Origin of the sequence: Faecalibacterium prausnitzii (genome assembly GCF_003287495.1) — a bacterium.
In the GTDB taxonomy this organism is placed as follows: Bacteria; Bacillota; Clostridia; order Oscillospirales; family Ruminococcaceae; genus Faecalibacterium; species Faecalibacterium prausnitzii_I.
This window is the reverse complement of record NZ_PRLE01000006.1, coordinates 1-111,469: the sequence shown is the minus strand read 5'-3', so window position 1 is coordinate 111,469 and position 111,469 is coordinate 1. Positions and strand designations below refer to the sequence as shown.

Annotated in this window: 116 protein-coding genes, 4 tRNA genes, 1 pseudogene, 1 riboswitch and 2 other annotated features (1 of these 124 cut by a window edge); of the genes and pseudogenes, 57 read left to right on the top strand and 64 right to left on the bottom strand. The window is 56.3% G+C overall.

Translation table 11 applies throughout. From position 1 onward, the window contains the following. Both C4N22_RS10990 and C4N22_RS10985 read right to left on the bottom strand, forming a co-directional pair. Positions 1-321, bottom strand: partial view of an ABC transporter ATP-binding protein gene (locus C4N22_RS10990; protein WP_112149001.1) — the 5' portion only. Its footprint begins 1,455 nt before the window's first position; only the first 321 of its 1,776 coding nucleotides appear in the window; the start codon lies at positions 319-321; its stop codon lies beyond the left edge, outside the window. Next, positions 318-2,057, bottom strand: coding sequence for an ABC transporter ATP-binding protein (locus tag C4N22_RS10985; protein ID WP_347476109.1), 1,740 nt, complete (start codon positions 2,055-2,057; stop codon positions 318-320). The genes C4N22_RS10990 and C4N22_RS10985 overlap by 4 nt, the downstream gene beginning before the upstream one ends. 140 nt (positions 2,058-2,197) lie before the next feature. Here C4N22_RS10985 and C4N22_RS10980 point away from each other — a divergent pair, with 140 nt between their 5' ends. The 4 genes from C4N22_RS10980 to C4N22_RS10970 all read left to right on the top strand — a co-directional run bounded on the left by C4N22_RS10980 (position 2,198) and on the right by C4N22_RS10970 (position 6,774). After that, a complete protein-coding gene (locus tag C4N22_RS10980; protein ID WP_112149000.1) occupies positions 2,198-3,262 on the top strand; it encodes an SseB family protein in 1,065 nt (354 codons plus the stop codon). A 100-nt stretch (positions 3,263-3,362) separates the two neighbouring features. After that, a complete protein-coding gene (dnaK, locus tag C4N22_RS10975; protein ID WP_112148999.1) occupies positions 3,363-5,189 on the top strand; it encodes a molecular chaperone DnaK in 1,827 nt (608 codons plus the stop codon). Positions 5,190-5,201: 12 nt separating this feature from the next. Continuing rightward, a complete protein-coding gene (locus tag C4N22_RS12950) occupies positions 5,202-5,474 on the top strand; it encodes a hypothetical protein (RefSeq protein WP_181567209.1) in 273 nt (90 codons plus the stop codon). Continuing rightward, on the top strand, positions 5,374-6,774 hold the full coding sequence (locus tag C4N22_RS10970) for a sensor domain-containing diguanylate cyclase (protein WP_112148998.1): 1,401 nt from the start codon (positions 5,374-5,376) through the stop codon (positions 6,772-6,774). The genes C4N22_RS12950 and C4N22_RS10970 overlap by 101 nt, the downstream gene beginning before the upstream one ends. Positions 6,775-6,849: 75 nt before the next feature. Here the strand turns inward: C4N22_RS10970 and C4N22_RS10965 are convergent, their stop codons facing one another. Continuing rightward, positions 6,850-9,285, bottom strand: a complete 2,436-nt coding sequence (locus tag C4N22_RS10965) for a GH36-type glycosyl hydrolase domain-containing protein (RefSeq protein WP_112148997.1) — start codon at positions 9,283-9,285, stop codon at positions 6,850-6,852. Positions 9,286-9,882: 597 nt separating this feature from the next. Here C4N22_RS10965 and C4N22_RS10960 point away from each other — a divergent pair. The 4 genes from C4N22_RS10960 (at position 9,883) to C4N22_RS10945 (ending at position 14,370) form a co-directional block, all read left to right on the top strand. Then, positions 9,883-10,890 (top strand): LacI family DNA-binding transcriptional regulator, encoded by a 1,008-nt coding sequence (locus C4N22_RS10960; protein WP_022256397.1) that lies wholly within the window; start codon positions 9,883-9,885, stop codon positions 10,888-10,890. 96 nt (positions 10,891-10,986) lie between these two features. Beyond that, positions 10,987-12,432, top strand: coding sequence for a twin-arginine translocation signal domain-containing protein (locus C4N22_RS10955; RefSeq protein ID WP_112148996.1), 1,446 nt, complete (start codon positions 10,987-10,989; stop codon positions 12,430-12,432). Between the two features lie 94 nt (positions 12,433-12,526). Next, positions 12,527-13,501 carry a carbohydrate ABC transporter permease gene (locus tag C4N22_RS10950; RefSeq protein ID WP_112116382.1) on the top strand — a complete coding sequence of 325 codons (975 nt, stop codon included), beginning with the start codon at positions 12,527-12,529 and terminating at the stop codon, positions 13,499-13,501. Between the two features lie 2 nt (positions 13,502-13,503). Continuing rightward, positions 13,504-14,370, top strand: coding sequence for a carbohydrate ABC transporter permease (locus C4N22_RS10945; RefSeq protein WP_112148995.1), 867 nt, complete (start codon positions 13,504-13,506; stop codon positions 14,368-14,370). A gap of 163 nt (positions 14,371-14,533) precedes the next feature. Here the strand turns inward: C4N22_RS10945 and C4N22_RS10940 are convergent, their stop codons facing one another. Together C4N22_RS10940 and ftsH are read right to left on the bottom strand one after the other, a co-directional pair. Then, positions 14,534-15,166, bottom strand: a complete 633-nt coding sequence (locus C4N22_RS10940; RefSeq protein WP_112148994.1) for a transcriptional regulator, IclR family protein — start codon at positions 15,164-15,166, stop codon at positions 14,534-14,536. 150 nt (positions 15,167-15,316) lie between these two features. Next, positions 15,317-17,179 carry an ATP-dependent zinc metalloprotease FtsH gene (ftsH, locus tag C4N22_RS10935; RefSeq protein WP_112148993.1) on the bottom strand — a complete coding sequence of 621 codons (1,863 nt, stop codon included), beginning with the start codon at positions 17,177-17,179 and terminating at the stop codon, positions 15,317-15,319. 222 nt (positions 17,180-17,401) lie between these two features. After that, positions 17,402-17,666: a binding site (T-box leader), on the top strand. A 144-nt stretch (positions 17,667-17,810) separates the two neighbouring features. On the opposite strand from ftsH, the gene C4N22_RS10930 reads away from it, so the two are divergent. The 5 genes from C4N22_RS10930 (at position 17,811) to ilvA (ending at position 23,768) form a co-directional block, all read left to right on the top strand. Continuing rightward, on the top strand, positions 17,811-19,463 hold the full coding sequence (locus tag C4N22_RS10930; protein WP_112116373.1) for a 2-isopropylmalate synthase: 1,653 nt from the start codon (positions 17,811-17,813) through the stop codon (positions 19,461-19,463). A 38-nt stretch (positions 19,464-19,501) separates the two neighbouring features. Next, the gene (leuC, locus tag C4N22_RS10925; protein ID WP_112148992.1) at positions 19,502-20,761 is read left to right on the top strand and encodes a 3-isopropylmalate dehydratase large subunit; all 1,260 of its coding nucleotides are present in this window, start codon (positions 19,502-19,504) and stop codon (positions 20,759-20,761) included. A gap of 19 nt (positions 20,762-20,780) precedes the next feature. After that, positions 20,781-21,266 carry a 3-isopropylmalate dehydratase small subunit gene (leuD, locus tag C4N22_RS10920; RefSeq protein ID WP_112116369.1) on the top strand — a complete coding sequence of 162 codons (486 nt, stop codon included), beginning with the start codon at positions 20,781-20,783 and terminating at the stop codon, positions 21,264-21,266. A gap of 51 nt (positions 21,267-21,317) precedes the next feature. Beyond that, a complete protein-coding gene (gene leuB, locus C4N22_RS10915; protein WP_112148991.1) occupies positions 21,318-22,391 on the top strand; it encodes a 3-isopropylmalate dehydrogenase in 1,074 nt (357 codons plus the stop codon). 171 nt (positions 22,392-22,562) lie between these two features. Then, positions 22,563-23,768, top strand: a complete 1,206-nt coding sequence (gene ilvA / locus C4N22_RS10910; RefSeq protein WP_112148990.1) for a threonine ammonia-lyase — start codon at positions 22,563-22,565, stop codon at positions 23,766-23,768. A gap of 73 nt (positions 23,769-23,841) precedes the next feature. Here the strand turns inward: ilvA and C4N22_RS10905 are convergent, their stop codons facing one another. Beyond that, positions 23,842-24,741, bottom strand: a complete 900-nt coding sequence (locus C4N22_RS10905) for a LysR family transcriptional regulator (RefSeq protein WP_112148989.1) — start codon at positions 24,739-24,741, stop codon at positions 23,842-23,844. Positions 24,742-24,901: 160 nt separating this feature from the next. On the opposite strand from C4N22_RS10905, the gene C4N22_RS10900 reads away from it, so the two are divergent. After that, positions 24,902-26,203, top strand: a complete 1,302-nt coding sequence (locus C4N22_RS10900) for an adenylosuccinate synthase (RefSeq protein ID WP_112148988.1) — start codon at positions 24,902-24,904, stop codon at positions 26,201-26,203. 558 nt (positions 26,204-26,761) lie between these two features. On the opposite strand, the gene C4N22_RS10895 is transcribed toward C4N22_RS10900, so the two are convergent. After that, positions 26,762-26,845: transfer RNA gene (locus C4N22_RS10895), tRNA-Leu, on the bottom strand. 234 nt (positions 26,846-27,079) lie between these two features. Here C4N22_RS10895 and C4N22_RS10890 point away from each other — a divergent pair. Together C4N22_RS10890 and C4N22_RS10885 are read left to right on the top strand one after the other, a co-directional pair. Continuing rightward, the gene (locus tag C4N22_RS10890) at positions 27,080-27,457 is read left to right on the top strand and encodes a DUF3592 domain-containing protein (RefSeq protein ID WP_022257444.1); all 378 of its coding nucleotides are present in this window, start codon (positions 27,080-27,082) and stop codon (positions 27,455-27,457) included. A 12-nt stretch (positions 27,458-27,469) separates the two neighbouring features. Further along, complete coding sequence (locus tag C4N22_RS10885; RefSeq protein WP_112148987.1) at positions 27,470-28,420, top strand: FKBP-type peptidylprolyl isomerase; 951 nt, start codon at positions 27,470-27,472, stop codon at positions 28,418-28,420. A 154-nt stretch (positions 28,421-28,574) separates the two neighbouring features. On the opposite strand, the gene C4N22_RS10880 is transcribed toward C4N22_RS10885, so the two are convergent. From C4N22_RS10880 to C4N22_RS10870, 3 genes are all read right to left on the bottom strand, one after another. Continuing rightward, the gene (locus C4N22_RS10880) at positions 28,575-29,654 is read right to left on the bottom strand and encodes a 6-phosphofructokinase (RefSeq protein WP_112148986.1); all 1,080 of its coding nucleotides are present in this window, start codon (positions 29,652-29,654) and stop codon (positions 28,575-28,577) included. A 142-nt stretch (positions 29,655-29,796) separates the two neighbouring features. Beyond that, positions 29,797-29,869, bottom strand: a tRNA-Pro gene (locus C4N22_RS10875). 28 nt (positions 29,870-29,897) lie between these two features. Next, a tRNA-Gln gene (locus C4N22_RS10870) sits at positions 29,898-29,971 on the bottom strand. Positions 29,972-30,149: 178 nt separating this feature from the next. On the opposite strand from C4N22_RS10870, the gene C4N22_RS10865 reads away from it, so the two are divergent. Further along, positions 30,150-30,986 (top strand): CPBP family intramembrane glutamic endopeptidase, encoded by an 837-nt coding sequence (locus C4N22_RS10865; protein ID WP_112148985.1) that lies wholly within the window; start codon positions 30,150-30,152, stop codon positions 30,984-30,986. A gap of 60 nt (positions 30,987-31,046) precedes the next feature. Here C4N22_RS10865 and tsaD read toward each other — a convergent pair whose 3' ends face one another. From tsaD to C4N22_RS10850, 3 genes are all read right to left on the bottom strand, one after another. Further along, positions 31,047-32,054: a tRNA (adenosine(37)-N6)-threonylcarbamoyltransferase complex transferase subunit TsaD gene (gene tsaD / locus C4N22_RS10860; RefSeq protein ID WP_022257448.1), complete on the bottom strand. Its 1,008-nt coding sequence runs from the start codon at positions 32,052-32,054 to the stop codon at positions 31,047-31,049. A 6-nt stretch (positions 32,055-32,060) separates the two neighbouring features. Then, positions 32,061-34,628, bottom strand: coding sequence for a DNA polymerase I (gene polA, locus C4N22_RS10855; RefSeq protein WP_112148984.1), 2,568 nt, complete (start codon positions 34,626-34,628; stop codon positions 32,061-32,063). Positions 34,629-34,736: 108 nt separating this feature from the next. After that, the gene (locus C4N22_RS10850; RefSeq protein WP_022257450.1) at positions 34,737-34,928 is read right to left on the bottom strand and encodes a ferredoxin; all 192 of its coding nucleotides are present in this window, start codon (positions 34,926-34,928) and stop codon (positions 34,737-34,739) included. 113 nt (positions 34,929-35,041) lie between these two features. Here C4N22_RS10850 and C4N22_RS10845 point away from each other — a divergent pair, with 113 nt between their 5' ends. The 8 genes from C4N22_RS10845 to C4N22_RS10805 all read left to right on the top strand — a co-directional run bounded on the left by C4N22_RS10845 (position 35,042) and on the right by C4N22_RS10805 (position 41,826). After that, positions 35,042-35,383: an arsenate reductase family protein gene (locus tag C4N22_RS10845; RefSeq protein WP_112116342.1), complete on the top strand. Its 342-nt coding sequence runs from the start codon at positions 35,042-35,044 to the stop codon at positions 35,381-35,383. Positions 35,384-35,487: 104 nt separating this feature from the next. Further along, complete coding sequence (locus C4N22_RS10840; RefSeq protein ID WP_112148983.1) at positions 35,488-36,432, top strand: Ice-structuring protein; 945 nt, start codon at positions 35,488-35,490, stop codon at positions 36,430-36,432. Between the two features lie 171 nt (positions 36,433-36,603). Beyond that, positions 36,604-36,984, top strand: a complete 381-nt coding sequence (locus C4N22_RS10835; RefSeq protein ID WP_112148982.1) for a GntR family transcriptional regulator — start codon at positions 36,604-36,606, stop codon at positions 36,982-36,984. Further along, positions 36,977-37,675, top strand: a complete 699-nt coding sequence (locus C4N22_RS10830) for an ABC transporter ATP-binding protein (protein ID WP_022257454.1) — start codon at positions 36,977-36,979, stop codon at positions 37,673-37,675. The genes C4N22_RS10835 and C4N22_RS10830 overlap by 8 nt, the downstream gene beginning before the upstream one ends. Further along, a complete protein-coding gene (locus C4N22_RS10825; protein ID WP_112148981.1) occupies positions 37,669-38,475 on the top strand; it encodes an ABC-2 transporter permease in 807 nt (268 codons plus the stop codon). Before C4N22_RS10830 ends, C4N22_RS10825 begins: the two co-directional genes overlap by 7 nt. Before the next feature lie 460 nt (positions 38,476-38,935). Further along, entirely contained in the window at positions 38,936-40,036 is a 1,101-nt protein-coding gene (locus C4N22_RS10815) for an ABC transporter substrate-binding protein (RefSeq protein ID WP_112116334.1), read from the top strand. 25 nt (positions 40,037-40,061) lie between these two features. Continuing rightward, a complete protein-coding gene (locus C4N22_RS10810; RefSeq protein ID WP_112148979.1) occupies positions 40,062-40,988 on the top strand; it encodes an ABC transporter permease in 927 nt (308 codons plus the stop codon). 7 nt (positions 40,989-40,995) lie between these two features. Next, the gene (locus tag C4N22_RS10805; protein WP_347476111.1) at positions 40,996-41,826 is read left to right on the top strand and encodes an ABC transporter ATP-binding protein; all 831 of its coding nucleotides are present in this window, start codon (positions 40,996-40,998) and stop codon (positions 41,824-41,826) included. A gap of 58 nt (positions 41,827-41,884) precedes the next feature. Here C4N22_RS10805 and C4N22_RS10800 read toward each other — a convergent pair whose 3' ends face one another. From C4N22_RS10800 to metG, 4 genes are all read right to left on the bottom strand, one after another. Beyond that, complete coding sequence (locus C4N22_RS10800; RefSeq protein WP_022256116.1) at positions 41,885-42,118, bottom strand: hypothetical protein; 234 nt, start codon at positions 42,116-42,118, stop codon at positions 41,885-41,887. A 142-nt stretch (positions 42,119-42,260) separates the two neighbouring features. Beyond that, positions 42,261-43,076: a TatD family hydrolase gene (locus C4N22_RS10795; RefSeq protein ID WP_112148977.1), complete on the bottom strand. Its 816-nt coding sequence runs from the start codon at positions 43,074-43,076 to the stop codon at positions 42,261-42,263. Beyond that, entirely contained in the window at positions 43,073-44,032 is a 960-nt protein-coding gene (locus C4N22_RS10790) for a DMT family transporter (protein ID WP_112148976.1), read from the bottom strand. Before C4N22_RS10790 ends, C4N22_RS10795 begins: the two co-directional genes overlap by 4 nt. 4 nt (positions 44,033-44,036) lie before the next feature. Further along, positions 44,037-46,040, bottom strand: coding sequence for a methionine--tRNA ligase (gene metG, locus C4N22_RS10785; protein WP_112148975.1), 2,004 nt, complete (start codon positions 46,038-46,040; stop codon positions 44,037-44,039). A 596-nt stretch (positions 46,041-46,636) separates the two neighbouring features. Here metG and C4N22_RS10780 point away from each other — a divergent pair. After that, positions 46,637-48,088, top strand: coding sequence for a sugar transferase (locus C4N22_RS10780; RefSeq protein ID WP_112148974.1), 1,452 nt, complete (start codon positions 46,637-46,639; stop codon positions 48,086-48,088). Positions 48,089-48,167: 79 nt separating this feature from the next. On the opposite strand, the gene C4N22_RS12945 is transcribed toward C4N22_RS10780, so the two are convergent. Further along, the gene (locus C4N22_RS12945) at positions 48,168-48,398 is read right to left on the bottom strand and encodes a DUF6514 family protein (protein WP_431602988.1); all 231 of its coding nucleotides are present in this window, start codon (positions 48,396-48,398) and stop codon (positions 48,168-48,170) included. A gap of 338 nt (positions 48,399-48,736) precedes the next feature. Here C4N22_RS12945 and C4N22_RS10770 point away from each other — a divergent pair, with 338 nt between their 5' ends. Continuing rightward, positions 48,737-49,393, top strand: coding sequence for a helix-turn-helix domain-containing protein (locus C4N22_RS10770; protein WP_112148972.1), 657 nt, complete (start codon positions 48,737-48,739; stop codon positions 49,391-49,393). A gap of 185 nt (positions 49,394-49,578) precedes the next feature. Continuing rightward, positions 49,579-49,655 (top strand) — tRNA-Arg (locus tag C4N22_RS10765). A 187-nt stretch (positions 49,656-49,842) separates the two neighbouring features. Here the strand turns inward: C4N22_RS10765 and C4N22_RS10760 are convergent. The 4 genes from C4N22_RS10760 to C4N22_RS10745 form a co-directional block, all read right to left on the bottom strand. Next, on the bottom strand, positions 49,843-51,237 hold the full coding sequence (locus C4N22_RS10760) for a site-specific integrase (RefSeq protein ID WP_172680789.1): 1,395 nt from the start codon (positions 51,235-51,237) through the stop codon (positions 49,843-49,845). A gap of 20 nt (positions 51,238-51,257) precedes the next feature. Then, complete coding sequence (locus tag C4N22_RS10755) at positions 51,258-51,464, bottom strand: helix-turn-helix domain-containing protein (protein ID WP_005541444.1); 207 nt, start codon at positions 51,462-51,464, stop codon at positions 51,258-51,260. Positions 51,465-51,974: 510 nt separating this feature from the next. Then, on the bottom strand, positions 51,975-52,217 hold the full coding sequence (locus C4N22_RS10750) for a helix-turn-helix domain-containing protein (protein ID WP_008817058.1): 243 nt from the start codon (positions 52,215-52,217) through the stop codon (positions 51,975-51,977). Continuing rightward, the gene (locus tag C4N22_RS10745) at positions 52,210-52,758 is read right to left on the bottom strand and encodes a sigma-70 family RNA polymerase sigma factor (protein ID WP_112148971.1); all 549 of its coding nucleotides are present in this window, start codon (positions 52,756-52,758) and stop codon (positions 52,210-52,212) included. Before C4N22_RS10745 ends, C4N22_RS10750 begins: the two co-directional genes overlap by 8 nt. A gap of 366 nt (positions 52,759-53,124) precedes the next feature. Between C4N22_RS10745 and C4N22_RS10740 the strand changes: the two genes are divergently transcribed. Further along, on the top strand, positions 53,125-53,454 hold the full coding sequence (locus C4N22_RS10740) for a helix-turn-helix domain-containing protein (protein WP_112148970.1): 330 nt from the start codon (positions 53,125-53,127) through the stop codon (positions 53,452-53,454). A gap of 61 nt (positions 53,455-53,515) precedes the next feature. Here C4N22_RS10740 and C4N22_RS10735 read toward each other — a convergent pair whose 3' ends face one another. From C4N22_RS10735 to C4N22_RS10705, 7 genes are all read right to left on the bottom strand, one after another. Further along, positions 53,516-53,887: a metal-dependent transcriptional regulator gene (locus C4N22_RS10735; RefSeq protein ID WP_112148969.1), complete on the bottom strand. Its 372-nt coding sequence runs from the start codon at positions 53,885-53,887 to the stop codon at positions 53,516-53,518. Positions 53,888-53,911: 24 nt separating this feature from the next. Continuing rightward, positions 53,912-55,648: an ABC transporter ATP-binding protein gene (locus tag C4N22_RS10730; RefSeq protein WP_112148968.1), complete on the bottom strand. Its 1,737-nt coding sequence runs from the start codon at positions 55,646-55,648 to the stop codon at positions 53,912-53,914. Positions 55,649-55,650: 2 nt separating this feature from the next. After that, positions 55,651-57,465 carry an ABC transporter ATP-binding protein gene (locus tag C4N22_RS10725; RefSeq protein WP_112148967.1) on the bottom strand — a complete coding sequence of 605 codons (1,815 nt, stop codon included), beginning with the start codon at positions 57,463-57,465 and terminating at the stop codon, positions 55,651-55,653. 159 nt (positions 57,466-57,624) lie between these two features. Continuing rightward, entirely contained in the window at positions 57,625-58,242 is a 618-nt protein-coding gene (locus C4N22_RS10720; RefSeq protein ID WP_058722589.1) for an MptD family putative ECF transporter S component, read from the bottom strand. A gap of 32 nt (positions 58,243-58,274) precedes the next feature. Beyond that, positions 58,275-59,693, bottom strand: coding sequence for an ABC transporter ATP-binding protein (locus C4N22_RS10715; protein WP_242981012.1), 1,419 nt, complete (start codon positions 59,691-59,693; stop codon positions 58,275-58,277). Next, the gene (locus C4N22_RS10710; protein WP_058722591.1) at positions 59,690-60,394 is read right to left on the bottom strand and encodes an energy-coupling factor transporter transmembrane component T; all 705 of its coding nucleotides are present in this window, start codon (positions 60,392-60,394) and stop codon (positions 59,690-59,692) included. Before C4N22_RS10710 ends, C4N22_RS10715 begins: the two co-directional genes overlap by 4 nt. Before the next feature lie 129 nt (positions 60,395-60,523). Beyond that, positions 60,524-61,474, bottom strand: coding sequence for a helix-turn-helix domain-containing protein (locus tag C4N22_RS10705; protein WP_112148965.1), 951 nt, complete (start codon positions 61,472-61,474; stop codon positions 60,524-60,526). Between the two features lie 293 nt (positions 61,475-61,767). On the opposite strand from C4N22_RS10705, the gene C4N22_RS10700 reads away from it, so the two are divergent. From C4N22_RS10700 to C4N22_RS10685, 4 genes are all read left to right on the top strand, one after another. Next, positions 61,768-62,097: a MobC family plasmid mobilization relaxosome protein gene (locus C4N22_RS10700; protein ID WP_016300376.1), complete on the top strand. Its 330-nt coding sequence runs from the start codon at positions 61,768-61,770 to the stop codon at positions 62,095-62,097. Continuing rightward, a complete protein-coding gene (locus tag C4N22_RS10695) occupies positions 62,058-63,401 on the top strand; it encodes a relaxase/mobilization nuclease domain-containing protein (protein ID WP_112148964.1) in 1,344 nt (447 codons plus the stop codon). The genes C4N22_RS10700 and C4N22_RS10695 overlap by 40 nt, the downstream gene beginning before the upstream one ends. 71 nt (positions 63,402-63,472) lie before the next feature. Continuing rightward, entirely contained in the window at positions 63,473-63,805 is a 333-nt protein-coding gene (locus tag C4N22_RS10690; protein ID WP_112148963.1) for a DUF6050 family protein, read from the top strand. A gap of 234 nt (positions 63,806-64,039) precedes the next feature. Beyond that, entirely contained in the window at positions 64,040-64,927 is an 888-nt protein-coding gene (locus C4N22_RS10685; RefSeq protein ID WP_431602987.1) for a BRO-N domain-containing protein, read from the top strand. A gap of 353 nt (positions 64,928-65,280) precedes the next feature. On the opposite strand, the gene C4N22_RS10675 is transcribed toward C4N22_RS10685, so the two are convergent. The 6 genes from C4N22_RS10675 to C4N22_RS10650 all read right to left on the bottom strand — a co-directional run bounded on the left by C4N22_RS10675 (position 65,281) and on the right by C4N22_RS10650 (position 69,099). After that, positions 65,281-66,132 carry a DUF3846 domain-containing protein gene (locus tag C4N22_RS10675; protein ID WP_431602986.1) on the bottom strand — a complete coding sequence of 284 codons (852 nt, stop codon included), beginning with the start codon at positions 66,130-66,132 and terminating at the stop codon, positions 65,281-65,283. Between the two features lie 179 nt (positions 66,133-66,311). Then, entirely contained in the window at positions 66,312-66,677 is a 366-nt protein-coding gene (locus tag C4N22_RS10670) for a hypothetical protein (RefSeq protein ID WP_112148961.1), read from the bottom strand. A gap of 77 nt (positions 66,678-66,754) precedes the next feature. Beyond that, positions 66,755-66,928 (bottom strand): transposon-encoded TnpW family protein, encoded by a 174-nt coding sequence (locus C4N22_RS10665; protein WP_005924807.1) that lies wholly within the window; start codon positions 66,926-66,928, stop codon positions 66,755-66,757. Between the two features lie 64 nt (positions 66,929-66,992). Continuing rightward, positions 66,993-67,856, bottom strand: a complete 864-nt coding sequence (locus tag C4N22_RS10660; RefSeq protein ID WP_112148960.1) for an ATP-binding protein — start codon at positions 67,854-67,856, stop codon at positions 66,993-66,995. After that, a complete protein-coding gene (locus C4N22_RS10655; RefSeq protein ID WP_112148959.1) occupies positions 67,853-68,587 on the bottom strand; it encodes a phage replisome organizer N-terminal domain-containing protein in 735 nt (244 codons plus the stop codon). Before C4N22_RS10655 ends, C4N22_RS10660 begins: the two co-directional genes overlap by 4 nt. A 113-nt stretch (positions 68,588-68,700) precedes the next feature. Then, a complete protein-coding gene (locus tag C4N22_RS10650) occupies positions 68,701-69,099 on the bottom strand; it encodes a cysteine-rich VLP domain-containing protein (protein ID WP_112148958.1) in 399 nt (132 codons plus the stop codon). A gap of 126 nt (positions 69,100-69,225) precedes the next feature. Here C4N22_RS10650 and C4N22_RS10645 point away from each other — a divergent pair, with 126 nt between their 5' ends. After that, complete coding sequence (locus tag C4N22_RS10645) at positions 69,226-69,504, top strand: type II toxin-antitoxin system RelB/DinJ family antitoxin (RefSeq protein ID WP_005924829.1); 279 nt, start codon at positions 69,226-69,228, stop codon at positions 69,502-69,504. Beyond that, a complete protein-coding gene (locus tag C4N22_RS10640) occupies positions 69,501-69,791 on the top strand; it encodes a type II toxin-antitoxin system YafQ family toxin (protein ID WP_002596328.1) in 291 nt (96 codons plus the stop codon). The genes C4N22_RS10645 and C4N22_RS10640 overlap by 4 nt, the downstream gene beginning before the upstream one ends. Positions 69,792-69,898: 107 nt before the next feature. On the opposite strand, the gene mobQ is transcribed toward C4N22_RS10640, so the two are convergent. The 12 genes from mobQ to C4N22_RS10580 form a co-directional block, all read right to left on the bottom strand. Next, a complete protein-coding gene (gene mobQ / locus C4N22_RS10635; protein ID WP_112091013.1) occupies positions 69,899-71,344 on the bottom strand; it encodes a MobQ family relaxase in 1,446 nt (481 codons plus the stop codon). 186 nt (positions 71,345-71,530) lie between these two features. Next, positions 71,531-71,821 (bottom strand): DUF3847 domain-containing protein, encoded by a 291-nt coding sequence (locus C4N22_RS10630; RefSeq protein ID WP_112091014.1) that lies wholly within the window; start codon positions 71,819-71,821, stop codon positions 71,531-71,533. Positions 71,822-71,849: 28 nt separating this feature from the next. Next, positions 71,850-72,311: an RNA polymerase sigma factor gene (locus C4N22_RS10625; RefSeq protein WP_009296689.1), complete on the bottom strand. Its 462-nt coding sequence runs from the start codon at positions 72,309-72,311 to the stop codon at positions 71,850-71,852. A gap of 10 nt (positions 72,312-72,321) precedes the next feature. Next, on the bottom strand, positions 72,322-72,774 hold the full coding sequence (locus tag C4N22_RS10620; RefSeq protein WP_014080229.1) for a sigma-24 (feci): 453 nt from the start codon (positions 72,772-72,774) through the stop codon (positions 72,322-72,324). A 103-nt stretch (positions 72,775-72,877) separates the two neighbouring features. Next, positions 72,878-73,291 carry an RNA polymerase sigma factor gene (locus C4N22_RS10615; protein WP_014080230.1) on the bottom strand — a complete coding sequence of 138 codons (414 nt, stop codon included), beginning with the start codon at positions 73,289-73,291 and terminating at the stop codon, positions 72,878-72,880. A gap of 454 nt (positions 73,292-73,745) precedes the next feature. Continuing rightward, positions 73,746-74,207 (bottom strand): hypothetical protein, encoded by a 462-nt coding sequence (locus tag C4N22_RS10610; protein WP_044024973.1) that lies wholly within the window; start codon positions 74,205-74,207, stop codon positions 73,746-73,748. Positions 74,208-74,212: 5 nt separating this feature from the next. After that, complete coding sequence (locus C4N22_RS10605) at positions 74,213-75,028, bottom strand: ABC transporter permease (protein WP_014080233.1); 816 nt, start codon at positions 75,026-75,028, stop codon at positions 74,213-74,215. 12 nt (positions 75,029-75,040) lie between these two features. Beyond that, positions 75,041-75,835 carry an ABC transporter permease gene (locus C4N22_RS10600; protein WP_014080234.1) on the bottom strand — a complete coding sequence of 265 codons (795 nt, stop codon included), beginning with the start codon at positions 75,833-75,835 and terminating at the stop codon, positions 75,041-75,043. Then, a complete protein-coding gene (locus C4N22_RS10595; RefSeq protein ID WP_007860248.1) occupies positions 75,828-76,754 on the bottom strand; it encodes an ABC transporter ATP-binding protein in 927 nt (308 codons plus the stop codon). The genes C4N22_RS10600 and C4N22_RS10595 overlap by 8 nt, the downstream gene beginning before the upstream one ends. Before the next feature lie 135 nt (positions 76,755-76,889). Then, a complete protein-coding gene (locus C4N22_RS10590) occupies positions 76,890-77,807 on the bottom strand; it encodes a sensor histidine kinase (RefSeq protein WP_014080235.1) in 918 nt (305 codons plus the stop codon). 5 nt (positions 77,808-77,812) lie between these two features. Then, positions 77,813-78,505, bottom strand: a complete 693-nt coding sequence (locus C4N22_RS10585) for a response regulator transcription factor (protein WP_002594745.1) — start codon at positions 78,503-78,505, stop codon at positions 77,813-77,815. Further along, entirely contained in the window at positions 78,498-78,686 is a 189-nt protein-coding gene (locus tag C4N22_RS10580) for a helix-turn-helix domain-containing protein (protein ID WP_014080236.1), read from the bottom strand. The genes C4N22_RS10585 and C4N22_RS10580 overlap by 8 nt, the downstream gene beginning before the upstream one ends. A gap of 144 nt (positions 78,687-78,830) precedes the next feature. Here C4N22_RS10580 and C4N22_RS10575 point away from each other — a divergent pair, with 144 nt between their 5' ends. Next, a complete protein-coding gene (locus C4N22_RS10575; protein ID WP_014080237.1) occupies positions 78,831-79,199 on the top strand; it encodes a helix-turn-helix transcriptional regulator in 369 nt (122 codons plus the stop codon). 27 nt (positions 79,200-79,226) lie between these two features. Here C4N22_RS10575 and C4N22_RS10570 read toward each other — a convergent pair whose 3' ends face one another. The 8 genes and pseudogenes from C4N22_RS10570 to C4N22_RS10535 form a co-directional block, all read right to left on the bottom strand. Further along, positions 79,227-79,526, bottom strand: a complete 300-nt coding sequence (locus C4N22_RS10570; protein WP_069432577.1) for a hypothetical protein — start codon at positions 79,524-79,526, stop codon at positions 79,227-79,229. A 16-nt stretch (positions 79,527-79,542) separates the two neighbouring features. Then, complete coding sequence (locus C4N22_RS10565; RefSeq protein WP_014080239.1) at positions 79,543-79,896, bottom strand: TnpV protein; 354 nt, start codon at positions 79,894-79,896, stop codon at positions 79,543-79,545. A gap of 26 nt (positions 79,897-79,922) precedes the next feature. Continuing rightward, complete coding sequence (locus C4N22_RS10560) at positions 79,923-81,803, bottom strand: recombinase family protein (RefSeq protein WP_112148957.1); 1,881 nt, start codon at positions 81,801-81,803, stop codon at positions 79,923-79,925. A gap of 90 nt (positions 81,804-81,893) precedes the next feature. Continuing rightward, positions 81,894-82,841 (bottom strand): annotated as a pseudogene (locus tag C4N22_RS10555) (type IV secretory system conjugative DNA transfer family protein); the annotation flags it as partial. Continuing rightward, a complete protein-coding gene (locus tag C4N22_RS10550; protein ID WP_112148955.1) occupies positions 82,838-83,329 on the bottom strand; it encodes a PcfB family protein in 492 nt (163 codons plus the stop codon). The pseudogene C4N22_RS10555 and the gene C4N22_RS10550, both read right to left, overlap by 4 nt. After that, positions 83,330-84,226: a DUF6017 domain-containing protein gene (locus tag C4N22_RS10545; protein WP_112148954.1), complete on the bottom strand. Its 897-nt coding sequence runs from the start codon at positions 84,224-84,226 to the stop codon at positions 83,330-83,332. Between the two features lie 170 nt (positions 84,227-84,396). Then, the gene (locus C4N22_RS13185; RefSeq protein WP_347476110.1) at positions 84,397-84,711 is read right to left on the bottom strand and encodes a DUF5720 family protein; all 315 of its coding nucleotides are present in this window, start codon (positions 84,709-84,711) and stop codon (positions 84,397-84,399) included. Positions 84,712-84,991: 280 nt separating this feature from the next. Next, the gene (locus C4N22_RS10535; protein ID WP_202030884.1) at positions 84,992-85,189 is read right to left on the bottom strand and encodes a helix-turn-helix domain-containing protein; all 198 of its coding nucleotides are present in this window, start codon (positions 85,187-85,189) and stop codon (positions 84,992-84,994) included. Between the two features lie 419 nt (positions 85,190-85,608). Continuing rightward, positions 85,609-85,707, top strand: a riboswitch (TPP riboswitch). Positions 85,708-85,805: 98 nt separating this feature from the next. Here C4N22_RS10535 and C4N22_RS10530 point away from each other — a divergent pair. From C4N22_RS10530 to C4N22_RS10500, 7 genes are all read left to right on the top strand, one after another. Further along, entirely contained in the window at positions 85,806-86,450 is a 645-nt protein-coding gene (locus C4N22_RS10530; RefSeq protein ID WP_022256110.1) for a YkoF family thiamine/hydroxymethylpyrimidine-binding protein, read from the top strand. 1 nt (position 86,451) lies between these two features. After that, positions 86,452-87,051, top strand: a complete 600-nt coding sequence (locus C4N22_RS10525) for an ECF transporter S component (protein ID WP_112148951.1) — start codon at positions 86,452-86,454, stop codon at positions 87,049-87,051. 3 nt (positions 87,052-87,054) lie between these two features. Beyond that, positions 87,055-88,566: an ABC transporter ATP-binding protein gene (locus tag C4N22_RS10520; protein ID WP_112148950.1), complete on the top strand. Its 1,512-nt coding sequence runs from the start codon at positions 87,055-87,057 to the stop codon at positions 88,564-88,566. Continuing rightward, the gene (locus C4N22_RS10515; protein ID WP_112148949.1) at positions 88,567-89,307 is read left to right on the top strand and encodes an energy-coupling factor transporter transmembrane component T family protein; all 741 of its coding nucleotides are present in this window, start codon (positions 88,567-88,569) and stop codon (positions 89,305-89,307) included. It begins immediately after the preceding gene. 146 nt (positions 89,308-89,453) lie between these two features. Then, a complete protein-coding gene (locus tag C4N22_RS10510; protein WP_112148948.1) occupies positions 89,454-90,614 on the top strand; it encodes an RNA polymerase sigma-54 factor in 1,161 nt (386 codons plus the stop codon). Next, complete coding sequence (locus C4N22_RS10505; protein ID WP_112148947.1) at positions 90,607-91,011, top strand: PaaI family thioesterase; 405 nt, start codon at positions 90,607-90,609, stop codon at positions 91,009-91,011. The genes C4N22_RS10510 and C4N22_RS10505 overlap by 8 nt, the downstream gene beginning before the upstream one ends. A 70-nt stretch (positions 91,012-91,081) precedes the next feature. Next, positions 91,082-92,467, top strand: coding sequence for a TrkH family potassium uptake protein (locus C4N22_RS10500; RefSeq protein ID WP_112148946.1), 1,386 nt, complete (start codon positions 91,082-91,084; stop codon positions 92,465-92,467). A gap of 53 nt (positions 92,468-92,520) precedes the next feature. On the opposite strand, the gene pepT is transcribed toward C4N22_RS10500, so the two are convergent. The 3 genes from pepT to C4N22_RS10485 are packed head-to-tail and all read right to left on the bottom strand — an operon-like array spanning position 92,521 to position 94,879. Continuing rightward, positions 92,521-93,738: a peptidase T gene (pepT, locus tag C4N22_RS10495; protein ID WP_112148945.1), complete on the bottom strand. Its 1,218-nt coding sequence runs from the start codon at positions 93,736-93,738 to the stop codon at positions 92,521-92,523. A 14-nt stretch (positions 93,739-93,752) separates the two neighbouring features. Beyond that, entirely contained in the window at positions 93,753-94,361 is a 609-nt protein-coding gene (locus tag C4N22_RS10490) for a uridine kinase family protein (RefSeq protein WP_112148944.1), read from the bottom strand. Further along, positions 94,358-94,879, bottom strand: a complete 522-nt coding sequence (locus tag C4N22_RS10485) for a GNAT family N-acetyltransferase (protein WP_112148943.1) — start codon at positions 94,877-94,879, stop codon at positions 94,358-94,360. The genes C4N22_RS10490 and C4N22_RS10485 overlap by 4 nt, the downstream gene beginning before the upstream one ends. A 219-nt stretch (positions 94,880-95,098) precedes the next feature. Between C4N22_RS10485 and C4N22_RS10480 the strand changes: the two genes are divergently transcribed. Continuing rightward, the gene (locus C4N22_RS10480; RefSeq protein ID WP_022256100.1) at positions 95,099-95,491 is read left to right on the top strand and encodes a type II toxin-antitoxin system HicB family antitoxin; all 393 of its coding nucleotides are present in this window, start codon (positions 95,099-95,101) and stop codon (positions 95,489-95,491) included. Positions 95,492-95,771: 280 nt separating this feature from the next. After that, entirely contained in the window at positions 95,772-96,350 is a 579-nt protein-coding gene (locus C4N22_RS10475) for a DUF3793 family protein (RefSeq protein WP_112115010.1), read from the top strand. Here C4N22_RS10475 and C4N22_RS12780 read toward each other — a convergent pair. Continuing rightward, positions 96,347-96,604, bottom strand: a complete 258-nt coding sequence (locus C4N22_RS12780; RefSeq protein WP_146746527.1) for a hypothetical protein — start codon at positions 96,602-96,604, stop codon at positions 96,347-96,349. The genes C4N22_RS10475 and C4N22_RS12780 overlap by 4 nt on opposite strands. Before the next feature lie 219 nt (positions 96,605-96,823). Between C4N22_RS12780 and C4N22_RS10470 the strand changes: the two genes are divergently transcribed. The 5 genes from C4N22_RS10470 to C4N22_RS10450 all read left to right on the top strand — a co-directional run bounded on the left by C4N22_RS10470 (position 96,824) and on the right by C4N22_RS10450 (position 100,168). Further along, entirely contained in the window at positions 96,824-97,039 is a 216-nt protein-coding gene (locus tag C4N22_RS10470) for a FeoA family protein (protein ID WP_022256098.1), read from the top strand. Positions 97,040-97,119: 80 nt separating this feature from the next. Further along, entirely contained in the window at positions 97,120-97,341 is a 222-nt protein-coding gene (locus C4N22_RS10465; protein ID WP_005944554.1) for a FeoA family protein, read from the top strand. 25 nt (positions 97,342-97,366) lie between these two features. Further along, positions 97,367-99,565 carry a ferrous iron transport protein B gene (feoB, locus tag C4N22_RS10460; protein WP_112148942.1) on the top strand — a complete coding sequence of 733 codons (2,199 nt, stop codon included), beginning with the start codon at positions 97,367-97,369 and terminating at the stop codon, positions 99,563-99,565. Positions 99,566-99,596: 31 nt separating this feature from the next. Then, positions 99,597-99,770 carry a hypothetical protein gene (locus C4N22_RS10455; protein WP_022256096.1) on the top strand — a complete coding sequence of 58 codons (174 nt, stop codon included), beginning with the start codon at positions 99,597-99,599 and terminating at the stop codon, positions 99,768-99,770. Continuing rightward, on the top strand, positions 99,761-100,168 hold the full coding sequence (locus tag C4N22_RS10450) for a metal-dependent transcriptional regulator (protein WP_112148941.1): 408 nt from the start codon (positions 99,761-99,763) through the stop codon (positions 100,166-100,168). Before C4N22_RS10455 ends, C4N22_RS10450 begins: the two co-directional genes overlap by 10 nt. An 85-nt stretch (positions 100,169-100,253) precedes the next feature. Here C4N22_RS10450 and hflX read toward each other — a convergent pair whose 3' ends face one another. From hflX to C4N22_RS10430, 4 genes are all read right to left on the bottom strand, one after another. Then, on the bottom strand, positions 100,254-101,519 hold the full coding sequence (hflX, locus tag C4N22_RS10445; protein WP_112148940.1) for a GTPase HflX: 1,266 nt from the start codon (positions 101,517-101,519) through the stop codon (positions 100,254-100,256). An 11-nt stretch (positions 101,520-101,530) separates the two neighbouring features. After that, entirely contained in the window at positions 101,531-102,133 is a 603-nt protein-coding gene (locus tag C4N22_RS10440) for a GNAT family N-acetyltransferase (protein ID WP_112148939.1), read from the bottom strand. A gap of 167 nt (positions 102,134-102,300) precedes the next feature. Beyond that, positions 102,301-102,633: a type II toxin-antitoxin system RelE/ParE family toxin gene (locus C4N22_RS10435; RefSeq protein WP_112148938.1), complete on the bottom strand. Its 333-nt coding sequence runs from the start codon at positions 102,631-102,633 to the stop codon at positions 102,301-102,303. Next, positions 102,630-102,896: a type II toxin-antitoxin system Phd/YefM family antitoxin gene (locus tag C4N22_RS10430; RefSeq protein ID WP_112148937.1), complete on the bottom strand. Its 267-nt coding sequence runs from the start codon at positions 102,894-102,896 to the stop codon at positions 102,630-102,632. Before C4N22_RS10430 ends, C4N22_RS10435 begins: the two co-directional genes overlap by 4 nt. A gap of 80 nt (positions 102,897-102,976) precedes the next feature. Here C4N22_RS10430 and C4N22_RS10425 point away from each other — a divergent pair, with 80 nt between their 5' ends. The 7 genes from C4N22_RS10425 (at position 102,977) to C4N22_RS10395 (ending at position 111,147) form a co-directional block, all read left to right on the top strand. After that, positions 102,977-104,767, top strand: coding sequence for a bifunctional homocysteine S-methyltransferase/methylenetetrahydrofolate reductase (locus C4N22_RS10425; protein WP_112148936.1), 1,791 nt, complete (start codon positions 102,977-102,979; stop codon positions 104,765-104,767). A gap of 45 nt (positions 104,768-104,812) precedes the next feature. Further along, positions 104,813-105,041, top strand: a binding site (T-box leader). A 59-nt stretch (positions 105,042-105,100) separates the two neighbouring features. Then, positions 105,101-107,806 (top strand): valine--tRNA ligase, encoded by a 2,706-nt coding sequence (locus C4N22_RS10420; protein WP_112148935.1) that lies wholly within the window; start codon positions 105,101-105,103, stop codon positions 107,804-107,806. 2 nt (positions 107,807-107,808) lie between these two features. Further along, entirely contained in the window at positions 107,809-108,318 is a 510-nt protein-coding gene (locus C4N22_RS10415) for a VanZ family protein (RefSeq protein ID WP_112115001.1), read from the top strand. Positions 108,319-108,322: 4 nt separating this feature from the next. After that, complete coding sequence (locus C4N22_RS10410) at positions 108,323-109,588, top strand: folylpolyglutamate synthase (protein ID WP_112148934.1); 1,266 nt, start codon at positions 108,323-108,325, stop codon at positions 109,586-109,588. A gap of 99 nt (positions 109,589-109,687) precedes the next feature. After that, the gene (locus C4N22_RS10405) at positions 109,688-110,008 is read left to right on the top strand and encodes an anti-sigma factor antagonist (protein ID WP_022256086.1); all 321 of its coding nucleotides are present in this window, start codon (positions 109,688-109,690) and stop codon (positions 110,006-110,008) included. Beyond that, positions 110,005-110,448: an anti-sigma F factor gene (gene spoIIAB / locus C4N22_RS10400; RefSeq protein ID WP_112148933.1), complete on the top strand. Its 444-nt coding sequence runs from the start codon at positions 110,005-110,007 to the stop codon at positions 110,446-110,448. Before C4N22_RS10405 ends, spoIIAB begins: the two co-directional genes overlap by 4 nt. Before the next feature lie 21 nt (positions 110,449-110,469). Beyond that, entirely contained in the window at positions 110,470-111,147 is a 678-nt protein-coding gene (locus C4N22_RS10395; RefSeq protein WP_022256084.1) for a sigma-70 family RNA polymerase sigma factor, read from the top strand. 118 nt (positions 111,148-111,265) lie between these two features. Here C4N22_RS10395 and C4N22_RS12985 read toward each other — a convergent pair. Further along, positions 111,266-111,469, bottom strand: a 204-nt coding sequence (locus tag C4N22_RS12985) for a hypothetical protein (protein WP_207657324.1), incomplete at its 5' end; no start/stop codon positions are given.

The window sequence follows — 111,469 nt, the reverse complement described above, 5'->3', positions numbered from 1 at the left end:
GAGGTCGCGGCTGACGGAGAACGTGATGCGGTTGTTGCAGACACTGAGCAGCCACTGCGCAAAGGCGGCGGCCACGGCCACCACGAGGATCTCCACGACGATGTTCAGGACGGCGGAAAGGTTCACGCTGCCCTTGCCCAGCATAAAGTCGATGGCATTGCCGCAGAGGATGGGGATATACAGCTGGGCGGCCACGCTCACGGCGGCCACTACCAGGCTGCACACCACAAACAGGCTGTAGGGTTTGATCTTATGCAGGACACGGCGCAGCGTGGCATTGCGCTGTTCCGGGGTCAGCTTACTTTTTGCTTTTGCACTCATTGCCGCGCATCTCCTTTCTTGAACTGGCTGGCGTAGATCTCTTCATACACAGGGCAGGAGGCCAGCAGCTCGGCATGGGTGCCAAGGCCTGCCAGATGGCCGTCGTCCAGCACCAGGATCTGATCAGCGTGCTGCAGGCTGGCGGCGCGCTGGCTGACGATGAAGACGGTCATGCTGCCGGGCAGGGCGGCCAGTGCCTTGCGCAGGGCGGCATCCGTGGCGTAGTCCAGGGCGCTGGCACTGTCGTCCAAAATCAGGATATCCGGCTTGCTGACCAGCGCGCGGGCGATGGTCAGGCGCTGCTTCTGGCCGCCGGACAGGTTGCGGCCGCCCTGCTCCACGGGCTCGTCCAGCCCAAGGGGCTTCGAGTGGACGAACTCGGCGGCCTGCGCCGTTTCCAGCGCGGCCCAAAGGTCTGCATCCGAGGCGTTTTGATTGCCCCACAGCAGGTTGGAGCGGATGGTGCCGCCAAAGAGCTGGGCCTTCTGCATGACGACGCTCACCTTGCCGCGCAGCTCCTCGCGGGGGTAATTCTGCACCGGGTGGCCAAAGATCTCCACGCTGCCCTCGGTGGCATCGTAAAAGCGGGGGATGAGGCTGACGAGGCTGGATTTGCCGCTGCCCGTGCCACCGATGACGCCGATGGTCTGGCCCTTTTCCGCCGTGAAGCTGATGTCGGTCAGGCTGGGTGCACCGGCCCCCGCATAGGTCAGGCCCACATGGTCGAACCGGACGGCGTCGTTCTGCTTCTCGGCGGGCACCTCACCCGGTACCTCTTGCGGGAACTGCATCCCGGGCTTGGTGGCCAGCACGGCCTGCACACGGCCCGCGCAGGCCAGTGCCTTGCTCACCTGCACGATGAGGTTGGCCAGCTTGACAAGCTCCACAAGGATCTGGTTCATGTAGTTCACCAGTGCGATGACGTCGCCGGAGGCCATGTCGCCCACATGGATCTGCACACTGCCCACATACAGCAGCGCCACGATGGCCAGGTTGATGATGACATAGGTCAGCGGGTTCATCAGGGCGGAGATGTGGCCCACATGGAGCTGCATTTTGGTCAGCAGGGCGTTGGCGTCCTCAAAGCGGTTCACCTCGGTCTGCTCCTTATCAAAGGCGCGGACGACGCGCGCGCCCGTCAGGTTCTCACGGGTCAGGCCCAGCACCCGGTCCAGCCGGGTCTGCACGGTCTTGTACAGCGGGCGGGTGACCACCATAACACCAAAGACCACCACGCTCAACAGTGGGATGGCCACCACAAAGATCAGCGCGGCCCGCACATTGACGGTGAACGCCATGATCATGGCACCAAACACCACAAACGGGCTGCGGAGGAACAGGCGGAGGAAGAGGTTCAGGCCGCTCTGCACCTGGTTCAGGTCGCTGGTCATCCGGGTGATGAGGGTGCTGGTGCCCAGGGTATCCATCTCGGTAAAGCTCAGGGTCTGGATATGCGCGAACAGCGCATGGCGCAGGGCGGTGGAGTAACCCACCGAGGCCTTGGCCGAGAAGTACTGGGCGGTAAGGCTGCAGGCGAGGCCGATGATGGCCAGCAGCAGCAAAATACCGCACCGCATAAGAATATAATGGAAGTCGTGCGCTGCAATGCCCACATTGACGATGTCTGCCATAACCAGCGGGACAAACAGGTCAAAGGAGGCTTCCAGCATCTTGAACAGCGGCGCAAGCACGCATTCGCGCTTGTAGCCGTTCAGATAGTTTAGCATTTTGTTCAAGGCGATACGCTCCTTTTTGGATGAGATTTTGGAGGAAACATTCCTTATTATAACGCGCATATTATAAAATTGCTATGGATTTGACAAATAAACCCTGCTATACTATAAAATGATTTTATTTGGGAAGAACGGTGAGAGCAATGGCAAACGAAAACGGGGCGCGGCTGCGGTTCCGCCCGGCGGGCAGTGCGGCCCGGCAGCATGGCGCGCCGGAGTATGGCCCGCTGGGCACAGGCTGCCCGGCTGTGGAACAGGCGGTGACGGCACTGTATAAGGCCCAGAACGAGGAGAGCTTCTGGACACTGATGAACGCGCTGAATTACGCGCTGGAGCTGGATACCCGGGTTCTGGTGCCGCTGCAGGCCGCGCCGGACTCGGAGAAAGGGGGCGCCTCCTGGGCAGAACACCCGGTCCCGGCGGAAAAAGCGCGGGACCTGCCCCTGTGGACCCTGCGCACCCAGAAAGGCAAAAACTACCTGCCCATCTTCACCTCCGTGAAAACGGCGGAGGCCGACCAAGGCACGGCGGCCCGTCCCATGGCGGAGCTGCTGCTGGTGGACGCCATGCAGAAAGTGCTGGACAGCAAGGAGATGGACGGGATCGTGCTGGACCCGTGGACGACCTCGGCCACGCTGGATGCCAGCCTGCTCAACGGCCTGCTCCACGCCAGCCGGGACACCGATGAGCCCGGCGAGGAAGAGCTGCACAAGGGCAGCCAGGCTGCTCTGGCCGGGCAGTGGGCCGACGCGCTCCACTACTACGAGCAGGCAGCCGAACAGGGCCGAGCCGAAGCACTTTCCATGCTGGGAGAGCTGCTGTATGAGGGCAAGGGCGTCCGCCGCAGCGCGGTGCAGGCCCGCCGGATGTGGAAAAAGGCCGCCGAGGCCGGGGATGTGCTGGCCATGATCGCCCTGGGCGACGACTGCATGGCCTCTGGCAAGGGGCCGGGGGCGGCGCTCCGGTATTACCGGCAGGCGCAGACGGCGGCCCGCCCCACGCCGGATATCGCCTACATGCCGCAGGTGCGGCTCCGGATGGCCCAATACGAGACACAGTACCTCTCCCGGCCCCGGGCGCTGGCCGAGATGGCCGAGGCAAAGCAGGGGTTCAAAATTCGGCTGGGCGAGGGAGACTCCGCCGCGGAGCAGTGGCTGCAGGAGACGGAAGACGCCATCCGCAGGCTGCTGGGCGACGAAAAGCGGTAAACACAGTTTCTTTACATTTGCTCTAAGAAATTGTCATACGGAACCGGTAAGATAAACATGGAAAAATACACGCGCTGCAAAAGCAGAGAGGACGACGAAAATGAGCAAAGTGATCGGAATTGACCTGGGTACCACCAACTCCTGTGTGGCAGTGGTCGAGGGCGGCAAGCCCGTTGTCATTGCCAACGCGGAGGGCGAGCGGACCACTCCCAGCGTGGTAGCCTTTACCAAGGATGGCGAGCGGCTGGTGGGCGGCGCGGCCAAGCGCCAGATCGCCACCAACTCCGGGCGCACCATCTCCAGCATCAAGCGCCACATGGGCTCCGATTACCGGGTGCACATCGACGGCAAGGACCTGACTCCGCAGGAGATCAGCGCCATGATCCTGACCAAGATCCGCCGGGACGCCGAGAGCTATCTGGGCGAGCCGGTGACGGAAGCCGTCATCACGGTGCCCGCCTACTTTGACGACAGCCAGCGCAAGGCCACCCAGGACGCCGGCCGCATCGCGGGCCTGAACGTCCTGCGCATCATCAACGAGCCCACGGCGGCGGCTGTGGCTTACGGCCTGGACAACGAAGCGCCCCAGAAAATCCTCGTCTACGACCTGGGCGGCGGCACGTTTGACGTCTCCATCATTGAGATTGAAGACGGCACGTTCACGGTGCTGGCCACCGGCGGCGACACCCACCTGGGCGGCGACGACTTTGACGAGCGCATTGTGGAATACGCCGTGGCCGAGTTCAAGAAATCCGACCGCATCGACCTGACCCGGGACCCTGCCGCCATGGGCCGGTTGAAAGAAGAGGCCGAAAAGGCCAAAAAAGAGCTTTCCAGCGCCCCGGCGGCCCAGCTCAACCTGCCGTTCATCGCGGTGGGCAAGGACGGGCCCCATCATCTGGACATCTCCATCACCCGGCCTCAGTTTGAGATGATGACGGGAGACCTGCTCTCCCGCACCGTCCAGCCGGTGCAGAACGCCCTGCGGGACGCCGGCATCTCCGCCAGCCAGCTGGGCAAAGTGCTTCTGGTGGGCGGCAGCACCCGGATGCCCGCCGTGGAGCGGCAGGTGAAAGAGCTGCTGGGCAAGGAGCCCAGCCACAGCCTCAATCCGGATGAGTGCGTTGCCATGGGTGCCGCCGTACAGGGCGGCCTGCTGCAGGGCGGCGGCAAGCTGGCCGGTGCCACCGGCGCGGCGGCTCAGGGCCTTGTGCTGATGGACGTGACCCCGCTGACCCTCTCCATTGAGACGCTGGGCGGCGTGGCCACCCCCCTCATCACCCGCAACAGCATGATCCCCACCCGCAAGAGCCAGATCTTTACCACGGCCCGCCCCATGCAGACCAGTGTGGAGATCAACGTGCTGCAGGGCGAGCGCCACTTTGCACGGGACAACAAATCGCTGGGCAAATTCAAACTCACCGGCATCCGGGCCGGCTTCTCCTCCAAGCCTCAGATCGAGGTCACGTTCGACATCGATGTCAACGGCGTGGTCAAGGTCTCGGCGAAAGACCTGGGCACTGGCCGGGAGCAGAACATCACCATCACGGGCAGCACCAACCTCTCGGAAAACGAGATCCAGCGCGCCATGGCCGATGCCGCCGCTTACGAGGCGGAGGACAGCCGCCGGAAAGAGCGGCTGGACCTGCACAACCAGGCCGAGGTGCTGGCCTATAAGGTAGACGAGGCCCTTTCCAAGTGCAAGAAAGAGCTGGATAAGGACGAGAAGAACCGGGTCAAAGCGGACCTGGCCAACCTCCGCCGCTGCCTGCGGAAAGATAAGCCCGAAAAGATGAATGAGACCGAAGAGGCGGCGCTCCGGCAGGCCAAGAGCCAGCTGGAAGCCAGTGCCAACCACCTGATGGTGCTCTACACCAGCCAGACTGAGCAAGACGCCTCCGGCAATGACACCGCGGGCAGTGTATAAAACAGAGAAGATATGAAACAGTTCCGAAGATTTCTGTGGGCGCTGCTGCTCATTGGGATGGCCATTGCCATCTATTCCAGTGCAGTGGGCGAGACCGCGCCGGAAAAGATCAACTGGGGCGGTGCGGAGCCTGCCGCAGGCAGCTGGGCCCGTACCGCGGACGCCATGGAGTTCTCCTGCCCCCATGGACGCGGCGAGGGACGAACCTACCATCCTCCTCCGCTCCGCATGGCAGAAGTATCAGGTCCTTGTGGACGGGAATGTCGTTTATACGGCTTCCAGTGAGCGGAACGGCGCGTTCCATCTGTTCCGGCTGCCGCCGGGGCAGGAGCTGACAGTGCGCTTCCTGGACTGCGCTCCCGGCAGTGATGCAGAGAGTGCCGTCCTGCAATCCCAGGTGTATTTTGGCAGCCGGAGCGGCATCCAGTGGATGATCCTGCGGGAGAACCTGTATGCCGTGCTGTTCAGCGGTTTTGCGCTGGTACTGGGCATTGCCTGCCTGCTGGCAGCCTACTGTATGCAGCGCCAGCATTTCGGCAATTTATACGGCAGCGTTTGCAGTCTGGGCGCCTACATCCTGCTGGCCGGGGTCTGGGTGCTGACCGATTCTAAAATTCTGCTGCTGGTAAGCCAGAAAGCGGGTTTGGTGGGGCTGATCTCCTATCTTTCGTTCTACGCGCTCCACCTGCCGCTGTTGCAGTTTACCATAGGAGTTCTGCCCGAAAAACGGCGGATGCTGGAAATCCTGCAGGCGTTCTATTCCGGGCTGCTGCTGCTCCTGATGGCAAACTTTATCTTGAGCCTGCCTTACCTGAATGTGCTGGTCATGGCGGAACATCTGCTCATGACGGTGACCATCGCCCTGATTTTGCACCACGGGTTCCGGGAGATGCGCCGTGGCAAAAACAAGGCGCTGGGCCGTGTCATGGCCGGATATGTGCTGTTTGCCGTATGCAGCATTTTGGCGATCACAATTTACTATCTGGACAGCTCACTTCCATATTCCCCGGTGTATATGCTGGGCATCTTCGGGTTCATCCTGCTGCTGGCTGAGACGGCCGGGCAGCGCGTTCTGGAACAAATCAATGAGAACGCCAACATGGCCGTGTACGCAAAACTGGCGTATCGGGATGTGCTGACGGGCCTTGGCAACCGGGCTGCCTTTGTCCGGGAGACTCAGGAGACCAAACAGTCTGCCGCTCCGTTTGGCTACATCATGGTGGATGTGAACGACCTGAAAAAGGTGAACGACACCCTCGGCCACCCCAAAGGCGACGCCCTCATCAACCGGGTGGCGCAGTGCCTGCAGCGGGCGGCGGCAGAAAAAGGAAACTGCTACCGCATTGGCGGTGATGAGTTTGTGGTCAGCCTGAATGGGAGCCGGGAAGCTTTGCTGGCCTGCGCCGACCGCATCCGGGAAGAGATCGCGGCGGCGGACGCGGGGAGCGAGTTCCCCGTCTCGGCAGCGCTGGGCCTTGCCTGGAGCGAGGACCAGCCTGACCCGATTCCCGCACAGGTGTTCCGGCAGGCGGATGACGCCATGTATGCGGATAAAAAGCGGATGAAAGCCAGCCGCGAGGCATAATGGGAAGAAAGAATCAGAACCGAAAAATCCCCCGACAGCTGTCGGGGGATTTCCGCGTCTAAAGGGGAAAGATGCTCAGCCCATGGTCACGGTTACTTCCACCGTGGTGCCGGGAGAGGCAATGGGCAAACGATTGCTTTCCAGCGGTTTGCCGTCATAGACCACGGCGGCGACGCCTTTCTGGACCGCGCTCGGGTTCTCCACCCGGATGTGGTAGGTGGCACCCCGGTAGCGGCGGGTGACGGTATAACCCTTGAGGGTGTGGGGGATGCAGGGGTCGATCTTGAGGCCGTCCAGCGTGGGTTGGATGCCAAGGAGATACTGGCTCACATTGAAGAACGTCCAGGCGGCCGTGCCGGTCAGCCAGCTGTTCTTCGCCTCGCCAAAGGTGGGGGCGTCTTTCCCGGCCACCATCTGGCTGTAGACATAGGGCTCCGTGCGATGAATTTCCGAAATGTCCTCGATGTAGGCGGGACAGGTCTTGCGGTAAACCTCAAAGGCCCGGTCGCCGTGGCCCAGCACCGCCTCAGCGCAGCTGATCCAGGGGTTGTTGTGGCAGAAGATGCCGGCGTTTTCTTTGTATCCCGGAGGATAGCTGGAAATTTCGCCCAGGTTGAGGCGGTAGGTGGTGTAGGCGGGCTGCAGCAGCAGGACACCGTACTTGGTGTCCAACCGCTCCTCCACGCTCTTCAAAGCCTGCGCGGCCTGTCCGGTCTCCTTGCCGATGCCGGCCATGACGCACATGCCCTGCGGCTCAATAAAGATCTGGCCCTCGTCGCACTCCTTGCTGCCCACAGGCTGGCCAAAGGCATCGTAAGCGCGGCGGAACCATTCGCCGTCCCAGCCGGCGGTCAGGGCGGCCTGCTCCACCCGCGCGATGGACTCCCGTGCAGCGGCGGCCTCGTCGGCAAGGCCGCGGTGGCCGCACAGGTCAGCATACTCTTTGCCGTACTTGACGAACATACCAGCGATGAAGACGCTCTCGGCCACGGGGCCCTCGCTGGGGCCGGTGATCTGGAAGCTCTCGCCCGGGTGCTCCGAGAAGCAGTTCAGGTTGAGGCAGTCGTTCCAGTCGGCCCGGCCGATGAGGGGCAGGCCGTGGGGGCCAAGATGGGTGCAGGTGTACTGGAAACTGCGGCGCAGGTGCTCCATCAGGGGCTGCGCCTTGCTTTCGTCATTGTCAAAGGCCACGGACTCATCCAGAACGCTCCAGTCGCCCGTCTCACGCAGATAAGCGGCGGTGCCGGCAATGAGCCAGAGCGGGTCATCGTTGAAGCCGGAGCCCACGTCCCGGTTGCCCTTTTTGGTCAGGGGCTGGTACTGGTGGTAGGCGCTGCCGTCCTCAAACTGGGTGGCGGCAATGTCCAGGATACGGCCCCGGGCACGGGTGGGGATCATGTGCACAAAGCCAAGCAGGTCCTGGCAGCTGTCCCGGAAGCCCATGCCGCGGCCAATGCCGCTCTCGTAATAGCTGGCGCTGCGGCTCATGTTGAACGTGACCATGCACTGGTACTGGTTCCAGATGCTGACCATCCGGTCCAGCTTCTCCTCGCCGGAGTCCAGCTGCCAGCCGGAGAGCAGATCTGTCCAATAATCGGTCAACACCCGGCGGGCCTCATCCACCTGGGCATCGGTGGCGTAGCGGGCCATCATGGCCCGGGCGCGGGTCTTGTTGATGATGCCGGGAGCAACAAATTTCTCCTCCTGCGGGTTTTCGATGTAGCCCAGGCCAAAGATGATGCTCTTTTTTTCACCGGCAGCCAGGGTGATGTGGAAATGGTGGGCACCCACCGGGGCCCAGCCGTGGGCCATGCTGTTGGAGCAATGCCCGGCCAGCACGGCCTCCGGGGCGGCGGGGCCGCCGTAGACACCGCAGAACGCGTCCCGGCTGGTGTCAAAGCTGGTGACGGGGGTGTTGGCCCAGAACACGGCATAGTGGTCGCGGCGCTCCCGGTATTCGGTCTTATGATAAATGGCGCTGCCCTCTACCTCTACTTCACCGGTGGAGAAGTTGCGCTGGAAGTTGGAGCTGTCGTCCATGGCATCCCACAGGCAAAACTCCACATAGCTGAACACATCCAGCGTGCGGGGGGCGGCCGTCTTATTTTCCAGAGTCAAGCGGTCGATCTCACAGGCGTCGCCCCGGGGGACGAAGACTTCCTGCGTGGCAGCAATGCCGTTTTTCTCGCCCTCAAAAATGGAGTAGCCCAGGCCGTGGCGGCAGGTGTAGTGATCCAGCGCCGTCTTGGCGGGCTGCCAGCCGGGGTTCCAGACAGTACCGCCATCGTTGATATAGATGCGGTGGCCGTCCATATCCTGCGGGGAGTTGTTGTAGCGGTAGCGGGTGATGCGGCGGAGCCGGGCATCCCGGTAAAAGCTGTAGCCGCCCGCCGTGTTGGAGATCAGGCTGAAAAAGTCCTCACTGCCCAGGTAGTTGATCCAGGGCAGCGGGGTCTTTGGGGTATCAATGACATACTCCCGGCGTTCATCATCAAAGTGACCAAACTTCATAGACGATTCCTCCTTTTGAAAGGCAGTCCATAAATAGAACAAGGGGTGAAAGGCTCACATTTGCGAAAACGATTTAGAACGCCGGGAGAAACGTTCTCTTCGCCCTAAGCATAGTCGAATCAGACGCAAAATGCAAGAGGCTTTATGAAATATACAACAGCGGCGGACCGGGAAGCGGCACAGAATGCAGCTGTAACGATTTTGTAATAAATGACGAAGTTGTAGCAAATTTGATCAAACCAAGCAGGATGCTCAACCGAAACACAAAAATTTTACGCAAGAAAAGTGCTGCCTGGCCGGGAAACCACGCAAGCCGAAAACCCATTTTATAAGTAATATTAGAAACCGCCCTCCGGAACGAAAACAAGAACGAAAAAATGTTCGGAAATGAACGAAACTGACCGAAAATGGAACGGGATGCACAATTCCGAGAGCTGTAAATCACGCAAACTGCTGAAAAGAGGTAAATGATACTAAAAGTTTTGCTTTGATTCTTGATTTTTAGGCTGAATTGCGCTATTATGAGGTTACGAAAACGATTTAGGCTTCCTGCAAAGCCGAACCTTGAAAAAGTTCCTCGGGAGGAGGACGACCCAAATGTCATCCCTGAAAGATCTGGCACGGGAGTGCGGAGTCTCGGTCGCCACCGTGAGCAAGGCGCTCAACGGCCAGCACGATATCTCCGATGCCACCCGGGCCCGCGTCCGTGAAGCAGCCGAGCGGCTGGGCTATGTGCCCAACATGGCGGCCCGCTCCATGAAGACCAACCGTACTTATAACCTCGGCGTTCTGTTTGTGGACGAACGCCAGAGCGGCCTGGGCCACGAATATTTCTCCGCCGTGCTGGACAGTTTCAAAGTCCGGGTGGAGCGGCTGGGCTACGATATCACTTTTATCAACCGCAACCTGGGCGGCAAAACGATGACCTACCTGGAGCACTGCCATTACCGCGGTGTGGACGGCGTGGTGATCGCCTGTGTGGACTTCTACGACCCCCAGGTGGTGGAGCTGGTCAACAGCGATGTCCCTGTGGTCACCATCGATCATGTGTTCAACAACCGGATGGCGATCCTTTCCGATAACGTAAACGGTTTACAGGCACTGGTGCGCTGCGCTTACGCCAATGGCCACCGGAGGATCGCGTTCATCCACGGCGAACGGACCGCCGTGACCGAGAACCGCCTGGCCGGTTTTTACAAGACCTGCGCCGAGCTGGGGCTCGAGATCCCGGATGCTTATGTGCGGGAGGGCGTTTACCACGACGCGGACCGCTGTGCGGAGGAGACAAAATTCCTGCTGTCGCTTCCGCAGCGGCCCACCTGCATCCTCTTCCCCGATGATTTCTCCGCGCTGGGCGGCTACAACGCCATTGCGGAGGCGGGGCTGAGCATCCCGGACGATATCTCGGTGATGGGCTACGATGGCATCTACCTCTCGCGGGTGGTCAAGCCCGAGCTGGTGACCTACCAGCAGGACACCACCATGCTGGGCCGGACGGCAGCCGACAAGCTGATCCAGATGGTCGAGCATCCCCGCATCACCCTGGCGGAACAGGTGCTGGTGACCGGCAAACTGCTGACAGGCCGCTCCGTCAAACACATTTAACGTTGTCCCTGTAAGCTTTGGGCGTTCCGAAGCTTTGAAAAAATCTCAGAAAATGGAATCCAAACCATAAGAAACCGTTGAAGGAGGTTTACTCTTATGAAAAAGATCTCTCGTCGTAATTTCCTGCTCGCTTCCGGCGCTGTTACCATTTCGGCTGCCCTGACTGCATGTGGCGGTTCTTCTTCCAGCACGGCTCCCGCTTCCAGTGCTGCTCCCGCTTCTTCCGCGGCTGCTTCCGAGGCTCCTGCCGCCGGCGGCAAGGTCCTGAACATCTGGTGCTGGAACGATGAGTTCCAGAGCCGTTTCAACGATTATTACCCCGAGGTCAAGGAGATCGCGGCCGATAAGTCCACCACCACCCTGAACGACGGCACCGTCGTCAAGTGGACCATCAACGCCAACGAGAACAACAACTACCAGAACAAGCTGGATGAGGCCCTGCTGAGCCAGGATTCCGCTGCCGATGACGATAAGATCGACATCTTCCTGATCGAGGCTGACTACGCCCTGAAGTATGTGGATTCCGATTATGTTCTGGACGTCAAGGCAGACATCGGCCTGACCGACTCTGACCTGGCCGGCCAGTACCAGTACACCAAGGACATCGTCACCGTCGATGGCAGCCAGCGCGGCACCACCTGGCAGGCGACCCCGGGCTTGTTTGCATACCGCCGCAGCATTGCCAAGGATGTGCTGGGCACCGATGACCCCACCGAAGTGCAGACCTACCTGTCCGACTGGGATAAGTTCAACGATGTGGCCGCACAGGCTGCTGCCAAGGGCTACAAGATGCTCTCCGGTTTTGACGATGCTTACCGTACGTTCTCCAACAACGTGGCAGCTCCCTGGGTGGACGGCACCACCGTCAAGGTAGACCCCAACATCATGAAGTGGGTGGACCAGACCAAGGAGTACACCGATAAGGGCTACAACAACAAGTCCAGCCTGTGGGACAGCCAGTGGGCAGCCGACCAGGGCCCCACCGGTAAGGTCTTCGGCTTCTTCTACTCCACCTGGGGCATCAACTTCACCCTGCTGGGCAACTCTCTGGAGACCCCTGTGGCCGAGGGCGGCAAGGAAGAAGTGGGCAACGGCATCTACGGCGATTACGCTGTGTGCGAAGGCCCTCAGCCCTACTACTGGGGCGGCACCTGGATCTGCGGCGCGGCCGGCAGCGATAACATTGAGACCATCAAGGACGTCATGCAGAAGCTGACCTGCGACGAAGCCATCATGAAGCAGATCACCATGGATACCCAGGACTACACCAACAACGAAAAGGCCATGGAAGAGATCGCGGCCAGCGATTACAGCTCCGCGTTCCTGGGCGGCCAGAACCATATTGCCCTGTTTGCTGAGGCAGCCAAGAAGATCGATATGTCCAACGCCGGCCCGTATGACCAGGGCCTGAACGAGAGCTTCCAGAATGCATTCAAGGATTACTTCACCGGCAACGTGGATGAGGACACCGCAAAGGCAAACTTTGAGACCGCCATCAAGGAGAAGTACCCCGAGTTGACCGATGTGGTCTGGCCGGCATAACCAACGCACGACTTCGGCAGGCAAAACTGAATCGAGGGGGCGGGCAGAGCGCCCGCCCCTTTTTGCCTGTAACCATCGTCAGGAGGGCAGTCTCATGGGAGAAAAAACAAAAAAGAAAGGGTCGATCAGCTACGCGAAGTGGGGCTACATCTTCATTGCACCGTTTTTCATCATCTTCGCGGTCTTTCAGCTGATCCCCCTGGGCTCCACCATTTATTACAGCTTTTTTGAGTATTACCGCAGCGGCCTGAAGATCATCGGCCCCAGCTTTGTGGGCCTGAAAAACTACATCACCCTGTTTACCACCGATCTTCCCAAGTACTTTGGCAACACCATCCTGCTGTGGATCATCGGCTTTATCCCGCAGATCGCCGTTTCGCTGCTGCTGGCAGCCTGGTTCACCGACCTGCGCCTCAAGCTGAAAGGCCAGACGTTCTTCAAGACGGTCATCTACATGCCCAACCTGATCATGGCTTCGGCATTCGCCATGCTGTTCTTCGCGCTGTTCTCAGACAACGGCCCGGTCAACGCGGTGCTGATGAGCATGGGCACCATCTCGGAGCCCATCAGTTTCCTGAACACGGTCTGGGGCAACCGGGCGCTCATCGGCCTGATGAACTTCCTGATGTGGTTCGGCAACACCACCATCATGCTGATGGCCGCCATCATGGGTGTGGACCCCACCCTGTATGAGGCAGCCGAGCTGGATGGCTGCACCCCGAACCAGATGTTCTGGAAGATCACGATTCCCCTCATCCGGCCCATCCTCGTGTATGTGATGATCACCTCGATGATCGGCGGTCTGCAGATGTTTGACGTGCCGCAGATCCTGACCAACGGCAAGGGCGGCCCGGACCGCACTTCCACCACCATGATCATGTACCTGAACAACCATCTGTTCAGCAAGAACTATGGCATGGCCGGTGCCGTCTCGGTGGTGCTGTTCCTCGTCTGCGCGGTGCTCTGCGTGGTGGTCTATTTCTCCCTCACCAAGGAGGATGACGGTCTGACCAAAGCCCAGCGCAAACAGCTCAAGCAAGCCCAAAAGGCAGCGAAAGGAGGAAAGTGAATATGGCACACACTCCACGGAATGAATCCGAAAAAGCCACCCTTGCGGCACGCCGCGCGTGGTGCTACCTGGTATTAGTCTTCTTCAGCTTCCTGTGCCTGTTCTTCTTCTACATTCTGGTCATCAACTCCACCCGTACCCACTTCGAGATCCAGAAAGGCTTCTCCCTGCTGCCGGGCAAATCGTTGGTGACGAACTTTAAAAACGTGCTGGCCGATGCCAACATCCCGGTGTTGACGGGTATTCGCAACAGCCTCATCGTTTCGGCCTGCTCGGCGGCTTTCAGCGTCTACTTTTCGGCTCTGACGGCCTACGGCATCTACGCCTACAACTTCAAATTCAAGAAAGCGGCGTTCGCCATCATCCTGCTCATCATGACCATGCCGACGCAGGTGTCGGCGCTGGGCTTCCTCCAGCTCATCACCAAGATGGGGTTGAAGAACAGCTTCATTCCGCTGATCGTGCCCAGCATTGCGGCCCCGGCAGTCTTCTTCTTCATGAAGCAGTATCTGGACGCCAGCCTCCCCATGGAGATCGTGGAAGCCGCCCGCATGGACGGCGCGGGCGAGTTCTACACGTTTAACAAGATCGTGCTCCCCATCATGAAGCCCGCTCTGGCAGTGCAGGCCATCTTCTCGTTCGTGGCCAGCTGGAACAACTACTTCATCCCCGCTCTGGTGCTGGACAGCGCCGATAAAAAGACCCTGCCCATCCTCATTGCACAGCTCCGCAGTGCTGATTTCCTCAAGTTTGATATGGGCAAGGTGTATATGATGGTGGCCATCGCCATCCTGCCCGTCATCATCGTCTACCTGCTGCTCTCCAAGTTCATCGTCCGCGGTGTGGCTTTGGGAGGAGTGAAAGGCTAAAATTGTGACCGCGGCCAGTGGCCGAAACAGGGAACAATTTTTGGCACCGCAAGAGGGGAAAACCAGATCCTTTGGTTCTCCTGATATCATCACGACAAAGAACCCCCTCCACAGGGCAAACCTGCGGAGGGGGTTCTCTCTCTTAATACAAAATCAAATGGACTCAGCGGCCGATGAGGAGGTCGCGGCGGCTGCGGCCCTTGACGGTGAGACAGGCGCGGGAACCGATGTGGCGGAGCACCACCTTGTCATTGGCGCTGTAGCCATCGCACAGCAGGGTCAGGTTGAGGGTGGTGGAGGTCTTGTTGGTCTGCAGCACCACGGTGCTCACACCATTGTTCATCAGGGTCTGCATGTCCAGGATGGTGGCGCGGAACGTGGCCACATTCTCGGGAAAGTCCAGCGTCAGCACACTGCCCTCCTGCCGGGCGGTGTAGAGCACCTGCTTGCCCAGCAGGCCCTTGACGGTGTAGTGGGCCTGCGCCTTTTCCACCTGCGTGTCCGAGGGCAGGGGAGTGTCCAGGTCACCGGCAGAGATCAGCATGATGTTGCCCTGAATGGGGTTGCCCTCCGGGGCAGCATAGCCGCCGTAGTTGGGGTCCACCTCGCCCACAGCGACATCCGCGCTGTGGAGGGCAATATCGTCCTGTACCATGACTTCCTGCGGGGGCATGTAACCGGCGACGACACCATCGTCCTCAGCTGCGAAAGCACCGGTAGCCAGGGTGGCGGCGGTGGCCAGCACCAGGGCGGCGGCAGCGGTCTTGCGGGCAAACTTCTTGTTCAGCAGTCTCATAGGAATTTCCTCCTGTTTTTGTTTCAAGTAGCAGTGAGTGGGGCGTTGAAAGCGGAGTTGGGGGACTGCGCTTTTTGGTGCTGCAAAGGCATCCCAAAATCGCCCCGTCTGTACTGAATACGAATCAGGCGGTGAGATTATTGCGGAAAATTATTCTTTTATTTTTTCTTCGGCGGGAGCAGCGGATTCGTCCTCCCGGTTGAGGATGTTCATGAACTCCTCGCCGGTGATGGTCTCTTTTTCGTAGAGGTACTTTGCCAGCTCATCCAGCTTGGCTCGGTTGTCGGTCAGAATCTGGATCGCCTTGGCGTGTTCTGCCTTGACCAGCTCCACCACTTTCTGGTCGATCTCCCGCTGGGTCTGGGCCGAGCAGGCCAGCGAGGAATCGCCGCCCAGATACTGATTGGTAACGGTCTCCAGAGCTACCATGTCAAAGTCCTTGCTCATGCCGTAGCGGGTGATCATGGCACGGGCCAGCTTGGTGGCCTGCTCGATATCGTTGGAAGCACCGGTGGTGACGGAACCGAAGACCACTTCCTCGGCAGCGCGGCCGCCGGTGAGGGTGGCGATCTTGTTTTCCAGCTCCTCTTTGCTCATGAGATAATGGTTGCCCTCATCCACCTGCATGGTGTAGCCCAGCGCACCCGAGGTGCGGGGGATAATGGTGATCTTCTGCACCGGGGCGGAGTGGTTCTGCAGGGCTGCCACCAGGGCATGGCCGATCTCGTGGTAAGCCACGATGCACTTTTCGTGGTCGGTGAGGATGGAATTCTTCTTCTGATAGCCGGCAATGACCACCTCGATGCTCTCTTCCAGGTCGGCCTCGGTCACGCTCTTGCGGCCCGCGCGGACCGCCCGCAGGGCAGCTTCGTTGACGATGTTGGCCAGCTCCGCGCCGGAAGCGCCGGAGGCCATCCGGGCCACAGTGTTGAAATCCACGCCCGGGGCCAGTGCGATCTTTTTGGCGTGGACTTTCAGGATCTCCTCGCGGCCCTTGAGGTCGGGCAGCTCCACGGGCACCCGGCGGTCAAAGCGGCCGGGGCGGGTGAGGGCCGGGTCCAGCGACTCCGGGCGGTTGGTGGCGGCCAGAATGATGACGCCGTTGTTGTTCTCAAAGCCATCCATCTCGGTCAGCAGCTGGTTCAGGGTCTGCTCCCGCTCGTCGTTGCCGCCGTACTGGCCGCTGTTGCGCTTCTGGCCAATGGCGTCGATCTCATCAATGAAGACGATGCAGGGGGCTTTCTCCTTGGCCTGCTTGAACAGGTCACGGACTTTGGAAGCGCCCATGCCCACGAACATTTCCACGAACTCGGAGCCGGACATGGAGAAGAACGGCACGTTGGATTCGCCGGCCACAGCCTTGGCCAGCATGGTCTTGCCGGTGCCCGGAGGGCCCACCAGCAGGATGCCCTTGGGCATGGAAGCGCCGATCTCCTTATACTTGCTGGGGTCGTGCAGGTAATCCACGATCTCCTGCAGGTTCTCCTTGGCTTCGTCCTCGCCCGCCACATCGGCAAAGCGGATGCCGTGGGTGGATTGGACGTAGACCTTGGCGTTGGATTTGCCCATGCCGCCAAACATCATGGAGCCCGGGCCGCCGCCCGCCTTATCCATCAGCTTTTTGTTCATGTAGTTGCCCAGTGCCACAAAGATGACGATGGGCAGCACGAAGCTGGCGAGGAAGCTCAGCAGGGGAGAGGCCTGCTCCACGATCTCGCTGGAGAACTGGGCCCCGGCGTCGTACAGGCGCTCGGTCAGGTTGGGGTCACTCATAAGGCCGGTCTTATACACCTGCGTGTTCTCTTTATCGGTAAATAAGATCTGGTTGGATTCAATGTCCACCCGGCCGATGTTTTTCTCTTCTGTCATGGACATGAAAGTGCCGTAGTCCACTTCTTTGATCTGCCGCTCACTTGCCCACGGCACGACGACAAAGTTGAGGACCAGCAGGATCACCAGCACGATGGCGTAGTAGATGGCCAATGGCTTTTTGGGTGTCTTGACTTCTTTCATCTTGATTCCTCCCTCGGTTTGGATCTGTAAATATCATAGCACAGCCCCAATCAAGGTGACAGGGGTTTGAGGGCATGTTTCCAAAAACTTAGCAGAAACTTCATAAATCAATTCTGCAAAATTGTGCCGCATGATTTGTGAATTTGTTTCATCTTGGCTATGAAGCAAACTGCTTGACAGACCCCGGAAAGGATGTTAAACTAAGCTCACTTTGAATCAAGCGCAAATGCGTTGACGGGGAAAAAACGATTTTCTTCTGCGTGCAGAGAGCTGCCGGGCGGTGCAAGGCAGTGCGGAGGGTCTCGGTTACTGGCCCCTGAGCGGCAGGGCTGAAGCAGACAGTAGGCCCTGACGGATGCCCACCGTTACGCGGGCAGCGATTCGCCCCAAAAAGCCGATCGTGTCGAGTGGCTGTGTTGTGCAACACGGCAAAGAGAGTGGTACCACGGGTGCCCTGTAACAGAATTTACAGGCTCTCGTCTCTCAAGGGCTTCGTCCTTTGAGAGGCGGGAGCCTTTTCGTTTCCTCTCGTTGGCTCCCCTGATCGGGGAGCTGGACGTGCCAGAGCGCGGACGGAGAGGTTTTGTTGGAAATAAAAAGAGTGTGTCAAAAAGATCAGGAGGACAAAAACATGATGGACGCTACCAAGTACGCACCGGGTTATTACCCGGTCCCTGCCGGATATGACAGCTGGGTCAAGAAAGACCACATTGAAAAGGCACCGGCCTGGTGCAGCGTGGACCTGCGCGACGGCAACCAGGCGTTGATCGTGCCCATGAGCCTGGAGGAAAAGCTGGAGTTCTTCCAGATGCTGGTCAAGATCGGTTTTAAAGAGATCGAAGTCGGCTTCCCCGCTGCCAGCGATACCGAGTATGAGTTCCTGCGGACCCTGATCGAGAAGAACATGATCCCCGAGGATGTCACGGTGCAGGTGCTGACCCAGTGCCGCGACCACATCATCCGCAAGACCTTTGAGGCTGTCAAGGGTGCCCCCCGGGCCGTTATCCACTTCTATAATTCCACCTCCGTGGCGCAGCGGGAGCAGGTGTTCCACAAGAGCAAGGAGGAGATCAAGAAGATCGCCACCGACGGTGCCAAGCTGGTCAAGCAGCTCAGCCAGGAGTACGAGGGCAACTTCCTCTTCGAGTACAGCCCTGAGAGCTTCACCGGCACCGAGGTGGATTACGCTGTGGAGGTCTGCAACGCCGTGCTGGACATCATGGAGCCCACGCCCGACCGCCCCATGATCATCAACCTGCCCGTCACCGTTGAGATGAGCATGCCCCATGTTTACGCAAATCAGATCGAGTATTGCGATAAACACCTCTCTCACCGCGACAGCGTCATCATCTCCACCCACCCCCACAATGACCGCGGTACCGGCGTGGCCTGCGCCGAGCTGGCGGTGCTGGCAGGTGCCCAGCGCGTGGAGTGCTGCCTGTTCGGCAATGGCGAGCGCACCGGCAACGTGGATGCCGTGACCCTGGCCATGAACCTGTACAGCCATGGTGTGGACCCCAAGCTGGACTTCTCCAACATGCCGGAGATCTGCGACACTTATGAGCGCATGACCCGGATGCATATTTATGAGCGAACCCCCTACGCCGGTCAGCTGGTGTTTGCGGCGTTTTCCGGCAGCCACCAGGACGCCATCGCCAAGGGCATGGCTTACCGCAAAGAGCGCGGCGAGCACCGCTGGACCTGCCCCTATATCCCCATCGACCCCCACGATATCGGCCGTACCTATGACGCCGACGTCATCCGGATCAACAGCCAGAGCGGCAAGGGCGGCATCGGCTTTGTGCTGGAGCAGAACTACGGCTACAACCTGCCCCCCAAGATGCGCGAGGCTCTGGGCTACAAGGTCAAGAGCGTGTCCGACCACAGCCACAAGGAGCTGAGTGCAGGCGAGGTGCTCCACATCTTCGAGGAGAACTACCTCAACCGGGTCAAGCCGCTGTCTGTGGTGGAAGCCCACTTCGCACAGGTCAACGGCATTACCGCCACCGTCACGCTGGACCTCAACGGCCAGCGCAAGGTCATCACCTCGGTGGGCAATGGCCGTCTGGACGCCGTGGCAAACGCCATCCAGAGCGCCACCGGCATGGACTTCCATCTGGAGACCTACTCCGAGCACAGCCTGGATGAGGGCTCTACCTCCCGCGCTGCTTCCTATGTCGGCCTGATGTGGGGCGACAACACCGTCACCTGGGGCGCTGGCACCGATACCGACATTATCGTGGCGGGCATCAAGGCACTGGTCAGTGCCATCAACAGCAAGTAAGTGAACGATAGACCCTAAAGATAAAAGGAGAGAGTATCATGGGAATGACCCTGACGCAGAAAATTCTGGCCGCTCACGCAGGTCTTGCCGAGGTCAAGGCAGGCCAGCTCATCAACGCCAAGCTCGACATCGTGCTGGGCAATGATATCACCACTCCCGTTGCTGTCAACGAGTTTGAAAAGGCCGGGTTCCACAGCGTGTTCGACAAAGAGCACATCGCCATCGTGCTGGATCACTTTGTCCCCAACAAGGACATCAAGAGCGCGCAGCAGTCCAAGCAATGCCGCGAGTTTGCCAATCAGTACGATATCCTCAATTTCTACGATGTGGGCCAGATGGGCGTGGAGCACGCCCTCCTGCCCGAAAAAGGCATCGTGACGGCGGGTGACTGCGTCATCGGCGCCGACAGCCACACCTGCACCTACGGTGCACTGGGTGCGTTCTCCACCGGTGTGGGCTCCACCGATATGGCCGCCGGTATGGCCACCGGCATGGCATGGTTCAAGGTGCCCTCCGCCATCAAGTTCGTCCTCAAGGGCAAGTTCGGTCCCCGCGTCTGCGGCAAGGACCTCATCCTCCACATCATCGGCATGATCGGTGTGGACGGTGCCCTGTATCAGTCCATGGAGTTCACCGGCCCGGGTGTGGCCGCCCTGACCATGGACGACCGCCTGAGCATCTGCAACATGGCCATTGAGGCCGGTGCCAAGAACGGCATCTTCCCCGTGGACGAGGTGACCAAGGCTTACCTCAAGGGACGCAGCCAGCGGGAGCCGGTCTTCTATGAGGCAGACCCCGATGCCGAGTACGAGAAGACCATTGAGATCGACCTCGACACGCTGGAGCCTACTGTCAGCTACCCCCACCTGCCCGAGAATACCCACGTTGCCAGCGAGGGCAAGGACATCAAGATCGATCAGGTGGTCATCGGCAGCTGCACCAATGGCCGTCTGGAGGATATGGAGGCCGCTTATAACATCCTCAAGGGCAAGCACATTGCCAAAGGTGTGCGCGGCATCATCATCCCCGCCACCATGGATGTTTACAAAGAGTGCATCCTCCGCGGCTGGACCACGGCGTTCATTGATGCAGGCTGCATCGTGTCCACCCCCACCTGCGGCCCCTGCCTGGGCGGTTACATGGGCATCCTGGCCGAGGGTGAGCGCTGCGTTTCCACCACCAACCGCAACTTCGTGGGCCGCATGGGCCATGTGAAGAGCGAGGTCTACCTGGCCTCTCCCGCCACCGCTGCTGCCAGCGCTCTGACGGGCTGCATCACCGACCCCCGCACGGTCTGACGAAAGGAGAGTAACTGCCATGAATGCAAACGGTTCTGTTTTCAAATACCCCGATAACGTCGATACGGACGTCATCATCCCTGCCCGCTACCTGAACACCCCCAATGCCCAGGAGCTGGCCACCCACTGCATGGAGGACATCGACAAAGAGTTCATCCACAACGTGAAAGACGGCGACATCATGGTCGGCGGCTGGAACTTTGGCTGCGGCTCCTCCCGCGAGCATGCCCCGCTGGCCATCAAGACGGCGGGTATTTCCGTCGTCATCGCCAAGAGCTTTGCCCGCATCTTCTACCGCAACAGCATCAACATCGGCCTGCCCATCATGGAGTGCCCGGAGGCCGTGGACGCCATCCATGCAGGGGACAATGTGACCGTGGATTTTGACACCGGTGTCATCACCGATGTGACCACCGGCAAGGTCTTCCAGGCCGAGCCGTTCCCGCCGTTCATCCAGAAGATCATCGCCGATGGCGGCCTGATGAAGTCGCTGACGAAGAAGTAAAGGTGCTTCGAGGTTGCACGAAGTAGAACCTATGAAAGAGGTAACAGACGAATGGAGAAAAATATTGCCGTCATCTGGGGCGACTGCTCCAGCCCGGAGATCGTGAAGCAGACCCTCCGCGTTCTCGATCAGGTGGCCGAAAAGTATGGCCATACATTCCACTATACCGACGCTGCCATGGGCGGCGAGGCCATTGACAAGTACGGCGACCCGCTGCCCCGGCACGAGCTGGACAAGTGCCTGGCCGCCGACAGCGTCCTGCTGGGTGCGGTGGGCGGCCCCAAGTGGGAGGGGATGCCCGGCGATCAGCGCCCCGAGAAAGGCCTGCTCCGCCTCCGTGCCGGCATGGGCCTCTACTCCAACCTCCGCCCCGCCAAGATCTGGCCCCAGCTGGCTCCCGCCAGCCCCCTCAAGCCCGAGATCGTGGCACAGGGCATTGATTTCATCATCGTCCGGGAGCTGATCGGCGGCGTGTACTTCGGCGAGCACAAGACCGAGACGCTGGCAAATGGCGAGAAGCAGGCCGTCGATTCGATGCCCTACTCCGAGCACGAGATCGAGCGGATCGGCCGCATCGGCTTTGAGACGGCCCAAAAGCGCAATAAGAAGCTTTGCTGCGTGGATAAGGCCAATGTACTGGACACCAGCCGCCTCTGGCGCTCTGTCATGCACCGCCTGCAGGCGGAGTACCCGGAAGTGGAGTACAGCGAGATGTTCGTGGACAACTGCGCCATGCAGATCGTTAAGAACCCGGCTCAGTTTGACGTCATCGTCACCGAGAACATGTTCGGCGACATCCTTTCGGATGAGGCTTCCATGATCACCGGCTCCATCGGAATGATCCCCTCCTCCTCTCTGGGCGAGGGTACCCGCGGCCTGTATGAGCCCATTCACGGTTCTGCCCCGGACATCGCGGGAAAGGATATCGTCAACCCAACCGCCTGCATCCTGTCTGCCGCTATGATGCTGCGCTACTCCTTTGGCATGGCCGAAGAGGCCGAGGCCATTGAGAACGCCGTTAGCAAGGTGTTGGACAAGGGCCTGCGCACCGCCGACAACATGAGCGATGGCTGCACCTGCCTGGGCTGCACCGCCATGGGCGACGCCATTCTTGCAGAAATTTAAAAAGGGAAAGCAGAAAAGAGTCAGCATCATCGGGGCCCCCCGGCGGTGTTGACTCTTTTCCTGTTGCCGCGTCAAACTGTGAAATATCTTCATTTGACAAAACAATTTTGGTATTCTATACTATTTCCTGTCACACGAAAATTTACAAAAACAGGATAGGAAGTAGTTGTCATGCTGACTCTGGATAAGATCTACCACGCCGCCTTTGTTCTGAAGGACGTTGCACGCAAGACCGACCTCATCGAGGCACCCAAGCTGTCGAAAGACTGCCAGCTCTACCTCAAAACCGAAAACCTGCAGGCTACGGGCAGCTTCAAGGTGCGCGGTGCCTACTATAAAATCAGCCAGCTCTCCAAGGAAGAGGGCGAAAAAGGCGTGATTGCCTGCTCGGCGGGCAACCACGCCCAGGGCGTGGCGCTGGCAGCCACCCGCCGCGGCATCAAGAGCATTGTCTGTATGCCGGATGGTGCCCCCATCATGAAAGTGGAAAACACCAAGAATCTGGGCGCTGAGGTCTGCCTCGTGCCCGGCACCTATGACGACGCCCACGACAAGGCTGTGGAGCTGCAGGCGGAGACGGGCATGACCTTTATCCACCCCTATGACGATGAGCTGGTCATTGCGGGCCAGGGCACCATTGGCCTGGAGATCCTCGACCAGCTGCCGGATGTGGACGCTGTCATTGTCCCGGTGGGCGGAGGCGGCCTGATCTCGGGCGTGGCTTTTGCCATCAAGAGCCTCAAACCGGACGTCAAGGTCTACGGCGTGCAGGCCGAGGGTGCCCCCGGCATGTACCGCTCCCTGCACGAGCACAAGTATCAGACCCTGAATGCAGCCTCCACCTTTGCAGACGGCATTCAGGTCAAGACTCCCGGCGAGCTGACTTACCAGATCTGCGAGGAGTATGTGGACGATATCGTCACGGTGACCGAGGACGAGACCGCTGCTGCCATCCTCTCCCTGATGGAAAACCAGAAGCTGGTGGCCGAGGGTGCCGGCGCGGTGCCGGTGGCTGCTGCCCTGTTCCACAAGCTGCCCATTGAGGGCAAAAAGGTGGTCTGCCTCATCTCGGGCGGCAACATTGACGTGAACATCCTCAACCGTGTCATCACCCGTGGTCTGGTCATGAGTGGCCGCAAGGCCAACCTGACCATCGCCCTGGAGGACAAGCCTGGCCAGCTGGAAAAGGTGGCCGCCATCGTTTCCCGCTGCGGCAGCAACGTGGTGTCCGTCCTCCACGACGGTTCCGACCCTAACATGCCCATCTCCAGCTGCTTCCTCAAGCTGGCTCTTGAGACGCGTGACCACGCACAGATCGAGCAGATTCGTACGGAGCTCACCAAAGAAGGATTCCAGCTGGTGGCCGAGCGAGTATAACGACAAAACCAAAAAAGGAAAAAGGATCAAAACAGCCTGGCTCCCTGTATCACAGCAGGGAGCCAGGCTGTTTTCAGCATTTATGGTCGGAAGCCGTCAGCAGTTGCTGGAACTTCCGGGCCGCCGTATTCAGCGGGCGGTGATGGTCGTAGACGAGGCAGATGGAACGGGTGGGGATGATCTCCTGCAGATGCAGCTGGACGATCTCGCCGCGTTCCAACGGATCTTTGGCCATGGGTTCCGGCACAAAGGCGAGGCCCAGCTCGCTTTTGACCAGCGTGAGCATCTGGTCGGTGGTGGCGGCCTCGGTGTCGGGCTTCAGCAACGCGTCATGCTCCAGGAAGAACTGCCGGTAAAAGCTCCGGGTCATGCTCTCGTCACTCAGGGAGATGAGGGGATAATTGGCCAATTCTTTCAAAGTCAGGTTCTGGCTTGCCAATGCGGTGAACGTCTTGCCGCCCACCAGCACCTCGTAAAACGGTTTCAGCTCCACCATTTTCAAGCCGGACTCGATCTCCGCCGGGGTCGAAATGACCGCAAAATCCACCTCACCGTTTTTCACGGCCTGCACGGCCTGCGGGGTGGAGTGGTTTGAGATGCGCAGCCGGATGCCGGGGTACTCGGTGTGGAACGCCCGCAGCTTTTCAGAGAGATAGATGTTCAGGGCCGTTTCCGTGGCGCTGATGCTGATGGCCCCATGCTCCAGGGTGGCACTGGCACTCAGCTCTTCCTCCGCGTCCTGGATCTGCACTGCCGCCGAGGCAATACGGGAGTAGAGCAGCTCCCCCTCTGGCGTCAGGGTGACGCCCCGGTTGGAGCGGATGAAGAGCACGCAGTTGAGCTGACTTTCCAGCCGGTTCATGGAGTGGGTGATGTTGGGCTGGTTGTTGCCCAGCACACGGGCCGCCTTGGTGAAATTCTGATATTTTGCTACATAGTAAAAGATTTTGTAGTATTCCCAATCCACATACATGGGGAACCCCTCCTCTGCTATACGCAAATTGCATTGCAGCTATGTACAAGATACGTTTTACACATTCTCTGCCTGCTAGTATAATCATACCGCACCCAAAAATCAAGCTGAAATTCCGACCCTGTGCCGGAAACAGATAAAAAGGAGAGCGAAGCATCGTATGCTTACCGCAGTTACTGGCATCAACTGGGGCGATGAGGGCAAGGGCCGCGTCATCGACCTGCTGGCTGAAAACGCTGATATCGTCGCCCGCTATCAGGGCGGCAATAACGCCGGACATACCGTTGTCACCGAGAAAGGCAAGTTCATCCTGAACCTGCTGCCCTCGGGCATCCTCCACCCGGAGGTGACCTGTGTGCTGGGCACCGGCATGGTGGTAGACCTGGACCATCTGGCGGGTGAAATGGCCGCGATCGAGGAGCGGGGTGTGGAGATCAGCCCCAAGAACCTCAAACTTTCGGATAAGGCCACCATCTCCATGCCCTGGCACAAAGTACAGGATGGGCTGGAGGAAGACCGTCTGGCCAAGAATGGCACGGCCTTTGGTTCTACCCGGCGGGGCATTGCCTATGCGTACAGCGACAAATACCGCAAAAAGACCCTGCGTTTGGGCGACCTGCTCCACCTGGACGAGGAGCGCACCCAGAACCGCCTGCACATGATCCTGGACTCCAAGAACATGGAGCTGGCAGGCTGCTATCATCAGGAAAAAATGTCCTACGACGCGCTGTTCCACTGGTGTGAGGAGCAGGCCGCAAAGTTTGCCCCCTACATCTGCGATGTGGGCGCGTTTTTACAGCAGGCCCACGACAGCGGCAAGCGGATCGTGCTGGAGGCCCAGCTGGGCGCCATGCGGGATATTGATTACGGCATCTTCCCGTTCACATCCAGCTCCAACACGCTGGCGGCTTACGCGCCGCTGGGGGCAGGCATCCCCAACTGCAAGCTGGACCATGTGGTGGGCGTGCTGAAAGCCTACTCCACCTGCGTGGGCGCAGGCCCCTTTGCGGCTGAGAACGCCATGGGGGAAGACTGGAACGAACAGCTGCGCAAGGCTGGCGGAGAGTATGGTGCCGCTACCGGCCGTCCCCGCCGGGTGGGCCCCTTTGACTGTGTGGCCAGCCGCTATGGTCTGGCCTGCCAGGGCGCGGATAAGATCGCCCTTACCAAGCTGGACGTGCTGAGCAGCATGAAAGAGATCCCGGTCATCACCGGCTACAAGCTGGACGGGGTAGAAGTCCCCCGCTTCGATACCCTGTCCGACCTGGACTGTGTGGAGCCTGTTGTCACCATGCTGCCCGGCTGGAACCAGGACATCTCCGGCTGCCAGAGCTGGGAGGAGCTGCCCAAGGAAGCAAAGGCCTATGTGGAGTTTTTGGAAAAAGAGCTGGGCCACGAGATCCAGTTCGTCTCCACGGGTGCCGAGCGCGAAAAATTCGTGCTGAAAGGCGAGTGGCTGTAAAGCCAAAAGCTTCACGCAGAGCACAGGAACCGAAAAACGCGGGAGTCTCCAGAAAGGAGCTCCCGCGCTTTTTGGTTCATAAAGAAAAGGGGCAGTTGCAAAATAGCTCCTTAAGCCGCCTGCGGCGTGGCCGTGCTGTCCCGGGTTGCGCTTGCCGATTTTTCTACAGCCCTAGAGCGGGCTTTGAAAAATCGGAGCGTGGCCCCAGCCTCGCTTCCCTGTTTCCGCCACTGGCGGCGGTCAGCTCCGCTGCAAGTCCTCTTATCCGCACTTCACGGCAGTCCTCCCGGTAGACGTTCCTGGACTCCACCAACCACGGGCTAACCAAAGCTCCACTGGGGCTTTGGTTCCGGTGCTGCGCACCGTCGCCCTTTCAAGTCCTCTTATCCGCACTTCACGGTAGTCCTCTTGTTAGACATTCCTAAATCTCTAGGAACCGCGCACTAACCAACAGCCCACTGGGCTGTTGGTTGCCCCGCCTGCGGCGTGGCCGTGCTGTTCAAGTCCTCTTATCCGCACAAAAAGAAAAACTCAGCACATTGTGCTGAGTTTTTCAAGTGCGGATAAGAGGACTTGAACCTCCACCGAGTTGCCCCGATTAGAACCTGAATCTAACGCGTCTGCCAATTCCGCCATATCCGCTTATTTTGTTTTTGTCCGTGAGCCGTTCGGCTCGGAACGTTGATAATTATACCATGGATTCCGGAAATGTCAAGCATTCTTTTCGATTTTTTCTGACAAAATTTCCGGGCGAAATTTTTGCACGTCGGAGGGCACTTTCGGGGCGAAATTTTGCGCAAAGTATGGTACAATAGAGGCTGCCCGTGTGAGCGCAGGCTCCGGCGGGCCAAAAAACAAAGAACGAGGGAATCCGGAATGTTCAACTTCATCATCTTTATTCTGGGTGCGGTGCTCATGTTCTACATGGCGCTGCGCAGCCGGGCCCAGCGGCATAAACTCTGCACCAAAGGGCAGAAAGTTTCCGCCCGGGTGGCGGGGCTGGCCCAGAGCCGGCACGGCGCGGCCTATGTGCTGGAGTTTGAGACGGCAGGCGGCAGCCACCGGCTGCATTACCCCAAAGCCGCCAAAGGCAAGGGCTTTGCCGAGGGCGAGACCGTTACCTTATATTATGATCCCGACGATCTGGAAAAGATGTATGTCGAGGGCGACAAGGCCGTGCTGGGGGCCGAGGTGCTGTACGCCGTGCTGGGCGTGGTGCTGCTGGTGCTGATGGCTGGCTTTGCGCGGCTGTAAGGAGGATACACCATGAAACTGGAACACTTTGGAATGGCCGAGCCCGGCGACTGCCGGGTGGTGTTTACGGCATCGGCTCAGGAGCTGGAAGAGGCCATTGCGGCCGAGCAGGCGGGGGAGAACCCGCCCGCCGACGAGGAAGATTTGATGGCGGCGGCCGTCAACCGGGCCATTTTAACGGGATTTTCCCCGTTGTACGCGGAACTGGTGGAAAACCACAAGCTCCTCCCGGTCACGGACCCGGACTTTGAACTGCTGGCCGTCAACCGGGCCGAGGGATTCCGGGCCGGGGCGCAGTTCTTCTGCGTGCCGCCGCTGGAGCTGGGCCGGTACACCGGCTTTGTGCAGCCCATCCAGCCCCGGCCTCTGCGGGAGCTGACCATTGAATTGGAGATCAACCGTTTCCATGGCGATGAGGATCGTGCCGCCGATGCCGCAGGCAAGCAGGCCCTGCGGGAGCGGGTGACCCGGGAGCTGTACGCCAAGCGCTGTGAGCAGGGCAAAATGCTGGCCGAGCGGGAGCTGGTGGCCCAACTGGGCAATGAGGTCAAGGGCCCGCTGCCCAAGCAATTGGTGGCCGGCAACTACTTTGCCGAGCAGCGGCAGTTCAACCTGCGGATGCAGGCCAACAACATCAATTTTGACCAATACTTAAAAGTGCAGGGCCAGACCGTGGAGGAGTTCCGCCAGCAGCTCCATGCAGACGCCGAGCGGAAGCTCCGCAGCCGGCTGGGCCTGCTGCTGGTAGCAGGGAAAGAACACCTCTGGCCCACCGAGGCCGAGGTGGCCACTGCGCTGGCCGCTTGGGACGTGAAAAAGCAGGGGGAGAAGACGTTCCCCGCCAACGACGCCCGGAAGCTGCGGCAGGGCATGGCCGCCAACCGGGCGGCAAAGTTTGTGGTGGAGCACTCCACCCTGACGCCGCCCCCGGCAGAACCGGTGGTGGAGGAGCTGCCTCGCTGAGCACGGATGCGTTTCGATCTACAAAAGAGCAAAATGAGCCGTCCGAACAGCGGAACGCCTGCCCTGCCCGTTTTGCACGCAAAAAGCCCCCGCCGGAGTTTGTTTTCCGGCGGGGGCTTCCGTATCAGAAAAAATGACAGCAGGGGAGAGGCGTTCAGCCCATGCTGATGCCCATGCGGCGGGCCACGGTGAGCAGCTCGCAGTTATCGGGCACGTTGCGGGTCTTGCCGGCAATATCGGCAAGACGGTTCTCGGTGACATGGCCGTTGAGCATGGCCACGGTCACGCCGTACCGCTCGATCTCCACCAGCTTGGCGGCATAACTGCCAAACTCGGTGGCCAACACACGGTCATAGGCGCTGGGGCTGCCGCCGCGCTGCATGTGGCCCGGGATGCAGACACGGGTCTCCATGCCGGTCTTTTTCTCAATGGCGGCGGCGATGCGGTTGGTGGCGGTGGTGCCGGTCCCGGCTGCCAGCCGCTTTGCCATCCACTCTTTCCGCTTCATCTTGGCTTCCTCGCAATTGTAAGCGCCCTCGGCCACGGCCAGGATGGAGAAGTTGGAGCCCCGCTTTGCCCGGCGCTCCACGGCGTCGCAGACCCGGTCGATGTCGTAGGGTTTCTCGGGGATGAGGATGATGTCCGCACCGCCTGCAATGCCGGAGTAGAGGGTCAGCCAGCCTGCCTTGTTGCCCATGATCTCAATGCACATCACGCGGCTGTGGCTGCCTGCCGTGGTGTGGATGCGGTCGATGACGTCGGTGGCGATGTCCACAGCGGTGTGGAAGCCGAACGTTACGTCGGTGCCGTAGATGTCGTTGTCGATGGTTTTGGGCAGGCCGATGATGTTGAGCCCCTCCTGGGAGAGGAGATTGGCCGTTTTGTGGGTGCCGTTACCGCCCAGGCAGAGCAGGCAGTCGAGGCCGGCTTCCTTATAGGTACGCTTCATGGCGGCCACTTTATCAATGTTGTCGTCTTCCACCACCCGCATCATCTTAAAGGGGGTGCGCTTGGTGCCCAGAATGGTGCCGCCCAGCGTCAGGATGCCCCGGAAATCGTCCTGAGTCATCTCCTTGTATTCCCCGGTGATGAGGCCGTGATAGCCGTTGAGAATGCCCACGATCTGGACATTTTCGCCCATGCGGGCATACAGCGCCTTGGCAACGCCGCGGATGGTGGCGTTCAGGCCCGGGCAGTCGCCGCCGGAGGTCAGGATACCAACACGTTTTTTCATTCTGCAAATCCCTCGTTTCCTCAATTTTACCCGCGCGGGCGGGGCACAAATGCTACTATAAGAATATTCCCCAATGAGGCGGGTGTCAATAGAGGAAAACAAAAAACACGTTGACTCACGAAGAATCAACGTGTTTTTTCAGTCGGAGCAGCGGGATTTGAACCCACGGCCTCCTCGTCCCGAACGAGGCGCGCTACCAACTGCGCTATGCCCCGAAAATACCGCAGCCAATTGACTGCGGTTTGGTTGGGGATGAGAGAATCGAACTCCCACAAGTAGAGTCAGAGTCTACCGCACTACCACTATGCAAATCCCCAATATTCGGTTTTGTCAGGAGCGGTGTCCGCCGCTGACAAGGGATATTATACTATATTGCCCGGTGGTTGTCAACCATTTTTTCGGATTTTTTCGCAGCCCGTTTTCCGGGTGTGGAAATTTGCGCCGGATGGAAAAGTATGTTAGAATAGAGCCACGAATGAACGGGAGGTTTTGCTGATGTTGAAACGCTTGCGCAGGGCGCACCCGGTGGGGTACTGCCTGCTGACGGAAGTGGTGTTCCTTGCCGTGCTGATGGTGGTGCCGGTGCTGCTGGTCCTGCTGCTGGCCCTACTGGGAGTGGACTTGACCCGGGTGGACGATTATTTCCTCAGCGCCATTCAGGAGCTGCTGGGAGCGCTGGTGGCCGTGTTCTTTTTAAAGAAGACCGACAATCTGGGGCTGCTCCGCCGCCGGGGCAGCGGCTTTTTCAATGGCATCCTGGTGGGCATGTTCCCCTTTGCCATGATCTGCTACACCCTCTACGGCAAGCTGCTGTTCGGGATGCCGACCGACCGGCCCCTGCGCACCGGCTGGCAGATCGCGTGGTATTTCATCGGGATGTTCACGGTGGGCGTGGCGGAGGAATTTCTCTTCCGGGGCGTCATCGCCCAGACCCTGCTGGAGCACTTTGGCACCAGCCGTGCGGGCATCTGGAAAGCCTGCCTGCTGTCCGGGCTTTTTTTCGGCGGGGCGCACCTGACCAACATCCTGTCCAGCGCTCCCTTTGGCGTGCTGATGCAGTGCGTGTTTGCGGGCTCGCTGGGCGTGCTGTTTGCGGCCATCTACTTCCGCACGGGCAACCTGTGGGTGCTGGTTTTCCTGCATGGAGCGCAGGACGCCGCCTCTCTGCTGGCGGGCGGCCTGTATGGCACCGAGAATATGTCCACTGCCGTGAGCAGCTACGATTCCACCATGCTGCTTTCCGTGCTGGTCTATCTCATCCCCACTTTCTTCCTCCTCCGCAAAAAGAAGATCGGAGAAGTGGGCCTCTACTTTGGCAAAGACATCCAGTAACAGAGCATAAAAAACGAGGAGCCTTGCGGCTCCTCGTTTTTGCGTATCTGCTTATTCGTCTTATTCGTAATCAATGGGCAGGGTGGGCAGGCCGTTGAGCTCCAGCCCGGCGGTGTGCCCGGCCATGTACTGGTAATATCCTTGAGCGGCGATCATGGCACCGTTGTCCCCGCAGAACTTGAGCTCCGGCAGGTAGACCTTAGCACCCAGCTTCTGGGCCCCATCGTTCACCAGCTGGCGCAGCCGTCCGTTGGCAGCCACGCCGCCCGCCAGACAGACCTGCTTGGCTCCGGTGTCGGCCGCGGCCAGCAGCAGCTTTTCGGCCAGAATGCCTGCAATGCGCTCCTGAAAGCTGGCGGCCAGGTCGGGCACATGGACCTCCGTGCCTTTCATCTGGGCCTGATTCACTTCGTTCAGCACGGCGGTTTTGAGGCCGGAGAAGCTCACGTTGTATTTGCCCTCCACATGGGGCACGGGCAGGCGGTAGGCTTTGGGGTTGCCGGTCTTGGCGGCGTTGGCCACGCTGGGGCCGCCGGGGTAGGGCAGGCCCAGCGTCCGGGCCACCTTGTCAAAGGCTTCGCCGGCCGCGTCGTCCACAGTGTGGCCCAGAATGTGGTAGTGGGTGTAGTCCAGCACTTCCACAATGTGGCTGTGGCCGCCGGAGGCCACGAGGCAGAGGAACGGCGGCTTGAGCTCCGGGTGGGTGAGGTAAAGGGCTGCAATGTGCCCCCGCAGGTGATGCACGGGCACCAGCGGTTTGCCCGCCGAGTAGGCCAGCCCCTTGGCAAAGTTGACGCCCACCAGCACCGCGCCGATGAGGCCGGGTGCAAAGGTGACGGCCACAGCGTCCACGTCGTCGATGGTCTTACCGGCGTCCAGCAGGGCCTTTTTGACGGTGGCGCTGATGAACTCGCAGTGGCGGCGGCTGGCGATCTCGGGCACAACGCCGCCGTAGAGCGCCTGTTCTTTCACACTGGTGGAGATGACGTTGCTCAGCAGATGCCGCCCGTCCTCCACGAGGGATGCGGCGGTCTCGTCGCAGGTGGATTCGATTCCTAATACGATCATAACAGTTTAATGGGCCTCCAGCCAGTTTTTGCCCTCATGCACCTCGGTGCTCAGGGGCACAGCATAGTGTACACAGCCCTCCATCTCTTCCCGCAGGATGGAGGCTGCCTTGGCCGCCTCGGCCTCCGGCGCTTCCACGATGAGCTCATCGTGGACGGTCAGGATGAGGCGGCTCTCCATTTTTTCGTCCCGCAGCCGCCGCCAGACCCGCACCATGGCCAGCTTGATGACGTCGGCAGCGGTGCCCTGGATGGGGGTGTTGCGGGCCATCCGCTCGCCGCTGGCCCGGATGTTCCGGTTGGAGCTGCTCAGCTCCGGCAGGGCGCGGCGGCGGCCGAACAGGGTGGAAACATAGCCGCAGTCCTTGGCGTCGGCAATGGTCTTTTCCATGTAGCCGTCCACTTTGGGAAACGCGGCCAGATAGTTTTTGAGGAACGCGTCAGCCTCTTTCACCGAGACACCGATGTCCTTGGAAAGGCTGTAGGCCCCCTTGCCGTACATGATGCCAAAGTTGATGGCCTTGGCGGAGGAGCGCAGCCGGGGCGTTACCTCGCTCTGGGGGATGCCGTAAATTTTGGCGGCGGTGCTGCGGTGGATATCCTCCCCGCTGCGGAACGCGTTCTGCATGTGCTCGTCGCCGGTGACATGGGCCAGGATACGCAGCTCGATCTGGCTGTAATCGGCGTCCACCAGCACGCAGCCCGGCTTTGCAATAAAGTAGGCCCGCAGCTGGCTGCCCAGCTCGGTGCGGATGGGGATGTTCTGCAGGTTGGGGTTATCGGAGGAGAGGCGGCCGGTGCGGGCCTCGGTCTGGTTGAACCGGGTGTGGATGCGGCCATCCTCGCCGATGACTTTCAGCAGACCCTCCACATAGGTGGAGTTCAGCTTCTGGTAGGCACGGTATTGTAAAATGTCTTCCACCAGCGGGTAATCCCGCAGTGCTTCCAGCGTCTCGGCGTCCGTGGACCAGCCACGCTGGGTCTTTTTGCCGTGGGGCAGGCCCAGGGTATCAAAGAGCATCTCGCCCAGCTGCTTTGGGCTGTTGGGGTTGAAACTGGTGCTGCCGGTCTCCATCTGGATGCGGCCCAGCACCTGGGCCAGCTCGGTGCGCATCCGGACGCCAAACTCCTCAATGCCGCCTTTGTCCACCAGAATGCCGGTGCGGGTCATATCGGCCAGCACCTGGGCCAGCGGGAACTCGATGTCATGGTACAGGTCGTCCTCGCCGCAGGCCGTGATCTCGGCTTTCATCCTGGCAAACAGATCCGCCAGGGATCCGGCATCCGGCCACTCCTCGCAGGTGAACGCTGCCTTGGCGCGGTAGCTCACGGCCAGCTCCGAGATCTGATACTTGGAGGCCGAGGCGTCCAGCAGATAGGCGGCCAGCTTGCCGTCCCAGACGATGCTGCTGCCCCAGCCACCGGCCGCCATGGCCTTGGCGTAGAGGGGGGCGGAGTAGAAGACGTCCAGCGTCACGGCGGGGTCATCCAGCAGGCGGACCAGCTCGTCGTCGCTCAGGGGGTAAACGGTCCTGTCCTGCACGGCGTACCAGGCCTCCGGCTGGACGATGACATTTTTGGCGCCCTGTTTGCCCATCACGGCGGGGCGGGCGGCCACCAGATAATGCCCGGCGGGGGTCAGGGGCAGAATGCCGATCTCGGCTTCTTCCGTGGGCACTTCCTCGGGGGCCGTGGCCGGAGCCACGTTGTCCAGCCCGAACCGGGGGATGAGGGAGTGGATCTCCAGCTCCTGCAGCAGCCGCACGGCCTCGGCCTTGTTGCCCTCGCCCACTTTATAGGCACCCTCAGCCGTCTCAATGGGGGCGTCGGTGCGGATGGTGCCCAACACATGGCTCAGCTCGGCATCTGCCTTGCACTCCAAGAGATGCTCCCGCTGCTTGGGCTTGATGACGGGGTCGTCGATGTGGGCGTAAACATTTTCCAGCGTGCCGAATTTCTGCACCAGGTTCAGGGCTGTTTTTTCCCCGATGCCCCGCACGCCGGGGATGTTATCGGAGGTGTCGCCCATCAGGCTCTTCACCTCGATGAGCTGTTTGGGCTCAATGCCGTATTTCTCGTGGATGGCGTCCACATCCATGGGGATGGTCTTGCTCCGGCCCATGGCGGTGGCGGCCAGCAGTACGGTGGTGCTCTCGCTCACCAGCTGCAGGCTGTCGCGGTCTCCGGTGGCCAGGTAGCAGTCGTCCTTGCGGGCGTCGCAGGCAGCAGCCAGGGTGCCCAGAATGTCGTCGGCCTCCCAGCCCTCGGCCGTCACGGCGCGGTAGCCCAGGTCGGCCAGAAGCTCTTTCAGCACCGGCATCTGCTGGGCCAGCTCTTCGGGCATCCCGTGGCGGGTGGCCTTGTAGCCGTCATACATCTTGTGGCGGAACGTGGGGGCCCGCAGGTCGAACGCCACGGCCACCTCGTCGGGGTCGCACTCCTTGAGCAGGGAGAGCAGGATATTCAAAAAGCCATAAATGGCGTTGGTATAGCGGCCGTCCTTGGTGGTCAGCAGCTTGATGCCAAAAAACGCACGGTTGGCAATGCTGTTGCCGTCAATGACCAGTAAACGCATCGTTTCTTATCCTCCATTCCAAATTTTCACACCTTATAGTATAGCACAAAACCCGCCCAAAGAAAATCACCGGGAGGCAATTGCTTCCCGGTGATTTTGGGAGAAGACTCAGCTCTCCTCCATGCGGATGGCGCTGACGGGGCAGGCCTGGGCGGCATCCACGGCGGCGGGCACTTCCTCGCCGGGGATCTCGCCCACCAGCGCCACGGCCAGTGTGCCCTCCATCGTGAACACGGCGGGGCAGATGCCCGCGCACTGGGTGCAGCCGATGCACAGGTCAGGGTCTACGAATGCTCTCATAAAACCAATCCTCCTTTGGATGGCTTTATTTTCCCCGTTTCGCAGGGAAATATGCTGGGCTTTTTGTGCGCGGTGTGGTACAATAACTTTTACGGACGACAGGAGGACAAACCATGAACATTCAGATCTTCGGCACCACCAAGTGCTTTGATACCAAAAAAGCCCAGCGGTACTTCAAGGAGCGGGGCATCAAGTTCCAGATGATCGACCTGAAAGAAAAAGGCATGAGCCGGGGCGAGTTTGACAATGTGGCCCGGGCCCTGGGCGGCTGGGAAAAGATGGTGAACCCCAACGCGAAAGACAAGCAGACGCTGGCGCTGCTGGACGCTCTCATCGACTGGCAGAAAGAGGATAAGCTGTTTGAAAATCAGCAGCTGCTGCTCACGCCCATTGTGCGCGACGGGCGTAAGGCCACCGTGGGCTACCAGCCCGATGTCTGGAAGACCTGGGAATAACCACGCGCTTTCACAAAAAATCCACGGCCCGGGTTTTGCACCTGCGGGCAGATTGTGGTATACTGTGGAGTGCAGAAAACTTACATTCTTGGAGACGATACCCTATGAAAAATTATATGACCCCGGAAGAGCACGCCCGGCTGCACCGCCGCCGTGCCCGGCAGGCCCTTGGGCTGCTGGTGGCGGTACTGGTGCTGATCGGCGCGGTGACGGTGCTGCGCTCCGGCGTGCGTGCCGTGGCAAAGCTGTTTGACGATACGGCCCAGAAAGAAGAATATGAAGATAAGCTGGAGGGCCTTGTCCTGTTTGACCCGCTCCCCTTTGACGGCATTGAAAATATCGACGACCTGACCCTGCGGGAGGCGGCTGTCTGGGGCTGTGTGTATAACATCCAGGAGACCCAGGGCAATTTTGACCACTACAACACCGACCCGGATACCGAGCAGTTGCTGATCCCCTCGGTGGATGTGGACGCCTACCTGGCAAAGCTGGTGGGCCCCAGCTTCAAGATGACCCACAAGAGCTTTGAGATGGACGACATGACCATCGAGTTCGACGAGACCACCCAGTGCTACAAGATCCCGGTCACGGGCAGCGTGGGCAGCTACCGCGCCACCGTGACAAAGCTCTTCAAAAAGGGCGGCAAGCTCCACGTCACGGTGGGCTACATCCCCACCCAGAGCGCGGACGACAGCATCCTGAACGCCTCGTCTGACACGCCCACCAAGTATATGGATTATCTCTTCACCCGCCAGAGCGGCAGCTGGTATCTCACCGGCCTGACCGACAGCGAGACGAAGCCGGAGTCCTCCGCCGAGAGCTCCCCGGCCAGCGCCTCGGCGCAGATGGAGGAGCATGAAGTGCAGGACGCCATTCTGGCCAGCACGGCGGATTCCGCGTCCGCCGTGGCCGACAGCGCCAGCGCCGCGGAGGAGCCTGCCGCTCAGAGTGTGGAAGCAGACGCTGCTTCGGGAAACGAGGCGGCTTCCGGGGAGGCCGGTGCGGACAGTGCTGAGGCAGATGCAGGCAGCGCCAGCGCGGCGGCGTAAGTCATAAGGAAAAGAATCGAGTTTGATCCAGGCAGAAGCTTTCCCCAAAGGCTTCTGCCTTTATTTTTGCTTAAAATTTTTGCTTAAAATTGTATTGTGCTCTTGACACAGCTTGAAAAATGAGTATTATTGTATTAGACGCTTAATACAGCAACACAAGGAGATGATCCCATGGCCGAACAGTTTGACTCCAGCCGCCCCATTTATGCTCAGCTGGTGGAACGGCTCAAGGCAAAAATTTTAGCAGGTATTTACCCACCCGGCGGGCATCTGGACTCGGTGCGCGACCTTGCCGCCGCCGCCGGGGTCAACCCCAACACCATGCAGCGGGCGCTTGCCCAGCTGGAGAACGAGGGCCTGGTGCGCACCGAGCGCACCGCGGGCCGTTATGTGACGGAGGATAGAGCGTTGATCGAACAATTGCGTGCCGAGGCGGCCCGGAACCTGACCGCCGAATTTCTGGAGAAGATGCGCGGCATTGGCTACGGCCCGGAACAGGCTGCCGTCCTGCTGGAGCGCTGGAATGAGAAGGAGGAAACAAACCATGACTGAGCTTTTGAACTGCACCGGCCTGAGCAAGGCCTACGGCAAAAAACGGGCGCTGGATCATGTGGACCTGCACCTGGAGCCGGGAAAGATCATCGGCCTGCTGGGGCCCAACGGCAGCGGAAAGACTACCCTGATGAAGCTGGCCAACGGTCTGCTGCAGCCTACGGAGGGCAGCATTACCATTGCGGGCAGTGTGCCCGGCCCGGCCACGAAAGAGATCGTTTCTTACCTGCCGGACGCCGCCTGGCTGCCGGACTGGATGCGTGTGGAGCAGCTGGTGGAAATGTTCCACGATTTCTACGCCGATTTTGATCCCGCCAGGGCGGGCGAGATGCTGGCCAAGTTGGAGCTGGACCCCAAGGCCCCACTCAAGACCCTCTCCAAGGGTAACAAGGAAAAAGTGCAGCTGATCCTGGCCATGAGCCGCGCGGCAAAGCTCTATTTGCTGGACGAACCCATTGGCGGTGTGGACCCGGCGGCGCGGGATTACATCCTGCACACCATTCTCTCCAACTACAGCGAGGACGCCACCGTGGTCATCTCCACTCACCTGATCGGGGACATTGAGCCGGTGCTGGACGAGGCCATCTTCCTGAAAGAGGGAAAGATCTTTGCCCACCGCACCGTGGATGAGATCCGGGAGACGGAAGGCATGAGTGTGGATGAGTATTTCCGGGAGGGATTCAAATGCTGAAAAATTTACTGAAGTATGAGTTCCGGGCCACGGCCCGTACCTACGGCGGCATCTATCTGGCCCTGCTGGCCGCGGCAGGTCTCATCGGCTTCTCGTTACGGGGGGATAGAGCCGCTGCCCAGAGCCATATCTTTGAAATTGGCGTGACGATCTACAGCCTGCTGGTCATGGCGCTCGTCATCGTCACCATTGTCACGGTGATCCAGCGCTTTACCAAAAATCTGCTGGGCCGGGAGGGCTACCTGATGCACACCCTGCCCGTGACGGAGGCCCAGCTGGTGGGTTCCAAGCTGATCTCCAGCGCGGTCTGGCTGCTGGCCAGCGCCGTGGTGGGTGTGGTTTCCCTCGTCGTCATGTTCTGTGTGGGAGCGGACTTCACCCAGCTGGACTTCAGCAATCTTTGGGATGATTGGGCAGCCCTGCGGACGAGCTTTGAGGGAGATCTGCTGGCGATCCTGCTCTGGACGGCCCTCCTGTGCTATGCCCGGATGCTCTGCACGATGCTGTGCATCTATGCCGCCTGCATGGTGGGCCATCTGTTCCGGGCCCACAACGGCGTGGCCAGCGTGGGCGCGTTCTTTTTGATGAGCTGGGGACAGGGCCGGGTGGAAAACCTGCTGAATGCAGGCGGCTTTGTCCGCATCCTCATGGGCTCTGCCGGTGACACCATCGTGAGCGAGGCGGCGAACCACAGCACGTTGATCTTCTTTGCGGCTTCGTTTGCCATCACGGCGGTGTTTGGCGCGGTGTATTTCATCCTCACCTGTTGGCTGATGAAAAATAAGCTCAATCTTGAATGAGGAAACGTGAAAAATTCTGTGGACAAATTTTTGCAAAAAAGAAAATTTCCCTCTTGACTTTACGCAGATAAAGTGTATAATGCAATCAAACCAATGAGGCGGAAGAGAACCTGCACAGCGCGTCTGCAGTGAGCCCGGACAGTGAAAACGGGCGAGAGCGGGGCAGAGATTCGTGGGCCGCCGAGGGCCGGGCAAAAAGGCAGAAATGCCGCAGTAGCTTGGGACGGAAGCCTCCGTTACAGGGCAGGGGAGTGTTGGCTCTCCGTTGAGGGGCTCTTGCCGTTTCCAATCTGGGAAATGAGCAGGGCAAGCAAGGTGGCACCGCAGAATCGAATTTTACCGATCCTGTCCTTGTGGATAACACACAGGGACGGGGTCGTTTTCTTTTACCCCGTTCCGCAAGTGGAGCGGGTTTTTATTTATCATTTGGGCCGCCCGCTCCAGGGAAAGGAGTACCGCTATGAAAACCATGAATAGGATCTCTCGCCGCAGCTTCCTGAAAGCAGCTTCCGCTGCCGCTGTTGTCTCCGCACTGGGCCTGACGGGCTGCGGCTCGTCCGCAAGCAGCACCGCTTCCAGTGCCGCTGCTTCCAGTGTGGCATCTTCTGCCGCTGCCAGCGAGGCCGCCGCAGGCCAGACCTTTAAAGTGGGCATCGTCAACTACGTGGATCATGCTTCCCTGAACCAGATCGTTGCGTCGGTGGAGAGCCGCCTGGACGAAGTGGCCAAGGAGAAAGGTGTCACCTTTGATTACGCCGATTACTACGCCAACGCACAGGCCGATCAGACCAACCTGAACCAGATCGGTGCCGACCTCGTGGCCGATGGCGTGGATGTCATCGTGGCCGTTGCCACCCCCACCGCCGCCACCATGCTGGCCGCTGTGGAAGACACCGATATCCCGGTGGTCTACTCCGCCGTTACCGACCCGGCCGCAGCCGGCTTTGACACCGAGCCCAACATCACCGGTACCTCCGATGCCCTGAACACGGACGCCATTATGAACCTGATCCTGGCCGTCAACCCGGACATCGACACCATCGGCCTGCTGTACGACCTGAGCCAGGATGCCTCCACCCAGGCCATTGCCGACGCCAAGGCATTCTGCGACGAAAAGGGCATCAAGTACATTGAAAAGAACGGCACCACCACCGCCGAGGTCCAGATGGCTGCCGAGGCCCTCATTGCTTCCGGCGTCAAGGCCGTCTTCACCCCCACGGACAACACCGTGATGACCGCGGAGCTCTCCATCTATGAGACCTTTGCCGAGGCAGGCGTCCAGCACTATACCGGTGCCGACAGCTTCGCGCTGAACGGCGCGTTCGTGGGCTATGGCGTCGATTACGTCCAGCTGGGTGAGGCCACCGCCGATATGGTGGTGGAGCTGCTCTGCGATGGCAAGACCCCCGCTGACCTGCCGTTCCAGACCTTTGACAACGGCATTGCCACCATCAACACCGAGACCTGCGCCGCCCTCGGCCTCTCCCTCGACACCGTGAAAGAGGCGTTCAAGCCCTACTGCACCGAGGTCGTGGAAGTGGAGACGGCAGAGAATTTCTAAAAACATCTTTTAAAGGAGCACACACATGCTGGCGAGTATCTTTTCGCTCAATGTCATTCAGACCGCGCTGGAGCTGGGCTGCATTTACGCCCTGGTGGCGCTGGCGCTGTTTCTGAGCTATTCCATCCTGAACATTGCGGACCTGTCCACCGACGGCTGCTTTACCCTGGGCTGCGCCGTGGCGTGTCAGGTGGCGCTGACAGGGCACCCGTTCCTGGCGTTGCTGGCGGCCATGGCGGCGGGCGTGTGCTCCGGTTTCGTGACAGCCTTTTTGCAGACCCGCCTCGGTGTGGAGAGCATCATGGCGGGCATCATCGTCAACACCGGCCTGTACACCATCAACCTGGCGGTCATGGGGTTCTCCTCCACCCTGTCGCTGGTCAAGACGGACACGGTCTTCTCCATCGCCAAGAGCGCGCTGGTCTTTACAGGCGGCTGGTATAAGCTGGTGCTGGCTGCAGCGGTCATCGCGCTGGCTGGCGCGGCAATGATCGGCTTCCTGGGTACCCGGCTTGGCCTTTCCATCCGGGCCACCGGTGACAACGCCGCCATGGTGCGGGCGTCCAGCATCAACCCTGCATTCACCATCACGGTGGGCCTGTGCATCTCCGGTGCCCTGACCGCCCTCTCCGGCGGCCTGCTGGCCCAGTACCAGAAGAGCTGCGACATCAACGTGGGCACCGGCATGGTCACCATTGCACTGGCCTCCCTCATCATCGGCGAAACGCTGGTGGGCAAGCGCACCATGCTGCGCCGGGTGCTGGGCGTCGTCTTCGGCAGCTGCCTGTACCGCTTTATCGTGGCGGTGGCGCTGCGGTTCAATGTCCCGGCAGCGGCCATGAAGCTGGTCTCCGCCATCATCGTGGCCGTGGCCATCTCGATGCCCGCCATCCAGGCACACTTCGCCTTTGAAAAGCGGAAACATGCGGCACAGAAAAAGGAGGCGGTCTGAGATGGAAATGCTGGAACTGCAAAACCTCCACAAGACGTTCAACCCCGGCACCGTCAATGAAAAAGTGGCTCTGAACGGCGTCAGTCTTACGATGGAAGCGGGTGATTTCGCCACCATCGTGGGCTCCAACGGCGCCGGCAAATCCACCCTCTTCAACGCCATCACCGGCGGCTTCATTGCGGATGAAGGCAGCATTTCTCTGGGCGGGGAGAACATCACGTTTGCGCCGGAGTACCAGCGCAGCAAGGTCATCGGCCACCTGTTCCAGGACCCGCTCAAGGGCACGGCCCCCAATATGACCATTGAAGAAAATCTGGCGCTGGCTTACCTGCGGGCAGGCACCGCGCCCCACGCCATCTTCTCCCGCATCTCCCGCAAGGACAAAGAGATCTTCCGTGAGAAGCTGGCCCTGCTCCACATGGGGCTGGAAGACCGGATGAAGCAGCCTGTGGGCCTGCTTTCCGGCGGCCAGCGGCAGGCGCTGACTCTGCTGATGGCAACGCTCGTCACCCCCAAGCTCCTCCTGCTGGACGAGCACACCGCTGCCCTGGACCCGGCCACCGCCGAGAAAGTGCTGGAGCTGACCAAGAGCATCGTGGCGGAGAAAAAGATCACCTGCCTCATGGTCACCCACAACATGCATCAGGCGCTGGAGCTGGGCAACCGCACCCTCATGATGGATGCAGGCCGGATCGTCTTTGACGTCAAGGGCGAGGCCCGCGGCAAGATGACCGTGGACGATCTGCTGGAGAAGTTCCGCGAGAACGCCGGTAAGGCGCTGGACAATGACCGCATCCTGCTGAGCAAGGTGGAAGCGAATCATGAAATCAGACAATGAAAAAGGGGGCTGTTCCCATCCGGGAACAGCCCCCTTTTTGTAGAAACGCTTTTAAAAATTACTGAACGTACTCAACGGTGTACTCGAAGCCATACTCTTCCTGCAGCTTCTTGACGTCAGCCTCGCAGTCCTCAATAAAGGTAGGAGCGTAGACAGAAGCGCCGTTGTGGGCTTTCTTGTAGTCCTCCACGATCTGCTGCAGCTTTGCCCAGCCCTCGTTGGCCTTTGCCTCGGGGATGCTGTCGGGGAAGTTGATGATGAACTCACGATGTTTGGGGATACGAGCTTTCATAATAGATGTCTCCTTATAAACAATTTGGATCAATTTTCTTGTTTTATACAGAAGCTAAAGATTAGCTTTTGCTTTTCATAAAGACGCTCTTGGCTCTCCCATTGGGAGAGCTGGCGCGTAAGCGCCTGAGAGGGCAAAGCCGTTACAGCTGATAGACTCGCTTGGCGTTTTCGGCAGTCACGCGGAAGACGGTTTCCGGCTCCACGCCTTTTACAGCCGCAATGTACTCGCCCACATAGCGGATGAGGGAGCTGTCGCAGCGGGTGCCGCGCACGGGCTCCGGGGCCATGTAGGGACAGTCCGTTTCCAGAACGATCCGCTCCAGCGGCAGGGCCGCAATGGCCTTGGCCGCCCGCTTGGCACCCTTGAACGTGCAGGCCCCGCCAAAGCCGAAGTACAGCCCCTGCTCTGCCAGCCATTCCGCGTCGTCCGCACTGCCGGAATAACAGTGGACGATGCCTCTGGGCTGGTATTTTTTCAACAGGGCGTAGACATCGGCGTGGGCGCTGCGGTCGTGCACGATGATGGGCTTGCCCAGCTCCAGGCTGAGCCGGAGCTCTGCCTCAAACAGGGCCAGCTGGGCGTCCTTGGGCACGGGCCAGTGGTAGTCCAGCCCGCACTCGCCCACGGCCACCACCTTGGGGTCGTCGTAGTAGGGCGCAAGGGCTTTCATCTCCGCCGCCCAGTCCCCGCCGTAGACGGAGATGGTCGGGGCCGGGCCCTCCTCGCCGCAGTCCTCCACAGCCAGCAGGCTTTCCGGGTGGATGCCGATGGCCGCATACACCCATGGGTAGCGGTGGGCCAGCTCCAGCACTTTGGGGGCATCGCCCGAGTGGGTGGCCTGCTCGCAGACGCCCACCACGCCCTGATCGGGCAGGCTGTCCAGCAGGGCATAACGGTCGGTGTCAAAGGCATGGGCGCTGTAATGCGCATGGGTATCAAAAATAGGGCCCATCAGCGCACCCCCTTTTGGGCAGGGGCTTTGTTCACCAGCCAGATGCCCACGCAGACGAAGACCAGCGCCCCGAGGTACTGCCAGCGGAACAGCGGCTCGCCGTTGAGCAGGGCACTCAGCAGCACATTGACCACCGGGTTCACGAACCCGAAGATGGCAATGCGGCTGACGGGGTTATTCTTCATCAGCAGGGCCCAGATGACATAGCCCGCGCCGCAGATGAACGCCAGATAAAGCAGCACCGGCAGGCCCAGAGCGCTCTGCGGGTGGAGGCTGCCGCCCAGTGCCAGACCGATCAGCAGCAGAGCCAGCCCGCCCACGAACAGGTTGAGGAAGCAGACCGCAAAGCTGTCCGCCTTTTTCGTCACGGACTTGTTCCACGGGCCGGACAGGGTAAAAATGACCGTGGCCAGCAGCATACAGAACACGCCCCAGGCGCTTCCGCCGCCGTGGTTGCCGATAGTGCCGATGAGCACCCCGGCGAAGCCCAGCACGCAGCCCAGCGTTTTGGCCGGTGTCATCCGGTCGGCATCGCCATAGAGGAAATGGGCGAAGATGACGCCCAGAAAGCTCTGGGTGCTGTTGAGGATGCCGCCAAAGGCACCCGTCAGCAGGGCAACGGCCATATAGTAGAACGCATACTGGGCTGTGGTCTGCCACAGGCCCAGGGCGCAGCACTCGCCCAAGACTTTGCCGCAGGGCGGCTGCGGGAGTTTGCCCTCCAGGATCAGGCTTCCCGCCAGCACCAGCAGGCTGCCCAGCATGAACCGGACCCCGGCAAAGCAGAGGATGGAGGCCGTATCACTGGTCTCGATCGCAAACAGGCGGTAGCCCATCTTGATGAACGGGAACGCCGAACCCCACAGCACATTGCAGCCGATGGCCAGCAGCACCGCGAAGAGGGGCGTCCCGAAGATGGCGTCCAGTTTGGCCGAGCGGGAATTTTCAATGTTCGGCATCCGCTCAGTGGATGCGGCTGCCGACCGGAGTGTCGTCGCCGTAGAATGCGATGGAGCAGCCGCCGTCGGCGGTGTCCGCGGCGAAGATCATGCCCTCGCTGACATACTTGCCCTTCATCATGGGGCGGGGTGCCAGGTTGCACACGATACCGATCTTCTTGCCGATGAGGTCTTCCGGCTTGAACCACTTGGCAATGCCGGAGAGGATGCAGCGCTCGCGCTCACCATCGAAGACGGTCAGGTGGAGCAGCTTCTTGCTCTCTTTCAGGTTCTCGCAGGCGCGCACCTCAGCCACGCGCAGCTCCACCTTGCAGAAGGTGTCAAAGTCGATCTCTTCCTCGTGGGTGAAGTCCACACTGCTCTCAGCAGCGTCCTCCTTGGGGGCGGCAGGCTTTGCGGCCTCTTCCTTGGCCTTGTTGGCGGCAGCGGCAGCGGCCTTGCGCTTCTCGTCCTGCTCTTTCAGATAAGCGATCTCCTTGGCCACGTCGATGCGGGGGAACAGAGCGTCGCCCTTGTGGACGGTGTAGGTCTCCTGCACGCCGTAAACGGTCTTGCTCAGGTCGAGGGCGGAAGCATCCAGGCCCAGCTGCTCCATCATCTTGGGAGCGGTGGAGGGCAGGTAAGCGTTCAGCAGGATGGCAGCCACGCGCAGGGCCTCGCACAGGTGGTAGAGCACGCTCTCCAGACGGGCTTTGTTGGCCTCGTCCTTGGCCAGAGCCCAGGGAGCGGTCTCGTCGATGTACTTGTTGGCGCGCTGAATGACCGCGAAGATCTCCATCAGGGCCTGGGGAATGGTCAGGTTGTCCATGTCGGCAGAAACCTTGGAGGCCAGCTCGTTGACCATGGTTTCCAGCTCGGTGTCAATGGCTTCGGTGCCTGCCACATGGTGGACGGTGCCGTCGAAGTACTTCTCACACATGGCCACGGTACGGCTGAGCAGGTTGCCCAGGTCGTTGGCCAGGTCGCTGTTGATGCGGTTGATGAGGGCCTCGTTGGTGAACGTGCCGTCGTTGCCGAACGGGATCTCACGCAGCAGGAAATAGCGGATGGCATCCACGCCGTAGCGGTCGCACAGGACCACGGGGTCCACGACGTTGCCCACGGACTTGGACATCTTGCCGCCGTTCATCAGCAGCCAGCCATGGCCAAACACGCGCTTGGGCAGCGGCAGGTCCAGAGCCATCAGCATGGCCGGCCACAGGATGGTGTGGAAGCGCAGGATCTCCTTGCCCACCATGTGCAGGTCTGCCGGCCAGAACTTGTCGTAGTCGTGGTACTTCTCGTTGCCATAGCCCAGGGCGGAAATATAGTTGCTCAGGGCGTCCACCCAGACATACATGGTGTGCTTGGGGTCGAACGGGACGGGAATGCCCCACTTGACGGAGGTACGGGAAACGCAGGTGTCCTGCAGGCCCTGCTTGATGAACGCGATCATCTCGTTCTTGCGGCTCTCGGGCTGGATGAACTGGGGGTTCTCCTCGTAGAGCTTGAGCAGGCGGTCAGCGTACTTGCCGGTCTTGAAGAAGTAAGCTTCCTCGTGGGCGTCGTAGACCTCACGGCCGCACTCGGGGCACTTGCCGTCCACCAGCTGGCTGTCGGTCCAGAAGCTCTCGCAGGGCTTGCAGTAGTGGCCGGTGTACTCGCCCTTGTAGATATCGCCCTGCTCGTACAGCTTGGTGAAGATCTTCTGGCAGGACTCCATGTGGTAGTCGTCGGTGGTGCGGATGAAGCGGTCGTAGCTGACATCCATCAGCTTCCACAGGTCCTTGACGGTGGCAACGATCTTATCGACGTACTCCTTGGGAGTGACGCCTGCATCGGCTGCCTTGTCCTGGATCTTCTGGCCATGCTCGTCGGTTCCGGTCAGGAACATGACGTCATAGCCCTGCATCCGCTTGAAGCGGGCCAGCGCGTCGCAGGCCACGGTGGTGTAGCTGTGGCCGATGTGCAGCTTATCGCTGGGGTAGTAAATGGGAGTGGTAATGTAGAATGTTTTGTGCTCACTCATGGGTCTGTTTCTTCCTTTCTGTTGCGGCAACAAAAAGCTCCCGTCCCTTGCCGGAAACTCCGGCCAAGGACGAGAGCATTGCTTTCGTGGTACCACCTTGGTTCGCCCGGCCTTTGCAGGCAGAGCCTTGCGCGCTGGCATATAAATAATGTACCAGCGCGGCGCGGTAACGGGCGCACCCGTCGCAGGCTGGAGAAGAAAACTCCCCTTCGCCCGCGCGGCTCAGAGACCATCTTCCACTCCGCGCGGCCTGCCCGCTTCCATCCTCCGGGCTTTCTGTCAGGTGCGGACGGGGTGTACTCTTCTCGTCAAAGCCGATTTGCAGTCTGGGTGCAAAGGGGCAGAACTTTCCCTTTGCATCTTCTACCTATAATACGCAAAAACAGTGAGTTTGTCAACTGAAAAGCCTGAAAGAAAAAATTTGGGATTGAAACATTCTCGATAATGTGATAAAATCAACCATTGACGGACCATAGAGCCCGGCAGAGGCCTGCAAAGCGCCTCTTTGGCCCTGGCGGACAGGGCTTTTTGCGGAAACAGGAATCGTCCCCTTTTTTGGGGAAAATGATCGTGAACGAGGAAGGAATGGAAAAATCGTGATTTCCAAGCGAGAAAAATTGCAGTATGTCTGCACTTTTGTAACAGACATCCTCTCGCTGGCCCTCAGCATAGCGCTGGGCTGGCTGGTGGTGGATAGTCTGCTGGGCAAGGTGGGAAACTACACCGCGCCCGACCTCATCCAGGCGTTCTGCCTGCTGATGCTGGCCTATCTGCTGACGTTTCTGACCTTTGACCAGAGCGAGAACATTACCACCCGTCCATGGAAACGGGAGTTGAAGATCTCGGTCAAATTTAACCTGATCCTGACCCTCATCAACTCGGCGGGCCTGCTGTTGACCAAGGCCCCGCTGCTGAGCTCCCGGTATTTTCTGGTGGCAGTGCCGGTCATCAACGTGGTGCTGATGACGGTGTTCCACAGTGTGCTCAAAAAGCTGCTGACCACCACCCGGAAGAAAAACAGCATGGAAAGCCTGGTGGGCGTTGTGACCACCGGCGAAGATGCCGGGGAAATGGTGCGGGAGCTGCAGCGGGACTGGTCCAAGCGTCTGACGGGCATTGCCCTGCTGGAGATCCCGGAAGAGCAGATCGGCGGCCAGATCGAGGGCGTGGACATCAAGGCCAACTACGATACCTTTATGGACTGGCTGCGGCAGGCCGCGCTGGATGAAGTGTATGTGGACATCCCCATGGACAGCGGTGATTCCTTTGTGCCTTATCTGAAAGAGATGGAGAGCATGGGATTGACCGTCCATTTCCGTCTGCCCCTGCTGGACCGCATCGAGGATGTCTGCTGCGATGAGACCAGCACCGCCCGCCTGAGCCGCAGCCTGAGCCGCTGCGCCGGCGGCAATGTGGTCACCATGGGCACCGTGGAGCTCAAACTCCGCGACCAGGCCCTCAAGCGGATGCTGGACATTGTGGGCAGTCTGGTGGGCTGCATCCTCAGCATCCCCATCATTGCCATCGTGGCCATCCCCCTCAAGCTGGAAAGCCCCGGCCCGCTGGTCTTCAAACAGCGCCGTGTGGGCCGCAACGGCCGTGTGTTCTATATCCACAAGCTCCGCAGTATGTATGTGGACGCGGAGGAGCGGAAGAAAGAGCTGATGGCCCGGAACGAAATGAACGGCCTCATGTTCAAGATGCAGGACGATCCCCGCATCACCAAGGTGGGCAAGTTCATCCGCAAGACCAGTATCGACGAGCTGCCCCAGTTCTTCGATGTCCTCCGGGGCGATATGAGCCTGGTGGGCACCCGGCCTCCCACGCTGGACGAGTACAAGCAGTACGAGAGCCACCATAAGCGCCGCCTGTCCATGAAGCCCGGCATCACGGGCCTGTGGCAGGTGAGCGGCCGCAGCAACATTGAGGACTTTGAAGAGGTCGTCAAGCTGGATACCAGGTACATTGACAACTGGACCATCTGGCAGGATATCAAGATTCTGTTAAAGACGGTCTGGGTGGTCTTTGCAGGCCGCGGCGCCGAATAAGCCGGAACCAGAAATAAAAAACAAGAGCACCAGTTTCCCGCGCAGGAATGCAGGAGGCTGGTGCTTTTTTGGATTCTTTCTATGCAAGAGCGTCTTCCGCAACGTCCATGAGATGGACCGGGTCGAGCTGAAATCTCGTACAGTCTTCTGCAAGCCGCTCCACGAACGCGCGGTCAAGAGAAATGTCAAACAGGGTGGTCAGAAGCACCTGCGAACCGGGGCGGGCGCAATAGACTGCCAAGCCAAAACTCTGATACCATCCAATCTCAGGACAGGTTTGCCGCTCCATCACGCAGCGGTAAACGAACACGGCGGATCACCAACTTTCTGAAAAATATTCGAATGGCCTAATGGCAGGAAAGATGCCTGCATCCCCCAAACGACGGGTCTATAATCCAAAAGAACCCAGGCTAAGAAATCTTTGCCAGAAAAAATGCGCCGAAAAGCGCTATTAAATTGACAGAAAAAGGAAAATCGTGTATTCTTTCGATAGACAAGCATCTCATTGGAAATTTCCGAAGGTATTGTAGCACACGAAGAGGTGCAGAGTAAACAATCGGCGCGGAGAAATTTGGCGGTGCAGAATGTGCCGCCGTGCATTGCGGAAACAGCACGCCACTCTGCGCGGTGATCGAGGAGGGGAGCAGCATGACAGGATATCGAGGACGAATTGCAAGATCGCTGGTAAATGCCCGGGAGAGCGCGGATGTCTCGCAGCGGGAGCTGGCCGAGCGGCTTGGCCGCGACAAGCGGACCGTACAGAAATGGGAGAGCGGTGAGATGAAAATTTCGATGGAAGATTTTCTGGAAATTTTCGACGCCCTGCATGTGGCGGTGGAACCTTACTCCAAATGGATCCGCCACCCGGAGCTCTTCCCCAATGGGCTGGCCGATATCAACAAATTCAACCACGACAAGCGCCGGAGCGCCCTGGTGCACTACTATGGTCGGCAGGCATCGCCCGTGGAGGTCGAGCAGGAATACTACATCCTGTTTGCGGACCACGGCAGCGATTATTACGGGATGCGCCAGCAGCGGATCGCCAACCTGCAGACCCCGCTGCGGGATCGTCGGCGCATCTGCGGCCAGATCATCGGGAACTACTACGAGGCCCGGGAGCTTGGCGCCCTGACCGACCCGAATGGGCCGCAGCCCAACATGGACATCCTGCTGGCCTGTTACCGCGCCAGTGCCGAAAGTGTCCGGAACGGCAGCAACCGCTATGCCATTGACCGGGCCATGCTGGGCCTGGACGACCAGCCATCGACCGACGTTACCGCAGACCTGGAGGAGCCCGTCTGGTAACAGCCGGGCCGCCCCGGCTTGATTTTCCGCCCGCTTTGCGGTATTATAAAAGAGCTATGCATCTCCATACAGCGCATGGCTCTTCTTATTTTGTCTCTGTAGCTCAGCTGGATAGAGCGTTCGCCTCCTAAGCGGCAGATTGTTCGATTCCTTCGAGCAGTGAAAATTGCATAAAACTTATAAATGTCTCAGTAGCTCAGCTGGATAGAGCACACGCCTCCTAAGCGTGGGGTCGGAGGTTCAAATCCTCTCTGGGACGCCAGAAAGCACCGCTGCAAGCCTTTTTTCGGGGTTTGCAGCGTTTTTTTGTTCCTCCTTCTCCCGGTAATTTCACTTCCGTTACCGGGATATTTTTATACGCCGCATGATGTATATTTGCTAATTGGACTCGAACGCTTTTCAGAAATTTGCTAAGAAAATTCTGCGTTTTGCTAATTCGATTTTTCGGATCACTTTGCCGGGGCTTGCGCCGCTATCAGGGCTGCGAGCGCACTCGCCAGCTCCGGCGACTTCTGAAGCTGCTCCACAAGGCTTTCAAGGTCCAGGGTCGCAGGCTCCGATTTTGCCGGTTCCTCCGGCGGACGGACATTGCGAAGATCAGGCTTGGCATAGAAGGCTGTCTCGAATTTCTGAGCATTGACCTTTCTATCCTCGTCCAGAATGTGAGCATAGATACTGGTTATCATGTCGATCTCGGCATGGCCTGTATCGCCCTGGGTGGCTTTCAGATCGCCGTGGTTCAGTTTCAGCTTGTAGGTGGTACTGGAATGACGGAGAGAATGAAAGACCACCTTCGGCAGCCCTGCGTCCTCACGGAGCTTTGCAAACTCTTTGAGGATGATCCGATCCTCGCAGGGGCGTCCATTGGGAAGTGCCACGACCAGATCGAAGTCCTGATACTCGTCGCCAAGGAAGCCTTTCAGCTCGTCCTGGGACTTCTTCCATTCCCGCAGAATGTAGGCAAGCGTTTTCGGCAGCCACACCTTACGGATACTGGAGTCAGTTTTCGGCTTTTTCAGGATAATTCTTGTGCTGGTGTTCGGCATGAGCGGAGTGAAGATGTAATAGATATCCTTCTCACCCAGCGTTTCAATCGCCCGTTTGGATGCCCGTGTCAGCTCCTTGTCGATGTAGACATAGGCGTTATCCGCTGCAATATCTTCATCGGAAATATGGACGTTCTCCCAGGTCAGCCCCAGGATTTCACCCATACGCAGAGAGCAGGCGAAGGAAAGGTTCATTGCTACATAGAGTTTGCTGTCCGTGCATTTGTCCAGGGCAAGACGGATCATATCCGCTGTCCAGATATCCCGTTTCGCATACTCCGTTTTCGGGAGGATCACATTGTCAAAGGGATTTCTTGCGATGATTTCCCATCGTACCGCCTGCTTGAACGCACACCGCAGGAGCTTGATGATTTTTTCAATGGTCTTGTCGCTGACATAGGTGGTAACGGCCTTTCGGGTCTTGGTAGACACCGACTTGGTTTTCTGCAAGGTCTGGATATAACCGTCAACCGCACGGGGAGTAACCGCCTGTACCTCCATATCACCGATGATCGGATTGATATAGTTCGCAATCAGCGCCGTTTGGCTGTCATACATGGACACGCCCCATTTCTTTTCTCCGTAAAGAGATACGAAGTCATAAAGGAATTCGGTGATCGTCTGATTGCTTGGTGGGAGAAAAGTTCCCGTGTGCTGCTGATTTTCGATTTCCGCCTTGCGCTTCAAGGCCTCTTTGTGGGTATGCCAGGTTTCCCACTTCTGTTTGGTTTCTCCGTTTTCATCCACATAGTTGTAAACAACGGAATAGTTTTTCTTTCGCTTGATTATAGATGCCATATCGTTCTTCCTTTCTTGGATCACAGGTCGAGGGAGTCAAGCCACTCGTCAAATGACCGCTTGGAAATGCGTATGGCGTTACCAATTCGCACGATTTTGAAGTGCCCTTCTTTTACAAGGATATATGCGGAAGTTCTTCCGATGCCCAGGATTTGAGCAATATCGTCAACCGTATACGTCCTTCTTTCAGGGGTTTCTTTCTTCGTGCCGTTCCATGTTTGAGACATGAGAACCCCCTTTCAGTTATGAAAAGGAACAGCACGAATATGTGTTGGTAATATAACTTCCACCATTATTTTACCGTGCTGCTCCGCGTTTGTCTGCTGCTAATTGAAAAGTTTACGATCTATCCATAAACTTTCAAAAAAGATAAGTAGGCTTACGGACGGCTGTTGGCACAGCTCCACGGGAGTCTAACCCCGGCCCATGCTGATGGGTGCGGCGCACAATGCTTTGCGGGCGTTCAATGCGCGAGTATCATTATCCTGCCTGCATATCATCGCCCACAGGCTGCCACACCTGTTTTACGGCCCGGTTTTGTCGCTCTCCTGTTTAGCAGGGGTCCCGTCCTGCGGACTTGCAACAGGGTCATGGCGCACCGGCCGACCGGCTCCACACAGACAGATCGTATCCGTCTGCCTTATGCTGCGCCGGAGGCCTCCCGCCGGGCTTTCTTTGTCAAGGAGCTATAACGGGACGCCGCGTGGAAAGGGGAACACGCAGCGCCCGGCCCTGGATCAGCTCAGGTCAAAATCCAGGATGGAAATAATCAGCTTTGCTTCCAGCCGACCGCGCAGATCTTCGTCCACCTGGGGACGGGGATAGCCGTCAGGGCCATAGCTCGTCCGTGTAGACAGCGCGGCAATGTAGCCGGAGTAATGCCGGACTACCCGGTTCACCGCTTCGGGGTCGCCTCCGACAGCGGCGGCGATCACCGGGTAAGGGATCAGCGATGCCCGCGTGCATGCAGATTTAGTCATCCGCTTCACCTCCCATCAGCTCTGTCAGCAGCCGATAGGCTTTATGCCTGCGGGTATTGACCGTCCGGCGGGGCATGTTTATGTACCTGGCGATCTGTGCGTCGGTCATCCGCAGGAACCAGTGCATCATAAAGATTTCCCGGTCCTCCTGGGACAGCCCCAGAAGCGCCTCGGCCAGCCCGTCGTCCTCGATCAGGATCACGGCCCCTCCCACAGGGAAGGGCGTGTATTCCCACGGGTAGAGGTCATATACCGCAAGCTGGGCCATTTCTGCCTCGGACAGTTCTTCTAAAGATGTGAAACGCTTCTGGTGCCGGCTGATCTGGCGATAGCCGTTGCACGCCTCGCATTTCAGCACCTTCTTGCAGTAGCTGTCAAAGGCGTACTGCTTGTGCTCGTAGTGGCGGTCAGGTTTCAAATTCTCACCTCCCTTCGTGCCGGGAGGCAGTTCTTTTCTTCCCCTTTCGCTCACTACTCGTTCACGAGTGGTCTGGTTTGGCCGGTTTTCGGGATCTATCTGAAAAAATATTTTGCCGCTCATAATTGGCTCCTTTCGTTTCGTTCGGGTTGACAGGCCGGAACGAAACGGGGCGGGGAGCGGCAGCCCACGCCCAGGCGCTCAAAGAATCGGGTTTTGTGAGATATGAGCCACAGTATATAAAAAGCGAGCCATAACTCACTTTCATGAGCATGGCTCGCTGCTGCGTTATTGGAATATTTTTCGTAGTGGCATGGGCGTCCGCCGTACAAACGGTAAACCCCGCCTTATTTTGACCTCCTTTGTGTTGGCGCTCTCATCCATATCCCCCTTTACTCCGAAATATGAGTTATAACTCACTTTGCATGAGTTGTATGGTTATTTATATGAGCGGAAGCACACCCTACAATGATGTAGAGGTGATGTGTAGTGAACAATCCGCTGGATCTATTTGCATGGAAGGTGCGGTCAGAACGGAAGCGCCAGCATATGACGCAGAAGCAGTTAGCTGAACGCCTCGGTATGAACCCCCGCACGATCATAGATTTGGAGACCTGCCAGAGTAATCCGAAATTTGAAACGGTGGTCCTTGTCGCCAAAGAACTGAATATCAGCGTGGACGCCGCCATCTTCCCGGAAATGGTAAATCAGACAGTCTCGAAAACAGTCGTGGACTTCTTTGCCGGGAAAAGCGAAGCAGAGATCGAAAAATTTATCGCACTCTGCAAACAGGCGGAAGCCTTCCAGAAAGACGAGTAACGCGGTCGGGTTCGATGTGCCCGGCCGCGTTACTGTTTCACCCGTTTGCTATGCGGGCAGTTTATTCTTCTTTTGTTTTGTAAGCATTTTTCAGATGCTCGAAGGACTCCTGGCTGATAACATGCTCCATCCGGCAGGCGTCCTTTTCCGCCGCTACAGGGTCTACTCCAGCCTCGATCAGCCGGTCGGTAAAGAAGCGGTGCTTTTCGTAGATATGCTCCGCCACTTCCCGGCCCACATCGGTCAGATGCAGGAAATAGTCGCTGTCCATCGTCAGGAACCCCCCGTCCCGCAGGGTTGCCACCGCATGGCACACGCTGGGCTTTGTGACCTCCAGGTGCCGGGCAACATCCACGGAGCGCACCATGCCCATCTTCTTATGGAGAACGAGTATGGCCTCCAGATAGTCCTCCCCGGACGCATGAAGTTTCATAAAAACCTCCCTTGCTTAAAGAGGTTAGACAGCCCAGCCAAGGCTTTCCTGCTGAATATGGAACAGCTTATGATACAGACCGTTCTTCTTCATCAGCTCATCGTGGGTTCCATGCTCTACCAACCGTCCATTGTCAAGGACGAGGATTTGGTCTGCATCTACAACTGTACGGAGCCGGTGAGCAATCATAATGACCGTCTTACCCTCCACCAGTTTGGCAATCGCCTTTTGAACCAGGACTTCATTTTCCGGGTCAAGGGATGCTGTTGCCTCGTCAAGCAGAATAATGGGCGCATTTTTCAGCAATGCGCGGGCGATGGAAATACGCTGGCGCTCACCGCCGGAAAGAGTGCTGCCGTTCTCACCGAGGACCGTCTGATACCCGTCCGGCATTTCCCGGACAAATTCATCACAATAGGCGGCTTTGGCCGCAGCAATTACTTGATCGTCCGTTGCGTTTGGATTGCCAAGACGGATATTGTTCATAACCGTATCATTGAACAGGGTCACATCCTGGAACACGAAGGACATATAAGACATGAGACTTTCCGGCTCCATACTCTTAATGTCTTTTCCGCCCACGGTGATCTTTCCCTGCTGAACATCCCAAAACCGGGCAATCAGTTTGGAAATCGTGCTTTTACCGGAGCCGGACGGGCCAACAAGAGCAGTCACGCTCCCCTGGGGAATTTTACAAGAAACATCTTTGATGACATCTTCCTGATTGTAGGCAAAGGTCACATGGGAAAGCTCAATATCGCAGTTCGGGACCTTTTTTCCTTCACCGTCCATCGCAGGGGTAGTGAGCAGGGTACGCATACGACTTGTGACCACATTCAAATTCAGCAGTGAGGACAGGTTCGCCAGGATCGCCAGGATCGGTCCATAAATCCGTGTGACCATCAGCAGGAACATAAGCAGAGGAAGAAGCTCAATCTGTCCTTGTGTTAGAAGAATAGCGCCAACAAAAATCGTGATACCGATGCCAGCCTGCAAAATCATACTTGCACTGGACATGAACACGCCGACAGCCATCTCCACTTTGATGGCGATTTTTTTCATTGCTAACAGAGCTTTATCCAGCGCGCTGAAATGAGAACCGGACAGCCCGCAGGACTTGATGATCTTCATGCCTTCCAAGTATTCCTGTACCTGGTCAGAAGCAGCCAGCTTTGCGTCAACCTGTTTTTCAAACAGCTTCTTTTGATGGTTCCGGCTGAGCCAGATAATGAGGAAGGCAATCGGAACCGTGATAAATACGCACAAAGCAAGCCGCCAGTCAAAGAAGGCCAGCAGGATGCAGGTCAGGGTCACCGTGATGCCGTTTGCAATCAGCGGAGGGATCGTGCTGCTGAGCAGGGATTCCATGCTGCTGCAATCTGCCATCATATTTGTGGTCAGTTCAGAAAGGTCCTTGGTGTTAAAGAAATTCATCGGAAGTTTCCGCAGATGCTCCGCAATCCGAAGCCGGGTCGTGTTCGACTCTTTATATGAGGCAATATAGGTTTTGCGGTAATCGTTTTTGGCAGCCAGAAATACCAGAATGGCCGAAACAATACCCGCGCCCCACAGCATCCAGATATGGTTCCACTGAATGGAGCCGCCATTGACAAAGGGAGTCAGAATTTCACTGAAAATCATAACAGTTACACAGAACGGAAGAAGCATAGCCAAGTTCGTCAATGTGCAGGCGAAGATTGCTTTTTTCAGATCTGCGTAACCTTTGTCTGATAAAAAGAGAGCTTTTTGTAATCTGCTCATAGTTACACCGCCTTTCCGCTGATTTTCCAGCCAATCGCTTCTGTATAGTGGTTCCACATTTGCGCATAGCGTCCGCCTGCGTCCACCAGCTCGTCATGTTTTCCTTCTTCGATCAGGTGCCCTTTCTCCATGACAATAATCTTATCTGCATTGCGGATCGTGGAGAGGCGGTGTGCGATGATGATAACTGTCTTACCCTGCATCAGCTTTTCAAAAGCTTTCTGGATCAGGTATTCATTCTCCGGGTCGCTGAACGCCGTTGCCTCATCCAGCACGATGATGGGCGAGTCCTTGATAATGGCCCGCGCAATGGCAATTCGCTGGCGCTCGCCGCCAGAGAGATGGATGCCTTTGGAGCCGACCACCGTATGATACCCGTTGGGCAGATTGGAGATGAACTCGTGGCACTGCGCCGCTTTCGCCGCCGCAATCACTTGTTCCTCACTGGCCGAAGGATTGCCCATACGGATATTATCCAAGATGCTCTGCTTGAACAGGAAAATATCCTGGAACACAAAGCTGACATGGCGCATCAGGTCATCCTCCGCCATATCGCGCACATCTACGCCGCCGATGGTAATGCTGCCGGAAGATACGTCCCAAAACCGAGAAATCAGATTGGCAATCGTACTCTTGCCGCCGCCGGACGGGCCGACAATAGCTGTGATCTGTCCCTGTTTTGCTGAGAAAGATACATTTTCCAGGGCTTTCTCGGAAACATCCCCCGTGTAGGAAAAGCTGACATCGTGGAAAGCAACATCATCCCCAACAGGTTTCTTAGGATGAGATGTTTCCGGCATTTCAGGGATGTTCAGAATTTCATCCATCCGAGCCACATTCCCATCAATCTGCATGAACGATTCGGAGATATACATGATTTTGTTCAGTACACCGGAAATTGCGGGTACAAAGAGCAGATAGAAAATGAAGGTCATGGCAAACCCAGCAAAATCATCCGACCTGGAGCCGATTAAAATTCCGACAGGTACAAGGATCAGATAAACATTATTGATGATTGTGGTGAAGGCGGGCATACAGTTCTGCCAGCCTAGGGAAAATTTCAGGACCCACTCTGTATATCCGGTAATTGCTTCTTTGAGTTTTTTGAAAGAGGATGCGGTCTGGTTAAACGCCTTTACAACCGACATTCCACGAACATACTCCACAGAAGCGTTGTTCATTTCTTCCAGGGCTTTTTGGTACTTACCCATATTCTCTTTCATCTCGCCGCTGCCAAAGCCAATGAACTCCGCAACAAACGCCAGAATTATACCGACCAGAGAGGCAAGACCGAACCGCCAGTCAACGGCCAGTAGGATGATGACCATGACAATGGGAGCTGTAATAGAAGCGACAAAATCCGGAAACTGGTGAGCAATAAAGCCCTCTACGCTTTCAATGTTTTCATCCATGATTTTCCGCAGACGTCCGCTGCCAATCGTCAGGTGATACCCAAGTGGAATTTTAGTAATATGGTCTGCAAAGAGAACCTTCAACTCGTACAGCGTTCCGAACGCTGCCATGTGTGAACTGAAAATAGCCAGGAAGTACAGCAGGATATTCGCCACGATCCCGGCGAGCGCCAGCCAGCCGTAATTCATGACCATCCCCATATCCAACTGGTCAAGATTCGGGAAAACACCGATAATTGAGCGGATCATAAAATAGACCGCTATGTACGGGATGAACGAAGCAATGGCCGCCAGTGACGAAAGAACCGCAGCTAAGAATACAAGGCCCTTTCTGTCAGAAGCCAATTCCATGCATCGTGCCAAACCCGTCTTTGGTTTTGCCTGTTTCGATTTTGCGTTTGACATAGCATGAACCCTCCTTAAAAGTGAAAATGGTGAGGTTAGCAACTTCTAACCTCACCATTCATTTTATCAATCTTTGAAATTGCCTGCTACTCCATATCTCTGTTCCGGTGTCAAAAATAGCCCAAAGATACCAGAGAGTTAGTCGTAACTATATTGTCCTTAGACAATGCCTGCCTTCTGAAAATGCTTTTTGAACACGCCTTTTGCAATCAAAGCGCCGACGATGCCTGCAACGAAGGTCACAACAGCAATAATGACTACCATTGTTCCATTCATAAAGCTATGTAGCTCCGTCAGATACTCGGCGCTGACACCATTCGACGTAGACATATCATCCACATAGCCGGTCATAATGACCATAGGGAGATAGGTTCCCAGCGCAAAGAACATCATATACACGGAATAGCCAATGGTATTCAGCCAGAAGCTCTTGTAGTGGCCGATACGGGCCAGAAGCTCAGCAATTACGGCACCGGCAATAAAACCGACGGCAACCGCCCATCCTGCGCCAATCAGGAACTCAATCAGGCCGATCACCACACCGCTCAAGAGAACGCTCCCGGCCTTTGGCACTTTAGCGCGCATCAGCATATAGATAATGCCTCCAGGAATTGCAGCAATGGCGCTCCCAAACGCGAAGGTCACCACGGTAGCTGCGGAGGCAAAGATGCACACCATTACTACGGCAAAGAACAGAACCGTAAAAATGCCCAGTGTAATATAGTCCTTTGCCTTCATTTTGTCGGACACGCCGACAGCTTTTGCTTGTTCACTCATATAGATAGCCCCTTTCTATTATTGGTATATAACTAAGATGAAGTCTTTTCATCCATGCGAATGACACGGGAACAAATCTTCATCAGTAGTTCATTGTCATGGGAAATCACCAAGATGGCTTTCCCTCTTTTGGACAGCGCACTTAAAATTCCTGCAACACTCTCCATGTTTTTGTAGTCCAAGCCGCTTGTAGGCTCATCAAAAATAAGTACCTCTGCATCCCGGAGAGCCGCAACGCCGATAGCAGTGCGCTGCTTTTGCCCACCTGATAGGGACATTGGATGCCGCTCTTTATAAATCGTCAAATTCAGCTCATCCAGAATATCGTCTATTCTCTTTTCGTCTTTATCCTTCTGGTCAGATAATGCCAGCAGTAGTTCCTGGTAAACGCTATCGGTAAACAGTTGATAGTCCGGGTCCTGCATGACAAGATATGCTTTCCTGATCCGCCGTTTGCTTGGGATCATACTGTTTTGGTATAGAACTTCTCCACGGAGTTCCTTCTGCAAGCCACATAAAGTCCGGGCTAAAGTTGATTTCCCACAGCCATTTTTTCCTACCACACCAACAATTTCTCCTGGGTAGACACGAAAATTCAGGTGCTGCGCCACGGGTTTCCCTTTCTCATATCCTATCGCAAGATCTTTAACTTCGACAGCCGGGGTATCGTTTCGAGATGGCATTGTTTCTGGAAGTTCTAACCTTGCAGGCGTATAGCTTCTAAGTCCCAGCGCCTTGATTTGCTCGGTACTGAGTAAATCAAAATCACGGGCGGACCAAGATTGTTTCAGCTTACCATGTTCCATAAGGACAATGCGGTCTGCAATCCCATTCAAGAAGTAAAGGCGATGTTCGGATACAACAATCGTTTTTCCCTGCGCCTTAATCAGCAAAAGCAGCCGCCGTAGTTCTTGGATGGCCTCCGGATCCAAGTTTGAGGAAGGCTCGTCCAAGACAAAAATATCAGGATTTAATGCGTAAACGCTGGCAAAGGCTATGGTCTGCTTTTGCCCGCCGGACAAGTCAAACAGGTTGCGATCCTTTAACTTTTCAATATGTAATTCCCGGATAGTCTGTTGGTAACGGTTCAACATCACTTGATAAGGCATCCCCTTATTTTCCATACCAAACACAATCTCGCTGTCCGTATCCAGGCTGAAGAATTGACTACGCGGATTTTGGAAAACAGAGCCTATCTTGTCTGACAAATCGTGCGGTTGGATCGTGCGGGTATCAACTCCGTCAATGAGAACCGCCCCGGACATTTCCCCTTCGTAAAAGTGGGGAATAAGCGTATTTATCAACCTGGTCACACAAGTCTTTCCACATCCAGATTCGCCAGTGAGAACAACACACTCCCCCTTTTTAATCTGCAAATTGAAATCTTGCAGATTTTCCTGTTCAGCGCCGGAATATTGAAAAGATACATGGTCAATATCAATCATCATCATATCCTCCCATATATCTGGTATTTGCAGAAAAACAGCACAACGAAGGCAACAAGAAAGAAGCACAGTACCATCCAATCTTTAGCATGAACTTTTAGCTGAATGAACGAAGTTCGTTGTGCCGGATTATCAATGCCTCGTGTCACCGCAGAAGCAGATAATTCTTCTGCAATCGAAGCAGAGCGCATCACGATGGGGATAGCGATTGCCTCCAGAATGAGCACAGGGCGCGTGAATACATTTTTCCACGAAAGTGCGATGCCTCTTAACTTCATCGCGTCATAGATATTGTGGATCTCCTCACTGAAAGTAGGAAAAAAGCGCAATACCATAGCGAATGTAATGGTAATGCTCCGAGGAATTTTTAGCGAGTACATGGCCGCAATCAATTCGCTGACTTTCGTTGTAGCGATAAAGGTTGAGGCAAAGAGTACCACGGGTATCATCACCCGAATAAACAATGTGAAGATTGACAAAATAGTTTCGATGGCCTGGGGAAGGAAGGCGCAAAGCTGCTGTATGGCCGCAATCACCACATAAAAGATAAGGTATTTCAATACAATCTTTTTCTGCCCCATCAGGCACGAAAGGATACAGATAAAGAAAAAACACACGCTGCCAAGAATGAAATCCTTCAAGCCGAACACCATAAAGTTGATAAGAATGAATAACAACAACTTTATTCTTGTGTCTATAACAAGCACAAATCACCACCTCCTAAAAATGGGTTGATGCGGTTAGATAAAGCTAACTACATCAACCCATTATACACAGTCCCTCAATTTTTTTCCGCTCCATTCCTTTGAGATGATGCAGAAAATAGCCCGTTCTTCCTATTTATTTTTTCGATAGTCTTTTGGTAACATCCCATACACAGATTGAAACGCTTTAGCAAATTTGCTGGCATTGCTATATCCGAGTTCTAAAGCTATATCCCCGATTTTCATTTTATCTTCCGAGAGCCACTGGGCTGCTAAATTCATTTTGTATTTTTTGAGATACGCATAGGGTGTGTCTCCGTAGATATGAGAAAAAACCAAATGAAAAACAGAGAGGTTTAAGTGTGCTTCCTTTGCCAACTGCTCCAGAGACACTTTTTCATCCAAATGGGAAATGAGGTATTCTCGTATCGCTTTTGTGGTCTGTATCTGTTTCTTATCAAAATACTTCAAATCGCACCCGTTAATCTGTGTCAACTGATCCATGTGGTATAGTAATTCGATAGCTTTGATTTTGAAATAGCCGATCGGCTCCGTCTCAGCGGCAGAATATAATTCTGAAAACAGATGCTTCAACTGCGCTGGGGTATCACTGACATACCACCGTGTTTCAAGTCCCAGCGTTGTTCCTATTTTATCAAGGTCAATAGGGATTGTCTGCATCATCCGGCGTGTTCCATCTGAAAGCGCCTGACGGTCAATGACGAGGCTGACGCCGTAATATTTTCCCAAAGGGAAAGAAAAGGAAACCGGCAAATGCTCTGTTGTCGCAACGCTAAAATAGCCCTCTGGCAAATACGATACAGTGTGGTTAGCAAATTCACATTCATACCGGCCGGTCTGGCAGTGCGTGATCTGAATAATATCTGGATTAAACTTTTGTGTTTCCATAGACTCATCTGATTCAAAATCGAGGAAACAAAGCTGTATTCCCTCAAACAGATTATAGTTTTTTACGATTCCCCGGCCTTTGCAGCCATAATCTACGACTACACGATCATCACTTTGCGCCAGAACTTTGGCCTGCATACCGTACCAGTCTTGATTGAAACTGGCATTTCCCATTATCCTCACTCCAATCAGTTAGTTGTACCTTACTGATTTTATAATAACACACGCTTGGACAAAATTCAAGAAAATAGCCCATTTATAAAAAGTATTTTCTTGAATGTTCGGCCAAAATCTCCGTTTCAAATTGTAGTATTAGTAGAGGGAAAATACGAGGGTAGGGTTACGGTAGCAAGCACAGCCAGCGAGTACCCACTGGCGGATTTTCGGTTTAGGGGGACCCCTGCCCCTAAACACAAAAATTGCTTGCTGGGATAGTCCCAGACCCTTATGAGAAACGGAGGTAGCGCATGGCAAACCGAAAGCGGAATATCCAAATGAAATTCTATGTCACGGAGGACGAAAAGCGGCTCATAGACGAGAAAATGAGCCAGCTCCCCACACGCAGATATGGTGCCTACCTCCGCAAGATGGCGATTGACGGATATATCATCTATACGGACACCGCAGATATCAAGGCGTTCACCAAAGAGCTTTCCGCCATCGGGCGGAACATCAACCAGATCGCCAAGCGGATCAACGCCGGAGGTCCTGCGTATCAGGCCGACATGGACGAGATACGGGAAAGGCTGGACGAGATATGGCAGTTACAAAGACACATCCTATCAAATCAACGCTGAAAGCAGCCATTGAGTATATCTGCAACCCGGAAAAGACGGACGGAAAGCTGCTTGTTTCTTCCTATGGCTGTGCCGCCGAAACTGCGGATATCGAATTTTCCTGGACCCGCTGCCATGCCATCGACAAGGGAACGAACCTGGGCCGTCACCTGATCCAAGCCTTTCAGCCTGGGGAGGTTACGCCGGAACAAGCCCATGAGCTCGGCATGGAGCTCGCAAAAGAAATCCTGGGCGGCAAGTATGAATTTGTACTTACCACCCACATAGACAAAGATCATGTTCATAACCACTTGATTTTCAATGCAGTCAGCTTTGCGGATCATAAGCACTATCATTCCAACAAGCGAAGCTATCACGATATCCGCCGCACCTCCGACCGGCTTTGCAAGGAACATGGTCTGTCTGTCATTATTCCTGGACAGGACAAGGGCAAGAGCTATATTGAACATCAGGCCACGCAGAACGGCACCAGCTATAAGGCAAAGCTGAAAGCGGCCATTGACTGGCTCCTGCCAGCCTGTTCCGATTTAGAAGAACTGCTTCGTCGCCTGCAGAGAGAAGGCTATGAGATCAAGCGGGGCAAATATATCTCCGCCAGAGCGCCGGATCAGAAACGATTCACCCGTCTGAAAACCCTTGGTGTGGACTACACCGAAGAAGCCCTTGCCGCCCGGATCGCCGGACGCTCCAGACCTTCCCGCCAGCCGAAACAGCAAAACGGAAAGATCAGCCTGCTCATTGATATCCAGAACAATATCAAGGCGCAGCAGAGCGCAGGCTTCACCCATTGGGCGAAGCTGAACAATCTGAAACAGGCCGCCAAGACCATGAATTTCCTGACCGAGCACGGGATAAGCAGTTATGGAGAACTGGAAAGCAAACTGACCGCAGTATCCGCACGCAGGGATACCGCTCATGCAGAAATCAAGCGGGTAGAAAGCAGAAGTGCCGAACTTACCCTTGTGATGAAGCACGCCGGCACTTACCGTCAGCTAAAGCCACTTTATGACCGATACCGTAAATCGAATGATAAAGAAAAGTTCCTGCGGGGGCATGAGAGCGCGATCATCCTTTTTGAAGCGGCCGCCAGAGAATTGAAACGGCTGGGGGCTGTGCCGCTGCCGACAACGGAAAGCATGAAAACGGAGCTTGCCAATCTCACCGCAGAAAAGGAACGGCTCCTTGCTGAATACAAAGCCGCAAGAACCGAAGCCCAGGAATACGATACCGTTAAGCAGAATGTGGATGCGCTGCTGACCGTTCCAAAGGAACAGGAACAACAGCGGCGGCATGAACTGGAATAATTTTCTCTGAAAGACGCTGGGCACAGCTCCCGGCATCCTGTATAATGGAACTGCGGAAGGAGGTTTTACCGATGACAAGAAGCGAAGCAATCAAAGCATTTTTCTTCAAAAGTGTACTGCCCGTGATCGTGGCACTGATCTTGTATTGTATCTTCAAATCTGCCTGCGTGAAGAACGGAGAGGTTGACTATGTATGGCTCTGGATACTCTGCGGGCTACCGTTTGGCCTCCATCGGATGTGCCTCTGGATCGTGCCGGGCGGCGGCTCCCTGGGTGGAGGGATCGCCCTGTTTGCGTTGAACTTCATTATCGGCGGCGTGATTGGTGGTTTCGTTCTGGCCTGGCGGTTGATCGTGGCGGTGTGGTATATGCCGCTGACAGTGTATCGGCTGATCGTTAGATGATTTTCTTGCGTCATGGAAATATGGAAAACTGCCGCTCGTGCCGATGGAAAAGCCATTCACAACCTGATGGAAAAAGACAAGCCTTTTCCCACAAGTCTGCAAACAGCTTTCCCACAGCCTCGCAATTCTGGCAGTTTACGCACATTCCCACAACGCCTACTACGGCAAAATTTGCTTCTTTTATAGAAATAGAACCCCTTTCATGTTAAAATTAAAATACATACTCTAAGGAGGTTGAAGCGCATGGACGAAAATAATTCCATCCAGCTTTTTGAAGATAGAAAAATACGCACTGCATGGGATGAAGAACAGGAAGAATGGTATTTCTCTGTTGTGGATGTTATTGCCGTCTTGACAGATAGCTCTAATCCAACAGACTACCTCAAAAAAATGCGTAAGCGTGATGAACAGCTTGCAAGCTACCTGGGGACAAATTGTCCCCAGGTAGCAATGATGGGCGCAACAGGCAAAAAGCGTAAAGTGTTGGCGGCAACGGCTGAACAGGTTTTACGCATTATTCAGTCCATCCCATCACCTAAGGCTGAACCATTCAAACTCTGGCTTGCGCAGGTCGGCCGTGAACGCATCGAAGAAACGATTGACCCGGAACAGGCAATCGACCGTGCATTAGAGACCTATCAGAAAAAGGGATATGATACAGACTGGATTCATCAACGGCTTCTTTCTATCCGTGTCCGTAATGAGCTTACCGCGGAATGGCAGGAGCGCGGCGTACAGCAGGGCAAAGAGTATGCTATTCTCACCGATGAGATCACGAAAGCATGGTCCGGCATGACTACTCGGCAATATAAGAAACTGAAAGGTCTGAAAAAAGAAAACCTTCGTGATAATATGAGCACGATGGAAATTGTTTTGAATATGCTGGCAGAGGCAACAACCACAGAACTGTCAAAAGCACATCAGCCGGAAGGTTTTTCTGAAAGTCAGAAGATTGCCCGTCGTGGCGGCAGCTATGCCGGTCAGGTTCGACAGGATATCGAAAAGGATACCGGGCGGCCGGTCATTACATCGCAGAACGCCGCACAGCTTAATGCCGTAGTCGTTGACATGATAGAAAGTGTAGCGGAAACGGAAAAGCCTGATAATGACGAAAATAAATAAAAAAAGCGGGAGTACAGCCAATCGGATGAACCGAAAAGCTGTACTCCCGTTTTGCATGACAGAAAGTGTTTGAAATCAAGCCTTTTCCTCTGCGTGCCGACAAATAACCGGCACATAATAAATCATAAAGGCTCCCTTTGAAAATACGGATACAGGAAATTATTCTGCGGTTTTTCTACCCCTATCTTCACAGATTTTAGACCGTTTGGAACTGTAATGCGGACAAGCGACCAGACACGCCCGGAAACTCTGCTTGCAGCCGTGAACACATTTTTTGCAGATATGGTTATACTGCCGTCTGCCGTTCTCGCCCAGGAAGAACGCCCATTCCAGCCGCCATTTCTTGCTTCGGCTCATAGGCAGTCATGCTCCGGCACATCACGACCGGGCTTCTTGCCCTCTGGGGGCTTATGTTCGGCACACTCCCGTTTTGCGTCCTCCAACCGCTCACGGATGGAAGGCTTCTCCGGCGTTGTCCGCTCTGCGTACTCCTGGGCTTTTTCCAATTCCTCGCCGCGTCTGCCGTTGTTGATAACGCCGTCGATCATGCCGTAGTCATCCTCCAACGTCATTTCGACCGTGCGGAGGGGATTATCCTTTTCCGGCTGCTCCGTTGCTACCGCAAAGGCCCGTGTGCCGTTTCCCATAATAAGATACTTTCCATCATCGGAAATATGGTGGACGCCGTAACCGGCCGCCTCCATCTGCTCCCGGCTCATAGCCGTCACCTGAAAGCTGCCCCTGGGTGTTTGGATACGCTCACCAGTCTCAAAACGGTCTGGCAGATAAGCGAGGTCTTGCTTCTCTGCGGGAACAGGGAGAACAACGATATTGCCATTGATCTGCATAAATCGTTCCGGCGTTTTGAACTGTTCCATGTATTTCTGGATCAGTTCCGGGGACAGGGATGCAAAATCTTCCTCACCAAGTCCAACCACCAGGAAAGTTCCTGCTACAATATCATAAATTTCTCCGTTTTCATCCCGCAGTCCACGATTCAGTTCAAGCCCTACGAGCTTTCCTTCATCATTACAAACCAGTGCCACCGGGTCAGAATAGGGATAGGTTGCCCCAATATCACCGCCAACCTCTGCTTGCAGGGAATGAAGGTCGGAATTGATCTCCTTCACATAGGGTTCCTTCATAGGCTCCACTACAAGCACAGTCATCTTTTCCGAGGCAGCCCTCTCCGCAGCGGACAGCATTTCATCCGCATGGGACTTCTCCGGGTCCTCCAAAGCGGCCTTGACCTCCGCCGGGTCAAAATCAAGAAATTCCTCATAGCCAGAGACAAATTGTCAAGGACTTTTTAATCAAATTCACAAAAAATCCACAAAAAAGGTGCTAGAAGCACTGTATGGCTCCTGACACCTCGTTTGATAGATTACATTTTTCCGTTCAGCAGGTCTTTGCAGAGATACGCATAGTCTGGCAGCTGGTTGATATATGGCTCCCAGCGCCGCTTGATTTCGGCCAATTCCAGCGGATCGGCTGCTTCCAGCGCGTGATCGTTGCCCGTCATATACAAAACATCCATAGCAACATCATCCAAACACTTGCAGCAGAGATCGGCGGCAGATTCTATCCTGATACCGGTATCCACATAGACTGGATTTACGCCAATCGCCAGCCAGACATAGCCTACCTTGTCCGACCAGAGCAGTTCAAAATCAGGGCTTTGCCGCAGATGTTCCGCAAAGACCTCCTTTACTCGTTCAATTTCATGCTTCTCTTTTTCTGTGTAAAGCATTTTCGTGTCCTCCTTGACAAAAATTTTGGTGCGTACCATCATCAGTTTAGCACAAGGCGGCTTCGTTTATCAGTCTTTCACATCTGCTGAATTTCATTTTTGAGCATACGCTTGATTTTATCGCTCATGGTTTCTGTGCTGGTATTGCTGAAATGGACATGAACCTTGTAGGTTGTCTTACCGATTTTCTTTACCATCGCTGGCGTGTTTTCCGGCGCTCTGGACGCAGTAGCGGCGTCTGCCACCTGCATAGTACGGGGTTCTCTGTTCATGGCGCTCCTTTCTCCGAACGGGTCTGTGCCGCCCGGTAAAAAATCAGTCTTGCTTACTGTTTACAATGTCTTTTGCTGTCTGTCGGGTAGCACCGGCATTTTCTTCCCGGAAATTCTTCCCGTCAAAAAGGATCGGCGCACACCGTTCCAGAATACGGTCATAGATACGGGCGTGGGCCAGATCAGGCGGGTTTTTCAGCTCGGACAGTTTCAAGTTTGTTGTGATAATCATGGGCCTGCGGCTGCGGTAGCGGCTGTCGATGACGAAAAACATCTGCTCCATAGCATATTCGGTACTGCGCTCTACACCCAAATCGTCAATGATAAGCAAGTCATACTCATCAAAGCTGGCAATAAACTCCGACCTGTCCTCAGAGAACATCCCGGTCAGGCGGTTCAGGATGGTGGGAAAGTTCGTCATCAGCACCGGCACATCCTGGTCAAGCAAAGCATTGGCAATACATCCGGCGAAAAAAGACTTGCCGGTTCCAACATCTCCAAACAGAAGCAGGCCGGTGTTGTTCCTGTATGCCTCCTTCCAGTTCTCCACGTAGGCGCGGGCCTTGTCCATCAGAGGACTTTGGCCGTTGTCGTTGGCAAAGGTGTAGTCGTACAGATAACGGTCTTGCAAACCCTGTGCCTTTCGGCGTTTGATACGCTCCATGCGGCGCTGCCGTTCTTCAGCAGCCTTGCGCTGCTCCTCAGCCTCCCGCTGGCACTGGCAGATGCAGCGCGGCATAAAGTAGCCGGATTTCCCGAAGCATGGCACAACAGTCTGCCTCTGGCCGCCGCATTTCTTACAGTGGATGAGACCGTCTGCCGGGTCTATGTACTCGTCCCCAGCCAGTTCCACACCGGCGGCTGCCTTGTCGATCAGCGCCCGGATTTCTGCGGTAATCTCAATCATACGGTTTCATCCTCCTTTACGCTGTAATCCCGGTTGCGAGAGGGCGGGGCTGCTTTCTTCGCGTCCTCACCGGCCCAGCGCCGGATGGTCGCTGCATGGCTCTGATAACGCTTGCCGGTAGAAGCCATGTACTCGGACAGTTTTTCGATGTACTGGCCCCATACAGTGGGAAAGCTGGCCTGTAAGTCTGCCAGTTCCCCGTCCGTCAGGAAAACATTCTGGTAACGGCCATAGGCGGGGTGTCCCTTCTCTATCTCTCTCTTTATCTCTATCTCTATCTCTTTCTCTAACTCTATCTCTATCTCTGGTGGACGAATGTCGGACAAATGTCCGCCGTTTGTCCGGGGCGCAGAAAGAGACTTATTTTGGAGCCTCGCAGCCCGCTTTCGCTCAGCCTCGGTAGAGGACTGGCCGATTAAAAGTTCGATGTTGCTCATGTAGAATGTGCCGCTGTCCAGCACCTCCACAAGACCCAGCTTCAAAAAGATCTGCAAGGCTCTCTCCACAGTGCCGATCTGCTGGCGGGTAATGGTGGCGATCATCTGCGCCGTGTAGGGGATGTCCTCGTCAAGCTGGAGCCGCCCGCCATGTTTCAGCGATTTCAGATACAGCTTGAGCAGAATGTTGGAATACAGCACACCGTCCTGCATACTTTCCAGCAGCACGATGGAATCATCGTCAAAATAGTTTTCTTTGAGTTTCAGGTAATAATATTTTCGATTGTCTGACATAGGGTTCCTCCTTGGGGTTTCTCTTGGGATTCTGTACGCATTTTAAGGCCGTTTTAGGGGTCAGAGGATAAATCTATCAGCCTGCCTTTGACACCCTCGAAAAAAGCCTTGATTTACAAGGGTTTTTCAGCCCCTAAAGCGTGACATTTCTCCCGTTGTTTCCGCTTGCGCTTTGCGGCGTTGATCCGCTTCATGCGTGCGGCACATTCCGGGCAGTATTTGGCCCGGTTGGAACCGGGGGTAAACAGCGCCTCGCATACGGCGCACTTCTTCGCATTCAGCCGGTGGAACAGTGCCGTTTCCAGTTCCTTATCCTGCGGCAATACCGCCGCCCGAAACCACCTGCACAACAGGGAGTAGGAAATAGACTGGACACAGACACATTCTTCCCCATCGTCCAGGGCGATACAGTTTCCGTCGATGTAGTTACAGCACTCATGCACCAGCCTCCGCACTCTGCGGTACTGGCGGTAATCCATGACGGGGATAGGTTCAGACTTATTGTTCTTCATAAATGATTTCTTTCATAAAGCCGGCAACCTCCTCAAATGAATTTATTATTAAATATTCGTGCAAAGTATTGTTTTCTTCGTGCAAATGGCATATACTATAATTGCCAGCAGAAAGGGGTTGATCGTATGGCTGGAAATACCACAAACATCAGTATCCGCATGGACGCAGATTTGAAAGCGCAGGCGGACGCACTGTTTACTGAACTTGGCATGAACCTGACTACGGCGTTTAACATCTTTGTGCGCCAGTCGCTTCGTGAAGGCGGCATTCCCTTTGAAGTAAGGCTGGAACAGCCGAACAAAGAAACGGTTGCTGCCATGCTGGAAGCGGAAAGGATTGCAAAAGACCCGTCTGTAAAGGGCTACAATGACCTTGACGAGTTGTTTGCTGACCTGAAAAGATGAAAGAAACCAAATATACCGTCAAGTACACGACCAGTTTCAAAAAAGACTACAAACGAGCCATCAAGCGTGGCTTGAAGATCGAGCTGCTGGAGCAGGTCGTAGCGTTGCTGGCGATGGGCGAACCGCTGCCGGATAAGAACCGTGACCATGACCTGTCCGGCGATTGGGCAGGCCATCGGGAATGTCATATTCTCCCGGACTGGCTGCTTGTCTACCGCATAGAAGATGATGTTCTGGTGCTGACGCTGGCCCGCACCGGCACACACAGCGACTTGTTCGGCAAATAAACCGACTGCCGCCGTATGGGGAAACCTGTACGGCGGTTTTTCTGTGTGCAAAAGGGTGTCGTGAAACGCGACGCACCTAAAAGGAGTACGCCAAAACGCGGTAGCCCTTACCGCTCCGGTTCCCGGTCGTGAGGTTTGTCCAGTTCCTGTCGGGACAACTGCTCGGCGGTTTTGCGGAGCCGTTCCACTGCTTTCAAATCCTCCCGCATGGCTTTCATGGCAAGCGTGTCCGTCTGCTTTCCAGCGGCCAGCTGGTCAATTTCCAGCTGCCATGCCTTTGGGGTGATTGCCTCGCCGCTGTCTTTCAGTTCTTTCAGATACCGGGCCGCTGCGTCATACAGAATCAGTTCCCGGCTGTGGCGCTGTTCAAACTGTTCCCGTTTTTCCGGCTTTACTTTGGCAAACTGCTTGTGGATGGACTTGTACTGGTTGTACTGTTTCCACATCTCCCCGCGCTCGGTAAGGGTAGTGATCCGGCGCTCGGCCTTGACGATCTTTCCCCGCAGGTCATAGTAACGGCTGTTCATATCAGCGATTTTTTCATGAAGCTGCTGCATAGACTGGATGCCGTTTGCCTGTAAAAAGCTGAATAGTGCAGCGCTTTCCTGCAAAGCCCGGATTTTGCCGGTGCGGGTGCGGGGAGCGTTCAACTGCTGCTGGGCTTCCCACAAGGCGGTCAAGCTGCTTTGCTGCGTTTGTGGTTTTTCCGCTTCGTCTTTCGACCAGAGATAAAGACGGGTAATGCGGGCTTTGATTTCTTTCAGCAGCTTGTTGTCGGCGGCGATCTGCCGGTTTACTTCACCCTTGTCGGTGCGGATGCCGCGCTTTTCCATTTGGCTGGCGGCTGGCCCCAGATGGACAGAGGGAATCTTATCAATGCCCTGCCGCTTGTAGCTGCGGTGGTCTACCAGGGCGGGATGACCGGCGGCCTCCAATGCCCGGTTGGTGCAGGCCGCCCATGCCGCCCGCCAAATCTCCACATTTCCTTTGTCGTTCCAGTCGGTGGTGTCCTCCCGGTGGTTCTTCCAGCCGCCTTTCCCGTCCGGGATACGCTGGCCGTTTTCGTCCAGGTCGTATGCCTTGCGGCACTTTGCGCCCCACTGTCCATTTTCTTTCAGAGGCCGGAGCGTCAGCATGATATGGACATGAGGGTTGCCGGTTCCCTTGTCATGGATAGCAAAGTCGGCGCACATTCCTTTGTCTACAAAGTTGTCCTTCACATAGGCACGCACAAGGGCAAGCTGCTCTTCGCCGGACAGTTCACGGGGCAGGGCTGCTTCAATCTCGCGGGCAAGCTGGCTGTCCCTTGCTTTCTCGATTTGCTCCACGCTGTTCCAGAGGATAGATCGGTCTGCAAATTCCGGCGGCGCGTGGGCAGGCAGCATGATCTCCGCATGAACAATGCCGCCTTTCCGGGTGTAGTCGTGGGTCATGCCGTCCCATTCATTTGTCAGCTTGGTTCCGCTGCGGTAAGCAGCTGCGGCAACAGCAGAACGGCCTGCGCTGCGCTTGATAATACTGACGGGGATATGACAGAAATCTATGGGTGGCACCTCCTTTCGGCGGGGATATTTCAGGCTCCGTGGAGCCGAACAAACGCGAAGCGGGTGTTTGGCTGCGCGGGGCGCACAAGGGGTTTGGGGAGTGTAGCGCCCCATCGCGGACGAAGTACGCAATGCCCCCGGCAGGGCGCACAGCACCGGCAACGGTGTATAAGTGCGCCCTTGTAAACAAGGGACTTATGGCGTGTCCCCGGATTTTGGCAGGTTTGCAGTCAATTCCGCAGCCCCCGGAAGATGGGACAGGGTAATCAGAAATGCTTTGACCTCTGCGCCGGAAAGGTCAGGAGCCAACGGGAAAATCCCCTCCAAAACGGCTCCGCGCTCAATCAGGCGGCGGGTGCGAACCCTGCGTTCTTCGTTCCACTGCTTGTTCTCCAAAATCTTCTTTCGGTTTTCAAGCTGCCGAATCTCCTTCAGGACTTTCTCCCGTTCTTCTTTTTGATGGTGGGCTGTAATTTTTTCGTTCATGTCAGGCACCTCTTTTCTTTGGAAATACTCATAGATTGACCGTCCATTTCTGTCGAGCAAAGTACCGGCGCAGCCTCCGCAGTGCGGCATGGATGGATTTTCCCGCCTGTGATGGCGTGATACCCTCCATTGCGGCAATATCTTTCACTTTCATACCCAGCATATAGCGGGCATGGACACGGCGAGCCTGCATAGGCGGCAGGGAAGAAATGGCTTCGTACAATCGCCGTATCAATTCTTCGTATTCGGCTAATTCTTCTTTTTCTATCAGGTAGTCCTCCGGCGATGGCTGCGCCCAGCCGATGGCGGCATTTTCGATTCCATCGTTACAATCGAGGGAATAAAACGCCTTATACCGGAACATCTTGCGATCTCTGGCGGCCTCGGCTCTCTTGTCCAGAAGAAACGCTTCGACGATCTCATCGGACACCTCCACAAAAATGTCCTCTTTGCAAAATGGATAATATTGTTTGAGATTGATGGTCTGCATAGGCACGCCCTCACTCTGTTTGAAAAAGGTCATCATAGCAGCGGCGCATATTCCGCAGACCCCGACGGATGGAAACGCTGACCTTGCTGCTGTGGACGCCCTCTCTCCGGGAGATTTCCGGCTGCTTGATACCGGCAATGTAGTAGGCGTGAACACGGCGGGCCTGTGTCGGAGTGGCATGAGTCAGAGCCACCAGCAGAGCTGCTATCAGGTGCAGGCGGGTGGTCATTTCTTCTCGTTCCAGCAAAATATCTTCCGGCGATCTGCTGTGTTCCAGTGCGTAATTTTCCAGCCAGCTGTATGCGTCCAGAGAGTAGTAGGCGCGGTGGTAGACTTTCCGACGCTCATAGTTCTCCATCTCCCGCTGGGCCTGATACATCGCTGCCCATACCTCGTCCGTAACATCCACAAACTCGTCATGCCGGTAGTGGGGATACATCCACCGCAGATTGATTGTTTTCATAGGCTTACCTCCTGAAAATCGGAGAGGCGGGCAGCTCGTCCGCTGTCCGCCCCTCGCTGAGATAAGGGAAATGATCCCTTTCACTTGGTAGCCAGAAAACAGGTCATTCGTTAAGCCTGTTCTCAAAGAAATTTATAAATTTTTTTCTGACCGCCTCCACACTTTGATACACAGCCACTTTGGAGCAGCCGCACAGCACACCGATCTCTGCAAGGCTCAGCCCGTCAAGCGCATAGAGCAGGAACCGGCGGCGCTGAGCCTCGGTACAGGTGTCCAGAACCGCCATCAGCTCATGCAGCGTTTCCATGCGGCAAAGGTATTCTTCCGGCGTTTCACCGTAGGCTCCTACACCCTCGGTGGTAATGATGTACTCGTCAAACTCCCGGCCATCCCAATGCCGCCGCTGTTCATGAAACAGGTTCTCCGTTTTGTGATCGGCCCGGTCAAGAAATTCATAGACTTCCAGCGTGACCTCCACGGCCACAACTTGTCCGTTATAATTGATGGTAACTTCCATCTGCCTTTCCTCCATTCAGATTTTTTGGGTAAATCTGAATGAGGCGGCGGGGAGCGGCACCGGGGATAAAGTTCGGGCCATGCTGACCCGATGTTCCGGCTCCATAAGGACAAAAAAGCGCCCGGACGGCATAAAGCCATACGAGCGTAATAGAGTATATTTTGTTGTTCAGTTACATGGTATAGTGCATACTGCTGACCGCATTGCTCCGCTGCTGGGAACAGGCTTTTTTTAGCTGGTGCAGATCACGGGCACTGTGAAAAAAGGCAAAAATAGACACGGCGGCAATCCTCCTATGTGCCGCCGTGGATTTACACGGTGTTAGGTCGTCGTTGGTTTAGGATAAACGAAAAGAAACGGCGGCTCTGCAAATCAAAGCCGCCGCTTCATAGGCGCGTGGAAATGTGTCTGCTTTACGACGGCTTTTTTTCTTTTGCCGTCGTCCGGCAGAATGTTACTCCATATTCAATTCAATGCTTCCAGTGAAATTTTCACATTCAATGCCGATATAGTTTCCACCTTCAGGGAGTGTAATTGTATCACTATATGTTCCGGTTGTTTCAAGCAAAGTGACTTCTTCATCAGCTTCAGAAATCCAAAATACTTTTGCAGTTCCATCCGTAACCTCCAGCGCGCAGTCAATAGACAGATCCTTACCCGCTTCACGCTTTATGGAAGTTCCGCCGAACAAATACTCTGTATCTGAAAAATCCTCATAGTTGGCTGTATAGCTTCCTGTATAATCATCAATTCCTTTTTCTTTCGTACCTTGTAAGGATGAATTTCCGGTAAGTGCTATGGAACCAGCAGACTGAACAATATTGTTATACTGATCGAGAACTTCATCTTTTGTACAACCGGAAAGCACAGAAGCGCCCAACAGTATCAAGCATAATGATAGAACTATTTTCTTCACAGGTATCACCTTCCTTTCCTGCGTACAGCACGCTTTCCTTTTCCCTTGGAATTTGCCTGTTTACGGGATTTTATTTCTTTTTTGTTACTGGACATCAGTAACAACAGCACCGCCCAGAGAACCATGATGCCAACCCCAATGACTGCCAGCAAAGGATTCGGGGCTGTGGTTGTTCCGGCATATCCACTCATGTCAAAGCCCACTAAAATCAGCGCAGCAGAAAACGGATAGATGCTGGCAAGGATACCGCCTTTGAAGAACAGCATGCTATATCCAAGGAAAAACGCCAGAATGGAACCTCCCAGATATGCCCCTCGGATCTGCCCAAAAATCAAGATCAGCGGCATACAGACCAAATAGGTCGTCAGAGCTGCCAACACGATCTGTGTACCTCCATGAAAAAACACTTCCACTGTCAGTCCCGATAATCCAACCGTCAATCCAGTAATCAAGGTAACGCCAACGCTGTATATTCCCAGCAGGACTGCAAAAATCCCGACCCAAAAGAGCTTAGCTCCCAGCATTTTCGGCATGGAAACAGGAATTGTCATGATGTTTTTCAGCGTATCATGGGTGGATTCTCTGTCAATCAGCCAGCTGCCAATCATCACCAGTGAAATCGGAAAAAACATCTGCGTATTGCCCCAGACAACATTCTCAAACAGAGTGGAAAAATCATAGTTTGGATTTCGGTACTCCGCCTCCACAATCAGCTGGCTCCCATATTGCACCAACGGACAGAGTGCAAGCGCCACCAGCCCCACCCAAAGTATTTGGCACCGGCGTAGCTTGAGCAATTCTGCTTTTAATAAATCCCACATAATTACACCCCCTTAGATTTCCTGGCGCCGGTAAACCAACGCAATCAGCGCAAGAAATACAACGGCTTCCACAACAATCACACCGAACACCTGAACACCATTCAGAAAATACGGACTGATCCGTTCCAACAAGTCTGCCAATTCCGCACTGGTCTGGCTTTGGTCATAAAATTGGAAGGTCCAGCGGAAAGCCAGCGGTCCCGGAAACAGGGTTCCGATATTCAAACCAAAAGGCTGTGTGAGGAACGCATCGCTCATCGAAAGGATATAATTTGCAGTCGTATAGAAAAAGGTAATCACGACCGACACGATATAGTTTTTATTAAGAAGAACAACGAGCAGGATACATGGAAGTGCGCCTACCCACATAATCAGCCCTTCTTCTATCCCAACGCCAAACAAGATCCAAAACCCAACCGGCTCCCAGCCCTGAAACAGCAAAACCGCAAGATTTACCAATCCTCCAACTGCCATAAAGCCAACGGCAAACAATAGCAAAACCAGCATCTTGGACAGCACCAACTTGGTTCTGTTTATCGGTATGGTAACAAGGTTTTTTAGTGTGTCATTGTCCAGCTCCTCAAACAGCAGATTGGAAGCCAGTATCACAAGGAGCGGCATCAAAAGCAAATAAGCACTGAGCTGGAACAGGCTGGACATCACTCCATTTACAGCATCCACATCAGTGTTTACATCTGCCAGAAAGAAAGCATAAGCCAATGGCATGAAAACAGAAAGCAGCAGAGAAATAAATACCAAGGGCTTCCGTTTTAATTTCAAAAATTCGCATTTGATTAGTTTAAGCAATTCCTTCGCCCCCTGTCACACGCTTGAAGTAATCTTCAAGACTTTCTTCACAAGTATGCGCCTCCGATACCTCCAATCCGTTTTCTACAAAGGCAGTTACAATTTTCCCCACAGGCAGATCAAGGTTGTGCAGGCGCAGATTGTGGTCGTCCTGTATGGAAAAATGGTTTTCATGGAAATTGCGTTCCAAAATTCTTGCCGCCTGTGCAGTATCAGAGAGTGTAAACCGGATATGCTTACTGCTTTTTTGCTCCAGTTCAGCAAGGCTTTCTTCTTCCAGCAATGCGCCGTGATCGATAATTCCAATATCGTCAGCCAGCAGGGAAATCTCCGAAAGAATGTGACTGGAAATCAAAATGGTTTTTCCTCTTGCGTCGCAAAGCTCCCGAATAAAAGAGCGTACTTCTGCAATACCGATAGGATCGAGACCGTTGATCGGTTCATCCAAAATCAAAAGTTCTGGATCGTGCATAACGGCAAGGGCGATGGCAAGCCGCTGCTTCATACCAAGAGAATACTGAGAAAAGAGTTTTTTATCTTTGTAGGGAAGTCCTACCAAATCCAGAGCATCTTTGATGGCATGATTGTTTGGTACACCCCGCAGAGTAGCAAAAATACGCAGGTTTTCTGTGCCGGTCAGATTGGGATAAAAACCGGGGGACTCAATCAAGCTGCCGATACGGGGCAGCAATTTCTTTTCATTCCCCTGTAAAGACTTTCCCCAGATTTTGACCTCTCCGGAAGTCGGCTTCGTTAAGCCCAACAGCATTTTCATGGTAGTGGTTTTTCCGGCTCCGTTTCTGCCAAGCAGACCATAAATTCTCCCACGCTTCACATGGATATTTAAGTCAGCCACACTCTTTTGCGAGCCATATTGCTTCGTCAGATTTTTTGTTTCAATGATGTAATTTGTATCCATATTCAAAACCTCCTGTTCTGTAAGGTATTCTATCACGCCAACCTTGCATTAACCTTGCCGCAACCTTGCATTAACCTTGCAATTTGAAATCCGGCAAAAATGACAAAGGTTCCCGCCATAAAGACGGGAACCCGCTTAAATCTCCAAAGGAAAAAGCAACATAAATTCAGTTCCTTTTCCCGGCAAACTTTCAACTGTTATACTCCCACCCATCTTTTCTACAAGCTGATGGACAATAGAAAGACCAAGTCCGCTGCCTTTTTCAGAGCGTCCTTTGTCACACTTATAGAGCCGTTCAAAAATGTGTTTCAAATCTTCCTTCTCAATTCCCACTCCATTATCCGCCAGCAGCAGCTCCATGTTATTTTCCTTCTTTGACAGGGCAATTTTGATTTTGTCTGCATGGCTGTGAGCAATTACATTTTGAATGAGATTGTTGACGATCCTCATATAGCTGTCCATATCCAATCTTACCCGGACAGGCTGTTCGGGAATATCGATGTCATACTCAACCTGTTTATCCTCAAAAATCGGTATCCAGTCAATGAGGATATTTCTTGTCAGCTCTGCGGCCTCAACGCTCTGGATCTCCAAAGCAAACTCGTTTGAATTTAACTTGAACCAGTCAAAGAGTACATCAATATATTCTTTCAGATCATGGGCTTTCCGGCGGGCGGTTTCAATATAATCATCCCGGTCTTTTCCTGTGACCAGTCCTTTGTGTGCAGCGTCAAGATACCCAATCAGAGTAGTAAGGGGCGTTCGCACATCGTGGGAAAGGCTCGTCATAAGCTGGCGGTTGGTTTCTTCTGTCTGCCGTACAGTTGAAAGTCTGCTTTCATAGGCCACAACGATCTCGTTGATTTCATAGGCAAGAGGTGCTGTCAGTTCATTTGTTGCAGATAGAATACGCCGGTTGCCATTTCCGTCTTTCACATCAACCAGTGCATCGGTCATTTCTGCGATTTGCTTTTTTACGCGCCGAATGAGAACGATGGAAGTCAATACAGCCACAACAGCAATCACAATGGACAAGAATACGATAATTTCCATGCTGACTACACCTCCTTATTAAACCGGTAGCCAATCCCTTTGACCGTTTGTATATACTTTGGGCTTGAAGGATTGACTTCTAATTTTTTACGAAGTCGGCTGATAATCGCCATAATGTTACTGTCATCATAGAAATATTCTTCGCCCCAAACTTCCTCATAAATCTGCTGTTTTGTCAAAATTTTCCCTTGATGCTTTGCACAGTACAGGAGCAAATCAAATTCCTTTGGTGGAAGTTCAAAAGTGCCATTTTCCGTCGTAACAGAACGATTTTCAAGGTCAATTTGCAATCCATCAAAATCCAGTTTTTGCACAGCTCCGGCTTGATGATTAAAACGGGTGTAGCGGCGAATGAGGGACGCAATACGGGCAATCAGTTCGTCCATATCAAACGGTTTTGTCAGATAATCGTCCGCCCCGGCTCGTAAGCCCCGCACTTTAGAAATGCTGTCATTTTTGGATGTGAACATCAAAATCGGCAGGCTGTTCTCTTTGCGGATTTCTTCCAGCGTTTCAAAGCCATCCATACCGGGCATCATCACATCCAGCACTACAAGCTGGTATTCCTGCTCTTTTAATTTCTGTAAACCCTCTTTTCCAGTATTACAAAAATCAGCTTCTATGTTTTCTGCTTGTACGCTGCGTTTAATCAAAGCACACAGTTCTCTGTCATCATCTATAATCAGGATTTTATTCATGGCGCAACTCCTTCCCTTGTTTTGTCCTTCCGTCAATCGGCTTTTCTGTGTTCTTTGGGATCAGCCAAACACCAGCCATCTTCACAGCGCCGGGGATGCGCCCTCCGGCGCAATAATAATTTACCCTACGAGGTGTCACGCCCCACTTTTCGGCGGCCTCTTTCAATGTCATATAGTCCATTTCGCACCTCCACAGAGTACATTATAGTTCTCTTTCTCGAACAATGCAAGGAACGAAATGTGAATTATAAACTTCAACCAACCTGCATATAGCAACATTCCACGGACAAAGTATGAATTATACAATGTAACTGGGTGATGTTATATGGCGAAAGTTGAAGATTGTCCCGGTTTTGAAACCTTCGGTGCAGATGTCAAAGCCGCACGAGAGGCAAAGCGTTTGGCACGAAAAACATTGGCAGAAATGGTTGGGATTGAATGGCGGTATCTTGCCAACATTGAGAATCAAGGTGCGATTCCGAGCCTGCCTGTGATGATCCAGTTGATTAAGGTCTGCGGACTTCCCGTAGAGCGATATTTTAACCCGGAGATCATGCGGGAAGAAAGCGCACAGCGGCAGCGGGTCAGCCACAAGCTGAAGCTCTGTCCTGAACAATACCTGCCGATTATCGAAGGTGCCATAGACGGGGCGCTCAAAATGGAACAGACTGCGAAGCAGAAGGAGGACGCATAATCGCGGCCTCCTTCTGGCATTTCTATATCAAGGTTCCCGGCACTTTTCCAAAAGTTCCCGACACCTCTGCTGGATTTCTCCGGTTTCTGTCACAGTCAGCTCGCGGTCATTTCCGGTAATCTTATCTTCCAGAAAGTTAGCGTATGTACTCAACAAAGCGTTCCGTAAATCCTCCGGGGTTTTCTGTATCTCGGCGCTGTACCAGTCATTCCGGTGGGGCTCCCATGCCATCAATGTATAACCGTGGCTGGTCTGAACCACCTCATACAAAGGGTCATCATCCAGATATGCCTGAAACACTTTCAAAACCTTTTCAAAGGTCAGCATTTCCCGCACCTCCCATTCAGCTGCAAATCAGTTCCCTGATTAAAATTTCCTCAATCTGTGCCGTTAATGTGTTCATCAGCCCCACCCAACGCATAGGGTGACAGGCTTTCAGTTCTTCCGTGACACCCGCAACTTCCATCATGTGAGGCAACATGGTTTCCACACGCCCCTGTGCTGTCCGCTCAATCTCTAACAGGTGTGGATACAGCTTCTCGCTCATCAGCAGATGGTTGTAGAGAATGGGGCGATGTTCCTTTAGGTAGGATTTTCGCATTCTGCCGTACTTGCCGATAGAAGTTTCCGGCTGTTCAGAAAGTTTTAGGTTGGGTATATCATAATCTCCACAACGAATGTAAGTCAACTTACTCATATTCATTCTCCTTTGCTTCGTGATGATTAGACTGCTGCGCTGGCTGCTATGCTGCCTTTGCGTGGTTCTTCTTTCGGCAGCTGTCCGACAGTAGAAAAAACGCCTTTTTTCATATCCTCAGCCCGGATCAGGGCTTTCTTAGCGTCCATTTCCGCTTTTTTCTTCGCCTTGATTTTGTCCTCATACCGTTTCTGTGCGCCGCTGGCTTTCCGCTTCAAATAATTCTGATGAAGCCTGTCCTTGCGTTCTTCTTTTTTCCGCAGTTCTTCCTGTTCCTCCGGGGTTAAAGGAACCGGCTGTAAGGATGGTGGGATATAGCGTCCTAAAAAATTGAAGTAGATTTCAATTTCCTGCGTGGTGTCCTGACTGCCTTTTCGGGCGCGTTCGTGGACAAGGATTTTCTCTACAAACTCATTGAGCATGGTGTTTGTCAGCGTGTCAAAATTCTCGTATTTATCAATCAGGGCTATAAATTTCTCCGCTGATTTCTGGCTTTGCTCGTAGCCGGTAACAGCCTTTTCCAGCTCCGCAATTTCAATCTCAAGTGCGTCCTGCTCTTTGGCATACTGTGCATCAAGCGCCCTATATCGTGCATCCGGCAGCTTGCCGAGGACATTGTCCTCATAGATTTTGCAAATCAGTTTTTCCAGTTCTCCGGCTCTCTTTTGAGCAGCGGCCAGACGCCTGCGCTTTTTCGCTATATCGGCACTCTGTTGGGCAACCTGCGTTTCCTGAACGGTGTGAATAAATTCCGTCCGGTCATTTTTGGAATATTCAGCGATAGCCCGGAGCGTGTCGGAAACCAATGTCAGAACAGCACTCTCATTGATACGGTGTTGTGTATGGCATAGTGTCCCACACGGAACTTTGGTATAATTGGAACAGGTATATTGAGAAATCCTCTTGCCATTGTTGGTGCGGTGGACATACATCTTGCCGCCGCAATCGGCACAATAGAGCAATCCTGTGAGGGGAGCCGCTTCGCCCCAGCCGTTTGGATAACGCCGTACATTGCTGCGGATTTTCTGCGCCAAATCAAAGGTCTGCTGGTCGATAATGGCTTCATGGGTATTCTCAAAGATCGTCCATTCGTCCTCAGAAACATAGTGGCTTTTCTTATCCTTAAAGTGCTTGCGGGTCTTGAAATTGATGGTATGCCCTAAATACTCTCGTTTTTTCAAAATGTTCACGATGGTAGATGATCCCCATCCATAGGGGTCTTTGACCGGCTTTGAACGGTTCACACCCTCGTTGAAGCGGGCAAGGTGTACGACAGGAATTTCAATCCGGTCTGTGGATAATTTGCAGGCGATCTGATAAGGCCCATATCCCTCCAGCGTGAGGGAGAAGATACGGCGTACCACTTCGGCAGCTTCCTCATCTACCAGCCAATGCTCCCGTTTTTCGTCCCATAAGTAGCCGTAAATCACAGTGCCGGTCAGGTGCTTGCCACTCATGCCTTTTGACTTAAAAACAGAGCGGATTTTCCGGCTGGTATCACGGGCGTAAAATTCATTCATAATGTTGCGGAACGGGGTAAAATCGTCATCGCCTTTCAGGCTGTCCACACCGTCGTTGATGGCAATCAGACGAACGCCTCGCTGCCGCAAAACCTCCATAACTTGACCGACCTTCAGATAGTCGCGTCCTAACCGGCTCATGTCCTTGATGACGATTGCCTCTACACGCCCTGCCTCCACTTCCTCCATCATTGCCAAAAATCCGGGGCGGTCAAAACGGGTGCCTGAGATACCATCATCGGTGAAGTGCGTAGGGTTGGGCAGCCTGTTCCGGCGGGCAAAATCCTCTAACATCTGTTTTTGGTTGGATATGGAGTTGCTCTCGCCCTGTAACTCATCGTCCCGGCTCAGGCGCTCGTACAGTGGGGTAATTTTTTCATTTCTCATGGCTGTACCTCCTGAAACAAAAATGCTCTAAGTGATTGCTTCACTAACCATGACAAAATCATGATTAAGAAGTCACTTAGAGCATATATCACCCGCCGCCATTTTGAATTTGCGGTACTGCTTCACGGCGAAGTGGTCCGGCTCCCGTTCTTCCAACTGAGAAAAGAGCAGGTCCACCGGGCTTTGATAAGTCTCGTCATCCTCTCTGGCTTCACTGGCATTGATCAGGTCCAGAAGCGTGATGAAGTTCTTTTCTTCCTCCGTGGCCTCGTACCAGATGTAGCCGATCAGTGCGGAATAATAGAGGCGTTCTGCTTTGACCCAGAAATCTTCCGAAGATTTTTCTCCTTCGCCCTTCGTGTTCATAATCAGTGCGTTCACCAGCTTTAAGATATCTTTCTCTGACCGAATGTAAGCCAGTGGATTGTATTTCATGGATTTTCGGAAGTTTATCAGGTTGAGGCATTTGATACGGTATTTCTTCCGCTCCAGGAAAGTGCCGATCTCCGGCAGCAAGGTTCCTTTCGGATCAGTGCAGACATAGGACGAATGAGCTTGCAGCAGCGACGGCTTACAGAAGAACCGCGTCTTGCCGCTGCCGGAACCGCCGATCACCAGAATGTTTTTATTTCTGGCATACTTCGGCTGCTTTGGACGGCTCGCCATCGTAATCCGTTCCGTCTGCGTCATGGGGATGTTCTGGAAAAAGTCCTTGTCCATGTAGGGAGCGATATCTGCCGCCGTACCCCAGCGGGCAGAACCATACTCGATCCCGTGGCGATACTTCTTAGCGTTCTTGCCTTTCAGGTAGACCGCCATGCGAAGGACCACCGCACCGGCTATACCGATCAGCAGGTCCGTGGGATGGAAACTGAGCCACGGGGAGGAAAGGGCTGCCGTGAAGCCGTCCCCAATGGAGAGCAGCTTGTCGGAGAGGTCAGCGCCGGGCGCAAGCCGAAAAGCCTGTGCCAGCTTATCGAAGGGATACACGAACAGGAGATACGGAAGGTTCAGCAAAAACATTTTTTTCATGTTCATCTCTGCACGCTCCGATCTTTGACCTTTACTTTCTCCCGGTCAATGGTGCGGTGTTCCGTTTTCTCCGCCGCCTGTTCCTTCGCCTGGGTCAGCCGCTCCCGGATGGAGGGCTTTTTCTCACGGCTCATTTTGCGGCTGGCAAACTCCTGAAATGCCGCTGTGATGGCATCCGCGTCCCGGCTTTTGAAAAAGACCAGGTAACGGGGCTGCTCTGCGGCGGTATCTTTCTTCAAGGCAAAATCCACATGGTATTTTTTCGCCACACGGGAGAAAGCCTTGATATTCTTGTCACTGATCTCGATATTGGCAAGACCGGCGTTCTGGCTGGCAAGCTGTTTAAGGCTCTGCCTGCCGCGGTAGATTTTGGGCTTCTGGCTTTTCTGGATTTCCTCCAGGAATTTTTTGACGGCTTTTTCAAAGACTTGCTCGCTTAGCTTGGCTCCGTCAACAATGAGCGTTACGGCGCCCCGCGTTACTTCCTCTTGCATTTAGCCTCGCCCCCTTTGCCCGTCCCCGTACATATCGTGCTGCACCAGGGAAGAATAGTAGCTGTTGATGGTGGTCGGGGCGTTATACAGCGCCGCCAGAAGGTATTTCTTGATATTGCGGACATAGGTGGTGTTGTCCTTCATACAGTCCATGACATACTGAACATGGGAACTGTCCAGCTTCATAAACCGGGACTTTACCACCTCCGCCGGATAATCGTCTCCGGCGATGCGGATGACTTTGCGGGCAGAACACACGGTATCCACGATCAGGTCAACGATCTCGTCAAGCTGCTCACGGTCGATATGATTGTCCTGCACCAGATAGCTGTACTCGATGTTATCCAAAATCACTTCACGATAACATTCTCTGGCTCCCATCCGATCCATTCCCATCCTTGCCCCTGCGGGGGTAGGGGGATTTGATTGGATAGGATTTGATATCTCCGTACTTGATAAATCAGTCTTTGTTTGATTAGTATTTAATTGTGCGGGGTTTTCCGTACACGGTTCCGCCGTATCCGGGATACCCATATCCGGGTTTTCCGTATATGGCTTTGCCGTACCCGGTAAAGGCGTACCTGGGCTTGACGGCGGTTCGCACTGAGGCATTTCGTAAATGACATACTCGGTATCCGTGATCTTGCCTTTTTCATCCCGAAGCTGGGTGCGCCGGATATACCCGTGGTTTTCCAGCTCCTTCAATGCCGCACCGATGCTGTCCACACCTTCCCGGCAGATCGCCGCAAGACCTCTGGTGGTGTAATTCCACTCGTCAGGGAGCGACAACATCATGGACAGCAGCCCTTTGGATTTCAGGGTCAGCGTCCGATCTTTCAAGTGATGGTTTGACATGACCGTATAATCACGGGTCTTTTCAATACGAAAAACAGCCATCTTCGCACCTCCTTCCTGTGAAAATAAAAAGTGTTGATTTTGAGCGGTTTATCCGTCTGTATGCCTCCGTTTTCTCCTGCATGGGAAAACATCCACGCCCTGTTCAGAACGCAAGCCACAGAGGAAGAAACAGAAGATATCCCACTGATTTTGATACATTTGGGGGACGGCTACCTCTCACGGTCTTTATGGTCATAGTAGAGGTCGCCGGAAAGCACCTTCGCATGGCTACGGATTTTGATGTGCCCCTGTTCCTGATTCTCCAAAGCCTTGCTGTATCCGGCGTCAGTCAGGAACAGGCGCATTTTCTCACCTTTCCAGCCAACAGGCGAGTCATGGGTAAGAACATCAAAGACGATCATGTGTCTGGTTGCCGGGTCAAAACGCTCCAAAGCCATAATGTCATGGCCGGATAACTTCTGCGCCCCGGATTGCTGTCTGGCTTCTGCCAGCATTTCTCCGATGGTGCGGGCTTTCTCCGGCAGACGGTATTCGGCCTGCACTTTGCGGATCAAATCCATGCACTCCTGATCCGACAGGGGACAGAGCTTGTCCAGAAGGCCTTCCGCCGTTTCTTTCGTTGCCGGGTTCGGCGCATAGCGCCATGTCATGTAAATCTCATTCAGGGCGGCGTTCTGATTGGTACTTTCAATCTGAAACACCATCCTCATTTCTGCTTCTGTCAGTTTCATTGCCAGCCTCCTTCAAAAATGGGTATAAAAAAACGCCATAGGTTTTTTGAGCCTACGGCGTTTCTTGCAATATTCACAATTCCAAACTTTCCAGCCACTCGTCAAAAGATTTCTTGGAAACGCGGATCGCATTTCCTATGCGGACGATCCTGAACTCCTCCTGCTTGACGAGCTGATATGCGGTCGTGCGGCCGATATTGAGCATGGCCGCAATCTGTTCCACGGTGTATGTGCGCGGTTCCGGCAGTGACTTTTTCTCTTTCTTGTTCATAGTAACCTCCATGTATTTGCCTTGTCATTTTAACTAAGGGAATGAAGAATGGCAGTAGCAATCAACTTTGGCGGGATGGCCTCTTGCTAAGAATTTGCTAATAGGACCACCCAACGGACGCATAAAACTGCGTCAGAATAGGTGTTTTGCACCATAAAGTTCGTTTACTACAAGTCATTCTGTGTAAGGGATGATATTGGAAGTTACATCCGAACCGTGTATCACATGGTAAGCCATACTCCTAAGCGAAAGGCCAGCGGTTCGAATCCGCTCAGGGACATCTCACAAAAAGCGCAAAGGTTGTTTTCCAAGCGGAAACAAAGCCTTTGCGCTTTTTTGATCTGTGATTTTAAGATAAAATATTTGACATTTCTGTACGGCTGCGGTATGCTATGCGGTGGCAAATAAAAAGAGAATCATCAGAATGCTGGAGGGGCCTTGTGCTGAGAGGGCTTACACCCGACTCCCTGCACCTGATCCGGGTAATACCGGCGTAGGAAAAGCATTTCTGTCGCTTTTTACAACGGGCCGCCGCGCCTGCTGGCAAAAGGGATGCTTTTCCTGGACGAAAAGCATTCCTTTTGTTTTGTACAAAAATGGAAAAGAAGGAACGACTATGGAAACCGAAAACTGCTGTACCGGCTGCAACCGCCCGGACCTGCCCTGGGCGGGCCGCGGCACGGAGCTGCCCATTGCGGGCTGCCGCTTTACCCTGTACCCCATGTCGGACAAGTACATCGAGATCATTCTGGGCTCGCTGGAAAAGACGAATACCTCTGCGGTGTGGAGTGAGACGGATGCCCTTTCGACCGTTTACCGCGGCAAGCTGCCCTATGTGGCGGACGCCGTGCAGGCACTGTTCCTGAACGCTTACCGCCCCGGCGTCCACATGGCGCTGGAGGGGCAGTTCTCCAAGGGCTGCCCGGGCGATGTGTCCGGCGACAGCGTGCTGAACCGTGAGGGCGAGGCCCCTAATGCGGCACTGGTGAAAGACATCCACTTCCCGGTCCACTGCAAGCTGGCCCTGTACCCGCTGGGGGATGCCCAGTACATCGACGAGATCGCCAAGGTGTGGTACATGGCGCAGGACGAGGGCCTGAACCCCAAGACCATCCACTATGCCACCCGCATCGACGGCGACGTGCAGGATGTGTTCACCTACCTGACCCATGTCTGTGAGCTGATGGAGAACGCCCCGGCGGTCCACCACTATGTCCTGCACTTTACCATGAACTGCAACAGCCCGACGGAGGAAAACTAAAATGAATACGAAAAACTGGAAACTGAAAGACGTTCTGCTCATTGCCATCAGCGCTGTGCTGTTCGGTGTGGTCTATCTGGGCTGCACTTACATTGGCGGCGTTCTGTACGGGATGCTGACCCCGTTCGGCATGGCCTCTCTGGGCTATGAGCCGTTCTACGGCATCTACTTCATGGCCGGTGCGTTCGGCATCTATGTCATGCGCAAGCCCGGCACCGGCCTCATCGCCGAGCTGCTGGCCGCTGTGCTGGAGTGCCTGTACGGCAACTATTTTGGACCCATCATCATCCTGTCCGGCCTGGTGCAGGGCCTTGGCTTTGAGCTCATCATTGCCCTGAAACACTACAAGAAGTTTGACCGGATGACCATGATCGAGGGCGCTGTCATCTGCTCGGTCCTGACCCTGATCTACAACCTGTTCATCAGCGGCTACAACAAAATTGCTATCCCTGTGCTGGCCATCATGCTGGTGGTGCGCATCATCAGCGCCATCGTCTTTGACGGTTTCATCACCCCGATGCTGGCCGACGGCCTCGTCAAGGCAGGTGTCCTGAAAGGCTATGCCGTGGCACAGGCACAGGACGCTGACCTGGAGGATTAAGAAATGTCGGCCAACACCGCGTTGGAGCTGGAAGATGCCGTGTTCCGCTATCAGGAAAAAGGCAAACGCAACATTCTGGACCATACCAGCCTGAGCATCCCGGCCGGGACGCTCACGGTCCTGATGGGCGGCAGCGGCTGCGGCAAAAGCACGCTGGCCGCGGTAGCCGCAGGGCTGTACCCGGAAAACGGTGGTTTTCTGGAGAGCGGAACCATCCGGCTGTACGGGCAGGACCTGAAAACGCTGGACCCGCAGAAACGGGCCGCTTACCTGACGGTGCTGTTCCAGAACCCGGACCTGCAGTTCTGTATGAACACCCTGCGGGAGGAGATGCGCTTCTGTCTGGAGAACATCCGCGTCCCTGCCGGGGAGATGGATGCCCGGATCGACCGGGCCGCCGCGGAGCTGGGCATTGCGCCGCTGCTGGATCGGACTCTTTCCACCCTGTCCGGCGGCGAGAAGCAGAAAGCGGCCCTTTCCTGCCTCTACGTTATGGAGAGCCGCTGCATCCTGCTGGATGAAAGCTTTGCCAACCTGGACCACGAGGCGGCAGCCCAGCTGCTGGAAATGCTGCTGAGGATGAAAACTTCTGGCCGGACGATTCTGGCCATCGACCATAAGGCAGACCTCTGGCTGGAAGCGGCGGATGAGATCATCCTGCTGGAAGAGGGCGGCAAAGTAGCCGCCCGGGGCATCCACTGCAAAAATCTGCCGGAACACCGCACGGACTTTGAGCGGCTGGGCCTGTTTTACCCGGGCTCCCGGCCGGAGCGAGCGGCCCGCCCGGTGGCAGAGGGCAAGCCGCTTTTGCAGTTCCGGGGTGTCAGCATCCGCAAGGGGCTGCCCACCCGCCGCAAGTGGGGCCGCACGGTGTACGACGCACCCTTTCTGGTGCAGAATGTGGACGCGGATTTCCCGGCGGGCTGTATGACGGCAGTTCTCGGCCCCAGCGGCACCGGCAAAACCACGACCTTTCTCTCGGTGCTCAAGCAGCACCCCTACACGGGGCGGATCCTGTTTCAGGGCCGGGACATTGCAAAAATGAAGTCGAAAGAGCTGTACCGCCACATCGGCATCGTGTTCCAAAACCCGGCCAACCAGTTCGTCACCCAGAATGTGGAGGACGAGGTCTGTGTTGGTCTGCGGCTCTGGGAGCCGGGCCTCTCGGACGAGGCCTGCCGCCAGCGGGCCGAAGAGCTGCTGGATCGCTACGGACTGAAACGGCAGCGGCGGTACTCGCCCTACATGCTTAGCCAGGGCCAGCAGAGGCGGCTGGCGGTTCTTTCGGTGCTGGCAGGCGGGCAGGAACTGCTATTGCTGGACGAACCCACCTACGGCCAGGATGCCCGCTCAGTAAACGCCATCATGGAGCACCTGCGGGAAAAAGTGGAGCAGGAGGGGCTGACGGTCATCTTCATCACCCACGATACCGAGCTGGCTGCGGCCTGGGCCGATAAAATCTACCGGCTGGAAGATACCGCGCTGGTGGAAAAATCCGCAGAGGAGGTGCTGTAAATGCTGGAACGCTGGAACCCCACCGTAAAGGCATTTACGGTGCTGATCTGTGTCATTCTGCTCTCGTTTGAGTATCTGGTCAGCCTGAACCTGCTGGTGCTGGCCGTCTGCCTGCTGCTGTTGATGTTCTGCTCCCGGGTAAGTCTGAAAAAGATCGGCGTCATCCTGCTGCCGGCCTGCATTGCGGCGTTCGGCCTGTTTGTGACGGGCCTTTACTACGCCCGGGGCGGCAGCACGCAGACCATGGATCTGAGCAGCCTTTCGGCCATGCCTTACAGTGTGCGCGCGGCCCTGTCGCAAAACCTGTACACGGCGCTGCAGCTGGCCACCCGTCTGCTGGCCTACGCCGGGCTGGGCATCCTGTTTGCACTTTCCACCGAGGGGGACTTCTTCATTGCCAGCCTGCTGCACCAGTGCCACCTCCCGCCCAAGTTTGCCTATGGCATCCTGGCGGCGTTCCACCTGATGCCGGGGATGGCGCGGGAGTATGCCCAGGTGCGCACGGCCTTTGCGGCGCGCGGCCTGAAAGCGGGCCCGCTCTCGATGAAGCCGGTCTTCACCATGCTGGTCAACAGCGTCCGCTGGTCGGAGTCCATCGCCATGGCCATGGAGTCCAAGGGCTTTTGCGGGGATGCGCCGCGTACCTATTATACGGTACCACGGGTGCACTGGTATGACCTGGCCGCCGCGGCGCTCATGGTGGGCGGCGTGGTGCTGGGAATGCTGTTTTTAAAGTACTGAGCGGGTTTTCCACCGTGCTCTACTGTGCGCCTGCACAAAATGCGGGCGCACTTTTTGTTGCAACCTGCCAAGAAATCTGGAGAAATGTTGATTCACAACAGGGGATGTGATAGACTGAAACCGCTGATGATTGGGAGGTAAATGAAATGAGCGCAACGTATAAACAGACTCCGTCTCCCCAGGAAACACAGTTTGCAGGCGTACTGCAGATGGGTGTGCAGGAGCTGCGGGATTATGTAGAAACCGCTTTGCAGGAAAACCCGGTGTTTGAGCTGTCCGACCCGGGCGAAGAGATGCTGGAAGACCCGAATTTTGCCCGGAAACGGGAGTGGCTGGAGGCCGGCGACTGGCAGGATTCTTACTATCAGGGCCAGGACGAGGAAGACGGCAGCCGGGACCCGCTTTCCCGGATGGGATATTATCTGAGCGATGAGAACGACCTCTCCCGCTTTGTGCTTTCGCAGTTTATCGGCACGAAGCTGGAGCCGGAGGTGCTGCAGGCCGTGGAGCTGCTCTGTGACCGGCTGGACGATGACGGTTTTCTCAGCGAGGACCCCGCCGAGCTGGCCGCATCGCTGGGCGTCAGCGACGCGGTGATCTCCCGTGCCCTGACGGAGCTGCAGGCTGCCGACCCGGCGGGCGTGGGTGCCCGGGACCGGACCGAGTGCCTGAGTTTGCAGATCGAGCGGCACGCAGGCGACCACCGGCTGGCAAGGATCATCGTGGAACAGTTCATGGATGAGCTGGCCGAGAACGGCTATGGTGCCATCAGCCGGAAGACGGGGGCCTCCGAGGCTCTGGTGCGGGAGGAGTGCGACCTGATCCGCTCCCTGAACCCCCGCCCGGGTACTGGTTTCAGCCGCCGGGAGAACCTGAGTTATGTCACGCCCGATGTCCTGGTGCTGCCCGGGGAAGACGAGGAGCTGGAAGTGCAGGTGAACGGCGGCGGTCTGCCCCCGCTGGATCTCAGCGTGTATTACAGCAACCTGCTGCTCGAGACGCCGGATGAAGAGGTGCGCCTCTATCTTTCGGAGAAGCTGAACCAGGCCCGCAGCATCGTGGAAAACATCAACGGGCGGCAGGCGCTGCTGGAGCGCTGTGCCAAAAAGATCGTGGCGGAGCAGGAAGAATTCTTCCGCAAAGGCCACGGCTACCTCCGCCCGCTGGAGCTGCAGCAGGCAGCCGACGCGCTGGGAGTATCCAAAGAATGGATTCGCTGCGCGGTAAAGGACAAGTATCTGCAGTGCCCGCAGGGCATCTACCCCATGAGCTGGTTCTTTACCCGGGAGAGTATGAGTGATGAATGAGAATTTAAAGAAAAAACTGATCGAATATACTGCTGAAAATGCCTTTGTCCAGGCCTGCGGCATTGAGATCTGGGAGCTGGAGGAAGACCACGCCGTGATGGGCACCACCGCCCGCCCGGAGCTGCTTAACCCCATGGGGATGCTGCACGGCGGCCTGCTGTTTACGCTGGCGGACTGCTGCAGCGGCGTTACCGCCCGGACCGATGGCCGCACTTATGTGACCCAAACCGGCAGCCTGAATTACTACCGGAACATCCACGAGGGTCAGGTCTACGCGGTGGGCAAAGTGCAGCACCGGGGCCGCACCGTGTGCACCGTGCTGGTGGAGATCTACGTGAAAGAAACGCAGAAACTGCTGGCAGCGGGAACATTCTCCATGTTTGCAACGCAGAACTGAATGAACAGATACTGGATCGGGGCAAACTGGAAAGTATCCTGCGGGAATGGCTGAAAATAAGAGGGGCTTTATGCTAAAACGAAAAAAGGAGAAATTCAATCTCCGCAAACAAAAAGGCTGGCTGGCCGGCAGCAGTGCCACCCAGACCATCTGTGTCAGCTTTCTGCTGGTGATCGCGGCGGGCACGCTGCTGCTCAGCCTGCCCATTGCCAGCAAACAGGGGCGGCTGGGGCTGGTGGATGCCCTGTTCACGGCCACCAGCGCCACCTGCGTCACCGGCCTCGTCGTGCGGGACACCTGGACGCAGTTCACGTTTTTCGGGCAGGCAGTGCTGCTCCTCCTCATCCAGGTGGGCGGCCTTGGCCTTGTCACGCTGACCAGTTTCTTTGCGCTGGCGGCCCGGCGGCGGATGGGCTTCCGGGATCTGCGGCTGCTGGGCGAAAGCGTCTCGGCCGAAGGCCTTTCCAAGGCCACGGAGGTGCTTAAAATCGTCATCCGGCTGGCTGCGACCTTTGAGGCCATGGGTGCCGTGCTGCTCATGTTTGCGCTGGTGCCGCAGTTTGGCCCGGAGGGCATCTGGGTTAGCGTCTTTACGGCCATCTCGGCGTTCTGCAACGCGGGCTTTGACCTGTTCGGACGCTTCGGGGCGTATTCCTCCGTGGTACCCTATGGGAACAACTATTATGTGCAGGCCGTTATCATGTTCATGATCATGGCGGGCGGCCTGGGTTTCATGGTCTGGGTGGAGCTGGGCGAGTACCGCAAGCGCCGCCGCCTCTCGCTGCAGGCCCGGGTGGTGCTGGAATTTTCCCTCATTCTCTGGGTGCTGGGGGCTCTGCTCATCGGCCTGATGGAGTGGAACAACCCCGCCACCATGGGCGGGCTGAGCGTCCCGGGCAAGATCATGGCGTCGCTGTTCCAATCCGTTTCCACCCGTACCGCCGGCATGAATACCATTGACCTGGAAGCCTGCGGCCCGGTGACCAAGCTCTGGATGAGCATTCTGCAGTTCATCGGCGCGGCGCCGGGCTCCACGGGCGGCGGCGTCAAAGTGACCACCATTGCAGTGGTCATCCTGACCATCCGCAGTGTGGCACAGGGCCGGGATGACTGCGTCATCCATGACCACCACATTGAGTCCAAGACGATTTACCGCGCTCTGACCATCATTATGCTGGGTGCGGTGGCGGCGCTGGGCTCGGCAGTCGTCGTCTACTACAACAGCGCCGAGGCCGTCACCGTCATTGACGCGATCTTTGAATCCTGCTCGGCCTTTGGTACCGTGGGCCTCTCGGTGGGTGTCACCGGGCGGCTGAACACCGGGGCAAAGCTGCTGTATATGCTGGTCATGTTCATGGGCCGCGTGGGCCCCGTCTCGCTGGCCATCAGCCTGACGGCAAAACCGGACGACAACAAACGGAAAGTGATGCCGGTGGGGCATATCAACGTGGGTTAAAACCAAAAAGAACGTCTGCACAGTGTGCGGACGTTCTTTTTGGTTTGTAGAAGTTATTTGGAATACAGCTCCACGATGTTCAGCAGGATCTCGGTGGCCTTGTCCATCCGCTCCACGGTGGTGCACTCGCAGACGCCGTGAAAGTTGAAGCCGCCGGTGCCCAGGTTGGGGCAGGGCAGGCCGTTCCAGCTCAGGGTGGCACCATCGGTGCCGCCGCGGACCGGCTCTTCCTCGGGCTCCAGGCCTGCCATCCGGATGGCTTTGCGGGCGTTCTCCACCAGATGGAAGTGGGGCTTGATCTTCTCGATCATGTTCCGGTAGCTGTCCTTGATCTCCACTTCCACGGTGCCCTCGCCGTACTTGCCGTTCAGGTAGGCGGCGATTTGCATCAGGTTGTCTTTCTTGTACTGCAGCTTCTGGGCGTCGTGGTCGCGCAGGATGTAACCCAGCTTAGCGTCGGTGACGTCGCCGTACATCTGGCACAGGTGGTAGAAGCCCTGATAGCCCTCGGTGGTCTCAGGCCGTGCCATCACGGGCAGGGCGCTGTGGAACTCCAGCGCCACATTGGAGGCGTTGATCATGGCGTCCTTGGCGCTGCCCGGATGGACCGAGAAGCCGTGGATGGTGACGGTAGCGGAAGCGGCGTTGAAATTCTCGTACTCAATGCCGCCCACATCGCCGCCATCGACGGTATAGGCAAAGTCGGCCCCAAAGCCGGGGATGTCAAACAGGGAAGCGCCCTCGCCGATCTCCTCGTCGGGGGTAAAGGCGATGCAGACCTTGCCGTGGGGGCGGCCCTCGGCAAGCAGGGTCTCGGCGGCGGTCATGATCTCAGCCACACCGGCCTTGTCGTCCGCCCCCAGCAAGGTGGTGCCGTCGGTGGTGATAAGGGTCTCGCCTTTGAGCTCTTTCAGGAACGGGAACGTGGAGGTCTTCATGACCATCCCGGTGGCGGGCAGAGTCACATCGTTGCCGTCATAGTTCTCGTGGAGGATGGGGTTGACGTTTTCGCCGCTGGCATCCGGGGCAGTGTCCATGTGGGCGATGAGGCCCAGCGCGGGCAGCTTCTCGCAGCCGGGGGTGGCGGGCAGGGTGCCGTAGACGTAGCAGTGCTCGTCCACACGGGCGTCCTCGATGCCCAGATTCTTCATCTCCTCCACCAGCATGTGGGCGAGGTCGAACTCGCGGGCTGCGGAGGGGTGGGTGCCGGATTCGGGGTCCGAGGTGGTATACACCCGGGCGTATTGTAACAGTCGTTCGTAAGCACGCATAAGATGATGCTCCTTTATGATTTTGTTGCCTCTATCATACCCTTTTCGGGATCCAGAATCAAGTCTGCACTTTCTTCAATGGAATACTTTGCAAAATATCCCTCTTCCAGCGGGATCCAGCGCTGGGCAAAAGCGGGATACCGCGCCCCCTCCCGGGCCTGCAGGCGGCGGGTCTGCTCCGCCTTGGAGCAGGTGACGAAGACCCGCAGGTCATAACAATCGGCGAGGGCCGGGTGGTGGCTGTAACTGCCCTCCACGATGACCAGCCGCGCGGGCTGGCAGGAGACGGGCGGCAGATAGGCTCCCTCCCGGCAGGAGTATGCGATATAAGAAAACGGCTGCCCCGCCCGGGCAGGGTTCAGCACCTCGGCCCGCAGGCGCTTTAAATCCATGTTGGCGCAGGGGAGTGTTTCCCACCCCGGCACCCGCTGGGCAGGAGGGAGGTAGTAGTCGTCGGTGTGGATGGTCCGGCTGCCGGGAAACCGCTCTGCCAGCTGTGCCGCCAGCGTCGTTTTGCCGCTGCCGCACCGGCCGTCCAAAGCGATGAGGATGGGGCGTCCTGCGGCAGTGGAGAGCAGGGCAGTAATGGAATTGATGATAGGGGTAAGGCTGTTTGACGTCATAATTCTTTCCTGAATGTGAGGTTTCTGTATTCCAGTGTGGTACTGCCCCGGTGAAAGGTGCCGTTTTCGGTGGGGGTAAAGCCAAGAACACGCATGACGGCGCAGGAGCCGAGATTTTCCGCGGCAACATCAGCGAGAAATGTTTTAACGCCATTTTGTGCGCCAAATGCAACAACGGCCGTTACCATTTCTTTGGCATAGCCCTGCCGCCAGCGGGTGGGGTGGATGCAGTAACCGATATCCCAGCAGGTGCCGCCGTTTTTGATGACGGCGCAGCATGTACCAATGGGCTGGCCGGTGGCTTTGTCTTCGGCAATCATATAATAGCGGTCCGGTGCGTCGCTCAGATGCCGCAGCAGTTCCATGTACTCGTTCAGATCGTCAATGGCATCCAGCGGCGGATCGGAGAGATATTTCCCGGTGATGGGGTCGCCCCAGATGCAGAGCGCAAAGCCTGCATCCCGCGCTTCCTGCGGGCGCAGCCGAAGCCGGGGTGTTTCAAATGGTGTAAAATTCATTGTGGTTCCTCTTTTGTTTTCTCGTCAATTGACAAAAATATGGTATCGTAAGTTTTGTCGGAAATCGTATGGCGGGGCATCCACAAATTTTCTGAGCTGAGTATACCACACGGATGAAAGAAGCGCTATATTCAAGAGAAAGATAGCAGACAAGCAATCAATGCAACCCAATTGGCAAATGCGCATATAATGCGTATAATTGGCTTGAGAGGTGAAACCATGAAAGCAGTTTACCCTATCATTCTTACTCCCGCGGAGCGGGGATATGTTGTCTTTGTCCCTGACCTGGATATCAACACAGAGGGAGAAGACCTTGCGGATGCCATTGAAATGGCCCGGGACGCCATTGGTCTTTGGGGCATTACGGAAGAGGACGCAGGGCGGAAGATTCCGCAGGCATCCGGCACCATGCCCCACCCGGAAGAACAGGAGATCGTGACGCTGGTGGATATCGACTTTGCGGCATACCGCCGTGCCAATGATCTGCGCACAGTGCGGAAAAACGTGACGCTTCCTTCCTGGCTGAACGACCTGGCGGAGCGAAACGGCGTAAACTTTTCACAGGTATTACAGGAAAGTTTGAAAGAGCGCCTGCATGTAAGCAACCGGTGAAAGAATAAGATACCGGGCAGTTGAAAACGCTGAGTTTTGGCTGCCCGGTATTTTTCTTTTAAAACGCTTGAAAAAAGTTTCAAAAACCCGTTGACAACCACCCGAACCTGTGGTAAGATAATGCCACGTTAGAGATAACTAACCAAGAAGCGGCAAGGCAGGGACCAGCCGCGTTCTTTTCAGCATTTTGGTTAGCTGATTCTAACCGTCGCCCGCATAAAAGACAGGGCACCGGGGAACGATATCCCCGAAAGAAAGCACCCGATGGAGGAGACCAGACATGGAGCGAAATTTTGAAACCGTGATGATCGAGCAATGCGCCCCTGTACTGGCCGGGCTCAAGCCTGCAGGGCTGTTCCGCTATGAAACGCGGGACTGCGCGGACCTTGCCCGCCGCGTGCGCAGCTGGAACGAGCAGCTGGCCAGCAAGGGCCTCAGCGTCCGGGTGCTGAAAGGCTGTGTGCGGACGCACCAGTTCCTGATCTACGTTTACCGCGAAGCACGCCTGCGCGCGATCTTTGCGGACGAAGCAGTCCGCGCTTTTCTGGCACGGGAGGGATATCAGCTGCCCCAGGAGCAAGAGCAGACGGGGATCATGCTGACCCAGCTGTCCCGGCGGCTCTGCTGCTCGGCGGAGTTTCCGCATGAGATCGGCGTGTTTCTGGGCTATCCGCTGACCGATGTGGTGGGCTTTATTGAGAACCGGGGCCGCAACTTTACCTGCTGCGGCTGCTGGAAAGCCTACGGCGACCCCAACGCCGCCCGGCGCCATTTTGCACAGCTGAGCAAATGCACAGCCGTGTACCTGCGCCTGTTCCACAGCGGCACCCCCATTTCCCGCCTTGCGGTGGCGGCTTAAATTTTGACATTCTCTTCAAATACTCTCTTTTTATCCTGGCGCCCGCCTAAGCCTCCACGCGTCGGCGGGAAGAAATCCTCCTTTTGACACGCGGCCGCCCGGTGCAGAATGACCACTGCACCGGGCGGCTGTGTCATATCAGGAGCGGAAATCGTTGAAAACGCACCCATCAGAAGATGGAAAAATGTTTCAAAGTTTTTCGCAAAATACGAGCTATAAACGATGATAAGAGGAAAAGAGAAAATGAAGATCAAAAAGTTAGCACATATAAACTTTGCGGTTAGTGATTGTTACCTCTGCAAAAAATCTTGGGAAATTCGTGGACGAAAATTGTTTGTGTCTACAAACTGCTAAGAAATTATGAAAAAACTGTTGACAGAAAAGGTTAGTGAGTATAAACTATCGATGCTGATAGTTGCCACTGACTAACCTTTGCGGCGACTGCAGGAGAATAACAAAGGAGTGTGGAAGACATGATGCCTTTGACGATGGCAAAAGCGGGCGAGACCGTGACCATAAAAAAAATCACCGGCAAGGATGAGGTCCGCCAGCACCTGGCAGAGCTGGGTTTTGTGGTGGACAGCGAAGTGACCGTGGTGAACGAGATCGCAGGCAACCTGATCCTGCAGGTCAAGGAGAGCCGGATCGCACTGGACAAGACCATGGCGAACCGCATTATGATTGGCTAAACAGCGCCACAAGCTGTTTAGAGAGCTGCTCCGAAACTGGAATAGTCTCTCGTATAAAGACAAGTAGAGGAGGATCTATAATGAAGACTCTGAAAGACGTCAAGGTCGGCGAGACCGCAACGGTGGCAAAGCTGCATGGCGAAGGCCCCGTGAAGCGCCGCATCATGGACATGGGCATCACCAAGGGTGTTGAGATCTATGTCCGTAAGGTTGCCCCCCTGGGCGACCCCATGGAACTGACCGTGCGCAACTACGAGCTGAGCGTGCGCAAGGCCGACGCTGAAATGATCGAAGTGGTTTGATTCCAAAGAGAGGAAAGGACACGCAATGAGTATTAAAATTGCACTGGCCGGCAACCCGAACTGCGGTAAAACGACCCTGTTCAATGCACTGACCGGCTCGAACCAGTACGTCGGCAACTGGCCCGGCGTTACCGTTGAGAAGAAAGAGGGTAAGCTGAAAGGCGCGGAGGATGTCATCATCCAGGACCTGCCCGGTATCTACTCCCTGTCTCCGTACACTCTGGAAGAGGTCGTCGCCCGCAGCTATCTGGTCGGCGAGAAGCCTGATGCCATCCTGAACATCATCGATGGTACCAACATCGAGCGGAACCTGTACCTGACCACCCAGCTGATCGAGCTGGGCATCCCCGTGGTCATGGCTGTCAACATGATCGACCTGGTCCGTAAGAACGGCGATAAGATCGACCTGAAGAAGCTGAGCGAAGAGCTGGGCTGCCAGGCCGTTGAGATCAGCGCTCTGAAGAACGAGGGCAGCGAGAAAGCCGCTCAGATGGCTGCTGCCGCTGCCAAGGCTGGCAAGGTTGCCGAGCTGCCGCATGTCTTTACCGGCAGCGTGGAGCACGCCATTGCCCACATCGAGGAGTCCATCCAGGGCAAGGTCGATGACCGCTTCCAGCGCTGGTATGCCGTCAAGCTGTTCGAGCGCGACGACAAGGTCCAGGCAGAACTGAACCTCGACAAGGCCCTGCTGGATCACATCGACCAGCACATCAAGGACTGCGAGGCTGAGATGGACGATGACGCCGAGAGCATCATCACCAACCAGCGCTACGCTTACATCAACAGTGTTGTTTCCAAGGCTGTCAAGAAGAAGGCCCGTGTGGAGCACCTGACCGCTTCCGATAAGATCGACCAGATCGTGACCAACCGTATCCTGGCCCTGCCCATCTTTGCGGCCATCATGTACCTGATGTACTCCCTGTCCATGGGCACCTCCATTGCAGACGGCGGCTGGTCCATCGGTACCTTTGCAACGGACTGGACCAACGATGTCCTGTTCGGAGAGATCGTTCCCAATGTAGTGGGCGGCTTCCTGGAGAGCATCGGCGTGGCTGGCTGGCTGTACGGCCTGATCATGGACGGTATCGTGGCTGGTGTCGGCGCGGTGCTGGGCTTTGTTCCCCAGATGCTGGTCCTGTTCTTCCTGCTGTCCATCCTGGAGGATGTGGGCTACATGTCCCGTGTCGCGTTCATCATGGACCGTATCTTCCGCCGCTTCGGCCTGTCCGGTAAGAGCTTCATCCCTGTGCTGGTCGGCACTGGCTGCGGCGTCCCGGGCGTTATGGCTTCTCGTACCATCGAGAACGAGCGTGACCGCCGTATGACCATCATGACCACCTGCTTCATCCCCTGCGGCGCTAAGATGCCCATTATCGGCCTGATCGCGGGTGCTCTGTTCGGCGGCTCCTCTGTGGTTGCTGTTTCCGCTTACTTCATCGGCATGGCTGCCATCATCTGCTCCGGTATCATCCTGAAGAAGACCAAGATCTTCGCAGGGGACCCCGCTCCCTTCGTTATGGAGCTGCCCGCGTACCATGTGCCCGCCTGGGGCAATGTCTTCCGTGCTACCTGGGAGCGCGGCTGGTCTTTCATCAAGCGTGCTGGTACCGTCATTCTGGCCGCTACCGTGATCCTGTGGTTCCTGCAGGGCTTCGGCTTCGAGAACGGTGCCTTCGGTATGGTCGAGGATCAGGACAACTCCGTGCTGGCTGCTATCGCTACCAAGGTCGCATGGATCTTCGCTCCTCTGGGCTTCGGCAACTGGAAAGCAACCGTTGCTTCCGTCACCGGCCTGATCGCAAAGGAGAACGTTGTTGGTACGTTCGGCGTCCTGTACAACTTCGGCGGCGAGCTGTCTGAGAACGGTGATGAGATCTGGAGCGCTGTCGCTGCCGATTACACCGCTCTGTCTGCTTACGCGTTTATGATCTTCAACCTGCTGTGCGCTCCCTGCTTCGCTGCGATGGGCGCTATCAAGCGTGAGATGAACAACGGCAAGTGGACCGCGATCGCCATTGGCTATATGTGCGCTCTGGCTTACTGCGCGGCTCTGGTCGTGTACCAGCTGGGTGGCCTGATCACCGGTGAGGTCGGCTTCAACCTCTTCACCATCGTGGCTGCAGTTGTTCTGGTTGGCTTCATCTACCTGATGGTCCGTCCCAACAAGTATGTTGGCGACAATGAGGTCAAGATCGACGTCAAGAAGATCACTGCCAGCAAGTAATATCGCACGGTTTTGAAAGGAGTGCTTTTGTATGATGGAATTCCTGGCTGCCAACTTTAACCTGCCCACGATCATCGTTGGTGCAATCGTGTTTGGTGGCGTGATCTGGGTCACCTGGCACTCCCACAAACACGGCGGTGGCTGTGGTGGCTGCGGCGAGGGCGGCTGCAATGGAGATTGCGGAGGGTGCAGCGGATGCCATTGACGGAAGCGCACCTGCGGTATCTGCTGGCTATCTACGAAGTCTCGCAGACGCATCTGGACATCAGCTCCCGCAGCATTGCAGAGAAGCTGGGCGTGACCAAGCCCTCTGTAGTACGCATTATGAACCTGCTCATGGAGCGCGGCATGATCGTCAAAGAGCACTACGGGAAGATCTACATGACCGACCGCGGCATCTTTGTGGCCAAAGAAGTGCAGGCGCAGCTGGAGCGAGTGCTGCAGAATTTTCCTCCGGTCAACATTGAGCTGACGGAGGAGGAGCGCTTTGCGGCGGCGCTGGCCCTGACCTCCGCGCTGCCGGAGCGGGCCTTTGTGGGTGAGTACGAGCGCCTGTTCGGCACGGTCTCCGACGAAGCAGCCGAACCGGAAAAGGCGGGCTGAAAACCTGTAAGCCTATGTGTATTAAAAGAGCCAGTCTCACACGAGACTGGCTCTTTTGGCATTTTATGATTCAGAAAGTGTTTCCTCAGCAGAGATACCCCTCAAAGCAGTGGAGGTCTTCCGTTTTGACGATGCCCTCCAGGTAGAGGCCATCCTCCCGGTATTCTTCCACCTGCACGCTGCCCCGCTCCCGCATGGGGGCGGCAAGGCCCAGCTTATCATAGGGGAGCAGCACCCGGATGGTATGCACCCGGTCGCTGAGGGTCTCATCCAGCTTTTTGAGCAGGGCCTCCAGGCCGTAGCCCGTTTTGGCGCTGGTCAGCAGGATGTCCGGGTCAAAGCTGAGAGCACCGGGTTTGTCGCATTTGTTGTAAACGGTCAGGCGGGGGATGTCGGCACAGTCCAGACCATCCAAAACCTCGTCCGTGACGGCCAGCTGCTCTTCCCGCTGCTCATCGCCGGCGTCGGCCACCCGGACGATGACGTCCGACCAGGCGGCTTCCTCCAGCGTGGATTGGAACGCCTCCACCAGATTGTGGGGCAGGCGAGAGACGAAGCCGACGGTGTCCACCAGAAGCACGGCCATGCCACTGGGCAGTACCAGCTTCCGGCTGGTGGGGTCCAGGGTGGCGAACAGCATGTCCGCCTCAGCGACGCTGGGGCCGCACAGGGCATTCATCAGGCTGGATTTGCCCACGTTGGTGTAGCCGACAAGGCTGACCACGGGCATCCCGGTTTTGGCGCGGGCCTTGCGGCTCTCGCCCCGGCGCTTTTCCATCTCGGCCAGTTTTTCGGCCAGTGCGTCGATGCGGGCGTGGACATGGCGGCGGTCCAGTTCCAGTTTGGTCTCACCGGCACCGCGGCGGGCACCACCGCCGCCGCCACCGCCGCCGCCCTGACGGCTCAGGCTCTCGCCCATGCCCTGCAGGCGGGGCAGGCGGTAGCGCAGCAGGGCCAGCTCGGTCTGCAGTTTCCCCTCGTTGGTCACGGCGCGGCTGCGGAAAATTTCCAGGATGAGCATGGTGCGGTCAATGACTTCCATGCCGCCCAGCGCTGTGGAGATGTTGCGGATCTGGCTGCCAGTCAGTTCGCCGTCAAACACGGCGCACTCCGCGCCCAGTTCGGCGGCCGCTGCCGCAGCCTCTTCCAGCTTGCCGCTGCCCAGCACGATGCCGGTCTCGGGCGTCTGGCGCTTCTGGGTCACCTCGGCCACGGCTTCCATATGGTTGGCTTCGCACAGGGCCGAAAGCTCGGCCAGGCTCCGCTCACAGTCCCACAGGCCCTGATCCAGTGCCAGCAGGATGACTTTCGTCGGGGGTGTTTCCACTAAGATATCGTAAAGCTCGCTCAAAATAAATCCTCTTATTTATACAAAGTGTTGTAATGCTCTCTCGTGAGCGCATAGCATTTGCAGGAGACAGGTGTACCGTCAAATTTATGGTACTCGGCGTCATGGTGGTAGACAAAGCCCGCCTTTTGCATCACCCGGCCACTGGCAGGGTTGGCAGCGGCGTGGCAGCAGGCCAGCCAGTTACTATTTGTATTTTTGAACCAGTATTCTACAACCGCGCGGAGGGCTTCGGTGGTAAAGCCCTTGTTCCACCACGCTTTGCCGATGCAGTATCCCGGCTCCCAGATGCCCTCGGAAAGATCCAGCCCGGGCCACGCGGCTTTCTGCTGAGGCTCCCCCAGCAGGCTGTTATAGATGCTGATGGAGCCGAACACCTGCCCGGTGGCTTTTTCCACAATGGCCCACTGGTAGTAATCCTCGTTGGGGTAGAGGGTGGCCCATGCCTCCAGCAGCTGGCGGGTCTCAGCCGCGTTTTTGTGCGGCTCCCACCGCAGAAAACGGGTCACGTCCGGGTCATTGGCCCAGTTGACGTACATCCTGTTGGCATCTTCCGACAAAAGGCGGCGCAGAATCAGCCGCGGCGTTTCGATCTCCTGTGTGCCTGCATGGCGCATGTTCCATCACTCCGTTCTGTATTGAAAGTACGCATAGGATAGCACAAATTTACCGGGAACGCAAGGGAAGTGCAGAAAACCCTCCGCAAAAGGTGCTTGACAACCGCGTAAACTTTATTAAACTGAAGATAAATGAGAAAACTCCCCGGTTTCCCGGGGAGCGCGGCTCAGCTGCGAAGCAGGTCCTTTTTCAGGATGGAAGCCCAATCGCTTTTGCCATAGAGGAACCGAAGAACCATGACAGTATGGGAGGGCTCATGAATCTGGTAAAACAGAAGATAATTCTGCACCGGGATGAAATGAATCTGATGAATGACTAGAATGGGATCGCCGATCACTGGAAAACGGGCTGGAAACGACTCCAAGGAATCAACGCAGTCGATTGTATTCCCAAGCAGGCGTCGGCCAGCAATCGGATTCTTCAGCTGGAGCGTGACGTAGCGGACAGATTCATGGATATCCTGTTCCGCTGTGTTGGAAAGTTCAACGGTATAATTCATTCACGCCCCCAATGATTCAGCAACTCGGCTTTGACATCTTTCCAGGGGCGTGTCCGCCCTGCGGCAACATCATCGAGCCCCTCCTGGAGCTTGACATACAGCTCAAAGCGGCTGGTCAGTGCTTCATAGGTCTCAATGCTCATGACGGCGAGATCACCCTTGCCGTTTTTGGTGATGAACACGGGTTCTGCATAGTCATGGCAGAAAGTGGAAATCTCATTGTAGTTGTTGCGCAGGTCTGCGCTGGAACGAATCTTAGGCATGGAGGACACCTCTCTTTCATACAAAAATTATATCAGAATTTCTTTATACAATCAAGAAAAAAGATAAAGGAGACCCAAACATGATCGACGTGCGTGCACATCTGGCCCGGAAACCGCTTTTGTTTGATGGCGGCATGGGTACCTATTATAAAGCCAAGCCCGGTACGGAGTGTGAGCAGGGCAACCTGCTGGACCCGGCGGGCGTGCGGAAAGTTCACCGGGAGTACCTGGCAGCCGGCGCGGAGGCCATCAAGACCAATACGTTTGGCCTGCCCCGGATGGCGGCGGCACGGCAGCCGGACTGGCAGGCGCTGGCCCGTGCAGGCTGGAAGCTGGCGGCAGAAGCCGCTGTGGAGACGGGAGCGGCCGTTTTTGCGGACCTGGGCCCGGCTCCGGATACCGAGGCTGCCCCGGCGGGAAGCATCTACACGGCAGTGGCCCGCTGTTTTGTGGAACAGGGGGCAAAGAACTTCCTGTTTGAGACCCTGAGCTCGGACGCCGGTGTGCTGGAGGCCGTGCAGGCCGTCAAGGCGCAGGTGCCGGATGCCTTTGTGCTGGTCTCCTTTGCGGTGCTGCCGGATGGCTACACCCGGGAGGGCATGTACAGCAAAGACCTGGTCCGCCGGATGACGGAGAGCGGCATTGTGGACGCGGTGGGCTTCAACTGTGTTTCGGCCCCGGGTGCCATGCGGACACTGGTACAGCAGCTGGGCAGCACGGCCCTGCCGCTGTCGGTCATGCCCAACGCGGGCTACCCGGTGGTTACCCGCACCCAGGTAAAGTATCAGGGCAAGCCGGAATACTTCGCCAAAGAGCTGGCCCGAATTGCGGCGGAAGGGGTTCGGATCCTGGGCGGTTGCTGCGGCACCACTCCGGCTCACATTGCCGCCCTGCGGGCAGCGCTGGATTCTCTGCCTGCTGTGGAAAAAGCGGCCCCGGCAGTGCAGGTTTCCACCCCGGAAGCACCGACGGTGGAAAAAGATGACGCGTTCCTGCGCAAGCTGAACGCTGGCAAAAAGGTGATCGCCATTGAGCTGGATTCCCCCAAGGATGCCGACCTGACCAACTATCTGGCTGGCGCAAAGCGGCTGCAGGCGGCGGGAGCTGATCTGCTGACCATCGCGGACTGCCCCATTGCCCGGGCCCGGATGGATTCCTCCCTCGTGGCCTGCCGGGTGCACCGGGAGCTGGGGCTCTGCACCCTGCCCCACATGACCTGCCGTGACCGCAACCTCAACGCCACCAAGGCCCTGCTGCTGGGCCTGTACGCTGAGGGGGTACGGGAAGTGCTGGCCATCACGGGCGACCCCATCCCCACGGCAGAGCGGGACGAGGTGAAGAACGTCTACCAGTTCAACTCCCGCAAGCTGGCCCAGTATATCGTTTCGCTGGCAGGGGAGGGCCGGGAGATGCCCAGCCCCATGACAGTCTTCGGTGCCCTGAACCTCAACGCCCGCAATTTTGAGGTGGAGCTGCGCCGGGCGGGCGAAAAGCTGGAAAACGGCATGTCCGGGTTCCTGACGCAGCCGGTCCTCTCGGAGCAGGCCGTGGAGAACCTCCGCCACACCCGGGAGACGCTGGGCGAGCGGGCAAAAATTCTGGCCGGCATCATGCCGGTGGTCAGCCAGCGGAACGCGATCTTTATGGAGAACGAAGTCAACGGCATCCATGTGGCAGAGGACATCATGGAAGCCTTTGCAGGCCTCGACCGGGAGCAGGGCGAGGCACTGGGCCTGGAGATCTCCCTCAAGATGGCCCGGGAGGCCCTGCCCTACGCAGACGGTTTCTACCTGATGACGCCGTTCAACCGGGTGGCGCTGATGGAGCGGCTGATCGCCCGGCTGAAGACAGAACTATTGCAGGAACAATAAAAAAGCAATTGACAAATCGAACAAAAACCGCTATTATCTTTTATAACAAATGCGATGAAAAAGAGTGCGCGCTGCAGTCCGCTTTTCCAGAGAGCCGGGGTAGGTGAAAGCCCGGCAGAGCGGCGCGGTGCGCTGTCACTTTTGAGCAGAGGCGGGGAATGGAGTAGTCGCCTCCGGTTCTGCCCCACGTTATCGGGGCATCAAGGGGCGCGGGCCGCAGTGTCTGCGCAATTTGGGTGGTACCGCGGTATGTAGATTTACAGCCGTCCCATGGGAAATTTCCGTGGGGCGGCTTTTTTGCTCCCTGCGGACCAAAACGTTTGGGAGGTTACAATGAAAGAACTCGCAAAACAGTATGATCCGAGCCAGGTGGAAGACCGTATCTATCAGTTCTGGCTGGATGGCGGCTACTTCCACACGAAGGCCGACCCCGACAAGAAGCCCTATACCATCGTGATGCCGCCACCGAACGTTACCGGCCAGCTGCACATGGGCCATGCGGTGGATAACACCATGCAGGACATCCTCATCCGCACCAAGCGGATGCAGGGCTACGCCGCCCTGTGGGTGCCCGGCACCGACCACGCTTCCATCGCCACCGAGGCCAAGGTCGTGGAGGCCATGCGTGCCGAGGGCCTGACCAAGGAGATGGTGGGCCGCGACGGTTTCCTGGAGCGTGCCTGGGCCTGGAAGACCAAGTACGGCAACCGCATTGTCAGCCAGCTGAAAAAGCTGGGCAGCAGCTGCGACTGGGACCGCGAGCGGTTCACCATGGACGAGGGCTGCTCCGAGGCTGTCAAGGAAGTCTTTGTCCGCCTGTATGATCAGGGCCTGATCTACCGCGGCAACCGGATGGTCAACTGGTGCCCCCACTGCAACACCTCCATTTCCGATGCCGAGGTGGAGTATGAGGAGAAAGACGGCCACTTCTGGCACCTGCTCTACCCCGTCAAGGAGACGGGCGAGATGCTGGAGCTGGCTACCACCCGCCCCGAGACCATGCTGGGCGATACCGCTGTGGCCATCAACGGCGAGGATCCCCGCTATGCACATCTGCATGGCTGCCATGTCATCCTGCCGCTGCTGAACAAAGAGATCCCCATCGTCTGCGACGAGCACGCCGACATGACCAAGGGCACCGGCGTCGTCAAGATCACTCCGGCCCATGACCCCAACGACTTTGAGGTCGGCCTGCGCCATGAGCTGCCCATCGTCCGCGTCTTTACCTACGACGGCCACATGACCGGCGCTGCCGACAAGGCCGCTGCCGACGCTCTGTTTGCCGCGGGCAAGAACACCGTCAACGAGCCCCATGTGCTGGACTGCGGCAAGTATGCCGGCATGACCACCCTCGAGGCCCGGAAGGCCATCCTGGCCGATCTGGAGGCCGGCGGCTTCCTGAAAGAGACCGAGCCCCTCAAGCACGAGGTGGGCACCTGCTACCGCTGCCACTCCACCATTGAGCCCATGATCTCCAAGCAGTGGTTCGTCAAGATGGAGCCTCTGGCAAAGCCTGCCATTGAGAGCGTGGAAAAGGGCGATATCAAGTTTGTGCCCGAGCGTTTCACCAAGAACTATATGAACTGGATGAAGAACACCCGTGACTGGTGCATCAGCCGCCAGCTGTGGTGGGGCCACCAGATCCCGGCCTGGTACTGCGATGACTGCGGCGAGACCGTGGTCGCCAAGAGCGCGCCCTGCGCCTGCCCCAAGTGCGGCGGCACCAAGCTCACCCAGGACCCCGACACGCTGGATACCTGGTTCTCCTCCGCACTGTGGCCGTTCAGCACCCTGGGCTGGCCCAATGAGGAGAGCGCGGACCTGAAGTATTTCTACCCCACCAACACGCTGGTGACGGGCTATGATATCATTGGCTTCTGGGTCAGCCGCATGATCTTCTCCGGCCTGGCCTACACCGGCAAGGCTCCGTTTGACACCGTCTGCATCCATGGCATCGTCCGCGACAGCCAGGGCCGCAAGATGTCCAAGAGCCTGGGCAACGGCATTGACCCGCTGGAGGTCATTGCTAAGTACGGTGCCGATGCCCTGCGCTTCATGCTGGTGGATGGCTCCACCCCGGGCAACGATATGCGTTACAGCGAGAAGAAAGTGGAGGCTGCCCGCAACTTTGCCAATAAGCTGTGGAACGCCACCCGCTTTGTGCTGATGAACCTGCCCGAGGACTTCCAGCCCGGCCTGCCCAGTGAGGATAAGCTGGACATGAGCGACAAGTGGGTGCTGACCAAGCTGAACCAGGTGGCCGGTGCCATGAGCGACAACCTCGACCACTACGAGATGGGCCTGGCGGCTGCCAAGATCAACAGCTTCATCTGGGATGTCTACTGCGACTGGTTCATCGAGATCGCAAAGCCCCGCCTGAACTCCGGCGACGCGGAGCAGGCCGACACCGCCCGCCGTGTGCTGGTGTATGTGCTGGACAAGGCCCTCAAGCTGCTGCATCCGTTCATGCCCTTCATCACCGAAGAGCTGTATCAGGCTCTGCCCGGCTCTGCCGAGACCATCATGACCCAGCCCTGGCCCACCGTGGACGAGAGCCACAACTGGACCGCGGAGGAAGAGGCTTTTGAGAAAGTCATGGACTACATCAAAGCCGTGCGTACCATGCGCACCGAGATGAATGTCCACCCGGCCAAGAAGACCAGCATGATCATTGAGACGGCGGATGCCGCTCCGTTCCAGAGCGCGCAGGTCTATCTGGCCAAGTTTGCCTTTGCCACCGATGTGACCTTTACCGCCAAGTACGAGGGCGGCACCGACGGCATGGTGCAGGTGTCCACCCATGCGGCCCGCGGCTTTATCCCCATGATGGAGCTGATCGACCGCGAGAAAGAGCTGGCCCGCCTGAACAAGGAAAAGGCCAAGGCGGAAAAAGAGCTGGCCATGTTTGAGAACCAGCTCAACAACCCCAAGTTCGTCGAGCGTGCCCCGGCGGCTCTGGTGGAAGAGATCCGCAATAAGCACGCCAAGAGCCAGGATAAGCTGGCCAACATCGAGCAGAGCATCAAGGCTCTGGGCTGAGCATGTCAGAACAGAACCCGCGCACTTCTCCCTGGCTCATCGCCGGGCGGGTGATCTTTACGCTGGCGCTCATCGGCTGCATCGCGTTCATCTTCTCCAACTCCATGCAGATCGGCGTGGTGTCGGAGGGGGCCAGCGGCCGTGTGCTCCGCTTGGTACAGCGGGTGCTCACCCGGCTGGGGATGCCCGGCCTTGCATCCCACATCACCATGCATTTCATCCGCAAGCTGGCACATTTCTGCGAGTATGCCCTGGAGGGCTTCCTGCTCATGCTCTGCCTGCGGGTGTACACCCGGCATTTTGTCCGGCACATGTCCTGGCCCATTCTGGGAGGCCTGCTCACGGCCCTGACGGATGAGACCATCCAGCTCTTCTCCCCAGGGCGGAGCAGTCAGGTGCTGGACGTCTGGCTGGATTTTATGGGCGTGCTGGCCGGGCTGCTGGTGGGGCTGTTCCTGCTGGCACTCTGCCGGATGTGCGCTTTGCTCTATAAACATCGAAACGAGGATTGACCGAATGACTCCATACGAGGCAAATCACTATTTTGAGACTCTGCCGGAGGGCTTTGCCCCGGCGGAGGAACTGCGTGCCGCCCTGCCCGCTGCGGTGCAGCAGGTGCAGTTTGTCGGCGTGGCGGGCACGGCAGGCAAGACGGCCACGGCAGGCCTGCTGGGGGCCATCCTGCAGGCAGCCGGTTTTGTCACGGGCCTGTACCATGCCGGGTGTGAGCCGCTTGCGGCCCGCATCCGGGTGCAGGGTGCTCCGGTGGACGAGGTGCTTTTCCGTGAGGCCGCGGAAAAGCTGTCTGCCGCCAAGCCTCTTCCCCGCGCCGCTGCAGAGCTGGCCGCTGCCGCCATTTGTTTTGGCGCGGCAGGCTGTAAGCTGGCTGTGGTGGAGCTGCCGGATGCCGGTCTGGCAGCGGCTCTGCCCGCCATGCCGGTCTGCGCGGTAACGGCCATCGGCCCGGACGGCATCAGCCGCTCTGTGGAGCGCTCGGCCGCGCTGGCTGCCGGTGTCATGCGGGAGGGTTCTCTCTGCGTCACCGCGCCGGAGCAGCCCAAAGCAGCCCTCAGTGAGCTCATCGTGGCTGCCGGCAAGTGCAATTGTGAGCTGGTGGTGCCCGACCCCGAGGACATCACGTTCCTGGAAGCCGAGAAGTTTACCAGCAAGGTGGATTACGGCGGATACACGGTCCCGCTGGCGTTCCTGGGCCGCCACGCGGCAGGCAATGCGGCCATTGCCGTCGAAATGGCGCTCGCACTCTGGCGCAAGGGCTTTGAGATCCCCGATGAGGCCATTCTGGAGGGCCTTGCGGCCGTCGAGAACCGCAGCAGCATCCGGGTCCTTTCCCAGAAGCCTCTGGTCATTCTGGACGCCTGCCGCACCCCGCAGCAGGCTGCTGCCCTCCTGCGGGTGCTCAACATGGCCAAAGTGCGCCACATGAGCGCCGTGGTCGGACTGTCCGAGGAGGAGGGAGCCGAGGCGTTTTTCACGGCGCTGGAAAACGGCCTGACCCCCGAGGAACAGAAAAAAGACAAGCAGACCATGCCGGGCATGGGGGAAAACCCGTTCGACCAGGTCTTCCTCGTCACACCGTCGGGTGTGGAGGCAGCCTTGACCGAGCGCCTGCTGGAAAAGGCCCGCTACCACTTTGACGCCGTCCTCTGCGAGAGCCTGGACGAGGCTGTGAAGCAGGCCAAAGCCAACAGCCGCCGAGGCCTTCTGGTCTGTGGCAGTGAGGCCATCGCCCTGGAAGCGGCAAAGCTGCTGGAAACCATCTGAGCGACACGCTTCTCTAAAAAATAACGCAAAAGCTCTGTACACTGAGAGTATCTCGTGTGCAGAGCTTTTTATTTTTGCAAAAAAGGAGATGGACAAGCCATGGCAACGGTCACATTCAGCGCGGCAGACGATGTGCTGTACGCCTATCTGGCGGGCGAGATCGACCACGACGCGGCGCAGAACCTGCGCATCCAGCTGGACGATGCCCTGCTGAACCGTACGCCCCGCACGCTGGTGCTGGATTTTGGCGGGGTGGGATTTATGGATTCCTCCGGCATCGGGCTGATCTTAGGACGGCAGCGCTGTGCCCGGACATTGGGCGGCACCCTGCGGATCCAGCACGCGCCCGAAGCGCTGCGGCGGGTGCTTCAGTTGGCGAATATCCCCTGCGTGGGCGGGGAGTCAGGAGAAACGATATGAAAGCAGAAAACAGTACGAAGATCCAGTTCGACTCCCTCAGTGTCAATGAGGCATTTGCCCGGGGGGCCGCGGCCGCCTTTCTGGCCCGGTATGACCCCACCGTACCCCAGTTGGCCGATATCAAGACAGCCGTTTCAGAAGCCGTCACCAACTGCATCGTCCACGCTTACCCGGACCGGGTCGGCCCTGTGGTGCTTACGCTGGCCGTCTATCCGGGGCGGCTGGTCCGGATCACGATAGCGGACAAAGGCATTGGCATCCCGGATATCCCCAAGGCCATGGAACCGCTTTTTACCACAGGCAACCCGGAGGAGCGCTCCGGCCTGGGGTTCGCGGTCATGCAGAGCTTTATGGATAAGGTCACGGTGCACTCTGTTCCCGGGCGAGGCACCCGTGTGACTCTGACCAAGCGGCTGGACGAGCGGGCATCCTCTACATAAAAAGAGAAAGAGGGAGCGGCTATGGTATCCGACAAGACCCGACGCAGCGCGTTCATTGAACAGAATCTGGGGCTGGTGCATTCCTGCGCCGGGCGGTTCCGGGGGAGAGGATTGGAATACGATGACCTCTACAGTGCCGGGTGTATGGGGCTGATCAAAGCTTATGACGGTTTTGATGAGACAAGAGGTGTTTGTTTTTCCACCTATGCTGTCCCGGTGATTTTGGGCGAAATCAAAAAGCTGTTCCGGGATGGGGGAACCGTAAAGGTCAGCCGCTCCTTAAAAGAGCTCAGTCTGCGGATCAATGCGGCCCGGGAGCATCACCGGAAGCTCTGCGGGACAGAACCGACGCTTTCGCAGCTGTCGGAAGAGCTGGGAGAGAGCGTGGAAAATATCACCCTTGCCATTCAGGCCGCACAGCCTGCCCTCAGCCTGACCCCGGAAAACCGGGAGGACGACGACCACCAGATGGATATTCCGGTAGAATCCCCGGAAGAGGAGTTGACGGATAAAATCGGTCTGGCCGAGGTGTTGGAAAGTCTGCCCGAGCAGGACAGGCTTTTGATCAAGCTGCGCTTTTATGCCAACCGCACCCAGAGCGAGACCGCAAAACTCTTGCATACGACGCAGGTGCAGATCTCCCGGCGGGAGAGGAAGATCTTAAAGCTTATGCGGATACGCCTTTTGGAAGAACCGTAGTGGAATAACCAGAAAAATACACGAAAAACTGGGCAAAAAGTAAAAGGCGGACTTTTCAAGAAAAAAACTGAAAAAAGGTCTTGCTTTTTGCCGGATGCTGTGCTAAAATACATTCACGTCAGGCGAGCGTCTGACAAAAACGCCTCAAAAAAGAACGAAGTTCGATGAGTTCTTCAAAAAGAAATCGAAAAACTTCAAAAAAACAGCTTGACAAGTTATCACACAAGTGATAAAATAAATAAGCTGTCAGCCAAACGGCTGAGGCGCTTACAGGACCTTGAAAATTGAACAATATCGAAAAACTTGTAACGGAACCTATTTT

What these genes read in the sequence shown, in the direction of transcription:
- ilvA (WP_112148990.1), top strand. Translation starts at nt 22,563, where the DNA reads ATGCTGACTCTGGATAAGATCTACCACGCCGCCTTTGTTCTGAAGGAC.
- ftsH (WP_112148993.1), bottom strand. Translation starts at nt 17,179, where the DNA reads ATGAAAGAAGTCAAGACACCCAAAAAGCCATTGGCCATCTACTACGCC.
- C4N22_RS10885 (WP_112148987.1), top strand. Translation starts at nt 27,470, where the DNA reads ATGAAACTGGAACACTTTGGAATGGCCGAGCCCGGCGACTGCCGGGTG.
- C4N22_RS10840 (WP_112148983.1), top strand. Translation starts at nt 35,488, where the DNA reads ATGAAAAATTATATGACCCCGGAAGAGCACGCCCGGCTGCACCGCCGC.
- C4N22_RS10720 (WP_058722589.1), bottom strand. Translation starts at nt 58,242, where the DNA reads ATGAGTGAACAAGCAAAAGCTGTCGGCGTGTCCGACAAAATGAAGGCA.
- C4N22_RS10970 (WP_112148998.1), top strand. Translation starts at nt 5,374, where the DNA reads ATGGACGCGGCGAGGGACGAACCTACCATCCTCCTCCGCTCCGCATGG.
- C4N22_RS10625 (WP_009296689.1), bottom strand. Translation starts at nt 72,311, where the DNA reads ATGCAGACCATCAATCTCAAACAATATTATCCATTTTGCAAAGAGGAC.
- feoB (WP_112148942.1), top strand. Translation starts at nt 97,367, where the DNA reads ATGAGTATTAAAATTGCACTGGCCGGCAACCCGAACTGCGGTAAAACG.
- polA (WP_112148984.1), bottom strand. Translation starts at nt 34,628, where the DNA reads ATGCGTTTACTGGTCATTGACGGCAACAGCATTGCCAACCGTGCGTTT.
- C4N22_RS10565 (WP_014080239.1), bottom strand. Translation starts at nt 79,896, where the DNA reads ATGAGTAAGTTGACTTACATTCGTTGTGGAGATTATGATATACCCAAC.
- C4N22_RS10430 (WP_112148937.1), bottom strand. Translation starts at nt 102,896, where the DNA reads ATGCCTAAGATTCGTTCCAGCGCAGACCTGCGCAACAACTACAATGAG.
- C4N22_RS10570 (WP_069432577.1), bottom strand. Translation starts at nt 79,526, where the DNA reads ATGCTGACCTTTGAAAAGGTTTTGAAAGTGTTTCAGGCATATCTGGAT.
- C4N22_RS10805 (WP_347476111.1), top strand. Translation starts at nt 40,996, where the DNA reads ATGCTGGAACTGCAAAACCTCCACAAGACGTTCAACCCCGGCACCGTC.
- C4N22_RS10690 (WP_112148963.1), top strand. Translation starts at nt 63,473, where the DNA reads ATGACAAGAAGCGAAGCAATCAAAGCATTTTTCTTCAAAAGTGTACTG.
- C4N22_RS10670 (WP_112148961.1), bottom strand. Translation starts at nt 66,677, where the DNA reads ATGCTTTACACAGAAAAAGAGAAGCATGAAATTGAACGAGTAAAGGAG.
- C4N22_RS10755 (WP_005541444.1), bottom strand. Translation starts at nt 51,464, where the DNA reads ATGTCTCAAACATGGAACGGCACGAAGAAAGAAACCCCTGAAAGAAGG.
- C4N22_RS10905 (WP_112148989.1), bottom strand. Translation starts at nt 24,741, where the DNA reads ATGTATGTGGATTGGGAATACTACAAAATCTTTTACTATGTAGCAAAA.
- C4N22_RS10615 (WP_014080230.1), bottom strand. Translation starts at nt 73,291, where the DNA reads ATGGAAGTTACCATCAATTATAACGGACAAGTTGTGGCCGTGGAGGTC.
- C4N22_RS10810 (WP_112148979.1), top strand. Translation starts at nt 40,062, where the DNA reads ATGCTGGCGAGTATCTTTTCGCTCAATGTCATTCAGACCGCGCTGGAG.
- pepT (WP_112148945.1), bottom strand. Translation starts at nt 93,738, where the DNA reads ATGCGTGCTTACGAACGACTGTTACAATACGCCCGGGTGTATACCACC.
- C4N22_RS10440 (WP_112148939.1), bottom strand. Translation starts at nt 102,133, where the DNA reads ATGCGCCATGCAGGCACACAGGAGATCGAAACGCCGCGGCTGATTCTG.
- C4N22_RS10865 (WP_112148985.1), top strand. Translation starts at nt 30,150, where the DNA reads ATGTTGAAACGCTTGCGCAGGGCGCACCCGGTGGGGTACTGCCTGCTG.
- C4N22_RS10595 (WP_007860248.1), bottom strand. Translation starts at nt 76,754, where the DNA reads ATGGATACAAATTACATCATTGAAACAAAAAATCTGACGAAGCAATAT.
- C4N22_RS10575 (WP_014080237.1), top strand. Translation starts at nt 78,831, where the DNA reads ATGGCGAAAGTTGAAGATTGTCCCGGTTTTGAAACCTTCGGTGCAGAT.
- C4N22_RS10525 (WP_112148951.1), top strand. Translation starts at nt 86,452, where the DNA reads ATGAATACGAAAAACTGGAAACTGAAAGACGTTCTGCTCATTGCCATC.
- C4N22_RS10950 (WP_112116382.1), top strand. Translation starts at nt 12,527, where the DNA reads ATGGGAGAAAAAACAAAAAAGAAAGGGTCGATCAGCTACGCGAAGTGG.
- C4N22_RS10465 (WP_005944554.1), top strand. Translation starts at nt 97,120, where the DNA reads ATGAAGACTCTGAAAGACGTCAAGGTCGGCGAGACCGCAACGGTGGCA.
- C4N22_RS10490 (WP_112148944.1), bottom strand. Translation starts at nt 94,361, where the DNA reads ATGACGTCAAACAGCCTTACCCCTATCATCAATTCCATTACTGCCCTG.
- C4N22_RS10415 (WP_112115001.1), top strand. Translation starts at nt 107,809, where the DNA reads ATGTCAGAACAGAACCCGCGCACTTCTCCCTGGCTCATCGCCGGGCGG.
- C4N22_RS10980 (WP_112149000.1), top strand. Translation starts at nt 2,198, where the DNA reads ATGGCAAACGAAAACGGGGCGCGGCTGCGGTTCCGCCCGGCGGGCAGT.
- dnaK (WP_112148999.1), top strand. Translation starts at nt 3,363, where the DNA reads ATGAGCAAAGTGATCGGAATTGACCTGGGTACCACCAACTCCTGTGTG.
- C4N22_RS10850 (WP_022257450.1), bottom strand. Translation starts at nt 34,928, where the DNA reads ATGAGAGCATTCGTAGACCCTGACCTGTGCATCGGCTGCACCCAGTGC.
- C4N22_RS10665 (WP_005924807.1), bottom strand. Translation starts at nt 66,928, where the DNA reads ATGCAGGTGGCAGACGCCGCTACTGCGTCCAGAGCGCCGGAAAACACG.
- C4N22_RS10725 (WP_112148967.1), bottom strand. Translation starts at nt 57,465, where the DNA reads ATGTCAAACGCAAAATCGAAACAGGCAAAACCAAAGACGGGTTTGGCA.
- C4N22_RS10770 (WP_112148972.1), top strand. Translation starts at nt 48,737, where the DNA reads ATGACAGGATATCGAGGACGAATTGCAAGATCGCTGGTAAATGCCCGG.
- C4N22_RS10675 (WP_431602986.1), bottom strand. Translation starts at nt 66,132, where the DNA reads ATGCTGTCCGCTGCGGAGAGGGCTGCCTCGGAAAAGATGACTGTGCTT.
- C4N22_RS10735 (WP_112148969.1), bottom strand. Translation starts at nt 53,887, where the DNA reads ATGAAACTTCATGCGTCCGGGGAGGACTATCTGGAGGCCATACTCGTT.
- C4N22_RS10535 (WP_202030884.1), bottom strand. Translation starts at nt 85,189, where the DNA reads ATGAACAAGAAAGAGAAAAAGTCACTGCCGGAACCGCGCACATACACC.
- C4N22_RS10700 (WP_016300376.1), top strand. Translation starts at nt 61,768, where the DNA reads ATGGCAAACCGAAAGCGGAATATCCAAATGAAATTCTATGTCACGGAG.
- C4N22_RS10455 (WP_022256096.1), top strand. Translation starts at nt 99,597, where the DNA reads ATGATGGAATTCCTGGCTGCCAACTTTAACCTGCCCACGATCATCGTT.
- C4N22_RS10550 (WP_112148955.1), bottom strand. Translation starts at nt 83,329, where the DNA reads ATGCAAGAGGAAGTAACGCGGGGCGCCGTAACGCTCATTGTTGACGGA.
- C4N22_RS10520 (WP_112148950.1), top strand. Translation starts at nt 87,055, where the DNA reads ATGTCGGCCAACACCGCGTTGGAGCTGGAAGATGCCGTGTTCCGCTAT.
- C4N22_RS10395 (WP_022256084.1), top strand. Translation starts at nt 110,470, where the DNA reads ATGGTATCCGACAAGACCCGACGCAGCGCGTTCATTGAACAGAATCTG.
- C4N22_RS10425 (WP_112148936.1), top strand. Translation starts at nt 102,977, where the DNA reads ATGATCGACGTGCGTGCACATCTGGCCCGGAAACCGCTTTTGTTTGAT.
- C4N22_RS10420 (WP_112148935.1), top strand. Translation starts at nt 105,101, where the DNA reads ATGAAAGAACTCGCAAAACAGTATGATCCGAGCCAGGTGGAAGACCGT.
- C4N22_RS10580 (WP_014080236.1), bottom strand. Translation starts at nt 78,686, where the DNA reads ATGGACTATATGACATTGAAAGAGGCCGCCGAAAAGTGGGGCGTGACA.
- C4N22_RS10750 (WP_008817058.1), bottom strand. Translation starts at nt 52,217, where the DNA reads ATGACTAAATCTGCATGCACGCGGGCATCGCTGATCCCTTACCCGGTG.
- C4N22_RS10790 (WP_112148976.1), bottom strand. Translation starts at nt 44,032, where the DNA reads ATGCCGAACATTGAAAATTCCCGCTCGGCCAAACTGGACGCCATCTTC.
- C4N22_RS10890 (WP_022257444.1), top strand. Translation starts at nt 27,080, where the DNA reads ATGTTCAACTTCATCATCTTTATTCTGGGTGCGGTGCTCATGTTCTAC.
- C4N22_RS10930 (WP_112116373.1), top strand. Translation starts at nt 17,811, where the DNA reads ATGATGGACGCTACCAAGTACGCACCGGGTTATTACCCGGTCCCTGCC.
- C4N22_RS10605 (WP_014080233.1), bottom strand. Translation starts at nt 75,028, where the DNA reads ATGTGGGATTTATTAAAAGCAGAATTGCTCAAGCTACGCCGGTGCCAA.
- C4N22_RS10760 (WP_172680789.1), bottom strand. Translation starts at nt 51,237, where the DNA reads ATGGCATCTATAATCAAGCGAAAGAAAAACTATTCCGTTGTTTACAAC.
- C4N22_RS10530 (WP_022256110.1), top strand. Translation starts at nt 85,806, where the DNA reads ATGGAAACCGAAAACTGCTGTACCGGCTGCAACCGCCCGGACCTGCCC.
- C4N22_RS10940 (WP_112148994.1), bottom strand. Translation starts at nt 15,166, where the DNA reads ATGAGACTGCTGAACAAGAAGTTTGCCCGCAAGACCGCTGCCGCCGCC.
- C4N22_RS10880 (WP_112148986.1), bottom strand. Translation starts at nt 29,654, where the DNA reads ATGAAAAAACGTGTTGGTATCCTGACCTCCGGCGGCGACTGCCCGGGC.
- C4N22_RS10730 (WP_112148968.1), bottom strand. Translation starts at nt 55,648, where the DNA reads ATGAGCAGATTACAAAAAGCTCTCTTTTTATCAGACAAAGGTTACGCA.
- C4N22_RS10620 (WP_014080229.1), bottom strand. Translation starts at nt 72,774, where the DNA reads ATGAAAACAATCAATCTGCGGTGGATGTATCCCCACTACCGGCATGAC.
- C4N22_RS10695 (WP_112148964.1), top strand. Translation starts at nt 62,058, where the DNA reads ATGGCAGTTACAAAGACACATCCTATCAAATCAACGCTGAAAGCAGCC.
- C4N22_RS10655 (WP_112148959.1), bottom strand. Translation starts at nt 68,587, where the DNA reads ATGTCAGACAATCGAAAATATTATTACCTGAAACTCAAAGAAAACTAT.
- C4N22_RS10830 (WP_022257454.1), top strand. Translation starts at nt 36,977, where the DNA reads ATGACTGAGCTTTTGAACTGCACCGGCCTGAGCAAGGCCTACGGCAAA.
- C4N22_RS10475 (WP_112115010.1), top strand. Translation starts at nt 95,772, where the DNA reads ATGGAGCGAAATTTTGAAACCGTGATGATCGAGCAATGCGCCCCTGTA.
- tsaD (WP_022257448.1), bottom strand. Translation starts at nt 32,054, where the DNA reads ATGATCGTATTAGGAATCGAATCCACCTGCGACGAGACCGCCGCATCC.
- C4N22_RS10845 (WP_112116342.1), top strand. Translation starts at nt 35,042, where the DNA reads ATGAACATTCAGATCTTCGGCACCACCAAGTGCTTTGATACCAAAAAA.
- C4N22_RS10640 (WP_002596328.1), top strand. Translation starts at nt 69,501, where the DNA reads ATGAAAGAAACCAAATATACCGTCAAGTACACGACCAGTTTCAAAAAA.
- spoIIAB (WP_112148933.1), top strand. Translation starts at nt 110,005, where the DNA reads ATGAAAGCAGAAAACAGTACGAAGATCCAGTTCGACTCCCTCAGTGTC.
- C4N22_RS10405 (WP_022256086.1), top strand. Translation starts at nt 109,688, where the DNA reads ATGGCAACGGTCACATTCAGCGCGGCAGACGATGTGCTGTACGCCTAT.
- C4N22_RS10745 (WP_112148971.1), bottom strand. Translation starts at nt 52,758, where the DNA reads ATGAGCGGCAAAATATTTTTTCAGATAGATCCCGAAAACCGGCCAAAC.
- C4N22_RS10435 (WP_112148938.1), bottom strand. Translation starts at nt 102,633, where the DNA reads ATGAATTATACCGTTGAACTTTCCAACACAGCGGAACAGGATATCCAT.
- C4N22_RS12950 (WP_181567209.1), top strand. Translation starts at nt 5,202, where the DNA reads ATGAAACAGTTCCGAAGATTTCTGTGGGCGCTGCTGCTCATTGGGATG.
- C4N22_RS10835 (WP_112148982.1), top strand. Translation starts at nt 36,604, where the DNA reads ATGGCCGAACAGTTTGACTCCAGCCGCCCCATTTATGCTCAGCTGGTG.
- C4N22_RS10510 (WP_112148948.1), top strand. Translation starts at nt 89,454, where the DNA reads ATGAGCGCAACGTATAAACAGACTCCGTCTCCCCAGGAAACACAGTTT.
- C4N22_RS10480 (WP_022256100.1), top strand. Translation starts at nt 95,099, where the DNA reads ATGAAAGCAGTTTACCCTATCATTCTTACTCCCGCGGAGCGGGGATAT.
- C4N22_RS10505 (WP_112148947.1), top strand. Translation starts at nt 90,607, where the DNA reads ATGAATGAGAATTTAAAGAAAAAACTGATCGAATATACTGCTGAAAAT.
- C4N22_RS10410 (WP_112148934.1), top strand. Translation starts at nt 108,323, where the DNA reads ATGACTCCATACGAGGCAAATCACTATTTTGAGACTCTGCCGGAGGGC.
- leuD (WP_112116369.1), top strand. Translation starts at nt 20,781, where the DNA reads ATGAATGCAAACGGTTCTGTTTTCAAATACCCCGATAACGTCGATACG.
- C4N22_RS10815 (WP_112116334.1), top strand. Translation starts at nt 38,936, where the DNA reads ATGAAAACCATGAATAGGATCTCTCGCCGCAGCTTCCTGAAAGCAGCT.
- leuC (WP_112148992.1), top strand. Translation starts at nt 19,502, where the DNA reads ATGGGAATGACCCTGACGCAGAAAATTCTGGCCGCTCACGCAGGTCTT.
- C4N22_RS10945 (WP_112148995.1), top strand. Translation starts at nt 13,504, where the DNA reads ATGGCACACACTCCACGGAATGAATCCGAAAAAGCCACCCTTGCGGCA.
- C4N22_RS10800 (WP_022256116.1), bottom strand. Translation starts at nt 42,118, where the DNA reads ATGAAAGCTCGTATCCCCAAACATCGTGAGTTCATCATCAACTTCCCC.
- C4N22_RS10645 (WP_005924829.1), top strand. Translation starts at nt 69,226, where the DNA reads ATGGCTGGAAATACCACAAACATCAGTATCCGCATGGACGCAGATTTG.
- C4N22_RS10560 (WP_112148957.1), bottom strand. Translation starts at nt 81,803, where the DNA reads ATGAGAAATGAAAAAATTACCCCACTGTACGAGCGCCTGAGCCGGGAC.
- metG (WP_112148975.1), bottom strand. Translation starts at nt 46,040, where the DNA reads ATGAGTGAGCACAAAACATTCTACATTACCACTCCCATTTACTACCCC.
- C4N22_RS10545 (WP_112148954.1), bottom strand. Translation starts at nt 84,226, where the DNA reads ATGGCTGTTTTTCGTATTGAAAAGACCCGTGATTATACGGTCATGTCA.
- C4N22_RS10660 (WP_112148960.1), bottom strand. Translation starts at nt 67,856, where the DNA reads ATGATTGAGATTACCGCAGAAATCCGGGCGCTGATCGACAAGGCAGCC.
- C4N22_RS10500 (WP_112148946.1), top strand. Translation starts at nt 91,082, where the DNA reads ATGCTAAAACGAAAAAAGGAGAAATTCAATCTCCGCAAACAAAAAGGC.
- C4N22_RS10960 (WP_022256397.1), top strand. Translation starts at nt 9,883, where the DNA reads ATGTCATCCCTGAAAGATCTGGCACGGGAGTGCGGAGTCTCGGTCGCC.
- leuB (WP_112148991.1), top strand. Translation starts at nt 21,318, where the DNA reads ATGGAGAAAAATATTGCCGTCATCTGGGGCGACTGCTCCAGCCCGGAG.
- C4N22_RS10470 (WP_022256098.1), top strand. Translation starts at nt 96,824, where the DNA reads ATGATGCCTTTGACGATGGCAAAAGCGGGCGAGACCGTGACCATAAAA.
- C4N22_RS10590 (WP_014080235.1), bottom strand. Translation starts at nt 77,807, where the DNA reads ATGGAAATTATCGTATTCTTGTCCATTGTGATTGCTGTTGTGGCTGTA.
- C4N22_RS10715 (WP_242981012.1), bottom strand. Translation starts at nt 59,693, where the DNA reads ATGATGATGATTGATATTGACCATGTATCTTTTCAATATTCCGGCGCT.
- C4N22_RS10585 (WP_002594745.1), bottom strand. Translation starts at nt 78,505, where the DNA reads ATGAATAAAATCCTGATTATAGATGATGACAGAGAACTGTGTGCTTTG.
- C4N22_RS10955 (WP_112148996.1), top strand. Translation starts at nt 10,987, where the DNA reads ATGAAAAAGATCTCTCGTCGTAATTTCCTGCTCGCTTCCGGCGCTGTT.
- C4N22_RS10900 (WP_112148988.1), top strand. Translation starts at nt 24,902, where the DNA reads ATGCTTACCGCAGTTACTGGCATCAACTGGGGCGATGAGGGCAAGGGC.
- C4N22_RS10485 (WP_112148943.1), bottom strand. Translation starts at nt 94,879, where the DNA reads ATGAATTTTACACCATTTGAAACACCCCGGCTTCGGCTGCGCCCGCAG.
- C4N22_RS10650 (WP_112148958.1), bottom strand. Translation starts at nt 69,099, where the DNA reads ATGAAGAACAATAAGTCTGAACCTATCCCCGTCATGGATTACCGCCAG.
- C4N22_RS10630 (WP_112091014.1), bottom strand. Translation starts at nt 71,821, where the DNA reads ATGAACGAAAAAATTACAGCCCACCATCAAAAAGAAGAACGGGAGAAA.
- C4N22_RS10515 (WP_112148949.1), top strand. Translation starts at nt 88,567, where the DNA reads ATGCTGGAACGCTGGAACCCCACCGTAAAGGCATTTACGGTGCTGATC.
- C4N22_RS10965 (WP_112148997.1), bottom strand. Translation starts at nt 9,285, where the DNA reads ATGAAGTTTGGTCACTTTGATGATGAACGCCGGGAGTATGTCATTGAT.
- C4N22_RS10705 (WP_112148965.1), bottom strand. Translation starts at nt 61,474, where the DNA reads ATGGGAAATGCCAGTTTCAATCAAGACTGGTACGGTATGCAGGCCAAA.
- C4N22_RS10450 (WP_112148941.1), top strand. Translation starts at nt 99,761, where the DNA reads ATGCCATTGACGGAAGCGCACCTGCGGTATCTGCTGGCTATCTACGAA.
- C4N22_RS10825 (WP_112148981.1), top strand. Translation starts at nt 37,669, where the DNA reads ATGCTGAAAAATTTACTGAAGTATGAGTTCCGGGCCACGGCCCGTACC.